The following is a 108,569-nucleotide window of genomic DNA, read 5'->3' on the forward strand; positions in this document are numbered from 1 at the left end:
GTACTAATGGCGCAGAGCGAGGACGTCAGCGGGAGCATACTGAAGTATGTGACCGGTGCGGCCGAGCGATGGCAACGCGGTCATGGCGTGAAAGATTCGTTTCGTGCACCAAGATTTGCCTGGCGGCTTTAGCGCGGTGGTCCCACCTGACCCCATGCCGAACTCAGAAGTGAAACGCCGTAGCGCCGATGGTAGTGTGGGGTCTCCCCATGCGAGAGTAGGGAACTGCCAGGCATCAAATTTAGTGTGCTGATATGGCTCAGTTGGTAGAGCGCACCCTTGGTAAGGGTGAGGTCCCCAGTTCGACTCTGGGTATCAGCACCAGTTAAGACACGAGTTCGGTAAATAAAAGAATTTGCCTGGCGGCTGTAGCGCGGTGGTCCCACCTGACCCCATGCCGAACTCAGAAGTGAAACGCCGTAGCGCCGATGGTAGTGTGGGGTCTCCCCATGCGAGAGTAGGGAACTGCCAGGCATCAAATAAGAGAGAGCCCTTTGCGTATGCGAAGGGCTTTTTTCGTTGTAGCAAACCGCAATAAAACTCCCTCTTCACAGCGTATCTGTCTGTTTATTCATAACAGCAACAGGTCAGTAAGCATATTAAAGCGGCTGTTCAGTCCATAAAAAACCCGGCACCAGGCCGGGTAGTGAGATAACTGAACGTCTGATCAGTGAATAACCTGCGATAGAAACGCCCGGGTACGCTCCGATTTTGGATTCGCAAAAAACTCCTGCGGTGGCGCGACTTCGACGATCTCTCCCCGATCCATAAAGATCACCCGGTCAGCCACCGTTCGGGCAAAGCCCATCTCATGGGTGACGCACAGCATAGTCATCCCATCCTCCGCCAGACCAATCATCGTATCCAGCACCTCTTTAACCATCTCAGGATCCAGCGCTGACGTGGGCTCATCAAACAGCATAATTTTGGGCTTCATACAGAGTGAGCGGGCGATGGCGACACGCTGCTGCTGTCCGCCAGAGAGCTGGCCCGGAAACTTATGTGCATGCTCGGCAATACGCACGCGTTGCAGATAGTGCATGGCCAGCTCATCAGCTTCCTTCTTTGGAATCTTTCTTACCCAGGAAGGTGCCAGCGTGCAGTTTTGCAGTACGGTCAGATGTGGAAAGAGATTGAAGTGCTGGAAGACCATACCGACTTCGGTGCGCACGCGCTCAATGTTACGAACGTCATCATTAAGATGGATACCGTCAACAACAATGCGGCCCTGCTGATGCTCTTCCAGATGGTTGATACAGCGGATCGTCGTCGATTTGCCGGAGCCGGAAGGTCCGCACAGTACGATGCGTTCACGGGGTTTAACCTGCAGGTTGATGTCTTTCAGTACATGGAATTGCCCGTACCATTTATTCACGTTCTCAAGCGAGATCATCAACGCGTCGGAAGAGTGTGTCATAGAGTCAGTCATGTAAAACCTCAGTGCGATGTACGCCCGGTGTGAAAGCGCTTTTCCAGATACTGGCTGTAGCGCGACATGCTAAAACAGAAGATCCAATAGACCAGTGCAGCAAAGACATAACCTTCGGTCGACATCCCCAGCCAGGTCGGATCGACCGTTGCCTGCTGGACGCTGCTGAACAGATCGAAAAGACCAATGATGATGACCAGGCTGGTATCTTTAAACAGTGCGATGATGGTATTGACCAGGCCGGGAATAGTGAGCTTCAGCGCCTGGGGCAGAATAACCAGCATCTGCGTCTTCCAGTAGCCCAGCGCCAGAGATTCGGCTGCTTCGTACTGACCTTTCGGCAGTGCCTGCAGGCCACCGCGAACCACCTCTGCCACATAGGCGGACTGGAACAGAATGACCCCGACCAGCGCGCGCACCAGCTTGTCGATGTTAGTGCCTTCAGACATAAACAGCGGCAGCATCACGGATGACATAAACAGTACGGTAATCAGCGGCACGCCGCGCCAGAACTCAATAAAGATAATCGACAACGTGCGCACGACCGGCATGCGTGAGCGACGGCCCAGTGCCAGCAAAATACCCAGCGGCAGCGCACCGGCAATACCCACCGACGCAATAATCAGCGTCAGCGTTAACCCGCCCCACTGACGTGTTTCGACGCGTTCCAGCCCCAGATAGCCGCCATACAGCAGAAACCAGACAATCACCGGATAGATGACAGCCCAGGCAGCAATGTAGCGTCCACGATACGGCAGGCTCTTCAGGAACATCGGCACAATCGACAGCAGGCCGATCACCAGCGCCAGGTTAATACGCCAGCGCAATTCATGCGGGTAAAGCCCATACATGAACTGGCCGAAACGAGCATGGATAAAGACCCAACAGGCACCCTCTTTGGTGCAATCGGCGCGCGTGGTGCCGATCCAGTTTGCCTGAAAGACCAGCCAGTTCAGCGCGGGCGGAATGACGTGCCAGATAACCCAGATGCAAAACAGCGTCAGTAGCGTATTAAACCAGCTGGAAAACAGGTTTTTACGAGCCCAAAACCAGGCGCGACTGACCAGAGTCGTCGGGACGGGGGGCGTTTCATGCGTAGTCACAGACATAGTTATCCCGTTCTCTTAACGCTCAACCAGCGCAATTTTGCGGTTGTAGAAGTTCATAAGCATTGATATCAGCAGGCTGATAATCAGGTAAACGCCCATCGTGATAGCAATCGTCTCGATGGCCTGACCGGTCTGATTCAGTACCGATCCGGCAAACAGCGACACCATATCGGGATAACCGATAGCGGCGGCGAGTGAAGAGTTCTTCACGATGTTCAGATACTGGCTGGTTAGTGGCGGAATAATGACGCGCATGGCCTGAGGAATAATCACCTGGCGCAGCGTAACCGGATTAGGCAGCCCCAGCGACCGCGCTGCTTCATGCTGACCATAGGGGACCGACTGGATCCCGGAGCGGATCACTTCAGCAATAAATGACGAGGTATAAATCGACAGTGCCAGCGTCAGGGCTGCCAGCTCCGGTATCATCACCGAGCCGCCACGGAAATTGAAACCGCGCAGTTGTGGCACATCCCAGTGCGTGGCTGGGCCAAACCCAAGGTGCGCAAGCAAAGGAAAGAGAATCAGCATCGCAACGGCAGCGGGCCATGTGCGACGTAACTGACCGGTTTTCAGCTGATGTTTACGGTTAAAGCGGTACAGGCCATAGCTCACAGCCGCGGCCAGAAGCAGTGCGATCACAAACGGCCAGCTGCCTGCTGCATAGGTCGGCCACGGAACGTAGAGTCCGCGATTACTGACATATGCCAGGTCAAAAGCATTCAGCGCCTGACGTGGGCCCGGCAGATTGCGTAAGACTGCAAAGTACCAGAAGAAGATTTGCAGCAGGGGTGGGATATTACGGAAGGTTTCGATATAGATATTCGAGAGTTTCCGCAGCAGCCAGTTGTCAGAAAGGCGGGCAAGACCGACCGCGAATCCGAGAACCGAAGCGAAAACAATACAGAGTGCAGAGACCAGCAGCGTGTTGGTTAATCCGACCAGAAACACGCGCGCGTAGGTATCTCCCTCAGTGTACTCAATCAGATGCTGAACGATGCCGAAACCGGCAGTGCGCTCAAGAAATCCAAACCCCGATGTAATACCGCGGTTGGCAAGGTTAATAATGGTGTTATGCACCAGATAACCCACCACACCAAGCACCGCGACGACGGCGATGAACTGATAAATCCAGGCGCGAACCGTGGGATTACCAAATGAAATATCCCTTTTCACGGTTGGGCGTTGTGACATGTTGAAACCTCAGTAACGAAAGCTGGGGTAGGGCACCACAGAATAGGGTGCCCGATTAGTGAGGTCTGTTAACGTACCGGTGGTGCGTACTGAATACCGCCCTGGTTCCACAACGCATTCTGACCACGTGCAATCTTCAGTGCGCTGTCTTTACCGACGTTACGGTCAAAGCTTTCCTGATAGTTACCCACCTGCTTGACGATGTTGTAGGCCCACTTGTTATCCAGCTTCAGATCCTTACCAAAATCACCTTCGGCGCCCAGGAAGTGTGCCATGTCTGGTGTGGTTGGCTTGGCCGTCATCTGGTCAACGTTCTTCGAGGAGATGCCCATCTCCTCCGCATTCAGCATGGCGTAGAGCGACCACTTCACGATGGTGAACCAGTCATCATCACCACGACGCACCAACGGCCCCAGCGGCTCTTTGGAGATCACTTCGGGCAGAACAATAAATTCGTCCGGTTTGCCCAGCTTAATGCGTAATGCGTAAAGCTGAGACTGGTCAGACGCCAGCGTATCGCAACGTCCGCTATCCAGCGCTTTAGCCGATTCATCAGAGCGGTCGAAGGTTACAGGCGTATATTGCATTTTGTTGGCTTTAAAGAAGTCCGCTACGTTCAGCTCGGTGTCGGTTCCCGCCTGAATACAGACGGTGGCACCATCCAGCTCTTTCGCACTTTTCAGGCCGGCCTTCTGGTGAGTCAGGAAGCCGATACCGTCGTAATAGTTCACGCCCGCAAACAGGAAGCCCATGCCGCCATCGCGCGATGAGGTCCAGGTGGTATTACGTGAAAGCACATCCACCTCGCCGGACTGCAGGGCGGTAAAACGCTCTTTCGCGGTCAGCGGGGTATATTTCACTTTGGTCGCATCACCAAACACAGCGGCAGCCGTCGCACGACACACATCCACATCGATACCGGTAAACTTGCCGCCAGCATCTGCATAGGAGAAGCCCGGCAAGCCGTCACTGATACCACATTGAACAAACCCTTTTTTCTTTATCGCATCCAGTGTGGTGCCTGCGTGTGCTTGCTGAGCAACGGCAACCAGCGAGGCAGCAGCGATCAGCGTAGAGAGCATCATCTTTTTCATAAAGCATCCTGTGTGGCGGGATCATGTTGTTATGTTTGCGCACTTTAGTGTGCGTTTTCCTGTCTGTGGCGGTCAGCCATCCACGACTCTGCAAAGCTGATGCCAGGTTTGCAGGTTCCTGAATTCGTATGAAAGAACGGTTAATAATCGGAAGCACTTAGAAAGTTCCGCTAATATGGCGCACCAAAAGGAAGCAATGCGAGTCGACCCGATCACATTTAGTGCAAATAGTTTCACTATGTGGGAGCAGTGTGAGCATTCACTCAGGCAGAAATGTATGAAGAGATTGCGTTGCTTTTTAATGCGCAGAAAGTCACATACCCAGCAGTGGCGGGGATGTGAAGCGAGGTGAGGGTCAGGCAGGCACTAAGTCAAATCACAGCGGGCGAAAGCGAGAGGGTGAAATATCACGCCAGCGATTGCAACTACAGTTACCATATTACCGGAAACTGTTTCACTATCATTACCGGGGCTTTGTGCGTCGACGCACAAATAAAAACGCCAGCCCGAAGGCTGGCGTGATTTACAGACAGAACTAAAAATCAGTTCATGCCGTATTTTTTCAATTTCTTACGCAGCGTACCGCGGTTGATACCCATCATCAGGGCAGCACGGGTCTGATTGCCACGGGTATACTGCATCACCATGTCCAACAGAGGCTGCTCGACTTCAGCCAAAACCAGCTCATACAGGTCGCTCACATCCTGACCATTCAGTTGAGCAAAATAGTTCTTCAGTGCCTGTTTAACCGAATCACGCAAAGGTTTTTGAGTTACCTGATCCTGTGAGTTAACGGTTGAAACGGTCAGTACGTCAGAATTTACGCGTTGTTCGAACATAGTTCTTTCAGCTCTTTATTTCGTTACGCAAGATTTTCGAAGTATGCCTCCAACGCCTCCAGCTGTTCGCTGGCATCCTCAATGGCGTTGAATGTGCGCCGAAACTGGTCATTCGGGGCGTGCTCCTGCAGGTACCAGGAGACGTGCTTTCGCGCTATACGGTATCCCTTGCCTGAACCGTAAAAGTCGTGCAGCTCACGTATATGCGAAACAAGCAAGCGCTTGACCTCTGCCATCGGCAGCGGGGCAAGCAACTCCCCAGTGTCCAGATAATGCTGGATTTCCCGGAAGATCCACGGTCTTCCCTGAGCAGCACGTCCTATCATCAGAGCATCGGCCCCTGTATAGTCGAGCACCGCTCTGGCTTTATGCGGGTCAGTTATGTCTCCATTCGCGATAATCGGAATGGAGACACTCTGCTTAACTGTCCGAATGCTGTCATATTCAGCTTCTCCGTTGAACAGGCAGGCACGAGTGCGACCATGTATCGTCAGAGCCTGTATACCGCAGCGTTCAGCCAATTGGGCAATCGCGACACAGTTCCTGTTTTCAGGATCCCAGCCAGTACGAATTTTCAGCGTAACCGGCACATTCACTGCATTAACCACTGCGGAGAGAATTGACTCCACCACGGTGGGATATTGCAGCAAGGCTGAACCCGCCATTTTGCGGTTAACCTTCTTGGCAGGGCATCCCATATTAATGTCGATGACCTGTGCACCAGCCTCAACATTAATGCGTGCAGCTTGCGCCATTTCACTGGGATCGCAACCGGCAATTTGCACGGCGCGAATGCCTGGCTCATCGCTGTGAACCATACGTAATCGAGATTTGTCGCTAGCCCAGACTTCCGGGTTTGAAGACAACATCTCAGAAACTGCCATGCCTGCACCCATTTCGTGACACAGCGCCCTGAACGGCCTGTCGGTAATACCGGCCATCGGTGCTGCAATCAGTCGATTTCTCAGCTGGAGGTTTCCAATACGCATGAAGTCAGAATGGCCATACTGTGTCTGCAAGGCGGCGTATATTACGCATTTTTGCAGGAAGATGAAAGGCCAAACTTTGAACAATCAGCAAGAAAAATCAATGAAATCCGGGTCATGATCGATGCGCATATTTATTAATCTTAAATATCAATGATTTAACAATTTATGCTGAAATTGTGAGCAAAAGTTTTTCCAGAAAAGTACGTCAATTCGCCAGATAAAAAACGTCACATGCCGTGATTAACGATACAAGCATCCATTTCAAATCGGGAAAGCCCGCAACTTACGCTACGGGCTGGCTGAATGTTCTGTTAAGGCACTTTGTTACGGGCAGCGCGATATCAGAGGGGGCAGACAGGCGCTATATTCAGGATTTAATCCCGGTAATCCGGCACCACTCCTCTTTAACCGCAACCGGGTCGAGCGTGAACTCGCTGACATACGCTTCGCAGACGCTCTCTGCCTGGCTCTCTAACACGCCCGAGAGGCCCAGATGACCGCCAGACTTCGGCAGAACGCTGATCAGCGGGGCCAGTTCACGTAGCGGGCCGGCCAGGATATTGGCCACCACCACATCAGCCTGCAGATTTTCGGGTTGCTGGTGGGGCAGATAGAGCGACAGGCGATCAGAGACGCCGTTGCGCTCAGCATTATCCCGGCTGGCCTGAATAGCCTGCGGATCGATATCAATCCCGATCGCCTGAGCCGCACCCAGCTTCAGTGCGGCGATCGCCAGGATCCCCGAACCACAGCCGAAATCGATCACCGTTTTGCCCACCAGATCCAGCCCGTCAAGCCAGGTAAGGCAGAGTGAGGTGGTCGGATGCGTGCCGGTCCCAAACGCCAGGCCGGGATCGAGCATCACGTTGACGGCATCAGGATCCGGCACATCACGCCAGCTCGGACAGATCCAGAGCCGCTCACCGAAGCGCATCGGATGGAAGTTTTCCATCCATTCGCGCTCCCAGTCTTTATCTTCGATCTGCTCGATCCGGTGACGAAAACCGGCGCCCAGCAGCGGATGCTGCGCCAGTTCGGCGGTAATCGCGGCCATATCAGTTTCTGCATCGAACAGGCCGATAACATCGGTATCGCCCCACAGGCGGGTTTCACCTGGCAGCGGCTCATACACCGGCGTGTCGTTGGTATCCTGAAAGGTCACTGAAACCGCACCGATGTCCATCAGCGCATCGCTCAGCGTTTCCGCGTGTTCACCTGAGCTATTAATTTTGATTTGAATCCACGGCATAACGTCTCTCTTTCCGTCAATGTTGCGGCGCGTCGACCGTTTGCGGCGCGCGTCCAAACAGGTTGCCCACTAAAAATGCCAGCAGGCTTAAAAGCAGTGAGGGCACAATGGGATGAAAACCCAGAATCTGCAGGTTCAGGCTCGCCAGAAAAGCGTAGCAGCCTCCACCCACCACCATGCCGGTGATGGCGCCTGCGGCATTAGCGCGTTCCCAGTAGAGACCCAGTACCAGCGGCCAGAGGAAAACCGCCTCAAGGCCGCCAAAGGCCAGCAGGTTGAGCCAGATAATCATATCGGGTGGATTCCAGGCCGCAATCAGCAGCAGGAGACCCAGTGCGAACGTAATGGTGCCAGATAACAGCCGCAGCCGCGTCTCATTTTCCATCTGCTGTGGGGCAACACGCAGATAGAGATCTTTGATCAGCGTAGCCGAAGCCTGTAACAGCTGGGCATTAATGGTCGACATAATGGCGGCCATGGGGGCTGCCAGAAACAGTCCGGCAGCTAACGGTGGCAGCACAGTGATCATCAGGGTGGGTATAACACTATCCGGCACGGTCAGATTCGGCAGTATCGCCCGGCCCAGCGCACCGGCCAGATGCATTCCCAGCATCAGGATCACCACCACAATGGTACCCAGAATAATGGCCCGATGGACTGCCTTGCTGTCTTTATAAGAGATGCAGCGCACCGCAGTATGCGGCAAGCCAATCACCCCAAAGCAGACCAGCACGACAAATGAACTGAGGAAGGTCGGCGTTATAATCTCACCCGGTCCCTGCGGCGACAGCAGAGCGGGATCAATGTCATGCAGTTTCTGCACGGCCGTGCTCAGGCCGCCAGCCTGATGAATCACCGCGAACAGCAGCAGAAATGTGCCAATCAGCATCACGATGCCCTGCATGGCGTCATTGAGAACGCTGGCACGGAACCCGCCAAAAGCGGTGTAGAGCGCAATAGTGCCGCCAAAAATCAGCAGACCCGTGTCATACGGGATGCCTGCGGCGGTTTCGAGCAGCCGCGCGCCGCCAATAAACTGCACCGTCATGGCACCGATAAAGGCAACCAGCAGGCTCAGACTTGCCAGCCAGATCAGCAGCGGGCTCTGATAGCGGGCGTAGAGCATGTCATTCAGCGTCACCGCATTATGCTTACGCGCCAGGATGGCAAACTTTTTCCCCAGCACACCCAGCGAGAGCCAGACGGCGGGCACCTGCACCATCGCCAGCAATACCCATCCCAGCCCATATTTGTAGGCGGCACCGGGACCACCAATAAACGAGCTGGCGCTGATATAGGTGGTGGTGAGCGTCATCGCCAGCACAAATCCGCCCATGGAGCGGCTGCCAAGGAAATATTCAGTGAGGAAGCTACCCTCGCGCCTTTTGCGCACGGCAAACACCGACAGCGCGGCAATCAACACCAGATAAATCAGTAACGGCAGGATAATTTCACTGTTCATTTGTGTCCTCCAGCGGCATGTCGCGGAAAATTAACCGCACCATCATCCAGCACAGGAATATGAACAACAGGGGAGCAAACAGGCAGGAGAGTTCAAACCAGCGCGGCAGGCCGGTGATACCGATTTCACTGCCACCCAGCCAGGCAGAAAGCCCCCAGGCAGCGAGCCAGAGCAGGGTGAGGTAGAGCGACCAGCGCGCCTCTTTATGTGCCTGTATAAAACGAGCATCCATGATTCAACCTTAACGCCAGCGGCAAAAGAAAAAGGCCGGATTAACCGGCCTCTGACTGACTCAGCGTTGCGTTTACTTCTCGTGCAAGCCGAGTTTTTTCTCCAGATAGTGGATATTGGTTCCACCGTGCTGGAAGTTTTCGTCGGACATGATTTTCATCTGCAGTTCAACGTTGGTTTTGATACCGTCGATGATCAGTTCCGCCAGCGCATTCTTCATGCGGGCGATAGCCACGTCGCGCGTTTCGCCATAGGTGATCAGCTTACCGATCATGGAGTCGTAATACGGCGGTACGGTGTAGCCTGAGTAAATATGCGACTCCCAGCGCACGCCAAAACCGCCTGGCGCATGGAAGCGGGTGATTTTACCCGGACTTGGCAGGAAGGTGACCGGATCTTCAGCGTTAATACGGCACTCGACCGCATGTCCGCGAATAACCACTTCGTCCTGTTTGATCGACAGTGGCTGACCCGCAGCAATGCGCAGCTGCTCTTTGATCAGATCCACACCGGTGATCATCTCGGTCACCGGATGTTCCACCTGAATACGGGTGTTCATCTCAATGAAGTAGAACTCACCGTTTTCGTACAGAAACTCGAAGGTACCTGCGCCACGATAGCCAATCTCAATACAGGCTTTGGCACAACGATTGCCGATAAAGCTGCGCTGTTCTTCAGTAATACCTGGGCCTGGCGCTTCTTCAACCACTTTCTGGTGACGACGCTGCATAGAGCAGTCACGTTCGCCCAGATAGATCGCGTTGCCCTGGCCGTCAGCCAGAACCTGAATCTCGATGTGGCGCGGATTCTCCAGATACTTCTCCATGTAAACCATGTCGTTGCTGAAAGCCGCTTTGGCTTCCGCTTTCGTCATGTTGATGGATTGTTCCAGATCTTTGTCGCTGCGCACAACGCGCATACCACGACCGCCGCCGCCGCCAGAGGCTTTGATGATGACCGGATAACCGATGCGCTTCGCAAAGGCACGGTTTTTTTCCATATCATCGGTCAGCGAACCGTCAGAACCGGGTACGGTTGGGACGCCTGCTTTCTTCATCGCATTAATCGCAGAGACTTTGTCGCCCATCAGGCGAATGGTGTCTGCTTTCGGACCGATAAAGATAAAGCCGGAGCGCTCAACCTGCTCAGCAAAATCGGCATTCTCAGAGAGGAAGCCGTAGCCAGGGTGAATCGCCACCGCGCCGGTGATCTCTGCAGCAGAGATCAGCGCCGGGATGTTGAGGTAACTTTTAACTGACTGCGCCGGGCCGATGCAGACGGTTTCGTCTGCCAGCAGCACGTGCTTCAGGTCACGATCCGCGCTTGAGTGTACCGCAACAGTCTTGATGCCCAGTTCTTTACAGGCACGCAGAATGCGCAGCGCAATCTCACCACGGTTAGCAATAACAATTTTATCCAGCATGATCTGCCCCGTTACTCGATGATAACCAGTGGCTCGTCAAATTCGACCGGCTGACCGCTTTCAACCAGGATAGCTTTCACTACACCTGATTTGTCAGCTTCGATCTGGTTCATCATTTTCATGGCTTCGACGATGCACAAGGTATCGCCGGCATTCACTTTCTGGCCGACTTCCACAAAGGCTTTCGCATCCGGGCTCGGCGTACGGTAGAAGGTCCCTACCATTGGTGAACGCACGATGTGACCGCTGATTTCAGCCGGTGCCGCTTCGGCAACCGCTGCAACAGGGGCAACAGCTGTTGCCAGAGCAGGCTGTTGAACCGGCGCAGCGTAAGTCTGCTGCATCATCGGGTAACCCACGTTTGCAGGTGCACGGCTGATGCGAACGGACTCTTCACCTTCAGAAATTTCCAGCTCTGAAATGCCAGACTCTTCAACCAGTTCGATCAGTTTTTTAATTTTACGAATATCCATGAGTGGGGTTCCGTACTCAGTTTGATTAATTAGTTTGAGACAGGCGTTTTACTGCCGTTTGTAAAGCCCATGTGTAGCCGTCAGCGCCAAGCCCACAGATCACGCCAGCAGAGACATCAGAAAGATAGGAGTGATGGCGGAAGGGCTCGCGGGCATGCACGTTGGAGAGATGAACCTCGATAAACGGTATTTCTACCGCCAGCAGGGCATCACGTAGTGCGACACTGGTATGGGTAAACGCGGCAGGATTAATAATGATGTAATCCACATTGCCTTTGGCCTCATGAATGCGATCAATCAGCTGAAATTCAGCATTGGTTTGCAGGTGGCTCAATTCCACATTCAACTGGTCTGCCTGACGTGTCAAATCGTCAACGATCTGACGCAGCGTGGTATGACCATACTTCTCAGGTTCACGCGTTCCCAACAGGTTCAGGTTGGGCCCGTTTAAAAGCAGAATATGTAATTTATGCGCCATCGTGCTGCCATCTCCCGCAATCATTGAGGCATCGCGTAAAATACCTTGCGAATCTTCATTTGTCACCTTTGAGAATGAAAAAGAAGACCCGACGAGCAATAAAGCCGGGCATTATATCCGTTTCGTGTCATTTCGCAGCAAAATACTGGTCTTATCTGCGAAGATGATCGGATGTGGCCTGCGGGCCACATCTTTTATCAGAAAAGTGCAGAGGAAAACAACGGGTGAAGCGCTAGCGAGGCCACCATTTGAGAAATTTTTTGTAACGCCAGGCTAACAGTATTGCAGCAAGTAGTGCGTAGATAAGTGGCTGGGGTGACACGGTTTTCACTGACCAGATATAGTGAATCGGCACCAGAATGGCCACCAGATAGACCGCGTTGTGCAGAGTTTGCCATCGCTTACCGAGCTTGCGCTGAGCGCGCTGAAACGACGTCAGCGCCAGGGCCAGTAATATCAGCCAGCTGATAATCCCCAGTGTCAGATAGGGACGGGAAATCAGCTCGCTGCCCAGCAGACGCAGATTGTCAGCGCCCAGCTCCAGCAGGTAATAGCTCAGCAGATGGAGAGAAGCCCAGACAAACGTCCAGATGCCAAGCAGACGCCGGGTGCGGATTAACAGCGGTTGCCTGCCATAACGTGCCAGCGGTGAGACCAGCAGCGTACCCAGCAGCAGTTTCAGCGCCATGCGGCCGGTAAAATGCTGAATATCTTTTGCCGGATCCGCACTCAGGCCGCCCTGCATCGCGGCAAGAACCAGATAAACCAGCGGCAACAGGGCCGCCAGATGCAGAATCACCTTAAGCCAGGTGATCTGTTTTATCGACAGGCGTACCACCTAGTAATTCCCCCGTAAATCCAGGCCACGATAGAGCGACGCAACCTGTTCGGCATAGCCGTTAAACAGCAGCGTTGGCTGACGTTCGACCTTCAGACTGCCGCCCGGGCCAATAAATCGCTCAGTGGCCTGCGACCAGCGTGGATGATTAACATGCGGATTCACATTGGCATAAAAACCATATTCATCTGCGGCGATCTGGTTCCAGGTCGTTGGTGGCTGATTTGCGGTCAGGGTGATTTTGACAATCGACTTAATGCCCTTAAAACCATATTTCCACGGCACCGTCAGGCGAATCGGAGCGCCATTCTGCGGCGGCAGCGCTTTGCCATAGACGCCGGTAGTCAGAATGGTCAGCGGATGCATGGCTTCATCCAGACGTAAACCTTCGACATAGGGATAATTGAGTCCGCCGCCAATAAAGCGATCTTTCTGACCTGGCATCTGCTCAGGATCGTACAGCGTCTGGAAGGCGACAAAACGCGCTTTGCTGGTGGGTTCCGCCAGAGAGATAAGCTTATTCAGCTCAAAGCCTATCCAGGGCACCACCATCGACCAGGCCTCCACGCAGCGCATGCGATAGATTCGCTGCTCCATGGCAAACCGTTTAAAGATGTCATCCATATCCAGGGTCACGGGTTTAGCCACTTCGCCATCAATGGTCAGTTTCCAGGGCTCTGTTTTCAGCGTACCGGCATTGGCAGCCGGATCGGCCTTATCCAGCCCGAACTCATAGAAGTTGTTATAGCCGGAAACTTTATCCGCAGGCGTTAAGGTCAGATCGGCCTGATATTGCGCTGGTTTGGTAAAGTCCAGCGGCCGGCCTGCTGGCGCGGGTGGGCGATCGTTGCCTTTGAACCAGCTGAGAATATCGGCTTGCGCCACGCCCGGCATACCCATCGCCGCTGCGCTCAGTCCCAGCGTTTTCAGCACCTGGCGGCGCTTCATGTTAAAAATGCTTTCCGGCGTTACGTCGGCTTCGGTCAGACGGGGTGTGCGTTTCATGGTGCCCTCTCCAGACAGGATGTCATTAACCAGCATGATGACTATTACTGATATCAGCCATTTTCGCCCTGAAAATGTGAAATTTCCTGGCTGGCCAGTACGATGAGAATGCACCGAAAAGTGCCAGGATCAACGTCAGCGATGATATCCCGACGATATACTTCGGCTTCATACGTCCCGGCGCTGTCGGCAACGGCAAATTATGCTATTTTTGCTCGCGTTTTCGTCAGGCTGACGGTACAAGGTTGGGTGATCCGGTTATCACCGCAGTAATACAGGCACAGGGATGCGATTAACCACAAAATTATCTGCGTTTATTACCTTTTTAAGCCTGCTGGCCATGTCGTTGATGCTGGCAGGCTGTGCATTCAGTGTTTTCTGGTTCAGTCATCAGCGGGTTGAACATCGGGCGCAGATACTGGCGACCGAAGTGGATCAGGCGATGTTCACCCAGACGCCGGCAGAGCTGCATGTCTGGCTCACGCGTATGATGCCGATAATGAATGCCGAGCAGATTTCTCTTCACAACGGCAGGCAGACTTTCCTTACCCTCTCCCGACACGAAAACCAGATGCTGGAAGACGAGCCTAATCGTTTTATCCAGGTCGATGTGCCTTTGATGCACCAGACGGGTTTAGAGCTGCGGGTCGTCACCCTTGATCCTGCCAAAACCTGGCTGCGCTCCATTACCGGCACCTCTACGCTGGGCATCCTGTTTACCGTCATGCTGGTGATGAGTCTGGTGCTGCTGCTGATGCATCGCTGGCTCAGTCGGCAGTGGCGCGGTATGGAGCATCTTGAAGTACGGGCAGAGGCGATTATCAGCGGTGAGCGCGGTGTAATGCCGAAACGCGGTGCGGATGAGTGGCCACCGAGAGCGAGCCGCGCACTGGATGTGTTGCTGGCGGATCTGCAGGAGGCGGGCGAGCAGCGTCTGCGTATCGACACGCTGATCCGCACCTTTGCTGCGCAGGATGGACGCACCGGTCTCAACAACCGGCTGTTCTTTGATAACCAGCTCGCCACCCTGCTGGAGGATCAGGAAGCAGTCGGCACCCATGGTGTGGTGATGATGGTGCGCCTGCCCGATCTGGACACGCTGAAGGATTCGCTGGAGCCGGGGCTGGTTGAGGAGTACCTCTTCAATTTCGTCAACATGCTTTCCACCTTTGTGCTGCGCTATCCTGGCGCCCTGCTGGCACGCTATTTCCGCAGTGATTTTGCCGTGCTACTGCCGCATCGCAGTCTCAAAGAGGCAAACAGTATTGCGGATCAGCTGATCAATGCCGTTGATTCCCTGCCGCCGATGCGGCTGGTTAATCGTGATGATCTCATCCATATCGGTATCAGCGCCTGGCACAGCGGGCAGACTGTGCCGCAGGTGATGGAAAATGCCGAAATGGCTACCCGACGTGCGGCACTGCTGGGCGGCAACAACTGGACCAATGGTGCCGGAAATCCGCAGGACGCCGGGCGGGGTAGTGTGCGCTGGCGAACCCTGCTGGAGAACACGCTTAGCCGTGGCGGCCCGCGGCTCTATCATAAACCCACCGTCAATATTGAGGGTAAGGTACAGCACCGGGTGATGCTGACCCGCATCTTCGACGGCGATAAAGAAGTGCTGGCCGCAGAATATATGCCCCTGGTACAGCAGCTCGGCATGGCTGATGGCTGGGATCGCCAGTTAATGACTCGCATTGCGGCACTCTCTGAACTCTGGCCAGAAGAGACGCTGGTGATCCCGGTGACGATTACCTCGCTTCTGCAGCGCTCTTTTGTCCTCTGGCTGCAGAACATGCTGCTGCAGTGCCCGAAAGCGCAAAGAAAACGATTTTTATTTGAACTTGCCGAGGCAGATGTTTGTCAACACATCAACCGTTTAACGCCAGTTTTCCGCGCACTTAAGGCTTTTGGCTGTCGGGTTGCGGTAAATCAGGCGGGTTTAACCGTGGTAAGCAGCGCCTACATACGACAGCTGCCGCTGGAACTGATCAAGCTTGATGCCGGTCTGGTACGCAATATTGAGCGCCGGACTGAAAATCAGCTGTTTGTGCAGAGTCTGCTGGAAGTCTGTAAATGTACGGGCATTCAGGTGTTTGCTACCGGTGTCCGCACTAAAGCGGAGTGGCAAACTTTAGTCGCGTTGGGCGTAGCAGGTGGGCAGGGCGACTTTTTTGCTCCCTCGCTTCCGGTTAACAGTAACGTGAAGAAGTATTCACAACGTTACCGTATTTAATGAATTGCGGTCGTACTGACGGAAATTTACGGTTTTTTTTAATGTTTATTCGCGTCTGAACCTCTGAACTTACTGCCGGAAATGTTAGATTTTATGTCGGACAGGGCGAGGGGAAATAGCGTGAAATGCAGTGCTGATGGCGTCTGGTCGCCATTCTGCTGTTGTGGATCGCCAGTTCAGATGACTTAAACGCAATCAGGCGTCTTTTTTCACCGAAGCAGAACGTTTTTGCGCCTTGTGGCAGCTTCGTGTGGTTGGTAAAGTAAGCGGATTTTATTTTCCGCCCCCAGCTTGCAGGATTACCCCTTAGTATGTTTAAAAAATTTCGTGGCATGTTTTCCAACGACTTGTCCATTGACCTGGGTACCGCGAATACCCTGATTTACGTGAAAGGACAGGGCATCGTACTGAACGAGCCCTCCGTCGTCGCTATTCGACAGGATCGTGCCGGTTCACCGAAAAGTGTTGCGGCCGTGGGTCATGAGGCCAAACAGATGCTTGGCCGTACGCCAGGCAATATCGCAGCGATTCGTCCGATGAAAGATGGCGTTATTGCTGACTTCTTCGTGACCGAAAAGATGCTGCAACACTTCATCAAGCAGGTTCACAGCAACAGTTTTATGCGTCCCAGCCCGCGTGTGCTGGTCTGCGTACCCGTCGGGGCAACACAGGTTGAACGCCGCGCGATTCGTGAATCCGCTCAGGGCGCAGGCGCGCGTGAAGTGTTTCTGATTGAAGAGCCGATGGCTGCAGCAATTGGTGCGGGTCTGCCCGTTTCAGAAGCGACTGGCTCAATGGTGGTGGATATTGGTGGCGGTACCACAGAAGTGGCGGTGATCTCGCTGAACGGTGTGGTCTACTCCTCGTCAGTGCGTATTGGTGGCGATCGTTTCGATGAAGCTATTATTAATTATGTGCGTCGTAACTACGGTTCACTGATCGGCGAAGCGACCGCAGAACGTATTAAGCATGAGATCGGTTCAGCCTATCCGGGTGATGAAGTCCGTGAGATCGAAGTGCGTGGTCGTAACCTGGCAGAAGGTGTACCGCGCGGCTTTACACTGAACTCTAATGAAATTCTGGAAGCGCTGCAGGAGCCATTAACCGGCATCGTTAGCGCGGTGATGGTTGCCCTTGAGCAGTGTCCGCCTGAGCTGGCTTCAGATATTTCGGAGCGCGGCATGGTGCTGACCGGCGGTGGTGCGTTACTGCGCAACCTGGATCGTCTGCTGATGGAAGAGACTGGCATTCCGGTTGTGGTTGCTGAGGATCCACTGACCTGTGTGGCTCGCGGTGGCGGCAAAGCGCTGGAAATGATCGACATGCATGGCGGCGATTTGTTCAGCGAAGAATAATTGCCTCAACCGGCTAAGAACGCAATGATCATGCGAGGGAGTGGCATGTGAACCGGCGCAATCTGTGCCGGTGCAGTGCGTTCAGCCCAGGGAAGCACGGTGTTACGCCGTCGCTTCCTCTCCTGTTGTCGAGGATCACGCAGATTATATGAAGCCGATTTTTAGCAGGGGACCTTCCCTGCAGTTGCGTCTATTCCTGGCGGTTATCGTGGCGATTGCCATTATCATTGCCGACAGCCGTGTGGGTTCTTTCACCCAAATACGCAACTATCTGGATACGTCGGTCAGTCCGTTTTACTTCCTGGCCAATGGGCCACGTCAGCTACTGGATGGCGTGTCAGAGTCGCTGGCGTCGCGTCAGCAACTCGAGCAGGAAAACAAAGCGTTACGTCGTGAGCTCTTCCTGAAAAACAGTAACCTGCTAATGCTGGGGCAATATAAGCAGGAAAACGCACGCCTGCGTGAACTGCTGGGTTCACCGCTGCGTCAGGATGAGCAAAAGATGGTGACACAGGTCATTTCTACCGGCACCGATCCTTACACCGACCAGGTGGTAATCGACAAAGGCAGCGTTAACGGCGTCTATGAAGGCCAGCCGGTCATCAGTGATAAAGGGGTAGTCGGTCAGGTCATCGCTGTCGGACAACTCACCAGCCGTGTTCTGCTGATCTGTGATGCGTCACATGCCCTGCCGATTCAGGTGCTGCGTAATGATATTCGTGTCATTGCCGCAGGTAACGGTTGTACTGAAGATCTTCAGCTTGAGCATCTGCCGGGTAATACGGACATTCGGGTCGGCGATGTGCTGGTGACTTCAGGTATCGGTGGCCGATTCCCTGAAGGCTATCCGGTGGGTGTGGTTTCCTCGGTAAAAGTGGATACCCAACGCGCCTATACGGTGATTCAGGCGCATCCGACCGCGGGTCTGCAGCGTCTGCGTTACCTGCTGCTGCTGTGGGGCGCCGATCGCAATGGTGATATGCCGCTGCCGCAGGATGAAGTTCATCGCGTTGCGAACGAGCGTCTGATGCAGATGATGCCGCAGGTCTTACCGCCTGCGGGAGAAATGGGCCCGCCTGCGCCTGCCGTACAGATGGGACCGCCTGCACCGTCAGCCACCAGCAGCAGTGGACAAAGCAACTCCTCGCGTTCACGCGGGGGGCAGCCTTGAGTCGATATCGCAGCCAGGGACGTTGGGTCATCTGGCTCTCCTTCTTGGTTGCGCTTGTCCTGCAGATCATGCCCTGGCCGGATGAAATTTATATGTTCCGGCCCTCATGGCTGCTGTTGATCCTTATCTATTGGGTGCTCGCACTGCCGCATCGGGTCAATGTCGGCAGCGGATTTGTGCTGGGTGCCATCATGGATCTGATTGCGGGTTCCACACTCGGCGTGCGTGCGCTGGCGCTCAGTATCATCGCCTACCTGATTGCCTTTAAGTTCCAGTTATTCCGCAACTTAGCGTTGTGGCAGCAAGCGTTAATGGTTATGGTGCTGTCGCTGGCGATGGATGTGATTGTCTTCTGGGCTGAATTCCTGGTAATCAACGTTTCATTCCGACCTGAAATTTTCTGGAGCAGTGTCGTCGACGGTATTCTCTGGCCCTGGCTATTCTTATTAATGAGAAAAATTCGTCGTCAGTTCGCTGTTCAATAAGGAAATTTATGGTAACCCTCTATCTTGCTTCCGGTTCACCGCGTCGTCGTGAGCTGTTAACTCAACTTGGTCTGACATTCGAGCGCATCGTGACTGACGTTGAAGAGCAGCGTCAGCCGAACGAAGCGGCGGAAATCTATGTCCGCCGTCTGGCCAATGATAAAGCGCAGGCGGGTGTCAAACTGGCCGCGCAGGATCTGCCGGTGCTGGGCGCGGATACGATTGTGGTGCTGAATGGCGAAGTGCTGGAAAAGCCGCGCGATGCCGCTGATGCCCGCGCGATGCTGTGCAAACTCTCTGGTCATACGCATCAGGTGATGACGGCGGTAGCGCTGGCCGACAGTCAGCAGGCGCTGGATTGCGTCGTAATCACTGATGTGACATTCCGCACCTTAACCGCCACCGACATCGACGACTATATCGCGACCGGCGAGCCAATGGATAAAGCGGGTGCATACGGTATTCAGGGCAGGGGAGGAAACTTTGTCCGCAAAATTAATGGAAGCTACCATGCAGTGGTCGGATTACCCTTGGTTGAGACAGGGGAGTTGATCAGCCATTTCGAGTCACTGCGTGCCGTAAGGGGTCAACATGACGGCTGAATTACTGGTAAACGTGACGCCTTCTGAAACACGTGTTGCCTATATCGACGGCGGCATACTGCAGGAAATTCACATTGAGCGTGAGGCGCGGCGCGGCATCGTTGGCAATATTTATAAAGGCCGTGTAAGCCGTGTTCTGCCCGGCATGCAGGCCGCCTTTGTTGATATCGGTCTGGAGAAAGCGGCCTTTCTGCATGCCTCAGATATCATGCCGCATACTGAATGTGTGGCGGGCGACGAAAAGAAAAACTTTATCGTGCGGGATATCGCCGAGCTGGTGCGGCAGGGACAGGATCTGGTGGTTCAGGTCGTCAAAGATCCGCTTGGCACCAAAGGTGCCCGGCTGACCACTGACATCACGCTGCCTTCGCGTTACCTGGTCTTTATGCCAGGCGCATCGCATGTGGGTGTCTCTCAGCGTATTGAGAGCGAGAAAGAGCGCGATCGGCTTAAAGCGGTCGTGGCTGACTACTGCGACGATCTGGGCGGCTTTATTATCCGTACCGCCGCAGAAGGCATCGGGGAAGAGGAGCTGGCGCAGGACGCGGCTTTTCTCAAACGACTCTGGACCAAAGTCAGCGAGCGTAAAAAGCGCAATCAGACCCGCTGCCTGCTCTACGGTGAGCTGGCTCTGGCCCAGCGTATTCTGCGTGATTTTGCGGGCGCGGCGCTGGATCGCATCCGGGTCGACTCCCGCCTGACCTGCGACATGCTGGTGGAATTTACCGGTGAATATATCCCGGAAATGGCCGGTAAGCTGGAGCTCTACAACGGTAAACAGCCTATTTTCGACCTGTTTGACGTCGAAAATGAGATTCAGCGCTCGCTGGATCGCAAAGTTGAACTAAAGTCAGGCGGATATCTGATCATCGATCAGACCGAAGCGATGACCACCATCGATATCAACACCGGTGCGTTTGTCGGCCATCGTAACCTTGATGAGACGATCTTTAATACCAATGTTGAAGCCACTCAGGCGATCGCACGTCAGCTGCGACTGCGTAATCTTGGTGGCATCATCATTATCGACTTCATCGATATGAGCAACGAAGACCATCGCCGCCGGGTATTGCATTCGCTGGAAAGCGCGCTCAGTAAAGATCGGGTTAAAACCGGTATTAATGGTTTCTCGGCGCTGGGTCTGGTGGAGATGACGCGTAAGCGTACCCGTGAAAGCATTGAGCACGTTTTGTGTCAGGACTGCCCGGTCTGCAAAGGGCGCGGCACGCTGAAAACTGTTGAAACGGTCTGCTATGAAATCATGCGTGAGATTGTCCGGGTTCATCACGCTTATGATTCTGACCGCTTTCTGGTCTATGTTTCACCGACGGTGGGTGAGGCGTTAAAAACTGACGAGTCTCATGCACTGGCTGAAGTCGAAATCTTTGTCGGCAAGCAGGTTAAAGTTCATGTTGAAGCGCTCTACACTCAGGAGCAGTTCGACGTGGTGATGATGTAACGCCAGCCCGGTCACCGGTTTCTTCGGATATCGGGCTGAAAAATCGCCCTTGTTTGAGATAAAATGCGCGTTTTAACGCTTTTATCGGGAGACGGTCGGGTATGAGAACCAACTATCCGTCGTTTACGGAACACAAGGAGAGGCGTGAGTGAGGCAGTTGCCGAGGATTTTGTTACTGCTGGTCGCGGCAATCATCGTGATTGTCGCGCTGCTGGTCAGCGGATTGCGTCTGGTGATGCCGCATCTCGACAGCTATCGCAGCAACCTTCTGCAATACATCTCCGACAGCAGCGGCGTGCCGGTCAACGCCAGCCAGTTACAGGGTAAATGGGAGAATTTTGGCCCAACCCTGCAGGTTCGCGATCTTAGCGTCGATCTGCATGAGAACGGCAAACTCACTATCAAACGCATCAATCTGGCTCTCGACGTCTGGCAGTCCCTGCTGCACTGGCGGTGGCAGTTTCGCGATCTGACCTTCTGGCAGTTGCACCTCGATACTAATCGCCCGCTGCTGGATAACGACAAAGAGAAAAACAGCTTCCGTCCGGCGCAGATAAACGAACTCTTCCTGCGTCAGTTTGACCACTTTGACCTGCGTGACAGCACCATCCGTTTCCGCACCCCTTCCGGTCAGCATGCTGAGCTGGCGATCCCGCGACTCACCTGGGTCAATGAAGATAACCGCCACCGGGCCGAAGGCGAAGTCAGTCTGTCGAGCTTCACCGGCCAGCACGGCGTGGTCCAGGTGCGGCTTGATCTTAACGACAGCAACGGTTTACTCAATGATGGCCGCATCTGGATGCAGGCCGACGACGTCGATATGCGCCCGTGGCTGGGCCGTTGGGTGCGTGACAATACACGACTGGATAGCGCCCGATTTAGCCTGGCGGCCTGGGTTAACCTGCGCGATGGCGACATCTACGCCGGTGATCTGCTGCTGCGCAAGGGCGGAGCCAGCTGGCAGGGCGAGACCGGACGACACCGCATTGAGGTCGATGGGCTGACCGCGCATCTGTCACGTTTCCAGAATGGCTGGGTGGTCAATGTGCCACAAACCCGGCTCAGCACCGACGGCCACGCCTGGCCCGCCGGTCACTTCTCTCTGTTATGGCGTCCTGAAGATAAGCAGATGCTGGGACCGGATGGTCAGCCGGAAGTGCGCGTTCGCGCCACACAGCTGGTGCTGAGTCATATTGCGCCGATCGTTCCGCTGTTTGCGCCGCTCTCACCGGCACTGTTTGAAAACTGGCAGACGCTGCAGCCACAGGGCACCATCGATGGCCTGGCGCTGGATATTCCGTTACAGCAGCCTGAAAAAACCCGCGTACAGGTGAAGTGGCGTGATTTCAGCTGGCAGCACTGGAAACTGTTGCCGGGCATCAGCCATTTAAGCGGTGAAGCGCGCGGCAGCCTGAGCAATGGTGAGGTCAGTGTGGATATGGGGGCGGCGACCGTTCCCTATGGTGACATGTTCCAGGCTCCGTTAGAGATTAAGCGGGTGACCGGTGCGCTGCGCTGGCTGAATGATGATCATGGCCTCACGCTGGCGGGCGAAAATCTTGACCTGGAAGCACGCTCGCTCTGGGCGCGCGGCGACTTCAGCTACCAGCAGAATAGCGGCGGTGAGCCTCGTCTGGATATTCTGGCCGGTATCCGGCTTACCGATGCGGGCGATGCCTGGCGCTACTTCCCGGTGCCGCTGTTGGGTAACAGCCTGACGCACTATCTGAGTGGGGCAGTGAAGGGGGGCAAGGTGGACAACGCCACACTGCTGTTTGCCGGTAATCCGGCGCTGTTCCCGTTCAAGCATAATGATGGCATGTTCCAGGTCTGGGTGCCGCTTCGCCAGGCAACTTATGCGTTTCAGCCCAAATGGCCAGCGTTAAGCAATCTCGATATCGACCTTAACTTCCTGAATGACGGTCTCTGGATGAAAGCGCCGGTGGCGAAACTGGGCGAGGTGGACGCGCGCAACGTCACTGCGGTCATCCCCGACTACCTGAAAGAAAAACTGATCATTGAGGGTGATATCAGTGGTGAAGGCCAGCAGATCGCGGACTATTTCGGGCAGACTCCGCTGAAACCTTCACTGGGTGCCGCGCTGGAGCAGCTGGAAATCAAAGGCCGCGTCGGCGGCCACCTGAATCTGGATATCCCGCTGGATGGTGAGCAGGTTCACGCCCGTGGCAATGTGGACCTGAACAATAATTCGCTGTTTATCAAACCGTTAAAAACCACCATTAACAATCTCTCCGGGCGCTTCCGTTACGACAACGGCAATCTGGCCAGTGAGGATCTGCGTGCGAACTGGTTTGGTCAGCCAATGGGCGTGCGTTTCAGCACCAAAGAGAATCCGGACGACTTTGGCGTGAACGTCAAACTTCAGGGCGACTGGCAGCCCGCGAAAATCAGCCAGGTTCCTGCAGCCGTCAGCAAGCAGCTGGGCGGAAATCTGCCGTGGCAGGGCGACGTCAATATTACGCTGCCCCATCATGGCGGTGCGCGTTATGACGTGACGCTGAACGGTAATGCAAAAGAAGTAAGTAGTCACTTACCTGCACCGCTCGATAAGAAAGCCGGTGAGGCGATGCCAGTCGCAATCAAGGCCAGTGGCGACCTGCACCATTTCGATCTCAGTGGCAGCGTCGATGCAAACCATCGCTTTAACAGCCGCTGGTTGCTGGAGCCGACGCTGCGCGTCGATCGTGGCATCTGGCTGAATGATGCGCAGAAAACACCCGCTCTGCCCGATCATCCCGGCATGGTACTGAACCTGCCCGCGCTGGATGGCGAGGCCTGGGTGGCGATGATGGCCGCAGGGGAAGCATCCGGGGGCAGCGAGTCAGGCGGCGGCCTCAAAACGGGTGGCGTCACGCTGCCCGGCAATATCACGCTTCGTAGCCCGGCCGTCACCCTGGCCGGGCAGCAATGGCATGAGGTTGAAGCGACACTGGCTCAGAGTGCGGGCGGCAAGGGCCAGGTCGGCGTCAGGGCTAAAGAGCTGCGTGGTGCGCTGGCAATGGCCCCGAAAGCACCGTGGCAGGTGAACCTGGATTACCTTTACTACAATCCGCAGTGGGATAACGGTGAAGGCAAAGGCGGCAAAGCGCCACCTCAAAAAGCCACGAACATTAACTTCAGCCAGTGGCCCGCGTTACAGTTGCGCTGTAAAGAGTGCTGGGTGCTGGGTCAGAAATATGGTCAGGTCTCCGCGATGCTGCAACCCCGCGGAGATACGTTAGCGCTTACTAACGGAAAAGTGGATACTGGCAGTTCACAGCTGAAAATCAACGGGGAATGGGTTAACCGCCCGGACGACCAGCGCACTTCGCTGAAGGGCTCGCTGAAAGGCCCGAATATTAATAACGCGACCAACTGGTTTGGCGTCAACACGCCGCTGCGCGATGCGCCATTTGATATTGCCTATGACCTGCACTGGCGCTCTGCTCCCTGGCAGCCCTCGGCAGAGACGCTGAGCGGCACTCTGAAGACCCACTTTGGCAAAGGCCAGATCGCCGATGTGAATACCGGTGCCGCCGGAAAAATCCTGCGGCTGGTGAGCTTTGATGCGCTACTGCGCAAGCTGCGCTTCGACTTCAGCGACACCTTCACCAATTCTTTCTACTTCGACTCGATTAACGGCACCGCCTGGATCGAAAACGGCATGATGCGCACCGATAATCTGCTGGTGGATGGCCTGGAAGCGGACATTGCGATGCAGGGTAATCTCGACCTGGTGAAGCGTCAGATCGACATGGAAGCGGTGGTTGCGCCGGAAATATCCGCCTCGGTCGGTGTGGCGACAGCTTTTGCCATCAATCCGGTAATTGGCGCGGCGGTGTTTGCCGCCAGTAAAGTTCTGGGACCCCTGTGGAACAAGATATCGCTGCTGCGTTATCACATCAGTGGCCCGCTGGATAAACCAGAAATCAATGAAGTGCTGCGTAAACCGCGTGAAACTGACAACAAGTGAATTTGACGCCGTACCGGAATTACCGCAGGCTATGATTATCTGAGCACATAATGAGTGAGACACGATGACTCTGAACCTGGTAAGTGAGCAGTTACTGACTGCTAACGGCATTAATCAGCAGGACCTATTTTCCCTGTTAGGGCAGCTTTCAGAACGTCGTCTGGATTATGCCGATCTCTATTTTCAGTCCAGCTTTCACGAATCCTGGGTGCTGGAAGACAAAATCATTAAAGATGGCTCCTACCATATCGATCAGGGTGTGGGCGTGCGTGCGGTCAGCGGGGAGAAAACCGGCTTCGCCTATGCAGACCAGATCACGCTGAATGCACTGCGTCTCTCCTCTGAAGCCGCACGCAGCATCGTACGCGAACAGGGAAATGGCAAGGCACACACGCTTTCTGCCGTGATGAACCGTTCGCTCTATCAGGCTATCGATCCGCTGAGCAGCCTGACACGTGAAGACAAAATTGCCCTGCTGCATCGCGTTGATAAAGTGGCTCGTGCGGCTGATCCGCGCGTGCAGGAAGTCAATGCCAGCCTGACCGGCGTTTACGAGCAGGTATTGGTAGCCGCGACTGACGGCACGCTGGCGGCAGATGTCCGTCCGCTGGTTCGCCTCTCTATTAGTGTCCAGGTGGAAGATCAGGGCAAACGTGAACGCGGCGCAAGCGGCGGCGGTGCGCGTACCGGTTATGCGTTTTTCCTGGCAGATGAAGATGGCGAAGTCCGCGCTGACGCCTGGGCGCGTGAAGCGGTGCGTATGGCGCTGGTGAATCTCTCCGCCGTGGCCGCACCCGCTGGTGCGTTGCCGGTGGTACTGGGTGCGGGCTGGCCGGGCGTGCTGCTGCATGAAGCGGTCGGTCACGGTCTGGAAGGCGACTTCAATCGCCGTGGCACCTCGGTGTTCAGCGGTAAAATCGGTCAGCAGGTCGCGTCTGACCTCTGTACCGTGGTGGATGACGGCACCCTTGAAGGGCTGCGCGGTTCACTGGCAGTAGATGATGAGGGCGTTCCCGGTCAGTACAACATGCTGATTGAGAATGGTGTGCTGAAAGGCTACATGCAGGACAAGCTGAATGCGCGACTGATGGGGGTTAGCCCTACCGGTAACGGACGTCGTGAATCCTACGCGCATCTGCCGATGCCGCGCATGACCAACACCTATATGCTGGCTGGCAAGTCATCACCGCAGGATATTATTGAAAGCGTTGAGTATGGCCTCTATGCGCCGAACTTTGGTGGCGGTCAGGTGGATATCACCTCCGGCAAATTTGTCTTCTCAACCTCAGAGGCTTATCTGATTGAGAACGGCAAAATCACCAAACCGGTTAAAGGCGCAACGCTGATTGGTTCCGGCATCGAAGCGATGCAGCAGATCTCGATGGTGGGTAATGACCTGGCGCTGGATAAAGGCGTCGGCGTCTGTGGTAAAGAGGGGCAGAGCCTGCCGGTCGGTGTCGGTCAGCCGACCCTGAAGCTGGATAAACTGACCATCGGCGGCACCGCCTGATGTGACCCTAACAACCCGCCGCCCGGCGGGTTGTCAGAATGCTGACAAATCCATAGCCGGATGAACCTGGCAGCAATGCAATAGCTGAAAGCGCAGGGAACACGGGCAGAGGAGGAAAGCGTCCCGCGCCACGGATGGCGCGGGCCGAGCGTGTCAGGGATGACGGATTTTGCGTCTTTCCGATCTGACCGTGTTTCCTTCGCTGGCTGGGTCTTACAGCTGGTCGGGACAGATGTTGTCAACAATTTATTGTTAGCTTTTACGGTGCTGCTGATACTGTTCAGCCACCTGTTCAAAATAGCCGGTCAGATAATCGATACAGACCTGCACCTTAAGCGGTAACTTATCCTTCTCGGTATAGAGCGCGTAGACCGGGCGCGGATCGGACTGATACTGCGGAAACAAAATATCGATCTCGCCTGCGGTGATCTCATCAATCACCCACATCATCGGCACATAGGCGATGCCATTGCCCGACTTCAGCCAGCGAATCAGCGTCAGGGAATCATTGGTCACAAAACGTCCCTGCGGTGCCAGGCGTGTCACTAATCCTTCCGGCGCAATCAGTTCGAAATTGTTGTCGGGCCGTACGCTATATTCCAGCCAGGAAAAATTATCGATATCACCCGGCTTCTCCGGCGTACCATGCTGCGCCAGATAGCTTTTTGCGGCGCACACCACCATCGGCATCGCACCCAGGCGACGCGAAAACAAGCTGGAATCTTTTAACGCTCCCACCCGAATCACCAGATCCAGACCATCCGCGATCAGATCCGGGGCCGGAACGCCGGTGACCAGATTCACACTCAGCCCCGGATATTCCCGCAGCATATCGCTGGTCATGCCGGCTAACACGTTCTGCGCCATGGTAGAGGAGCTGCCAATTCGCAGTACGCCTATGGGCGTATTGTTAAAAGCGTAAAGCTGTTCATGCACCTGCGTCGCTTCGGCCAGCATACGGCGGCAGCCCTGATAATAGATTTTGCCCGCTTCGGTCAGCCCGATACTGCGGGTACTGCGATTCAGCAGTTTTACCTGCAATGCATCTTCCAGTTTCGCGACGATCTGGCTGATTGATGAGACGCTCAGATGAAGCTGACGCGCCGCAGCGGTAAACGAACCCAGTTCGACCACTTTAGCGAAGACAGACATGCCTTTCAGTCGTTCCATTATTTACTCTGACTTAAAAGTGATTTAGATCACATTCTGTAGAAAACTTATAGTCAGGCGCGTTATTATAAGCGCGCCGGGGTATTTCCCGGTGATTCTTCATTGCCTGATACCCTTCGATGATACGCTATTATTAAGCCAGCTGCGGTTCGGATAACGCTTCCAGAGGGTTTTCCTGCGACATCTGAAGAGGCATGAGTATCCCGGCAAGGTCGAACTAAGGATTTGTGATGAGTGTGCTTCCGGTATTTGTCATGTTTGGGCTCTCTTTTCCGCCCATTTTCATCGAACTTATTATTTCACTGATGCTGTTCTGGTTAGTGAAACGCGTGCTTACGCCGAGCGGTATCTACGATCTTGTCTGGCATCCGGCACTTTTTAATACAGCGCTTTACTGCTGTGTGTTTTACCTTGTCTCCCGTTTATTAGTCTGAGGTTTAAGTGAAAGCACTCATAAGAAAAATCGCGCGCTACGCGATTACTATCCTGCTGGTCATCATCGCAGTGGTCATTATTTTCCGTGCCTGGGTCTTCTATACCGAATCGCCCTGGACCCGTGATGCGCGTTTCGCCGCTGACGTGGTGGCGATCTCCCCTGACGTCACCGGCCTGATTACCGAGGTTCCGGTACACGACAACCAGCTGGTGAAGAAGGGCGATACGCTGTTTGTGGTTGACCGGCCGCGCTATCAAAAAGCGCTCGATCAGGCGCAGGCGGATGTTGAATATTATCAGGCACTGGTCAGTGAGAAACGTCGCGAAGCCGGGCGCCGTAACCAGCTGGGCACCTCCGCCATGTCGCGCGAGGCTATCGAGCAATCCAATAACGATCTGCAAACCAGCGAGCACCAGCTGGCGAAATCGGTGGCGACACGCGATCTGGCGAAGATTGACCTTGAGCGCACCACGGTGAAAGCGCCATCCGATGGCTGGGTCACCAACCTGAATGTCTACCAGGGTGAGTTTATTACCCGTGGTTCGGTTGCCGTGGCGCTGGTTCAGCAGCACTCCTTCTATGTACTGGCTTACCTGGAAGAGACCAAACTGCACGGCGTGGAGAAGGGCTTCCGCGCAGAAGTGACCCCACTTGGCAGCAACATCGTGTTGCGTGGCACCGTAGACAGTGTGGCGGCTGGCGTCACCAACAGCAGCAGCTCGGTCGACAGCAAAGGCATGGCCACAGTAGATTCCAATCTGGAGTGGGTCCGTCTGGCGCAGCGTGTGCCGGTTCGCATCCGGCTTGATCAGCAGCCCGGCAATCGCTTCCCGGCGGGCACGACAGCGACAGTGGTGATCACCGGTCAGGCCGATCGTCAGCCTGAACAGGTTTCACCGATGGTCCGACTGTTTAATCGCCTGCGTGAGTTTGGTTAAGAGGGCGATATGATCGAGTTCCTGCGGTTCCCGGTAAAGCTCACCTTTGCGCTGGTGTTAGCGCTGATGGTGGGTTTTCACTTTAACCTTGAAACGCCGCGCTGGGCGGTGATGACCGCCGGTATCGTGGCTGGCGGTACCGCGTTTGCGGCCGGGGGGGACCCCTATTCCGGGGCGCTGCGCTATCGCGGCGTTTTGCGTATTATCGGGACATTTATTGGCTGTATCGCCGCGCTGACCATCATGATTGCCACCGTGCGTGCACCGGTCGTGATGCTGCTGCTGTGCTGCATCTGGGCAGGACTCTGCGTCTGGCTCTCTTCGCTGATCAAGGTAGAAAACTCTTACGCGCTCGGACTGGCGGGCTACACCGCGCTGATTATTGTGGTGACGGCTAACGCCAGCGGCGGTCTGACGCTGGTGCCACAATATGCGGTAGAGCGCTGCAGTGAAATCGTACTCGGCATCCTGTGCGCCATTCTGGCCGACATGATTTTCTCACCCCGTTCGATTAAAAAAGTGATCGACGCTGAGGTCGATTCGCTGCTGGTGGCACACTATAACCTGCTGCAACTCTGCGTCGCTCACGGTGATAAAGAAGAGGTCGATAAAGCCTGGAGCGCGCTGGTACGGCGCACCACGGCGCTGAACAGCATGCGCAGCCAGCTGATGATGGAATCCTCACGCTGGAAGAACAGCAATCGCCGTTTGCAGATGCTCAATACGCTGTCACTGACGCTGATTACACAGGCAGCCGAAACCTTTCTGATCCAGAATTCCCGTCCTGATTACATTCCGCCCCAGTATCGTCTGATGGTTGAAAAACCAGCCTCGACCGTTGAAGAGGTGCATAAGCGGATGAAAGTGATGCGGCGGGTGATTGGTGCCAGCGGCAAATCAACGCCGGTCACGCTGGCCAGCTGGGTAGGCACTGCTACCGAATATCTGCTGCTGCTGAAAGGGATCAAAAGCAACAGCCGGATCACCTCGCTGGAAGAGGAGATTCTGCAGCGCGAAGTGGTGATCCAGGCGCGTTCCGCTGAAACGCATCATGCGATGATCAACGGTATCCGTACCTTTGTGGCGACCGCGCTGGGTTCGCTGTTCTGGCTCTATACCGGCTGGACCTCTGGCAGTGGCTGCATGGTCATGCTGGCTGTCATCACCGCGCTGGCGATGCGCATGCCCAACCCGCTGATGATGGCAAAGGACTTTCTCTACGGCATGACGGTCGCGGTTCCGCTGGGCGCGCTCTACTTTATGTATGTTCTCCCGGCGACGCAGCAGAGCGCACTGCTGCTCTGCATCGCAATCGGCCTGCTCGGTTTTATCGGTGGTATCTTCATTCAGCGGCGTCAGCTCGGCACGCTGGGGGCATTGATTGGCACCCTTAATGTTCTGGTGCTGGATAATCCGATGGAATTCCACATTAACGTCTTTCTCGATAACGTTCTGGGCCAGGTCATCGGCTGCTTCGTGGCGATGATGGTGATCCTGCTGATTCGTGATAAATCAAAAGCGCGTACCGGCCGCAAGCTGCTGAACCGCTTTATGTATGCGGCTGTCTCTGCCATGACGACCAATCAGGCGCGCCGGCGTGAAAACCATCTGCCAGCGCTCTATCAGCAACTGTTTCTGCTGCTGAACCTGTTTCCGGGCGATATCAACAAATATCGCATCGCCCTGACGCTGATCATCGGTCATCAGCGGTTACGCGACGCAGAAGTGCCGGTGAATGCCGATCTCTCTGCTTATCACCGGCAGTTGCGTTACACCGCTGACCGGGTGATCTCCGCCAGCAGCGATGACAAGCGGCGTTACTACTTTGAACGTCTGCTTAAAGAGCTGGATGTCTATCAGGAAAAACTGGCCCATTACGAGGCTCCCGCCAGCGTAACGGAACCGGTAAAACGACTGGCTATGATGCTGGATAAGTACCAGAACACGCTCATCCAAATCTGAATCTGGCCGCTGTGACCTGCAGCGGCCTGCTCAATCCCCACCCATCACAAAATCTGTCGCTTTTGCCAACTATACTCTCCAGACGGAAGAGCAAAACTGACAGGAGCGAATCAATGAAATCACTGCAAGAGAGCGAACTGTTCCGGACCGGTTATTTAGCGGACGGTCAGTGGCATCAGGCGGCTTCTACCTTTGACGTGACCAATCCGGCGACCGGTGAGGTGATTGCACAGGTGGCAAAAGCGGGTAAAGCTGAAACGGAACAGGCTATCGCCGCAGCGGAGCGCGCATTTCCCGCCTGGCGGGCGCAGACTGCAAAAGCGCGCGCTGAAATTCTCACTCGCTGGTACCAGCTGATCATTGAGAACAAGCGCTGGCTGGGACAGCTGATGACGACCGAACAGGGCAAGCCCCTGAAAGAGGCGGAAGGGGAAGTAGAATACGCCGCCAGTTTTATTCAGTGGTTCGCCGAGCAGGCGAAACGGACCAATGGTGAGATTATTCCGCCAGCTAAACCCGGCTCCCGTATTCTGGCAACCCGCGAACCGATTGGCGTTGTGGCCGCCATTACGCCGTGGAATTTCCCGATGGCGATGCTGACCCGCAAACTGGGGCCAGCTCTGGCTGCCGGCTGCACCGGCATTATTAAACCTGCCAATAACACGCCACTCTCCGCCTTTGCCCTGCTGGCGCTGGCGAAGGAGGCAGGCGTGCCTGATGGTGTACTGAATGCGGTAGCCGGTGATACCCATGCTATCAGCGATGCCATCATGGCCAGCAAAGCGGTGCGTAAAATCTCGTTCACCGGCTCCACCCAGGTGGGCAAGCTGCTGATGCGCAATGCTGCCGAAACCATGAAAAAAGTGTCGATGGAGCTGGGGGGTAATGCCCCTTATATCGTGTTTGACGATGCCGACATTGATGCCGCCGTACAGGGCGCCATTGCCAACAAATTCCGTAATGCGGGCCAGGTGTGCGTCAGCGTAAACCGCTTCTACATTCACAATGCTATCTATGATCGTTTTACTCAGCAGCTGGCTACCGAAGTGAACAAGCTGAAGGTGGGCAACGGCATGGAAGAGGGCGTGATTGTCGGGCCATTAATTGAGGCATCGGCGGTGGAAAAGGTTGAGCAGCACGTCAATGATGCGGTAGCAAAAGGCGGCAAATTACTGGCGGGTGGCGAGCGACATGCGCTGGGTGGCAACTTCTGGCAGCCCACTGTGATTACTGAGGCGCACGAAGGGATGCAGCTCGCGCAGGAGGAGACCTTTGGTCCGGTGGCTGCCTGTTTCCGCTTTGATGATGAAGATGAGGTCATCCGTCGCGCTAACGATACGCCGTTCGGCCTTGCCGCATACTTTTACACCCAGAATCTGCAGCGGGTGTTCCGTGTTTCAGCCGCGCTGGAAAGCGGCATGATTGGCATTAATGAATGTGCCGTATCAACCGAGCTGGCGCCGTTTGGTGGTGTGAAAGAGTCGGGGCTGGGCCGCGAAGGTTCGGTACTCGGCATGGAAGAGTATCTGGAGGTCAAAGCGCTGCACCTGGGCGGTTTGAGCTAGCGGACAGTAACGGGCGGCGAAGGTCGCCCGCAGACGGAGCATGGGAGCCGTCAGCATGAAAATCGAGCGTTTTGATTTTAATGAAATTGTCGATCAGGCCCATTTCTTCCGCCAGTTCAGCGAGCGATTTGCGCTGGAGGAGCGCCGCATCTGCGATCTGGATGGATTATGGGATGTGGTGACGGGCGATCTGTTACCGCTGCCGCTGGAGATTGAGTTTGTTAATCTGGGCAGGGGACAGCGACGGCGTTATGGCGCGCTGATTCTGTTATTTGATGAAGCGGAAGAGGAGCTGGAAGGTCAGCTTCACTTTAATGTCAGATAAAACGTCAGATGAAAAAAGGCCCCGGCGAGCGGGGCCAAAGGGTTCGTCATACATCTGACGAGGAATTATTTATAAAGCTGTGCGGTGATGTGATAGTTATCACCGGTGCGCGCCTCAATAACTTTATAGGCGCTGGCACCCTGTTCATCCGCTTTCTGAGAAAGCTCAGCGCGGTAATCCATTGGCGATCCCGCGGTTCCACTGATGGTTACGGTGCCCGCAGGCTGCAGGTTCTGCGTCTGATCGCCGGTGACCAGCTGTGCGGCTGATGCGCCGAACGTCATAACGGAAAGCAGACTGACTGTAGCGATGGTTGTTTTAATATTCATGATTATCTCCTCAATACATTCAACAACCTGCGGTTACTCGTAAAGGCGGGTCGTCGATATCTTCTGACGCCCTTCAGGCGTCATCACGGTTAATTATTTATAAAGCTCAGCGGTGACATGCCAGGTGTTATCCTGGTTGTTTTCGATGATGCGATAGTGGCTTGCGCCCTGGGCATCCGCTTTCTCTGACAGCACCTGACGGATATGCGTCTGGTCGCCATTTCGTCCACCAATGCTGATGGTCTGATTCATTGGCTGCAGACCCTGTGCCTGTTCATTGGACACCAGGCTGGCGGCGTTAGCACCCACTGAGAACAGAGATGCCAGACTCAGTGCAGCGATAGCTAATTTCATTTTCATGGTCAACTCTCCTGAAATTTCTGCTTCAGCTCTCCGGAGCGCAAAAGGGCGCGTCAGACAGAGAGCAGATGGCATTATCGGTTACGCCTTAGTTATACAGTGCGGCGGTAGCGTGATAGTTGCCGTTGTTGTATGCCTCAATCACGCGATAGGCTTTTGCGCCCTGCTGATCGGCTTTCTCGCTGAGTTTCTGTTTGATATCCATCGGCGAACCCGCCACGCCGCTGACACTGATGGTGCCGACAGGCTGCAGATTCTGTGCCTGTGACGCATCAATAGATTCTGCTGCCACAGCACCAAATGAGAGGGCGGAGAGAATGCTCAGGGTAGCAATAGTAGTTTTTACGTTCATAGATTTTTCCTCGTCGTCTATTTTTATCTTTTTATTTAGTGTGATTTGCATCACGAAAAGAAGTATAGAACTAATAACGTCAGAAATTAATACCCCGCTAATAATGTTTTTTTGTGATTCTTTATCCTTATGGCTACTTTTAATAACTTAACGTTATAAAAAAAGGATAAAAAGTAACCTTTAAGCCACTTTTAATTGCAAAAACAGTGAGATAGATCACTTTAACTTTTAGTGCGAAAGTTGGGGGTGTATCGGGCTGGAGTTTGATCTGGATCCGGGCAATGGTGCCGGTTCAGTGATGTAAAGCAGTGTAAAATAGCGCAGAAAGTGAAGCAGAGTTATCGATCTGACCAACAGCCGGGCGTGTAAAAGCAGGCTTATTACTTATCCAGAGCGGGTGACTATTGTGGAAAGGGGTGAGCAGAGAGAACGAACTGACGAACTGACGAACTGACGAACTGACGAACTGACGAACTGACGAACTGACGAACTGACGATCTGGCGCATGATGGCCGGTCGTCAGTCCGCGATCAGAGTTCCTGTTCAAACAGGGTGAGGATGGCACCGTGCAGCTGCTTAACGGTGAAGTCACGCGCGCGGGTAATAAAGATTGTGTCATCGCCCGCGATGGTACCCAGAATCCCGTGCGACTTACCCAGTGAATCCAGCATACGTGCAATCAGCTGTGCTGCGCCGGGACTGGTATGAATCACCACCAGTGCATCGTTGTAGTCGATATCCAGTACCAGGTTTTTTAACGGGCTGGTGGTGGTCGGCACACCCAGCTCAGCGGGCAGGCAATAGACCATCTCCATCCTGGCATTCCGGGTGCGCACTGCGCCAAACTTGGTCAGCATCCGAGAGACTTTGGACTGATTGATATTTTCAAAGCCCTCGTCCTGAAGCGCCTGAACAATTTCGCCCTGGGAACTGAATTTTTCTTCTTTTAATAAGGCTTTGAAAGCCTTAACCAGATCGTCTTGTTTCGATGGGTTTCGCATAGGTTACCAATAAATAGAGAGAATAACCGCGCATCCGCCCGCGGCAGAGTGGTGATTATGCATTTATATGCATTTTTATGCAATCGTTCGATTGATGAGCAGTGTCCGGGCGGCTAGCGGGCGGCGATAATAGCAAATAAATCCGCTCAGACCAAAACACGCGTCACAGCCCCGGAAGGCGAAGGTTGCAAAGTTGTTATATTATTGGTGGTGTAGTAACAGAAAACGCACGTAGCCGTTCTCTGTCTGACGACGGCAAAGTTGTCGGTCATTCAGGTGCAATGATAAGTAACTTTTGAATCCGGAGATTAAGTGTGAAAACACGTAGAATTAACAACGGATATTTATCATCGCCTGAGCAGTTGATTAAGGTCTGACACAGATAGAATTTCGGCCCATCTCTGCCCCACCTTAATAAGGAGTTAAGAATGAAAGTTGCCGTTCTCGGTGCCGCTGGCGGCATAGGCCAGGCGCTCGCACTTCTGCTCAAAACCCAGCTTCCCGCAGGTTCAGAACTCTCGCTGTATGACATCGCGCCGGTTACGCCGGGTGTTGCCGTTGATCTCAGCCATATTCCTACTGCAGTGGCTATTCAGGGATTCAGTGGAGAAGACGCCACGCCTGCCTTACAGGGTGCCGATGTGGTACTGATTTCCGCTGGTGTCGCACGTAAGCCCGGTATGGATCGCGCCGACCTGTTTAACGTTAACGCAGGTATCGTCCGTAATCTGATCGAACAGGTTGCCACAACGGCACCTAAAGCGTTGATTGGTGTCATCACCAATCCGGTCAATACCACCGTGGCCATTGCGGCAGAAGTGCTGAAAAAGCACGGTGTTTACGACAAAAATCGGCTGTTCGGCGTGACCACGCTGGATATCATTCGCGCTAATACTTTTGTGGCTGCATTGAAAGGCAAGCAGCCTGACCAGGTGGAAGTCCCGGTCATTGGTGGCCACTCTGGCGTAACCATTCTGCCGCTGCTGTCGCAGGTTAAAGGCGTCAGCTTCAGCGATCAGGAAGTGGCCGATCTGACCAAACGCATCCAGAACGCCGGCACCGAAGTGGTGGAAGCCAAAGCGGGTGGCGGCTCGGCCACGCTGTCGATGGGCCAGGCAGCCGCACGTTTCGGTTTGTCACTGGTACGCGCGCTGAAGGGTGAAGCTAATGTGGTGGAGTGTGCTTACGTAGAAGGCGAGGGTGAACATGCGCGCTTCTTCTCCCAGCCGCTGCTGCTGGGTAAAAACGGTGTGGCTGAACGCAGGCCGATTGGTACCCTCAGCGCTTACGAACAGCAGGCGCTGTCAGGCATGCTGGATACGCTGAAGAAAGATATCGCCCAGGGCGAAGAGTTCGTTAAACAGTAACTGACGGCTCAGACTTGCAATAACGCCCGGCTCAGCCGGGCGTTTTGCATTACAGTCCGCCAGACTTATAGGCGCGGGCAGCGGGTGTACCGTTGCTGGCAGGCAGCTTCTTGCCCAGGGTTTCCATACGCATCTGGAACGGCGGGAACGGCATCTCAATACCGTGCTGATCAAATCCGCTCAGAATCAACTGATGCAGTTCGTGACGCAGCGGCATACGGTGTCCCATCTCAGCAGCATGCACACGAAGTTCAAATAACTGAATCCCCTGCTGCAGATCGACCAGGAAGGCTTCCGGTTGCGGCGTGTCCAGGACATAGCTGCAGCGCTCAGCCGCCTGGATCAGAATGGTGGTCACCTGTTCACTGCTGACTTTCGCCGGAGCCGGAATGGTGAGCACCACGCGCGTCACGGAATCGGACAGCGACCAGTTAATAAACTGCTCGGTGATAAAGGCCTTGTTCGGCACGATGATCTCTTTGCGGTCCCAGTCGGTAATGGTGGTCGCGCGGGTATTAATTCGCGTGATACTGCCGGTCAGGTCGCGGATCGTCACGGTATCGCCGATACGAATCGGCTTTTCGAACAGGATAATCAGACCTGAGATAAAGTTGGCAAAAATCTCCTGTAAACCAAACCCCAGTCCCACACCCAGCGCGGCAACCAGCCACTGCAGCTTCGACCACTCAATACCAATCATTGAGAAACCAATCAGCGCGCCAATCAACAGCAGCAGATATTTGGTCAGTGTTGTGATGGCGTAACCCGTACCTGGCGTCAGATTAAGATGCTGCAACAGCGCCAGCTCAAGCAGCGCGGGCATATTGCGCACCAGCTGGGTGGTGATAATAAACACCAGAATGGCGATCAGCACCGACCCCAGGGTAATGGGCTGGATCGACTCTACGCCCTGTACTGAGGTACTGACGTCCCACAGCTGAATATTCTCCAGGAAGCCAAAGGCCGAATGGATTTCTGACCACAGCACAATCACGGAGACCAGGGCGATAAGCATCAGGATAGAGCGTACCAGCCGCAGCGACTGCGCACTGATCGCATCCAGGTCAATTACCGGCTCTTCAATTTCAATCGCATCAGTGTTCAGAGAGCCTTGCTCCTTCTCTTCTTCACTGCGCGCACGGTTAGCCAGCATATCGGCACGACGCTGACGGGCGCGATCAAAGCCAAGACGGCGACGCTGAATCAGCATCCAGCGCCGGATAATGTGATAGATAACCAGCAGCAGGAACCAGATGGCGACAGAGGTCTCCAGTCGCGCCAGTAGCGCCTGCGCGGTAGCCAGATAACCCACAGCGGAGGCGAGGGCAGCCATCAGCGGCATAGCGATCATCAGGTTCCACAACATCCGGTTCACCATGTTCTCGCCATTTCCCTCTTTATCGAGATAGAGCGGAATCCCGGAACGCTTCAGGCTGACGGTCACAATGCTGATTGCCCCGCAGATCAGGATGAAACAGAGACGACCCAGCGACGAGGAGAACTGCCGATCTTCCAGATTACCAAAGGCGATCAGCAACATAATCAGCGGCACAATTAATCCGATGCTCAGCGAGTAGTAGCGCATGGCGCGCGCCACCCGGTTTTGCGGCCAGCGGAAATGCACAATGAACAGGCCGTTAGGACGGGCAAAGGCAGCGCTGATCATAAACGCCCACAGCAGCGGCAGCGTGGCGGTAATGCCATCACCAATCGCTACGGCGATAGGGTAGGGCCAGGCGTTCTGCAGGCCATAACCCAACGCACCCCATAACACCGGCAGCGGCAGCGCCACCAGGATCGACCAGAACAGGGTACGGATAGTCAGGCGGAAACGATCCTGCGTGACCTTGCCGACTTTGCTGGCGGAACGGTCAAGGAAAGCATTGAAGTGGCGGCGCGAACTGATGCTGAAGCCGACCAGCAGCAACGCACCAATAATCGGCAGCACCGAGTTGCGGCTGTTAAACATCATCGCCATCGCTTTGCCGAGCTGACCCAGCGTATCCAGCGACAGCAGACGGGAAAGATCTTTGGCCAGATCCAGCGGATAACTCAAACCAATCGGGTTAACGTCGGCGGTCCAGAACAGATAGCGGTGCGTCGCCTCTTTGACTTCCGTCAGCGCATCCTGCAACTGCGTGTTGCCAACCTTGAGCTTGGTGATCTCCAGAATCAGCGTGTCACAGCCGGAAATCAGCGAATTGAGCAGTTCCCTCTGAGTGCGTAGCTGCGCATCAAGAATACGCTTCTGGTCTGCGGTGAAGGGCTGACCATCGGCCTGCCGTCCCTTGCGCAGCGCCTCCTGGCGCTCCAGCAGATCTTCATAATTGAGACGCTGCACGCGAAGCTGTGCCATCTCATTATCAATCTGCTGCGACTTGGGCATCTCCGGCAGACGCGCGACCTGCGCGCGTAGCGCTTCGCCCAACAGATTAGAGGCACCCAGCCACTGCGACTGTTCACGCAGGGTAGAGAGCGCCTGACGGACCTGAATAATCTGGTTGGTGGCCAGTCGCTGTTGCGACGCCACCAGATCCATGCGCTGCGCCTGCTGATTCAGGGCAACCGAGAGTTCGCGGTTAACCCGAAACTGATCGCTGATCTCTGGCGGAAGATCGCCACTGTTTTCTGCCAGTTGCTCGGTGCGGGCCAGCGCGACTTCGGCTTCACGTTGCCGCTGATCGTTGAGCTGGTTGCGCAGCGCCTGAAGATAGTTATCGAGCTGAGTCGCTTTGCGCTGGTGGGCTTCAGCCCGCATCCGCGCCAGTTCCTGACGGTTGTTGGCAGAGAGCTGTGCCAGCTCAAGTTCATCGACCAGCGCTTTATTCGCGGCGCTTTCCGCCTGGCGAGCCGCCAGTTGCAGCTGCCCCTGTGGCGAACTGCTGCTGACGCTCTGCAAACGGCGTTCACTCTCCGTCATCGCCCGGCGTGCTTCCGTCTGCTGCTGCGGCAGTTGCGACAGCGAATCACTGATTTCCCGCGCCCGATCCTGCTCCTGCCGTGCCTGACGCCCCTCTTCCAGCAGCTGGCTGCTGACCTGCAGGATCTCCTGATCCAGCTCGGCGCTGCTCATGTTGTTGCGCACGGTTTTCCCGCTGTCACTCAGCGCGGCGATCTGCTGACGCAGTTCGCGCGCCAGACGCGGAAAATCATCAATAACCTGCTGATATTGCGCCGCGCGTTCCAGCGATTCATCGCGTTCAGAGAGAAAGTTTAAGGCGGCTTCAATCGTCTGGATCTGTTCAGCCTGCGAGGGTGAACTTTTGGCCGATTTTATCTCTTCCAGCTGCTGTTTGAGCTGGCTGGCATCAGGAAGGCTGGCCGCGAAGGCCGGGCTGCTGAGCCACAGGCTCAGCAGCAGGAGGAGAATCGAACGCACAGAGGACACTCAATTTAATCGACGATGACGTCGGAAATGTCTGTCGCGACCGGCAGCGCAATCGCCAGCGGTTGACCCAGACGGGTTTTGCTTTCTGCTTCCAGGCTTTCAGCCAGTTTGACGCGGCCAGGTGCGAACAGATTGATGACGGTAGAGCCAAGCTTGAAGCGGCCCATTTCCTGGCCTTTCAACAGCACCACGGCGCTTTCATCATCCGCTGCCGGATAGTGCCAGCGCTTGATCACGCCTTCACGCGGTGGCGTGATGGTGCCAGCCCAGACGGTTTCGATGCTGCCGACAATAGTGGCACCCACCAGGATCTGCACCATCGGCCCGATATCGGTTTCGAAGTAGCAGATGACGCGCTCGTTACGGGCGAACAGGTTGGGAATATTACGCGCGGTCAGCGGGTTGACGGAGTAGAGGTCGCCAGGCACATAAATCATCTCACGCAGGATGCCGTTGCACGGCATATGGACGCGGTGATAATCACGGGGCGCCAGATAGGTGGTGACGAACTCGCCATCAACAAATTGTGCCGCCATCCGCTCATCACCCGCCAGCAGGGCGTCAATGGTGTAGTGATGACCTTTAGCCTGGAAAATCTGATCGCCATCAATGTGGCCGAGCTGGCTGATAGCGCCATCCGCGGGCAGGGCGATGAGATTGGCATCGGCATCCACCGGACGCGCATCATCTTTCAGCGGACGAACGAAAAAGTCATTAAAGGTGCGATAGCTGGCGGTATCGGGCTTACGCGCTTCCGCCATGTCGACTTTGTAAAACCAGACAAAGATGTCAATGACCAGTTTGGTCAACCAACCACCGCGGCGACTGGCGCCCCAACCGGCAAGTTCAGTCAGCCATTTCTTCGGGAGAATATGATTCAAGCCGAGTTTTAAACGATCAAACACCTTAGCCTCCTGGCTATTTTATGACGTTGTAAAAAAGGGGGCGGATTGTAGCAGCGCCCCGTTCAGATGGCGACTATACCCGAATTCCGGCACGCTGCACGGTCTGGACGCGCGACTGGAATGCACCTCGCAAAATGCCCCGGCTTATCCGTTCAGACGCGGTTATACCGATTAACTTTCACCATCAGGGAAATTTTTACGCGTTTTTACCTGCGCCATGCTCTCCAGGATACGGTGGTAGTTATCAAAACGGGACCTGTTGATTTTGCCCTGTTCGACCGCTTCGCGAATGGCACAGCCGGGATCGCTGCCGTGTTTACAATCGCGGAATTTGCAATCGCCAAGGAATGTGCGGAATTCGACAAATCCGCGGGTAATTTGTTCCGGCTCAAGATGCCATAAACCGAACTCACGCACGCCAGGTGAATCGATCACATCGCCGCCGTCCGGGAAGTGATAAAGGCGCGATGCGGTGGTGGTGTGCTGGCCTAAGCCTGAGCCATCCGAAACCTCGTTAGTCAGAATAGCGACCTGCTCTTCTTTGTCGAAGCCGAGCAGGGCATTCAGCAGACTCGATTTGCCGACGCCAGACTGACCGGCAAAGATACTGATGCGGTCAGTCAGCGCCGCTTTCAGGTCGTCCATGCCGTTTTTCGCCCGGCTGGAGACCATCACCACGCGATAGCCAATATTGCGATAGATATCCATCTGCTTATCGACAAAGGCGCGCGCCTTGTCATCCAGCAGATCGGTTTTGTTCAGTACCAGCAACGGTTCAATATCCAGCGTTTCGCTGGCAACCAGATAGCGGTCGATGATGTTTAACGACAGTTCAGGCAGGATTGCGGAGACGACGATGATCTGGTCGATATTCGCCGCCATCGGCTTCACGCCGTCGTAAAAATCGGGGCGGGTTAATACGCTGGTGCGCTCATGCACCGCTTCAACAATACCTTTGTTGCCGCTGGTTGCCGGACGCCACAGCACCCGGTCGCCGGTAACCAGCGAACGAATGGTTCGGCGGATATTGCAGCGGTGGGCGACGCCTGCGCTATCCTCAACATCAGCGTGCATGCCAAAACGGCTGACAACGACCCCATCTGCAGCTTCACCAAACAGGTTGTCATCCGCTTCCGGACGCTCTCTGCGTTGGTTGAGACGGCGATCGTGGTTAGCGCTTACGCGGCGTTGTTGGCCCTTCGACAGTTTATTTTTACTCACTCACCCTCACAGCGTTAGCCAGATTTCGCCCGGCTGGGCAAAACGTCTATGATACACCTTATTCATCGTAAATGACGACTACAGCAACCGCAGGAAACAGCATGGCTACTGGAAATGAACAGAATCTGATCTGGATTGATCTTGAGATGACCGGACTTGATCCGACGCACGATCGCATTATTGAAATTGCGACCCTGGTGACTGATGCCAACCTGAACATTCTGGCGGAAGGGCCGGTCATGGCCGTTCATCAGTCTGATGCGCAACTGGCGCTGATGGATGAGTGGAATGTCCGCACTCATACCAACAGCGGTCTGGTTGCGCGGGTGAAGGAGAGTCAGATTGACGATCGTGCAGCAGAGCTGGCGACCATTGAGTTCCTGAAACAGTGGGTTCCGGCGAACACCTCGCCTATCTGCGGCAACAGCATCGGGCAGGATCGTCGTTTCCTGTTTAAGTACATGCCTGAGCTGGAAGCGTATTTCCACTATCGTTATCTGGATGTCAGTACCCTGAAAGAGCTGGCTCGTCGCTGGAAACCCGATATCCTTCCTGGCTTCAAAAAAGGGGGGACACACCAGGCTCTGGATGATATCCGTGAGTCCGTGGCGGAGCTGGCGTACTACCGCGAACACTTTTTGCAGCTTTAATCGGCGACGGGTGCGCATGAAATCACCAGGTTGCTGATTTAATCAGCAAACGCGCTGAAAGCGAAAATTTTTGCTTTCAGACGCTTGCAGCAGCAACGATTTCTCGTATAATGCGCACCCCGTACCGGTGAAGAATTTATTAACGGTACAAGGCGCGGGAATAGCTCAGTTGGTAGAGCACGACCTTGCCAAGGTCGGGGTCGCGAGTTCGAGTCTCGTTTCCCGCTCCAGTTTTAAAATGTAAGCAGTACCCTCTTTGCGGGAATAGCTCAGTTGGTAGAGCACGACCTTGCCAAGGTCGGGGTCGCGAGTTCGAGTCTCGTTTCCCGCTCCAGTTTTATTTAGCAGTGCCCTTCTATGCGGGAATAGCTCAGTTGGTAGAGCACGACCTTGCCAAGGTCGGGGTCGCGAGTTCGAGTCTCGTTTCCCGCTCCAGATTTAACATCACCCTCATTTCAGTCCGTTAGCCGACTGTTTTACGTCGCGTGATTTTGATTGTTTCATGAAGGTTATCCACAGCACTGCACCCCATCATCTGCGCCTGTTACGGCGATCTGTAAATGGCTTTTGAACAGAGTTATCCACAACCTTGCAGGTTAACCGAAGCGATAGCCTCATTATTAAATAAACACAACTTTTATATAAGTTATTGATATTTATCATTATGAAAATATTTCAATTTGTTATTTAACAGCAAAATCAGCGTTGTTGCAGTTGAATGACAACAGCTTTTTATTTTTATTCACAGCATGTGGAAAACGATAATTCGCGATCAAGCTGTTCAATCACGCATCACGCGGTAAACCCTTCTCTACTGCACGAACCAGGCGCTTCTGCTGGGCAGGTTGCACTTCAACCACGAGTTGCTCGCGTTTCTGCTGCTGCTGCGTGATTGCCCACAGAATATGTTCATCCAGCAGGTCACTTTCACCGAGTCGTTGTTCCAGTACCTGAACGATTTCGGGCGACCAGGGCGCGTTACCCAGCGCCACTGCAATATTACGCAGCCAGCGTAAATGACCAATGCGGCGAATCGCTGAGCCTTCAGTGATGCGTAAAAACTTCGCTTCATCCCATTGAAACAGATCGATCAGCTCAGGGGCGTGTAGCGCCGCTCGCGGTGAAAAATCGCTTTCGTCACTGAGTTGTCCATAGCGATTCCACGGACAGATCAGCTGGCAGTCATCACAGCCATATATCCGGTTGCCCATCAGCGGGCGAAACTCTTCCGGGATCGCGCCTTCCAGCTCAATGGTGAGATAGGAAATACAGCGCCTGGCATCCACGACGTAGGGCTCAACGATCGCGCTGGTAGGGCAGATGGTCATGCAGGCGACACAGCGGCCACACTGCTCCTGCTGCGGTGTATCTATCGGTAGCGGAATATCGATCAGCAGTTCGCCGAGGAAAAACCATGAGCCTGCTTCCCGATTCAGTATCAGCGAATGTTTGCCGGTCCAGCCGAGTCCCGCTTTGGCTGCCAGCGGCCGCTCAAGCAGCGGGGCCGAATCCACAAACGGGCGAAAATTAAGCTCGCCACAATGCTGCTGGATCATTTCTCCGAGCTTTTTCAGTCGATTGCGCAATACTTTGTGGTAATCACGACCTAATGCATAACGGCTGACATAGCCCAGTTGGGGATTTTTCAACGTGCTGGCAAAGGCGGCTTTGGCCGGAAGGTAGTTCATGCGAACGCTGATAACGCGCAGCGTGCCGGGCAGCAGTTCATGAGGACGCACCCGCATCATGCCGTGTCGCGCCATCCACTCCATCTCGCCATGATACTGCTTATCCAGCCACGCCTGCAGGCGCGGCTCTTCCGCACTGAGATCGGTATCGGTGATGCCGACCTGCTGAAAGCCGAGATCCAATCCCCACTGTTTAATCTGTTGTGCGAATTGATGAAGATCGAGAGGGTATGACATGAGTAACCAGGATTCGAAGAAAAACAGCCGCAGTTTACCATATTCTGTCTGGCCTGCGCAGGCTGTGGCCCGGCTTGAGCAACAGGGGGCCGATGCGCTCGGCATTACGCTGTATGAGCTGATGCTGCGTGCCGGACAGGCCGCTTACGAGCATCTGACTGCGCACTGGCCAGAGGCCAGCCACTGGCTGATTCTGTGTGGTCACGGCAATAACGGTGGCGATGGTTATGTGCTGGCGCGACTGGGACAGGCGGCGGGCAAAACCGTTACGCTGCTGGCGTGCGAAAGTGAAAAAGCGTTGCCGGAAGAGGCGCAGCGTGCACGGGACGCGTGGCTGGATGCGGGCGGTGAAATTCATGCGGCCGATGCGGTCTGGCCAGAGCAGATCGATGTGATTGTGGATGCGCTGCTGGGAACCGGCAGTCATCGTGCGCCCGAAGAACCCTATGCCACGCTGATCCAGCAGGCGAACGCCCATGCGGCGCCGAAACTTGCCATTGATATGCCTTCCGGCTTATCAGCCCGCAATGGCACCGCGCCCGGTGAGGTAATTAATGCCAGCCATACGCTGAGTGTGGTTGCTCTTAAACCGGGCCAGATCACTGGCAAAGCGCGAGATTACATTGGAGAGCTTTACTATGCCGATCTCGGCCTGGCCGCTTTTCTGGCGGGCGAAGTGGCTCCCATTGCGCGTTATGATGCCAGCGCATTAACCCGCTGGCTCAAGCCGCGCAAACCAACCTCGCACAAGGGCAGTCACGGCCGGCTGCTGGTAGTGGGGGGCGATGCCGGTACCGCTGGCGCGGTACGGATGACGGCCGAAGCGGCGTTGCGCAGCGGTAGTGGGTTGGTGCGAGTACTTACTCACAAAGATAATATTATTCCGATCCTGACCGCCCGGCCCGAAATTATGGTCGATGAACTGACCGATGAGCGCCTGACGGAGGCGCTGGAGTGGGCCGATGTCATTGCGATAGGGCCCGGTCTGGGTCAGCGCGACTGGGGAAAGCGGGCGCTGAAGCGGGTAGCGAGCAGTGAAAAGCCGATGCTTTGGGACGCGGATGCACTTAACCTGCTGGCAATCAGTGCGGAGAAACGTCAGAATCGCATTATTACGCCGCATCCTGGAGAAGCGGCGCGTTTGCTGAATACCGAGACCAGTGAAATTGAGAGTGACCGCTTACATGCAGCGCAGACATTGGCGCAGCGTTATGGTGGTGTAGTGGTACTGAAAGGTGCCGGTACGCTGATTGCCAGCGAGCAAGGTGAAATGGCCTTTGCTGACGTGGGCAATGCCGGTATGGCCTCCGGCGGTATGGGCGATCTCCTGAGTGGAATCATCGCCTCGCTGGTGGGCCAGAAACTGACGCTGTTTGATGCGGCCTGCGCCGGCTGCGTTGCACATGGTGCCGCGGCCGATGCGGTCGCTGCGGAACGTGGTACGCGCGGTATGCTGGCAACTGATTTACTGGATCTGCTGTGGCAGTTTGTTAATCCTGAGATGAATAAAGAAGCATGAAGACCTGTGTTATCTCTTTGCCCGATGAGGCGGCTACGCTCAGTTTGGGCGCTCAGCTGGCGCGCGCCTGTGGCAGCGCGGCAGTGATTTATCTCTATGGCGATCTGGGGGCGGGTAAAACCACCTTCAGCCGCGGCTTTCTGCAGGCGCTGGGCCATCAGGGCAACGTCAAAAGCCCTACTTACACGCTGGTTGAGCCTTACACGCTGGACGACCGCACACTTTATCACTTCGACCTCTATCGTCTTGCCGATCCTGAAGAGCTTGAATTCATGGGCATCCGCGACTATTTCAGCGGCGATGCTATCTGCCTGGTTGAATGGCCGCAGCAGGGCGCCGGTTTTCTGCCGCCGCCCGATCTCACGCTAACGCTGCGTTACGTGGGTGAGGCGCGTGAAGCGGAACTGACGGCACAATCCTCGTCGGGCCAGCAATGGCTTGAACAATTTGGTCAGGGCAGGGATCAGGCATGATGTCACGGATGAAAATAGCGCTGGTGACACTGTTGCTGCTGGTCTGTACACCCCTGTTTGCCGCCACCCTGTCGGATATCAAAGTCGCTAATGGCGACAGCCAGGCAACCATCACCCTGAACTTTGCCGGACAACCTGTCTATGGCTTCTTCCCGCTGCGCAATCCTGACCGTGTGGTGCTTGATGTGCGCCAGAGCGGCGTGGTTCAGGGGCTGCCGTTAAATTTCAGCGGCGAAAACATCGTAAAGCGAATTCGCACCAGCACCCCGAAAGATAAACAGAGCGTGCGGCTGGTGTTTGAGCTGACGCAGGCGGGTAAAACCCGGGCGGTCACCCAGCGCAATGGCAACAGCTACAGCGTGGTCTTCACCATTACCGGTAAGCCACCTGCTGTTACGCGCAGTGTGCCTGCGCCGGTAACGGCCCCGACACGCGTGCCCACCCAGAGTGCCGCAGCGGCTAACCCCTTTAATTCGAATCCGGTGACGTCCGTGACCAGCACAGCCAGCACCGTGAGTCCTGGCCGGGCCGTCAGCCAGAATGATACCGTGATTGTGGCGATTGATGCCGGACATGGCGGTCAGGATCCCGGCGCTATCGGGCAGCGCGGACTGAAAGAGAAGAACGTCACGATCGCAATTGCACGTAAACTGCGGGTGTTGCTGAATAACGATCCGATGTTCAAAGGCGTCCTGACGCGTGATGGCGACTATTTTATCTCGGTTATGGGCCGCTCCGACGTGGCGCGTAAAGCCAACGCCAACGTGCTGGTTTCAATTCATGCTGACGCCGCGCCGAGCCATGCGGCGACCGGTGCATCGGTCTGGGTATTATCAAACCGCCGGGCCAATAACGAGATGGCTAACTGGCTGGAGCAGAAAGAGAAACAGTCTGAGCTGCTGGGCGGCGCAGGTGACCTGCTGGCCAACAGTCAGGCCGACCCCTACCTCAGCCAGGCGGTACTTGACCTGCAATTCGGTCACTCGCAGCGGGTCGGTTATGACATCGCCCAGAAAGTGTTGCAGCAGATGCGTAGCGTGACGTCGCTGCATAAACGTCTGCCTGAGCATGCCAGTCTTGGCGTGCTGCGTTCACCCGATATTCCTTCTTTGCTGGTGGAAACCGGCTTTATCAGTAATTCCTCGGAGGAGCGACTGCTTGGCAGTAGCGCACACCAGGATAAGATTGCGCAGTCGATCTATAAAGGTCTGCGCACTTATTTCCTGGCGCACCCGCTGCAATCCATCCCAAAGGAGGAAAACCGGCCGCTGGGCTCGTCGCCAGCGGTTAACGTCGCCAGCAACCCGGCGACCGGGGTGACGCAATATACCGGCGTAACTCAGCGCCATACGGTAACGCGCGGTGAGACACTTTCCGGGATTGCCGCGAAGTATGGCGTCAGCATGTCGACCCTGCGTGAAATGAACACCCTGAAGCGCGATGTGGTATGGGTCGGACAGCGGTTGAAAGTGCCGGCCAGTGCGGCCGCCAGCCGCACCACGCGCGCCGCACCACGCGGCGTTGTGCGTCATAAAGTGGTTGTGGGGGATTCACTGACCGGCATTGCCGCACATTATGGCGTCAGCCCGAAAGCGATAATGCAGACCAATAATCTGAAATCGACCAACGTCATGTTGGGGCAGAACCTGAAAATCCCTGCATCCTGATTGTTTGCCCGGCCGCTGCGCCGGGCGACCAGCTAAAAGGAAAACCATGCCGATACAAATTTTACCGCCCCAACTGGCAAACCAGATTGCGGCGGGTGAAGTGGTTGAACGTCCTGCATCGGTTGTAAAAGAGCTGGTGGAGAATAGCCTGGATGCTGGTGCAACGCGCATTGACGTTGATATTGAAAAGGGTGGCGCAAAGCTTATCCGCATTCGTGACAACGGCTGCGGCATCGTGAAAAGCGAGCTGTCGATGGCGCTGGCCCGACACGCCACCAGTAAAATCGCCTCACTGGATGACCTGGAAGCGATCATGAGCCTGGGTTTTCGCGGTGAAGCGCTCGCCAGTATCAGTTCTGTCTCCCGCCTGACCTTAACCTCACGTACCGCCGATCAAACCGAAGCCTGGCAGGCCTATGCGGAAGGGCGTGATATGACGGTAACGGTTAAACCGGCTGCGCATCCCTGTGGGACCACGCTCGAAGTGCTGGATCTGTTTTATAACACCCCAGCGCGCCGCAAATTTATGCGCACAGAGAAAACCGAGTTCGGTCATATCGACGAAGTGATCCGTCGTATTGCACTGGCGCGTTTTGATGTCGCGCTTTCACTGAGCCACAACGGCAAAATGATGCGTCAGTATCGGGCGGTCAGCGAAGAGAGCCAGCGCGAACGGCGACTGGCGGCTATCTGCGGCACCACGTTTATTCAGCATGCGCTGCGAATTGACTGGCAGCATGATGATCTCTCGCTGCGCGGCTGGGTCGCCGATCCCGCCGGTTCGCGCCAGGTCACCGAGTTACAATATTGCTACGTCAATGGGCGGATGATGCGCGACAAGCTGATTAATCACGCTATTCGCCAGGCTTTCCAGACCCAACTCCAGGATGACCAGCAGCCCGCTTACGTGCTCTATCTGGAGATCGATCCGCATCAGGTGGATGTCAACGTTCACCCGGCCAAGCATGAAGTGCGTTTTCATCAGTCACGCCTGGTGCATGATTTTATTTATCAGGGCGTGGTCAGCGCGTTACAGGCGATAGCGTCACCCATTTTGCCTGCGCTGCAGGCAGAAGAAGCCGCACCGCGCTGGCAGCCTGAAAACCGTCAGGCGGCGGGGGGGAATCATTTTGCGCAGCCTTCAGCGCCCGCCAGCGAGAATCAATCTTCAGCCTCCACGCGGCAAACACCGCCCGCAGCGGCGCCGGCCTGGCAAAACAAAGAGAACGTGTATCGTCAGCGTGAAGGCGCAGTTTATCAGCAGTTGCTGAAAACGCCTGTCAGCGCCACGCCGCCGCCAAAAGCCCGTGAACCGGCACCGCGTCCAGCCGAAAAACCCTCGCCGCTGGCCGCGCATGCCCAGAGTTTTGGTCGGGTACTGACCGTGTTGCAAAACCACTATGCGCTGCTGGAGCAGGATCAGAAGTTAATGCTGATGGCGCTGCCGGTCGCGGCGCGCTGGCTGAAACAGGCGCAGCTTGAACCGGGTGAAGATGGGCTTAAACCGCAACCCCTGCTGATTCCGGTGCGGCTCAAAATCGCCCTGGATGAACGGCAGGCCGCAAAAGAAAAGAGCAGCCTGCTCAATCAGATGGGTATTGATCTTCAGCCCGAAGGTGACCACGTGACCTTACGCGCGGTGCCTTTACCGTTACGAACACAAAATTTACAAATCTTGATTCCTGAGCTGTTAGGCTATCTCGCCCGGCAGCAGGAGATCTCTGCGACGCAACTGGCCCAGTGGCTGGCGCGGCGTCAGGATACAGAGTCCTCCGACTGGAATCACTCACAGGCGATCAACCTGCTGGCTGAGCTTGAACGGCTTTGCCCACAGCTACTGAAATCGCCGCCTTCAGGCTTATTACAGCCCATAGAGATTGAGAGCGCGATCAACGCGTTGAAGCATGAGTGAATTAAACCAGGCTGGCCGGCCAAAGGCTATTTTTTTGATGGGACCCACGGCTTCTGGCAAGACTGCTTTAGCAATTGAATTGCGTAAGCGGTTACCAGTGGAACTAATCAGCGTAGACTCTGCCTTAATCTATCGTCAGATGGATATTGGTACGGCGAAACCGTCGGCTGAGGAGTTAGCAGTGGCACCCCATCGTCTGCTCGACATTCGCGATCCCGCTGAAGCCTATTCGGCAGCGGAGTTCCGGCGGGATGCTTTAGCAGAAATGGCGGATATCGTTGAAGCCGGACGAATACCGTTGCTTGTTGGTGGAACCATGCTCTACTTCAAGGCGTTACTTGAAGGATTGTCGCCGTTGCCCTCGGCCGATCCCGACGTTCGTCAGCGGATAGAGCAAACGGCGCGTGAAAAAGGCTGGGAAGCTTTACACCGCCAGCTGTGTGAAATCGACCCGGTTGCCGGCAGTCGTATTCATCCGAATGATCCGCAGAGACTTTCGCGAGCACTGGAAGTTTTTTTTATTTCGGGTAAAACTTTAACGGAACTGACAAAAACATCCGGTGAAGCGTTACCCTACGACGTGCAACAGTTTGCCATCGCCCCCGCGAGCCGTGAATTGCTGCACCAGCGCATCGCGTTGCGTTTTGAGCAGATGTTGGCGTCAGGATTTGAAGCGGAGTCTCGGGCCCTTTTTGCACGAGGTGATTTGCATACGGACATGCCTTCCATTCGTTGTGTTGGCTATCGTCAGATGTGGTCTTATTTATCGGGCGAAATCGATTACAGCGAGATGGTTTATCGGGGAATTTGCGCAACCCGGCAGCTTGCTAAGCGACAGATGACCTGGTTACGCGGTTGGGAAAATGTTCACTGGCTTGACAGTGACGAGCCCCGGCTGGCGCGTGATACAGTGTTACAGGTTCTTAGTGCGAAGCATGGGTGATTGTGTACAATTGATGGGTTATCGTGCGCAAATTTTTACGCAGTTTTTTTCAGAACCATAGGTTCTACTTGCAACAAACAACAAGCATATAAGGAAAAGATAGAATGGCTAAGGGGCAATCATTACAAGACCCGTTTTTGAACGCACTGCGTCGTGAACGTGTTCCGGTTTCGATTTATCTGGTTAACGGTATTAAGTTGCAGGGTCAGATTGAGTCATTTGATCAGTTCGTCATTTTGTTGAAAAACACGGTGAGTCAGATGGTGTATAAGCACGCCATTTCTACCGTTGTTCCTTCACGCCCGGTTTCTCACCATAGCAATAATACCGGTGGCGGCAGCAACAATTATCATCATGGCGGCAGCAACACAACTGCGCAGCCACAGCCACAACAAGACGGTGATAACGCAGAATAACGCGTCACCGTACAGCCAGGAACGGAGAACAGCGGTTTTCCGTCCTGGTCTTTTATTTAGCGAGGTTATAGCTTGTTTGACCGTTATGAAGCCGGTGAGCAGGCCGTACTGGTACACATCTGGTTCTCCCAAGACAAAGAAGTAGAAGATTTGCAGGAGTTTGAAACCCTGGTCTCTTCTGCTGGCGTTGAGGCGCTGCAAGTGGTTACTGGCAGCCGCAAAGCGCCACACCCCAAGTATTTTGTCGGTGAAGGAAAGGCCGTTGAAATTGCCGATGCGGTAAAAACAACAGGAGCATCGGTCGTATTATTCGATCATGCCCTTACGCCCGCTCAGGAAAGAAACCTCGAGCGCCTGTGCGAATGCCGGGTCATTGATCGCACCGGTTTAATTCTGGATATCTTTGCCCAACGCGCACGTACCCACGAAGGTAAATTGCAGGTTGAGCTGGCACAGCTGCGCCATCTTGCGACACGTCTGGTGCGCGGCTGGACCCACCTTGAACGCCAGAAAGGCGGGATTGGTTTACGTGGCCCGGGTGAAACGCAGTTAGAAACGGACCGCCGACTGCTGCGCGGCCGTATCAGTCAGATTTTGTCTCGTCTTGAGCGAGTTGAAAAACAGCGTGAGCAGGGACGTCAGTCACGCGCCAAAGCGGATGTGCCAACGGTTTCGCTGGTGGGTTACACCAACGCCGGCAAGTCGACCCTCTTTAACGCCATGACCTCCGCCAATGTCTTTGCCGCAGACCAGCTGTTTGCGACGCTCGACCCCACACTGCGTCGTCTGAATGTTGCTGATGTCGGGGACGTGGTACTGGCGGACACGGTAGGCTTTATTCGCCATCTTCCTCACGATCTGGTTGCCGCTTTTAAAGCCACGCTGCAGGAGACACGTCAGGCGACGCTGTTAATGCACGTGATTGATGGGGCTGACCTTCGCGTCACGGAAAATATCGCCGCCGTCGATGCCGTACTGGAAGAGATTGAAGCGGACGAAATCCCGACGTTACTGGTGATGAATAAAATCGATATGCTCGACGGATTCGAACCGCGTATCGATCGTAACGAAGAAAACCTGCCAATCCGCGTCTGGCTTTCCGCCCAGACAGGCGCAGGCATTCCGTTGCTATGGCAGGCGCTGTCTGAGCGTCTGGCGGGTGAAATAGCCCAGCACGCATTACGTCTGCCACCGGAAGCGGGGCGACTTCGCAGCCGTTTCTATCAGCTGCAGGCGATTGAGAAAGAGTGGAATGAAGAAGACGGCAGTGTAGGATTGCAGATACGTATGCCCATTATTGAGTGGATGCGTTTATGTAAGCAGGAACCGTCGCTGACCAGTTACATTGTTTGATATTGCCCAAACGCATTTACCTTAAAAATTGAAGATTGTCGCACTTTCTTTGCATACCCGAATACGCTGGCGTTACCCGAGTATTTTGGATTTCAGCAAGGCGGCAACTGAGTGAATCCCCGGGAGCTTACGCAGGTAAGTGACCGGGGTGAGCGAAGGCAGCCAACACCGCTGCAATCCGAAAGCTGAAGGGTAAAAATCGTAATTACAATAAATGGAGTAGAAACATGGCGTGGAATCAGCCCGGAAATAACGGACAGGACCGCGACCCGTGGGGAAGCAGCAATAATCAAGGCGGCAACTCTGGGGGGAATAAGGGAGGACGGGAATCCGGGCCTCCTGATCTGGATGATATCTTCCGTAAGCTGAGCAAGAAGCTTGGTGGACTGGGCGGTGGCAAACAGAACGACAACGGTCAGCGCGGCTCCGGCAGCGGTGGCAAAATTGTTGGTATCGTGGCTGTTGCTGCTGTAGTCATCTGGGCTGCAAGCGGTTTCTACACCATCAAAGAAGCGGAACGTGGCGTGGTGACGCGCTTCGGTAAATTCAGTCATCTGGTCGAACCCGGCCTGAACTGGAAGCCGACATTCGTTGATCAGGTGCGTGCGGTTAACGTTGAATCGGTGCGCGAACTGGCTGCTTCTGGCGTCATGCTGACTTCAGATGAGAACGTGGTACGCGTTGAGATGAACGTGCAGTACCGCGTGACCGATCCGGAACGTTATCTTTATGCTGTGACCAGCGCGGACGACAGCCTGCGTCAGGCTACCGACAGCGCACTGCGCGGCGTGATTGGTCGCTCTACCATGGACCGCATCCTGACCGAAGGTCGTACTGTGGTGCGTAGCGATACCCAGCGTGAAATCGACGAGACGATTCGCCCTTATAACATGGGGATCGCGGTGCTGGACGTCAACTTCCAGGCTGCACGTCCGCCGGAAGAGGTGAAGTCTGCATTTGATGACGCGATTGCCGCACGCGAAAACCGCGAGCAGTATGTTCGCGAAGCCGAAGCTTACGCCAACGAAGTTCAGCCTCGTGCTAACGGCCAGGCGCAACGTATTCTGGAAGAGGCACGCGCTTACAAAGAGCGTACCGTTCTGGAAGCGCAGGGTGAGGTGGCGCGTTTCGCCAAGATCCTGCCTGAGTATAAAGCTGCACCCGAAATCACCAAAGAGCGTCTCTATATCGAGACCATGGAACGTGTGCTGAGCCATACCCGCAAAGTACTGGTTAACGATCGGAGTAATAACCTGATGGTGCTGCCGCTGGATCAACTGATGCGTGGCGGTCAGACTTCATCGGGCCAGAATGGTCAGAAAGGCGCGAACGGTTCTTCGCAGCCTGCGCGCTCCGATAGCAGTGCCAGCCGCAATGAAACGTCGTCATACAGTCCGGACAACATCATGGATCAGCGTCGGGCGAATGCTCAGCGCAGCGACAGCCAGCGCGAAGGGAGAGAGTAATCGATGCGTAAGCCAATAGTATTTTTAATCATTGTCGTGCTGGTGGCGCTCTATGCGTCCCTGTTTGTGGTGCAGGAAGGGCAGCGAGGCATTGTTCTGCGCTTCGGTAAAGTCCTGCGCGACGGCGAAAACAAACCGCAGGTGTTTGAGCCGGGTCTGCATTTCAAGATTCCATTCCTGGAAACGGTTAAAACGCTGGATGCGCGTATCCAGACCATGGATAACCAGGCCGATCGCTTCGTCACCAAAGAGAAGAAAGATCTGATCGTGGACTCCTACATCAAGTGGCGTATCAGCGACTTCAGTCGCTACTACCTGGCCACCGGTGGCGGTGATGTCTCTCAGGCGGAAGTGCTGCTGAAACGTAAGTTCAGTGACCGCTTGCGTTCTGAGATGGGTCGTCTGGATGTGAAAGATATCGTAACGGACTCCCGTGGTCGTCTGACTACCGATGTGCGTGACGCGCTGAATACCGGCTCTGCAGGCAACGATGATGAAATCGCAACCCCTGCGGCTGATGACGCGATTGCCAGTGCAGCGGCCCGTGTCGAGCGTGAAACCAACAGCAGCGAGCCAGCACCAAACCCGAACAGTATGGCGGCGTTAGGTATTCAGGTGGTGGATGTTCGCATCAAGCAGATCAACCTGCCGACTGAAGTGTCTGATGCGATCTTTAACCGTATGCGTGCTGAGCGTGAAGCGGTAGCGCGTAGCCAGCGTTCACAGGGTCAGGAAGAGGCGGAAAAACTGCGCGCCCAGGCCGATTACCAGGTCACCCGTACTCTGGCTGAAGCCCAGCGTGAAGCGCTGATTACACGCGGTGACGGTGATGCGGAAACGGCGCGGTTGTTTGCCGATTCGTTCAGCAAAGATCCTGACTTCTACGCCTTTATTCGTAGCCTGCGTGCCTATGAAAACAGCTTCAATAGCGATCAGGATGTGATGGTGTTAAGCCCGGATAGCGACTTCTTCCGATATATGAAGGCGCCCTCTAACGCGACACGCTAAGAACTGATATAACCTGTGGGCCGACAATGTTGTCGGCCCTTTTTTTTGGGTATCAGAATGAAAACAAGCATCTGGATGGCGCTGGCGCTGGTGTTAGTGCTGGAAGGGTTGGGACCGATGTTTATGCCGCGCGCCTGGCGACGCATGATCCTGACGATGACGCGGTTGCCCGATCGTCTGCTGCACCGCTTTGGTGGAGGACTGGTCGTTGCTGGCATGGTGATTTACTGCATGCTCAGCCTGCACGGTAACCTCTGAGGCTGACGTTCAGACCGGCTAAATTGTGCCTTTCAACGCTATTATCCCCAACATGTTGTAGTGATCAAAACTCAGGCAAAAAAGCGCGCAATCGTATGCTAAAAGTGCTGAAAACCACGGGATCAGATGGTAGAATCCTTTTTTAAGCAATCGGTGATTTTGAGAAATGGGTAAGAACGTCGTCGTACTGGGCACCCAATGGGGTGACGAAGGTAAAGGTAAGATTGTAGACCTTCTGACTGAGCGCGCGAATTACGTTGTGCGTTATCAAGGCGGCCACAATGCGGGCCACACGCTTGTCATCAACGGTGAAAAAACCGTCCTCCACCTGATCCCTTCTGGCATTCTGCGCGATAACGTCACCAGCATCATTGGTAACGGCGTAGTGCTCTCTCCTGAAGCCTTAATGAAAGAGATGAAAGGCCTGGAAGCGCGCGGGATTCCGGTACGTGAACGTCTGCTGATTTCTGAAGCCTGTCCGCTGATCCTGCAATATCATGTTGCGATGGATATGGCGCGTGAACGTGCTCGTGGCGCCAAAGCGATTGGTACCACGGGGCGTGGCATCGGACCGGCTTATGAAGATAAAGTCGCTCGCCGTGCCCTGCGCGTCAGCGACCTGTTTAACAAAGAAACCTTTGCTGCCAAGCTGAAAGAAGTGGTCGATTTCTACAACTTCCAGCTGGTGGAGTACTACAAAGAGCCGGCAGTCGACTTCGATAAAGTGCTGAGTGATGTGATGGAAGTCGCTGACATCATCACTGGCATGGTCGTTGACGTCTCTGAACTGCTGGACGTCGCGCGTAAGCGTGGCGATCTGATTATGTTTGAAGGTGCGCAGGGTACGCTGCTGGATATCGATCACGGTACCTATCCGTACGTGACCTCATCCAACACCACCGCAGGTGGCGTAGCGACCGGTTCAGGCATTGGCCCGCGTTATGTCGACTACGTGCTGGGTATTGTGAAAGCTTACTCAACCCGCGTTGGCGCAGGCCCGTTCCCGACCGAGCTGTTCGATGAAACCGGCGAATTCCTCTGTGCGCAGGGTAATGAGTTTGGCGCGACCACCGGTCGTCGTCGTCGTACCGGCTGGCTGGATGCGGTAGCGGTTCGCCGCGCGGTCCAGATCAACTCCCTGTCAGGTTTCTGCATGACCAAGCTGGACGTGCTGGATGGCCTGAAAGAGGTGAAGATCTGTGTGGCTTATCGTATGCCTGATGGCCGCGAAGTAACCACCACGCCACTGGCGGCAGAGAACTGGGAAGGCATTGAGCCGATCTACGAAACCCTGCCAGGCTGGAGCGAGACAACGTTTGGCGTCAAGACGCTGGAAGGTTTGCCTCAGGCTGCGCGTGACTACATCAAGCGTGTGGAAGAGGTAACGGGTGTGCCGATTGATATCATCTCAACCGGCCCTGATCGTAGTGAAACAATGATTCTGCGCGACCCGTTCGACGCGTAATCATTCAGGCCGGACGCTGTCCGGCCCTTGTTTTTCCATTCTTTGATGCCACTTAACCTCCCTTCGCTTGTCAAACCTTCTGCTGGCTTAAAAAAGCGCACGGCCAGACAGACTCTGGTTTATCATCGTAGCTAATCGAATGGCGATCCGATTTAATCCTGGCATCAATCACAGGGCGAATAAGGTCATGCCGCGCCTGAAGGTTCACTGAGGTTACTGTGCAGCTCACGAGTTTTACTGATTATGGCTTACGGGCACTGATTTATCTGGCATCGTTGCCGGAAGGTCAGCAGACCAATATTACGGAAGTGACGAACACTTATGGTTTGTCCCGTAATCATATGGTCAAAATCATCAATCAGCTGAGCCGGGCGGGCTATGTCGCCGCAACGCGTGGTAAAAACGGGGGCATTCGTCTGGGTATGCCAGCTCGTCAGATTGTCATTGGCGACGTGGTACGTAAGATGGAACCACTACAATTAGTGGATTGCGCGTCCTGTTCCATCACGCCAGCCTGTCGTCTGAAGCAGGCGTTACATGATGCGGTGCAGCGATTTTTGCAGGAGCTGGATAGCTATACGTTGGCAGATCTGGTCGAAGGAAATACACCACTTTATGAGATCATCTTGTCCAGATCGCCGGTGGAAATAAATATTAAATGACATCGGAGGAACCGCTATGTCAAAAGATCCTTTTCAGGATAGAGAAGCTGAAAAATACGAAAACCCTATTCCGAGCCGTGAATTTATTCTGGCTCTGTTAGAAAAACGTGAAAAACCGGCCAGCCGCGAAGAGCTGGCTGAAGAGATGAATCTGCAGGAAGAAGAACACCTTGAGGCGCTGCGTCGCCGCCTTCGCGCCATGGAGCGTGATGGTCAGCTGGTGTTCACCCGCCGTCAGTGTTATGCCCTGCCAGAACGTCTTGATCTCCTGCGCGGTAAAGTCATTGGCCACCGCGATGGCTACGGCTTCCTGCGGGCAGAAGGTCAGAAAGATGACCTCTACCTTTCCGCAGAACAGATGAAATTCTGTATGCACGGTGACGTGATCCTGGCGCAGCCGCTGGGTGCCGATCGCAAAGGCCGCCGCGAAGCGCGCGTGGTCCGGGTGCAGGAACCCCGCAACAATCAGATCGTTGGCCGTTACTTTACCGATGCCGGTGCCGGCTTCGTGGTACCGGACGACAGTCGCCTGAGTTTTGACATCCTCATCCCGCCTGAAGAGACGATGAATGCCCGCATGGGTTCCGTGGTGGTGGTTGAGCTGGTCCAGCGTCCGAACCGTCGCAGCAAAGCGATCGGTAAAATCGCCGAGATTCTGGGCGATGATATGGGTACCAGCCTGGCCGTGGATATGGCGCTGCGTACGCATGAAATCCCGCACACCTGGCCGCCGGAAGTGGAAGCTCAGGTCAGCAAACTGAAAGAAGAAGTCCCGGAAGAGGCCAAAAAAGGCCGCGTCGATCTGCGTAAGCTGCCGCTGGTCACCATCGATGGTGAAGATGCCCGTGACTTTGATGATGCTGTTTACTGTGAGAAGAAGCGCGGTGGCGGATGGCGTCTGTGGGTAGCTATCGCGGATGTCAGCTATTACGTCCGTCCGGGCACCCCACTGGATGACGAAGCGCATCAGCGCGGAACCTCGGTCTACTTCCCGTCGCAGGTTGTGCCGATGCTGCCGGAAGTGCTGTCGAATGGCTTATGTTCGCTTAACCCGCAGGTCGATCGCCTCTGTATGGTGTGCGAGATGACCATCTCGACCAAAGGTAAACTGACCGGCTTCAAGCACTACGAAGCGGTGATGAACTCCCATGCGCGTCTGACCTACAACAAAGTCTGGAACATCCTGCAGGGCGACAAAGAGCTGCGTCAGCAGTATGCGCCGCTGGTTAAAGACCTTGAAGAGCTGAACAACCTCTATCATGCGCTGGAAGCCGCTCGTGAAGAGCGCGGCGGTATCTCGTTTGAAACGGAAGAGGCGAAGTTTATCTTCAACGCCGAGCGCCGTATTGAGCGTGTTGAGCGCGTGTCACGTAATGACGCTCATAAGCTGATCGAAGAGTGCATGATCCTGGCGAACATCGCCTCGGCACGCTTCGTTGAGAAAAATCAGGAACCGGCGCTGTTCCGCGATCACGATCGTCCGACCGACGAAAGCATCAAGAGCTTCCGTACCGTGCTCAACGAGCTGGGACTGAGCCTGCCTGGTGGCAATAAACCGCAGCCAATCGACTATGCGGCGCTGCTGAAGCAGGTTGCCGATCGTCCTGATGCGGAAATGCTGCAAACCATGCTGCTGCGTTCGATGAAGCAGGCCGTTTACGATCCGGAAAATCGCGGTCACTTTGGTCTGGCACTCTCTTCGTATGCGCACTTTACCTCGCCAATCCGTCGTTACCCGGATCTGACGCTGCATCGCGCCATTAAATATCTGCTGGCAAAAGAGCAGGATGAAGGTAAAGGCCTGGTACAGCGCGCCATTAAATACCTGATGCCGAGAGATCGCAGCGTAGCCAAAGATATGACGACAGCAACCGGCGGCTATCACTACGAGATGCCGCAGATGCTGCAACTGGGCCTGCACTGTTCCCTGACCGAACGCCGCGCCGATGAAGCGACCCGTGACGTCGCGGACTGGCTCAAGTGTGACTTCATGCAGGATCAGGTTGGCAACGTCTTCAACGGCGTCATTTCCAGCGTGACCGGATTTGGCTTCTTTGTACGCTTAAGCGATCTGTTCATTGATGGTCTGGTCCACGTTTCGACGCTCGACAACGATTACTACCGTTTTGACCCGGTAGGTCAGCGTCTGATCGGTGAATCGGGCGGTCGCACCTATCGTCTGGGTGACACGGTTGAAGTGCGTGTTGAAGCCGTCCATATGGATGAGCGTAAAATCGACTTTGCCCTGATCTCCAGCCAGCGTCAGGTACGTGGTGAAGGCAAAACCGCACGCGACCGGGCGAAGCGTGACGACAAAGCGCCAGCGAAACGCCGTCGTGATGCGAGCAAGAAGTCCAACTTCGAGCCGGACGCCGCTTTCCGGGGCGACAAGGGCAAGCCCGCCGCTGCAAATACCGAGAATAAAAGTAAAAACGTCTCGGAAAAAACCCGTAAAATCGCCGCCGCCACCCGGGCGAAGCGCGCCAGAAAAAAGGCGCAGCCTGACTGATGCGCGCACCCGCCCTTTCTCACTGAGAAAGGGCGGTCATTCATTCATTTCCAAACACTGAGCAGATCGATGAGCGAAATTATTTTTGGTATCCATGCCGTGCAGGCGCTGCTGGAACGTGATCCACAACGATTCCAGGAAGTCTTTATCCTCAAAGGCCGCGACGATCGTCGCCTGCAACCCGTGGTCGCCGCGCTGGAAGCTCAGGGGGTCGTGATTCAGCTGGCCGAGCGCAAGTGGCTCGACAGCCAGGTTGAAGGCGGTGTACATCAGGGTATTGTGGCGCGGGTAAAACCGGGTCGTCAGTATCAGGAAGGCGACCTGCCGGATCTGCTGCAGAGCCTGGACAAACCCTTCCTGCTGGTGCTGGACGGGGTCACCGATCCGCACAATCTGGGTGCCTGCCTGCGCAGTGCCGATGCGGCCGGTGTTCACGCGATTATCGTGCCGAAAGATCGCTCTGCTCCCCTGAATGCAACGGCCAAAAAAGTGGCCAGCGGCGCGGCAGAAAATGTGCCGTTGATCCGCGTCACCAACCTGGCACGTACCCTGCGTCTTCTGCAGGAGTACAACATCTGGGTTGTCGGTACCGCAGGTGAAGCTGACCATACCGTCTTCCAGAGCAAAATGACCGGTCCGATGGCGCTGGTGATGGGCGCGGAAGGGGAAGGCATGCGTCGTCTGACCCGTGAGCATTGCGATGAGCTGATCAGCATTCCGATGGCGGGCAGCGTCTCTTCGCTGAATGTCTCGGTTGCTACGGGTGTCTGCCTGTTTGAAGCGGTGCGTCAGCGCAACGCCTGATCCCCGATGTGATCCTCGCCACAAATTAGTTCCTGTACCAGGCATAACTGCGCGTCATTCGTATATACCCAAAGGATTTCGGGTTGCATTGAGGCGGCAAGAGAACGAATCCCGATGAGCTTACATGAGTAAGTGATTCGGGTGAGTGAACGCAGCCAACAAAAATGCAGCTTGAAAGACGACGGGTATACTTACTGAGTGACATCCGCGAGGAGTGGTTATGACCTGGACAACACACACCGTTTTTAATCAGCCCCATCCTCTGAGCAACAGCAACCTGTTCCTGTCTGATACGCCGCTCGGCGAGGCACTGTCACGCGAAGGCGCCGGATGGGATCGGGAGTGGCTGGCTTCGGTAGGCCGACAGCTGGGCAGCGCCGAGTCGCTGGAACTGGGCCGGCTCGCCAACGCGGAGCCACCTGAACTGCTGCGCTACGACGCCCGCGGCGTACGGATGGATGAAGTCCGTTTTCACCCCGCCTGGCACCTGCTGATGCAGGGTGTCTGCGCCAGCCGCCTGCATAATCTCAGCTGGCATCCCACAGTACGTGAACAGGCCAGCGTGGCGCGCGCTGCGCGCTTTATTCTGCATGCGCAGGTTGAAGCGGGCACGCTTTGCCCGGTGACCATGACGCACGCGGCCATTCCACTGCTGCAGACTTATCTGCCCGCCGCGTTCGAAGGCTGGCTCGATCCGCTGCTCAGCGATCGTTACGACACCCATGCGCAGCCCGGCGACCAGAAACGGGGTCTGCTGATTGGTATGGGCATGACGGAAAAACAGGGCGGCAGCGATCTGCTCACCAGCACCACCCGGGCCGAGCCGCTGGGCGCGCGCGGCCCAGGTGAAGCCTACCGGCTGACCGGCCACAAATGGTTCTTCTCGGTGCCGCAGAGCGATGCGCATCTGGTGCTGGCGCAGACGCCCGCCGGATTAAGCTGTTTCTTCCTGCCGCGCCTGTTGCCTGACGGGTCACGCAACGCCATCCAGCTTGAGCAGCTTAAAGATAAGCTGGGTAATCGCTCAAATGCCAGTTGTGAGGTGGAGTTTCGCGATGCGACCGGCTGGCTGCTGGGAGAAGAGGGCGAAGGCGTGCGGCTGATCCTTAAAATGGGCGGTATGACGCGCTTCGACTGCGCACTCGGCAGTCATGGTCAGATGCGGCGTGCATTCTCGGTGGCACTCTGGCATGCACATCAGCGCCAGGTGATGGGGAAAAACCTGGTGGATCAGCCGCTGATGCGTCAGGTTCTGGCACAGCAGGCGCTGCAGCTGGAGGGACAAACCGCGCTGCTGATGCGGCTGGCGCGCGCCTGGTCACAACCGGCAAAACCGCATGAGGTCACGTTTGCCCGCTTATTCACTCCGGCTGCAAAATATCAAATCTGCAAAGCGGGAGCCCCGTTCGTCGCGGAGTCGATGGAAGTGCTGGGTGGCATCGGCTACTGCGAAGCGAGCGAGCTGCCGCGCCTCTATCGTGACATACCGGTCAACAGCATCTGGGAAGGGTCGGGCAACGTGATGTGTCTTGACGTACTGCGCGTGCTCACCCGTCAGGCAGAGGTTTCGGAGATGCTGAGTCAGGAATTTGAAGCGGTGAAAGGGAGTAATCGTCATTTCGATGCGCGCTGGCGTCAGTTACGGCTGCGAATGAGCAAAGTCCCCGAAGAGCAGGCGCGCGAGGTGACCCGCACGCTGCTGCAGCTTGCGACCGGCGCTCAGCTACTGAAATATGGCGAACCGCCGCTGGCGGATGCATGGTGCCAGCAGTGGCTCGATCGGCGTGGCTCCCGCCCCCTTGAGGCAGCAATCACAGACCGTTTACTGGCCCGTGCCTGTGGCAGGTGATGCGCCGTAAAGAATCGCGCTGGCGTACCAGAGACCGGGCATTACCGTTTCACTCAGCGCCACGATCTGATAGTAAGCCGCACCGGCCTGGTTAGCCCGGGTGGCCACGGCCCGCCCGGCATCATCCGGTGAGCCGCGCACGTTAACGGTAATATTGCCCAGTTTCGGCAAACCACCACTCTGCGCCCGTGAAATCTCCTGCGCCTGTTGCGTCGGCGCGGGCGGTGCTTTTGGCGTGGTCTCAAGCGCGGAACAGCCTGCCAGCAGCAGGCTTATCATCAGTAAATAAGCGAAACGCATAGCAAAACCCTCTTTCAGGACGAAGCATTAAGTGTATGTCATCGCCCTGAATGGCGTCAGGATTTAAGGCTGAATACGCTGACCAGCTGGGTCAGGTGATGCCCTTTATCACTCAGGTTCTGCGCGCTGTTTTCCGCCTGTGTCACCAGTTCGCTGTTCTGGTGAGTCGCCTGGCTGATCTGGTTCATCGCCAGATTAACCTGGCCGATGCCTGCCGCCTGCTGCTGCGCCGCCACGTTGATCTCGCCCATCAGCGCCTGCACCTGCTCGATGTGGGTCACAATGTCGCTCATCGCATCGCGCGTCTGCTCAGATAATTGATGGCCTTCCGCCACGTTGCTGATGGAGGTCGCAATCAGTCCATCAATCTCTTTAGCGGCCTGCGCAGAACGCTGTGCCAGCGCACGCACTTCTGCGGCCACCACGGCAAAGCCACGGCCCTGTTCCCCGGCACGTGCCGCTTCAACGGCGGCATTCAGCGCCAGGATATTGGTCTGGAAGGCGATCGACTCAATCACGTGGGTGATATCCGCAATGCTTTGTGATGAAACCTTAATTGCCGACATGGTGTTGACCGAGCGCACCACCGTCTGGCTGCCGTGACTGACGATATCGCTGGCTTCGGCCACCAGTGACATCGCCTGACGCAGGCTGTCTGCGGTGTGTTCAACCGTCGCGCCAAACTGCTCCATGCTGGCAGAGGTCTGCTCCACGCTGCTGGCCTGACGCCCGATCTGCTCGCTGATGTTATGACTGCTGGCCGCGATGGTGTCTGTGCCGTCGCTGATCTCCTGCGCCGCGCCGCGTACCTGGCTGACGATTTTCTCCAGACCATCGCCAATGCCGTTGATCGCAACGATCAACTGGCCCACTTCATCGCGACGCTGGGTATCCATATGGACCTGCAGATTCCCGGCGGCATATTGCTCCGCCAGATGGATCACCTGCTGCAGCGGACGGGTAATCGCCCGACGGCTGTACCAGACAAACCCCAGCGCAAAGACCACCACCAGAATCAGTCCGGTTATCAGGAACAGGTTACGGCTATGCGTAATCGGGGCGAGCAGGCTTTCACGGTTAACTTCGCCGGCGATCACCCAGTTCCAGCCCGGCAGCTGCTGCCAGGCCAGAATCTGGTGCTCGCCGTTGATCTCTGCCTGCAGCATGCCCTGCGGCTGAGTCAGCAGCGGCTGGAGTGTCGCGTCATCCCAGGCGGGTCGTTTTCCTTCGTCGTGCTGATCGAACAGATACTCTCCCTGCGTCTTACCGGGGGTGCCGTTGAGCACAAAGAAATGACCACTATCACCCAGCTTGCGTGCCAGGATTTTTTCACGCATCAGCGCATACTGCTTATCAATGCCAACGCCGACAAACAGGATGGCGACAACCTTGCCACTCTCATCTTTTACCGGCTGATATTGTGTGATGTAGCGATGGCCGAACAGCGTCGCCAGCCCCTGATAGACGTCGCCCTGACTGACGCTTTTCCAGGCGGCGCCGTTGCGGTCAAGCTGCGTACCGATTGCGCGACTGCCATCCTGCTTTTTCAGCGAGGTGGAAATACGGATAAAATCATCGCCGTCACGCACAAAAATGGTCGCCACGGCGGCGGTGCGTTCGGTGAAATCGTCTACCGCGGTCTGGTCGAGGTTCAGCGTTTTTAACCCGGCGCGCAGCACCGGCGTCGAAAAGGCACCGACCTGCACCCGGGAGTCTTCATCCAGGCTAAAGCGCTTAGGCAGGAAGCTGGTAAACAGACTGGTGTAGTGAGCCACCTCTTCGGTGAGGGTGGCGTTGAACATGGTGGCCATTTCACTGATGCCCTGCACCTGGTTTTGCATGTCATCGATGGCGAGATTTTCCAGCTGCCGCGAAGCGGTGTGGCTCTGGGTCAGCGTCAGAACCAGCAACAATAACGCTACGCTGAGAGACGTCAGTACAGACAGCTTAACTCCAAGACTCAGGCCGCTGAGAGAGAGACGCTTCATAAATTACCTTTGATCAAGTTAGGGGGACACAACATCAACGGCAAAGCGCGGGAAAAGTTTAGGCCGAAATCTGGCGACTAAACGCAGCAGGGGATTTCGTAAATTAACCCGCAGACGTACACTCAATCGGCACGCCTTGCCCCTTCTCAGGAGAGACCATGATTGAACTCACCACAGAAACGCTGGCCGGTATCGAATGCCTGCACGCCACGCCTGCCGGACAACGGCATCAGCCACTGCCTACCGTGCTGTTTTATCACGGCTTTACCTCTTCAAAAGAGGTCTACGCCTACTTCGCTGTCGCGCTGGCACAGGCGGGGTTCCGGGCGGTGATGCCGGATGCAGATCTGCACGGCGCGCGCTATCACGGTGATGCCGATGCACGCCTTGGCCGCTTCTGGGAGATTCTGAAACAGAACATTGATGAGCTGCAGCAGCTGGAATCGGCGCTGCGCGCTGACGATCTGATCGCCGGCGAGCGTTTTGCGGTGGCGGGCGCGTCGATGGGCGGCATGACGGCGCTGGGCGCGATGGCGCGTTATCCGCAGATTCAGAGCGTCGCCTGCCTGATGGGATCGGGCTATTTTATGCAGCTCAGTCAGTCGCTGTTTCCGCCGCTGGTAGCCGACACGCCTGAGCAGCAAGCGCAGTTTGCTGCCCGCATGGCACCGCTGGCCGACTACGATCCCTGCAACCGGCTGGAGGCACTGGCAAACCGTCCGCTGCTGTTGTGGCATGGTGAGGCGGATGAGGTGGTGCCCTGGGCGGAGAGCATACGGCTGGAGAGGGCGCTGCGTGACAACGGGCTGGCGCAGCATCTGACTTCGCTGTCTGAAAAACAGATTGGACATAAGATCACGCCATCAGCATTGACGGCGCTGGTCAGCTTTTTTAAACAGCAGCTATAAAAATGAGCGGGCGGAGAGTGGATCTGCCGCCCGTAAATTTACCGGCACTTACCAGTGCGCAGACGATTTTTCTGCTGCTCTGGCAGGCGCGTTGACCGGATTCTTTTGTGGCGCATCCAGCCGATTAACGTAGATATAACCCGATGCCGCTTCGCTGCTGTGACTTCTTATCTGCTGCGCACAGTCAGCATTGCTGGCAAGAGCGGGTGGAGACAGGAAGAGACCCAGTAAAGTGGCGATGACGAACGTTTTCATGCCCGACTCCTCACTTCAGGGAACACACTCTGTTAGACGCCGATAAGCCAAACCGTAGCGTCTGCATTAAGTTTAGCGACTGTGCACATTATCGCCATATCGTCCGCCTGAACCTCTTTATCAGCTTTTTTGAACCTTTCCCGCTTAACGCGCTGTATTCACATGATTAGCACGAAAAGCTACCGTATATGGCACGCCGGATGGCATTTGTTGAAATGTGCGCTTGAGTTTAGCCGTCGCCGCCAGTATGATTACGCGTCAATTTTTCAGCCGCATTCTCAGGCTGTGTCCCACAAACGCTCGTCACAACGAACCTTTGTGGGACACAGCCTATAACGTTCCTTGCTTCCATGGGCCGCGGTTGACCCCGACAGGAGGCTGAATAATCCGTAAGGAGCAATTTCGATGCGTCATTACGAAATCGTATTTATGGTTCATCCTGACCAGAGCGAACAGGTTCCTGGCATGATCGAGCGTTACACTGGTGCTATCACTGGTGCAGAAGGCACGATTCACCGTCTGGAAGACTGGGGCCGCCGTCAGCTGGCTTACCCGATCAATAAACTGCACAAAGCGCATTACGTTCTGATGAACGTTGAAGCGCCGCAGGAAGCGATCGATGAGCTGGAAACGAACTTCCGCTTCAACGACGCCGTTATCCGTAGCATGGTTATGCGCGTTAAAAACGCGGTAACTGAAGCATCGCCGATGGTTAAAGCGAAAGATGAGCGTCGTGATCGTCGCGAAGATTTTGCTAACGAATCCGCTGATGAGTCAGATGCTGGGGATTCTGAAGAGTAATCCATCGTGACGGTTAATCGACTTCGCCTGTCTGGCACTGTGTGCAAGACACCGGTTCGAAGAGTTAGCCCGTCAGGAATTCCTCACTGTCAGTTCGTGCTTGAGCACCGCTCAGTGCAGGAGGAGGCCGGGTTTCACCGGCAAGCCTGGTGTCGTATGCCGGTTATTATCAGCGGCAGCGCCCATCAGGTGATTACTCAACATATAACGGTCGGCACGCAACTCACACTCGACGGTTTCATTAGTTGCCATCAGGCACGAAATGGCCAGAGCAAAGTGGTGTTCCATGCCGAGCAGATTGAATTGATAGATTCTGGAGACTAGCCTAATGGCACGTTATTTCCGTCGTCGCAAGTTCTGCCGTTTCACCGCGGAAGGCGTTGTTGAGATCGATTACAAAGACATCGCAACGTTGAAAAACTACATTACCGAAAGCGGTAAAATTGTCCCGAGCCGTATCACCGGTACTCGTGCAAAATACCAGCGTCAGTTGGCTCGCTGCATCAAGCGTGCGCGTTACCTGTCTCTGCTGCCGTACACTGATCGTCATCAGTAATCGGCAACTGTCCATTAACGACTTTAAGAGGATAAGGTAATGCAAGTTATTCTGCTTGATAAAGTAGCAAACCTTGGCACCCTGGGTGATCAGGTTAACGTTAAAGCGGGCTACGCTCGTAACTTCCTGGTACCGCAGGGCAAAGCTGTTCCTGCTACCAAGAAAAACGTTGAGTTCTTCGAAGCACGCCGTGCTGAACTGGAAGCCAAACTGGCTGACGTTCAGTCTGCAGCAACTGCACGCGCTGAGAAAATCAATGAACTGGGCACTGTAACCATCACGTCTAAAGCGGGCGATGAAGGTAAACTGTTCGGTTCAATCGGTGCCCGCGACATCGCTGATGCAGTGACTGCAGCTGGCGTTGAAGTGGCTAAGAGCGAAGTTCGTCTGCCGAACGGCGTTCTGCGCACTACCGGTGAGCATGAAGTAAGCTTCCAGGTTCACAGCGAAGTATTCGCGAAACTGAACGTGAAAGTAGTTGCTGGTTAATCTTTATTAACTGAGCACGACACAAACGCCGGCCCTGTGCCGGCGTTTTTGTTTTTGTGCCTTTCAATCGCCGCTGTTCGCGTTACTGCGCGCGAATAAAGCTGCCGTCTGGCTGACGTGTAAACAGCACCGGACCGTTTGCGCCCTCCACCGTCAGACCTGTTACCGCCCCCTGCGCATCCTGACGGATTTTTACCTGCTGACCACTTTTCAGTGAGCTGAGTGGCTGATCGCTGCCTTCCACCCGCGCCATCGCAAACACATCATTGACCGGCAGACTATTATCACGAAACAGCTGCGCCAGCGTCTGACCGGAAGCGATGGTCAGATTGCGCCACTCGCCCTGAGAATCGGCTTTTGGCGTCTGCTGAGACGGTGAGGATGACGGCTGGCGGCTACTGTTGTTCTCATAAATATCCGCCTGCATCGGCACCTCTTTCTCCGTCTGGGGTGCGACCGGCTGCTCGACCGGATAGCGCAGCGTGCTGGCGGGCCAGAGAAACGCCACCAGCATCACCAGCAGTGCGGCCACAATGCCACGGCGGTGCAGCGCAGGCAGCGGGTCCATCCAGCGAATGTGGTCGGTAAAATGCCAGATACGCTGAAGCCATGTCGGCAGGCGGGATGACGTGTCTGAAGCCATTCGGGGTTCCTCCTCTCCGGCAGGCTGCTTTAGCCTGCGTGCGGCCAGCCAGGTCTGCAGCCGGGATACAAGATATTTTGCACGCATCCTGCGGCGTCGTGGGGCTATCTGGCCCATGTTTGCTCTCTTATTCGTGTGCTACAGAGGGGGTGATCCCCCCCGATAGTTATAGTATGGGCAATACCGGCGCGAAGTGCCTGCCAGCATTGATAAAATTGACGGCTCTATTGTTTCTCTTTCCCCGGCAAAAGTCATCTGCGATGCAGGGCATTTTACGCCAGCGGCCTGCGCTGCTATGCTGCCCGTTCGAATTTATCCGAGAGTGAAAGGAACGAAGATGACTACCCCTTCTTTCGACAGCGTCGAAGCACAAGCAAGTTACGGTATTGGTTTACAGGTTGGCCAGCAGTTGCTGGAATCTGGTCTGCAGGGTCTGCAACCAGAAGCACTGCTCGCGGGTCTGCGCGACGCGCTGGAAGGGAACTCGCCGGCCGTACCGGTTGATGTGGTTCATCGCGCACTGCGTGAAGTGCATGAACGCGCTGAAGGCGTGCGTCGTGAACGCACCGAAGCCATGGCCGCAGAAGGTCAGGCGTTCCTGCAGGAACATGCGCAGCGTGAAGGCGTGAGCAGCACCGAATCAGGCCTGCAGTTCAGCGTGATTACGCAGGGCGAGGGTCCAATCCCATCACGTCAGGATCGCGTACGCGTTCACTACACCGGTAAACTGATCGACGGCAGCGTATTCGACAGCTCTGTTGCCCGTGGCGAACCGGCGGAATTCCCGGTAAGCGGCGTAATTCCAGGCTGGATTGAAGCGCTGACCCTGATGCCGGTTGGCTCAAAATGGGAACTGGTGATCCCACAGAATCTCGCGTATGGCGAGCGCGGTGCGGGTGCCTCTATCCCACCATTCAGCACCCTGATCTTCGAAGTCGAACTGCTGGAAATTCTGTAATATCCGGATGCTGCAACCACCCCGGTTGCAGCGTTTTCTTCCGCCTTATTTCTGCTGTAAATTCACCTGCCACAGAGCAAAGCCGATCGCATCTGTCCCTTTGGGCTGAAGCGGATATTGCGCATGCTGCTTAATAAATCCGGTCGCTTTATCACCCGGTGCCGTTTCAAACTGAATGTCGAGCGGGGTGGATGAGGTAATCGGTGCCAGCCGCCAGTTATTGTCCGCCTTCGGCTGAACTTCACCGTGCGCTTTGGTTTCCGCGCTGATATAGGCTGCAACCACGGAACGGTTCTCATCCGGTGAGGCAAAGGCGATGTATTTATCTCCGGTGCCGGCAAACTTGCCGCCGTAAGCGCGATAGTTATTGGTCGCCACCAGGAAGGTCGCCTGTGGATCGACGGGTTTACCCTGCCAGCTAAGCTGACGGATACGTGAGGCCTCAGGATGGATCAACTGACACTCTGCGTCGTAGCGCGCGGGCTGGGTCACATCAATCTGATAATTAACCCCGTCAATCACATCAAAGTTATAGGTGCGGAAATCCCAGTTGATCAGCGACTGCGTTTTCGTGCTGTGGGGATCGATCTGATTAAACTGGCCCGCTGAGCACTCCAGCCACTCTTTTACCTGCGCACCGGTGACTTTCATGACCACCAGGGTATTGGGATAGAGATAGAGATCGGCCGCGTTACGGAAGGTCAGCGCGCCTTTCTCCACTTCGACATAGCTGGCCGGATCGTTTTTACGTCCGCCCGCTTTAAACGGCGCAGCAGCAGAGAGCACCGGCAGGCGGCCCAGATCCGGATCGCCCTGAATGAAATGCTCCACGTAGGCGCGCTGGGCATTATTGACGATCTGTACCGTCGGATCGTCCTGTACCAGCGACAGGTAGCTGTACATCACATTGGCGGACTTGCCGATGGGCTTCGCCACAAACTCTCGCGTGGCGCGGTGATCGTCAGCCAGTACCTTCACCAGCGCCGGATCCTCTGCCGCCAGCGATTTCTTCGCTGCGGTATCGTAGATGGGCCGCGCCTGTGCTTTGCCGCTGCTCACCTGCCAGCGTCCGCCCTCATTGTTCAGCACCAGGTCGACCACGCCAAGATGATCGCCCCACATGCCGGGCATCACCGCCGGAATACCGTTCAGGGTGCCGTTGGCGATATCTGCACCCTTGATGTCAGCAAACTCCTTGCCGGGGAAGACCGCATGCGCATGACCAAACAGGATGGCGTTAATGCCTTCCACCTGGCTGAGATAGTAAACCGAGTTCTCCGCCATCGTGTGATACGGCTCGATGCTCAGGCCAGAGTGGGGAATAGCGATAATCAGATCGGCGCCCTGCGCGCGCATCTCAGGCACGTAGCGGCGAGCCGTTTCGGTGATGTCATCGACGCGTACCTTGCCCTGCAGGTTGGCTTTATCCCATACCATGATCTGCGGCGGCACAAAGCCGATATAACCTATCTTCAGGGTCTGCGTTTTGCCCTCGCGATCAACCACCGTAGTGGATTTGATGAGGTATGGGGTAAACAGCGGTTTGCCGCTCTTCACATCAATCACGTTGGCGTTCACATAGGGAAAGCGTGCGCCCGCCAGCGCTTTTTTCAGGTAGGGCAGGCCATAATTGAATTCATGATTGCCGAGGTTACCGACGCTGTAATCCAGCGTGTTGAGCGCCTTGTAGACCGGATGGATCTCGCCCTCACGTAATCCTTTGGCCGCCATGTAGTCACCCAGCGGGCTGCCCTGAATGATGTCGCCGTTATCGACCAGCAGGCTGTTTTTCACTTCCTGGCGTGCGGCGTGGATCAGCGTAGCGGTTCGCACCAGGCCAAACTTCTCGGTTGGCGTGTCTTTGTAATAGTCGAAATCCATCATATTGCTGTGCAGATCGGTGGTTTCCAGTATCCGCAAATCCACCGTCGCCGCCTGGGTGGCGACGGAAACGCTCAGTGCCAGTAACATCATTCCGGGCTTAAACATGCTTGCTCCTGCTGCAAAATAAATAAGGATCTCAAAATAATGTAAAAGCATGACAGATAGTCATTTTAAATCGTGATGGGTATAACGTTTTGGCGCATCGGTCAGCGACGGATTCTTAAACGATGGAGGCGTAGCGGCACAGGCGTGGCGATAAATGGGTAACTATGATATTGATATATCTATAAATTGAATCGCCAAAGTGCCTGTAAATGGGTACTTCAGGCGGAACTGCTAAAATGTCACTATCTGACGATGAGCTGATCCTGCAGCAGACAGACACAATGAGGTGAAAAATGTTAGAGCAAATCTGCCAACTGGCACGCGAAGCAGGCGACGCGATTATGCAGGTCTATAACGGTGCCGCGCCGCTTGACGTTTCTCACAAATCGGATGATTCGCCGGTGACCGCCGCGGATATCGCTGCACACGAGGTGATCCTCGCGGGCCTGACACAGTTAACGCCTGATGTGCCGGTGCTGTCAGAAGAAGATCCGCCAGCCTGGGAGGTGCGTCAGCACTGGCAGCGCTACTGGCTGGTCGATCCGCTGGATGGCACCAAAGAGTTCATCAAGCGTAACGGCGAATTTACCGTTAATATTGCGCTAATCGAAGCAGGCAAGCCGGTAATGGGCGTAGTCTATGCGCCGGTGCTGGGCCTGATGTATTCCGCTGCAGACGGCAAAGCGTGGAAAGAGGAGGGCGGTCAGCGTGAACAGATTCATGTCCGTGATGCGCGTCCTCCGCTGGTGGTGGTGAGCCGTTCACATGGCGACGACGATGAGATGAAAGAGTACCTGAAGCAGTTAGGAGAACATCAGACCGTCGCGACCGGATCCTCACTGAAATTCTGCCTGGTGGCAGAAGGAAAAGCCCAGCTCTATCCCCGTTTCGGACCCACCAACATCTGGGATACCGGCGCGGGCCATGCCGTGGCGATGGCGGCGGGCGCGCATGTGCACGACTGGCAGGGTAAAACTCTGGACTACGCGCCGCGCGAATCCTTCCTTAATCCTGGCTTCCGCGTTTCACTGTTTTAACGCTGTCTGAGCGCCCAGCCTGCTGAAGGCTGAAGCCCCGGCGGGCGATGCTCTCCCCACCGGGGCTTCAGCGATTAATCCTTCAGCAGGGAGGTGACCAGCGTAATCACTTTTGTCACTTCATCCTGCGTCAGCGATCCATCCTTCACAAATTTCACCTTACCCTGCTTATCCAGCACCACAATGGCGGAACCGCCCGGCTGTAACTGCCAGGCATGCTGCACATTGCCCTTGCTGTCGACAACAAACTGCGACCACGGATATTGCTGCTTGTTAGTCTCGACGCTGCTGCGCACAAACATGCCCGTACCGGGAATGGCATCATCTGTATTCACGATGGTGGTGGTCTGATAGCGATCATGCGGCAGCTTCGCGGCCTTAATCGCCTCGATCAATGCGGCATTCATCTCTTTAGCGGATGAGCGACCCGCGATGTGCTGAACCACGCGAACTTTTCCGCCGAGCTGCGCGCTATTCCAGTTTTTGTAGCTAAACTTATCCTGCTGCAATAACAGCTCGCCTTTGTCGTTCACGCCAACGGCCGGTACCCGCATATCCTGCCTGAGGTCATGAGCCATCACGCTTGCCGGTATCAGTAAAGACAACGCTACAGCTGCCAGAATTATTCGCATTGCTATTTCCTTGAGTGATCAGACCAGTTAGTCATTTTACTGCAATAGTAAGCAGGGATGATGCGCCTGTCCTGGAAAGGTGTCAGGTTTGTTATGGCCGCCACAATTCCTTAACCAACGAAGGTTTATACTGTGTTGTGTGAGCCTGATAACAGAGTGTTCTGTAATGATGTGTCAATTCAGTAAAAAAAATCACTTTTAGGAACATTAGTAGGTTTGAGTGTTCTATAGTTATCGCGAATTCGCGCTTCATGGGCTGGAACCAAATTTGGAAACGGCGAAGCGTGCTTAAAAATGTACAGGAGTTAGTCAGTATGAAGATCTTCCAGCGCTATAATCCGCTACAAATAGCGAAATATGTAAAAACGCTGTTCAAAGGAAGGTTGTATATCAAGGACGTCGGCGCGTTCGAGTTCGACAAAGGGAAAGTATTAATCCCGCGCGTCAAAGACAAACAGCACCTGAGCGTGATGTCAGAAATTAACCGCCAGGTCGTTCGTCTCAAACTTGAGTTCAACTAATCATAAGGGCGCCGATGGCGCCCTTAGTGTCTGGCCAGTCAGGCCATTTTATTTGTCACTCTGAACCTGAGCAGTGCCAACAATTCTCACAGACTACGTCACATTCCGGTTGTTCCGCGCTGTCCGTGTCCAGACTGCTGGTCATTCTACTCTTCTTCGCTTTTTGTCATGCTCAGCACCGGCGGTCGTTCATCGATGCGGGTGACCAGCAGCTGATCGATGCGATAGCTATCAATATCCACCACCTCGAACTTGTAGCCAGCAAACTTCACAAAATCGGTACGTTTCGGAATCTTACGCAACATATACATCATAAAGCCGCCGATGGTTTCGTAGTTGCCTGACTGCGGGAAATCATCAATGTCCAGCACGCGCATTACGTCATCAATCGGCGTACCGCCTTCAACCAGCCATGAATTCTCATCGCGCGCTACAATCTGCTCTTCCATACCCTGACCAACCAGATCGCCCATCAGCGTGGTCATCACATCATTCAGGGTAATAATGCCCACAACCAGCGCATATTCGTTCATGATCACCGCGAAATCTTCTCCGGCGGTTTTAAAACTTTCCAGTGCTTCAGAGAGGGTCAGCGTGTCCGGCACGATCAGCGCCGAGCGAATCTGCAGGCCGCTGTTCAGCGCCATGCTCTGATTACCCAGCACGCGCAGCAGCAGCTCTTTGGAGTCGACATAGCCAACGATATGGTCGATATCGCCGCTGCAGACCAGAAACTTCGAGTGAGGATGCTGGGCGATTTTGGTTTTGAGGCTGGTCTCATCTTCGTGCAGATCAAACCAGACAATATTCTCACGTGAGGTCATGGAGGAGGGAACGGTACGTGACTCCAGCTCAAACACGTTTTCAATCAGCTCATGCTCCTGCTTACGCAGCACGCCAGCCAGCGCACCCGCTTCAACCACCGCGTAGATATCGTCGGAGGTGATGTCATCTTTACGCACCATCGGCAGCTTGAAAATACGGAAGAAGACGTTAGCCAGGCCATTAAACAGAAACACCAACGGACGCATTATCAGCAGGCAGAAACGCATCGGGTTGATGATGCGCAGCGCGATGGTTTCCGGTGCGACCATGCCGACCCGCTTTGGGGTTAAGTCAGCAAACAGGATAAACAGGCTGGTGACGATGGTGAAGGAGCAGATAAAGCTGAGCTGCTCCGCCAGTTCCGGCGAGACAAACCGGTTAAACAGGCCGCTGAAAACCGGCGAAAACGCCGCATCGCCGACAATACCCCCCAGGATGGCGACGGCGTTGAGGCCAATCTGCACCACGGTGAAGAACATGCCCGGTGTTTCCTGCATTTTCAGCACGCGCTGCGCATTTACGTTGCCTTCATCGGCCAGCAGTTTCAGTTTGATCTTACGGGCGGCCGCCAGCGAGATCTCCGACAGAGAGAAAAAGGCACTGATTACGATCAGTAACAGAATGACAAGTAAGCTATCTAACATATGAGATCCAAAGGGTTATCCACTTGTCATTTTTGGCCTGGGCAGCGTGGGTAAGCGCAAACAGAGTTGGTTTATCCGTGAAACAAAGCTATCCGTGCCAAAAATGTCTGCGCCAGTTCGACAACAAACGACATGTCGGGGCAGAAATGAAAACAGGCGGCATGCCTGTGGTGGCCGATTATAGCAGGAGCGCTCATTGCGCCGCCAGAGGGCAAACCGCTGCTTAAGGGCGCATTAGCAGCCAGAGCGGCCGGTTACAGACTCGGATTTATCTGAGTGAGTCATATCGGACTGATCATTCCGACCCGCAGGAGTTGTATCGCTCACCCCATTTACCGACAATAGCCCCGTTATTTGACTTAGATGTCAGAGTTGCTCCGCCGTTTGCCATAAAGTGCGGCTATGATGAGGATGTTGCCGTTGCGGTAGTGCGGGCAAAGAAGATTAATAAGCGCCCCGCGGAAAAGGGGCCGGCATGATTAACAGGAGTACAGGTGCCACGATTTTATGTTTATTGCATGGCTGGCCTGCTGCTTGCCGCGCCCGCCCTTGAGGCGGCGACAGTGCGATTACAGGTAGACGGCTTATCCGGGGATCTGCAAAAGAATGTCAGAGCGCGTCTGTCCACCATCGGCAGCGATGAGGTCTCTAATGATGGCCGCTTTCGCGCGCGCGTTTCTGTTGCGATAAAAGAGGGGCTGCGCGCGCTCGGTTATTACGAGCCCACCATCGATTTCGAATCCCGCCCCGCGCCTGCGCAGGGTGGACGACCGGTATTAGTGGCACACGTAACGCCTGGTGAACCGGTAAAAATCGGCGGCAGCACGATTGTGGTCGAAGGCGATGCGCGCAATGACGCGGATTACAAAGCCTGGGTGAAGCAGGGACGCCCTGAAGTGGGCAGCCAGCTTAACCACGGGCAATATGACAAATTCAAAAGCGGCTTCTCTAATCTCGCACTGCGTAACGGCTATTTCGACGGCACGTTTAAAAAAAGCCAGCTTGGTGTCTCGGTTGAGCGGCGTGAAGCGTTCTGGGATATCGACTACGACAGTGGCGAACGCTATCGCTTCGGCGACGTTACTTTCCAGGGATCGCAAATTCGCGAAGAGTACCTGCAAAACCTGGTGCCGTTTAAAGAGGGGGACTACTACAGCTCCCGCGATTTAGCCGAGCTGAATCGCCGCCTCTCCGCTACCGGCTGGTTTAATTCGGTGGTGGTCGCGCCGGAATTCAGCAAGGGACGACAGACCAAAGTGCTGCCGCTGAGCGCAGTAATGTCACCCCGCACCGAAAACACCATTGAAACCGGCGTCGGCTATTCCACAGACGTCGGTCCGCGCCTGAAAGGGACCTGGAAAAAACCGTGGATCAACGACAGCGGCCACAGCCTGGCGGCCAGCGCCTACGTTTCCGCGCCGGAACAGCAGGTCGATCTCAGCTACAAAGTACCGCTGCTGAAAAGCCCGCTTGAGCAGTACTACACCTTCTCCGGCGGCCTGAAGCGCACCGACCTCAACGACACCAAAGCGGATACCACGACGCTTGCGATGTCGCGCAACTGGGACAGCAGCAGCGGCTGGCAGAAGGCGGTCAACCTGCGCTGGAGCCTGGATCACTTTACTCAGGGCAGCGTGACCAACACCACTATGCTGCTCTATCCCGGCGTCAGCGTAAACCGTACCCGTTCCCGTGGCGGCCTGATGCCGACATGGGGCGATTCACAGCGCTATTCGGCAGACGTCTCTGATACCACCTGGGGTTCAGACGTCGACTTCCTGATCCTGCAGGCGCAAAACGTCTGGATCCGTACCCTTGGCGACAGTCATCGCTTTGTGGCGCGCGGCAATCTGGGCTGGATCGAAACCAACGACTTCGAAAAAGTGCCGCCGGATCTGCGCTTCTTTGCCGGTGGTGACCGCAGTATTCGTGGCTACAAATATAAAAACATTTCACCGCGCGATGATGACGGCAAACTCACCGGTGCGTCAAAACTCGCCACCGGATCGCTGGAATATCAGTACAACGTCACCGGGAAATGGTGGGGCGCGGTGTTTGTCGACTCGGGCGAAGCGGTTAACGACATCAAGCAAAGTAACGTCAAAACCGGTGCGGGCGTCGGCGTGCGCTGGTCTTCACCGGTTGGCCCAATCAAATTTGATATCGCCAGACCCATCGGGGATGACGAAGAGCATGGATTACAATTTTACGTAGGGCTGGGGCCAGAACTATGAAGCTGTGGAAAAAGGTCCTGATCGGCATTCTGATCTTTCTGGTCGTGCTGTTGGGTGGGGTGGCATTTTTAATCGGTACCACGCCTGGGCTGCATTTAGTGCTGAAAGGTGCGTCGCGCTGGGTGCCGGGCCTGTCAATCAAACAGGTCGATGGTGGCTGGCGTAACCTGACCCTTAACGGTCTGCGTTACGAAATGCCTGGCGTCAGCGTCGATGCCGGGCAAATTCATCTGGCGGTGGATCTCAACTGCCTGCTGCACTCCTCCGTGTGCGTTAACGATGTCTCCCTGCGCGATATCAGCGTGGTGGTCGACAGCAAGAAAATGACGCCTGCGGCACCAGCGCCGGAAGAGGAGAGTGGCAACACTAACCTCAGCACGCCATACCCCATCACGCTGCGTCACTTTGGCCTGCACAATATCAATGTCAAAGTTGATGACACCGCAATATCGCTGCTCGACTTCACCACCGGCCTGCAGTGGCAGGATCGTGCGCTGACGCTGAACCCGACCCATATTCAAAGCCTGCTGATTGCGCTGCCGAAAGCGGCGAAAGTGGTCAATGACGAGGTGGTGGAGCCGAAAGTCCAGCAGCCACATCCCGCTGAAAAACCGCTGGGTGAAACGCTGCAGGCGATGTTTGCGCAACCCCTGCTGCCTGAGATGCCTGATTTCCGTCTGCCGCTGGATATTGAGGTGCAGCAGATTCTGGGTGAACAGCTGCGCATTACCGGCGACACCGATATTTCCGTCAGCCGGTTGCTGCTGAAAGCCAGAACCGCCGATCGTCAGATGCAGCTCAGCACGCTGGAGGTGGACTCGAACCTCGGCAACCTGAAGGGTAGCGGTCAGGCGACGCTGGCGGATAACTGGCCTGTCGATTTCTCCCTTAACGGCACAGTGAATACCGATCCGATTAAAGGCGAAAAGCTCGCGCTGAAACTTAATGGCGCGATGCGCGACGAGCTGAAGATGGGGCTGAACCTCTCCGGTCCGGTGAATGCGCAGCTGGACGCCACGACCCAGCTGGCGGTGGCGGGACTGCCGCTGTCACTGAAGCTGACCAGTCCGCAGTTACGCTGGCCGCTGACCGGTCCGGTAGCGTATCAGGCGGATAACCTGGACTATCAGTTCAAAGGCAAAGCCACCGACTATGTGATGTCGCTGCAGACTGCCGTGAAGGGTGAATCTGTACCACCGGCGACGATCTCGCTGACGGGTAAAGGCAACGTTGAGCAGTTCAGCCTCGACCGCCTGCGCGTGGCTGCGCTGCAGGGCAATATCGATCTCACCGCGCTGGTGGACTGGAGCAAGGCGATAAGCTGGCGCAGTGAGCTGACGCTGGCGGGAATTAATACCGCTAAACAGTATCCCGACTGGCCAGCAAGGCTGGATGGCAAAATCACCACCCGCGGCAGTCTGTATGGTGGCAGCTGGCAACTGAGCGTGCCGCAGCTACAGCTGAAAGGCAATGTGAAACAGAACGCCGTGACCGCTGATGGCTCCCTGACCGGTAACAGCTACAACCAGTGGACGGTGCCGGGCATTAAGCTGGCGCTGGGACGCAACCATCTGGATGTTAAAGGCGCGCTGGGCGACAGTCTGGATCTCGATGCCAGTATCGACGCACCCCAGCTCGACAATGCGCTGCCGGGTCTGGGCGGCGTCATCAACGGCACAATAAAAGCGCGGGGTACCCTGAAGGCACCGCAGCTGCTGGCCGATCTTAATGCCCGTGGTCTGCGCTGGCAGCAGATGCAGATCAATCGCGTCACCCTGAATGGCGACGTCCGTTCCGGCGAGCAGGTGGCGGGTAAACTGCAACTGCGCGTCGAGCAGCTGAAGCAGGATGCGCTGAACATCAGCCTGCTGACGCTGAACGCGGACGGCAATGAGCATCAGCATCAGCTGAAGCTCAATGTGCAGGGCAAACCGGTCTCTGGCCAGCTGGCGCTGAACGGCAGCTTTGATCGCCAGACGGAGCGCTGGAAAGGGTCGCTGAACGACACCCACTTTGATACGCCAGTCGGTGAGTGGCGTCTGACCCGCGCCATGGCCATCGACTATCTGAACAGCCGCCAGACGGCCACCATCGGCCCACACTGCTGGCAGAACCCCAATGCGCAAATTTGTGTGCCGGAGCCGGTTGAAGCGGGCCCGGCAGGCAAGGCGCATGTGGTGCTGAATCGCTTTGACCTGGCGATGGTGAAGCCGTTTATGCCGGATGCGACTCAGCTTAGCGGCCTGTTCAGCGGTGACGTGCGCGTCAACTGGACTGCCGATGGCAGCCTGCCGACCGGTACCGTGGCGCTGAAGGGCAACGGCGTGAAAGTGGTGCAGGATGTGCAGGGCAACAATCTGCCGATCGCCTTTGACACGCTGAACCTCAATGCCGCGCTGCGAAACGGGCGCGCCCAGCTCGACTGGCTGATCCGCATCGCCAATAACGGTCAGCTGGATGGCAACGTGCAGATCGACGATCCGCAAAACCGTCGCACGCTGGGCGGTAACGTCAACATCCGCAATGTCTCGCTGGCGATGCTCAATCCGGCACTGATGCAGGGCGAGAAGATCAAAGGCAGCCTGAACAGCAGCCTGCGCCTGGGCGGCAGCGTGCAGCAGCCGCAGGTATTTGGTCAGCTTGGCCTGACGGGTGTGGATGTGGATGGCAACTTTATGCCGGTTGACCTGACCAGTGCCAACCTGAATCTGGTGTTTAACGGCATGAGCTCCACCCTGAACGGGCTGGTGCAGACCGGGCAGGGCAATATCAACCTCAGCGGTAACGCAGACTGGAGCCAGCTCGACAACTGGCGTGCGCGCATTGCGGCACAGGGCAGCCGGGTTCGCGTGACCGTGCCGCCGATGGTGCGCATGGATGTCTCGCCGGATCTGGTGTTTGAAGCGACGCCAGCGGCCTTTAACCTTGATGGCCGGGTCGATATTCCATGGGCGCGCATCACGGTGCAGGAAGTGCCGGAAAGCGCCACTGGCGTTTCGTCGGATGAGGTGTTGCTGGATAAACAGCTGAAGCCGATTGCACCGCAAACCGCCGCGATTCCGATTAACAGCAATCTGGTGATCCACGTCGGCAACGATGTGCGGCTCTCTGCATTTGGCCTGAAAGCGAAGCTGAATGGCGATCTGAAAATGGTGCAGGATAAGTCAGGACTCGGCCTGAACGGTCAGATCAACATTCCGTCCGGTCGCTTCCACGCTTATGGTCAGGATTTGATCGTGCGTAAAGGCGAGCTGCAGTTTGCCGGTCCGCCGGATCAGCCTTACGTCAACCTGGAAGCCATCCGTAACCCGGATGCTACCGAGGATGGCGTCACCGCGGGTCTGCGCGTCACTGGCCTGGCGGATGAGCCAAAAGCGGAAGTCTTCTCCGATCCGGCGATGTCGCAACAGGAAGCGCTTTCCTATCTGCTGCGCGGTCAGGGATTAGGCAGCGACGGCGACAGTAACGCCCTCACTTCAGCACTTGTTGGCTTAGGGGTTGCACAAAGTGGGCAGGTTGTGGGTAAAATCGGGGAGACATTCGGTGTCAGCAATCTCGCTGTTGATACTGCCGGTGTTGGCGACAGCCAGCAGGTGCAGGTCAGCGGCTATGTGCTACCGGGTCTGCAGGTAAAATACGGTGTTGGCATATTTGATTCACTGGCGACGTTAACCTTGCGTTACCGCCTGATGCCTAAACTCTATCTGGAAGCCGTGTCCGGTGTGGATCAGGCTCTCGATTTGCTCTATCAGTTTGAGTTTTAGCAATGCGAATAATTGTCTACGGCAGTTTACGGCGCAAACAGGGAAACAGTCACTGGATGACGAATGCGCAGTGGCTGGGTGATCACCAGATTGAAGGCTTTGAGCTTTACAGTCTGGGCCATTATCCCGGCGTGATTGAGGGCAATGGAGCGGTACATTGTGAGGTGTACCGCATTGATGCCTCAACCCTTGCGGAGCTGGATGCGCTTCGCACCAAAGGGGGAGAGTACAAACGTTATCTGACTCAGACGCCGTTTGGCAGTGCATGGCTTTATGTCTATCAACGCTCAGTGGCAGGACGCCAGCGCATCATGAGTGGTGACTGGCTGAAGCGCGATGAGGAGCCAGAGGCCTGAACAAAAACACCGTCCATCCGGACGGTGTTTTTTTTTCGACTCACAAACCGGCAGCAGAATTACTTCTTCTGTGCGCGCTCGTAAGAGGAGATGATTTCAGCTTTAGCGGCTTCGGCATTATCCCAGCCATCCACTTTCACCCATTTGCCTTTTTCCAGATCTTTGTAGTGCTCAAAGAAGTGGGTGATCTGTGCACGCAGCAGTTCTGGCAGGTCGTTCACATCTTTGATGTGATCGTACTCTTTAGAGAGTTTGGTGTGCGGAACAGCAACCAGTTTGGCATCTTCGCCAGACTCGTCGGTCATTTTCAGCACGCCAACCGGACGGCAGCGGATCACTGAGCCTGGAACCAGTGGATACGGGGTCGGAACCAGTACGTCAACCGGATCACCATCCAGAGAAAGGGTATGGTTGATGTAGCCGTAGTTGCACGGATAGAACATGGCGGTAGACATGAAACGGTCTACAAACAGGGCACCAGACTCTTTATCAACTTCATATTTGATCGGATCAGCATTCGCTGGGATCTCAATGACAACGTAGATATCTTCTGGCAGGTCTTTACCTGCTGGCACCTGGTTCAAACTCATCTGGCATTCCTTCAGTAGTCGTATGTTGAGTGTCGGCTATTATAGCCAACTGACTCTGAAAGTATGCCCCCTTTTTGGCGTTTCGGAATGCGCCCAAACGCTACTTAGCCGCCACAAACAGCGAAACAATGCCTGCGGCAATCAGTGGTCCTACCGGCACCCCTCGGAAGAACGCCACGCCAATCACTGTACCAATCAGCAGACCACCAATCACCGAAGGCTGGACGCTCATAAAGTTCACGCCACGGCCGCCCAGCCAGGCGACAAAGATCCCCACCAGAATCGCCACAATCGACTTCCAGTTAGCAAACGACTTGATCAGCGCAGAGGCGGGCAGTGAGCCGCTTGCCAGCGGGGCCATCACCGCCACGGTAAGAATAATGATGCCTAAGGTAATGCCCTGTTTTTCTACGTAGGGGAAGAACTGAGCCAGCGGGGTAATTTTAATCGCCAGCAGCACCAGAATTGAAATTGTGACCGCGTTGTTGTGAACGAAATAACTCAGCACGGCAAGGCAAATCAGAATGATGGTCGAGGCGTAAGCAGCCATGGTTTCTCCCTGAAGGTTAATGAGCGCGCTGACTTCAGCCAGCGCAAAAACCGGTTATCGATCAGCAGTCATCGGGGTTAGCACAGCTGCCTTTACCAAGTGACTGCAACATCAGTGCCTGATTGCGCACCAGGCTCAGGCTCTGAGCGCTCAGCGCCACGCTGCCCAGCGAGCCTTGTGAACTGAGCTGGCTGCGGCTCGCCTCAAGCCAGCTGTCGCGGTAGCTCAGCCAGGCGCGTTGCGCGGCACGCAGTTTGTTTTTAGGTTCGCCGGAGAGGGTTTTCATCAGTTTGTTGTACTGCTTATTCATCTCCTGATCCCAGGCCCGATTGGCCGCAGCGTAGCACTGGTTCATGGCAAGGGTAGTCGAGGCGTCATTGAGGCAGCGATCGGGCGAGGCGTCTGTCGGCAGATCCTCTGCCAGCACCGCTGTGCTGAGGCACAGCAGCATCAGAAGTAATCCTGGTTTCATTCTTTTCTCCGGATAACGGATAAGCGGCGATTAGCTTGATGGATGTTCCCGTGATGATCAAGTTGTTAACACTAATCAGGGTTAAAGTTTCGCGCCGTTACTGCCGATACTTCATCCGTTTTAGGGCCGCTGGAAAATTTGCCTTTTCACATACACGGAAACTATCTGGATGAAACAGTTATCACTTCGCACGGGGTTGCTGGCATTGCTGGCATTTATGACACTGCTGCTGTTGGCGGTGAGTTTTATGGGTATCGTGGCAATTAACAAAGGGAATCGCTCGCTGGATGTGATCAACCGCATTCAGGGGATCGAGCTGAACAGTCTTTACCAGAGCAATGCCGATCTGATGCGGGCCCGCGCTAACGCCGCGCTGGCGGTGCGTAAAATTGAAATTGGTTTACTGGAAGAGGGGGCGGCAGTAACAAAACTGTCGCAGGCGGATGTGGTCACATCACAGCAAAGCCTGAAGCGTTTTGTGGACGCCGGAACGGTGACGGCGCACGGCAAAAAGCTGGCCGATGCGGTTTCGGCCAGTTACAAAGCCTATCTCGATCAGGGCATCAAACCAATGATGAACGCCCTGGATAAGCAATATACCGACGAGTATTACCAATTGCTGGAAGGCAACCTGGCGACGCTGGCGGCCAGCTATAACAAGGCCGTCACGGACTTCAGTCAGCTGGCCGATCAGATCACGCAGGCCCAGCTGGCGCAGGCGGCCTACAACGAAACCAAAATGAAAATCCTGATCGCCGTGGCGGTGGTATTAACACTGCTGCTGCTGGTGCTCGCCTGGCAACTGCTGCGTAGGATGCTGCTGCAGCCGCTGAACCTGGCCATTCTCCATCTTGAGCAGGTCGCGGCGGGCGACCTCTCGCAGGCGCTGCCACCGTCGGGCAACAATGAGCTGGGGCGGCTTAATCATGCGCTCGCCGGAATGCAGCAGTCGTTGCGCACCTCGGTGAGTCAGGTGCGCGAAGCGAGTATGCAGATCGACATCGGCAGCCGTGAACTGGCCGCGGGCAACGTCAATCTGTCGCAGCGTACCGAAGAGTCCGCCGCCTCGCTGGAGCAGACTGCCGCCAGCATGGAGCAGCTCACGGCAACCGTGCGGCTTAACGCCAGCAATGCCCAGCAGGCGCACCAGCTGGCTAACGCGGTCTCTGATACTGCCGATCGCGGCGCGGAGGTGGTCTGCTATGTGATGGAAAAAATGCATGAGATTACCGACAGTGCCAATCGTATCGGCGACATTCTTGGCGTGATTGATGGTATCGCCTTCCAGACCAATATCCTGGCACTCAACGCCGCCGTTGAAGCGGCGCGCGCAGGCGAACAGGGCCGTGGCTTTGCGGTAGTGGCAAATGAAGTGCGCACGCTGGCACAGCGCAGCGCTAACGCGGCCAAAGAGATCCGTACGCTGATTAGTGATTCACAGTCGAGGGTGAAAGAGGGCAGCGAGATGGCGACGCGGGCCGGGGAAACCATGGATGAGATTTCTGGTGAGGTCATGCGCGTAACGGCACTGATGAAAGAGATCTCGATGGCCTCCGACGAACAGAGCCGTGGCATTGAGCAGGTTAATCTGGCGGTCACACAGATGGATGCGGCGGCGCAGCAGAACGCGGCGCTGGTAGAGCAGGCCACCGCCGCAACCCAGTCGCTGGAAGCGCAGTCCGATCAGCTTCAGGCAACCATGGCGCAGTTCAGGTTGCAGACGGCGTAAAAATGGTGAGCGCATTTATGATGCGCTCATTCTTTTTTCTCATTTTTACTAAAGTCGACATGTTAACTGTTCTTTGAGCCTAAGTTATTTTTATCTAATGTTTTTTTAGTTAGCATGGATAATAAATCATTATTGTAAATAATCAGGACTGAGAATATGGATACTGTATTCGTTGAAACCCTTGAAAGGCTAACTTCCCTGTTGGAGCGTTCGCCTCTTAATGTCATGTTGGCTGTGATATTGCTTACTTTATTTTATTTATGTCGGCGGATTGCTAAAAATATTAAGATCGAACATGTTTTTCAGCATACACTTAGCAATAAAATTAAACTTTTGAAAAATAAAATTAATGATGGAATTATCGAAAAGGAAGAGTCAACGCATCTTAAGAATCGTTATGTGACACTATCGAATCAGCAGATTTATGGTATAAAAAACAGGATAATTCAGCAGGAAGTTATTGGCATCATTAACCATTCGAGTGAAATAACAGATTTTAAGTATTTTGCTGTCCATCAATATGTTTTGAGTATCGATAATGGTGGTAAGCTATATTTCAATAAATCTAAGATAAGCTCCAGAATTTGCACTGCTTTTATGCTTTTAGTTATAGGTCTGGCAGCATTGGCATTGGGGATATTCATAATGTCTGCTGGCTCCTTTTTTGGCTTATTCATCAGTTTTCTGGGGCTGCTTTTATATTTTGCAGGATTAGTTCATTTTCCCGCTAATTCAGGTATGCGCAAACGAGCTGAAAAAGAGATAGCCCATTATTACCAGCATCGCGATGCGGCTGAGACGCACTATTAGCGAAACAATAAAAAAGCCTGCATTGAGCAGGCTTTTAAAATTTTACCTTACCCCTGCCGGATTAACCCTGACGGCAATCCGGGAACTCGGCCAGGAAACGCTCAACGTCGTTCACCATCGCCTCGTTACCGCAGTAGAACGGACAGCGCTGGTGCAGCGTGACCGGTGGAATATCCAGAATACGCTTCTGACCGTCGCTGGCTTTACCGCCCGCCTGCTCTGCCAGGAACGCCATCGGGTTGCACTCATACAGCAGACGCAGCTTACCCTGAGGATGGCTGGCGGTGCTTGGATAGAGGTAGATGCCGCCTTTCAGCAGATTACGATGGAAATCCGCGACCAGCGATCCGATGTAACGTGAGGTATAAGGACGGTGCGTTGGCAGATCCTCTTCCTGACAGAACTTCAGATATTTCTTCACACCCTGCGGGAAACGAATGTAGTTACCTTCGTTAATGGAGTAGGTGTAACCCGTTGGTGGATAGGTCATACGTTCGTGGCTGAGGCAGAACACACCCAGAGACGGATCGTAAGTAAACGCATGCACGCCTGCACCGGTGGTATAAACCATCATGGTGGAGGAGCCGTAAACCACGTAACCGGCAGCGACCTGCTTGTTGCCTGGCTGCATGAAGTCCGCTTCAACAACTGGCGTACCCGGTTCGCTGACGCGGCGGTAGATAGAGAAAATGGTGCCGACGGAAACGTTAACGTCGATGTTAGAAGAACCATCCAGTGGATCCATTAACACCACGTACTTACCGTTTTCTTCACCTTCAAAGATCACAAACTCGTCTTCTTCCTCAGAAGCGATACCGGCGACGATGCCACGTGCTTTCAGTGCTGCCTTCAGTTTCTCGTTGGCAAACAGATCAAGTTTCATCTGCTGCTCACCCTGAATATTCTCGACGCCGCTGGCACCCAGAATATCCACTAAACCGGCTTTGTTGATATCGCGGTGGATGATTTTGGCACCCAGCTTAATAGCGGAAATCAGCGCTGTCAGTTCACCTGTAGCGTGCGGAAAGTCATGCTGCTTCTCGACGATAAATTCGCCCAACGTTTTCATAACACATTCCCTGAATCTTCGATGGAGTGGCAGCACGCGTAACAGTCTGCCAACGGATGCGTACGCAGTTTAGCCGATTGAACTTCAAAAACCATAGTCCTAATCCGTTTCTTCCATCTGCGAGCGGCGTTACACTGTGCGCCGAACTTTTGAGTAATGGATCACGTAATGCGCATTCACATCCTCGGGATTTGTGGCACTTTTATGGGCGGTCTGGCGATGCTGGCCCGTTCACTTGGTCATCAGGTGACCGGGTCAGACGCCAACGTTTACCCACCTATGAGTACTCTGCTTGAACAGCAAGGTATTGAATTAACAGAAGGTTATGACGCCAGTCAGCTTGACCCGGTACCTGACCTGGTGATAATCGGCAACGCGATGACGCGGGGTAATCCTTGCGTGGAAGCAGTGCTGGAACGCAACATTCCTTACCTCTCTGGCCCGCAGTGGCTGCACGATTTCGTGCTGCGCGATCGCTGGGTGCTGGCGGTCGCGGGAACCCACGGCAAAACCACCACAGCCGGCATGGCAGCGTGGATTCTCGAGGCCTGCGGCCTTGAGCCAGGCTTTATTATTGGTGGTGTACCCGGAAACTTCGATGTCTCGGCAAAATTAGGAAAAAGTCCATTCTTCGTGATTGAGGCGGATGAGTACGACTGCGCGTTTTTCGATAAGCGTTCCAAGTTTGTCCATTACTGCCCACGTACGCTGATCCTCAATAATCTTGAGTTTGATCACGCCGATATCTTTGACGATCTGCGCGCGATCCAGAAGCAGTTCCACCATCTGGTGCGGATCGTACCGGGCCAGGGCAAGATCCTGCTGCCGGAACATGATCCTAACCTCAAACAGGTGATGGCGATGGGCTGCTGGAGCGAACAGGAGAACGTCGGCGAGCACGGGCGCTGGCAGGCGAAGAAGCTCACCAACGATGCGTCTCACTGGGAAATCTGGCTCGACGGCGAAAAAGTCGGGGAAGTGAACTGGGCGCTGGTGGGTGAACACAATATGCACAACGGGCTGATGGCGATTGCTGCCGCGCGCCATGTGGGTGTGAAGCCGGAAGATGCAGGCCAGGCGCTGAACAGCTTTATCAATGCGCGTCGACGGCTGGAGCTGCGCGGCGAAGTGAACAGCATCAAAGTCTATGATGACTTCGCCCACCATCCGACCGCGATTCTGGCGACGCTGGCTGCCCTGCGTAGCAAAGTTGGCGGCAGAGCGCGTATCCTGGCTGTGCTGGAGCCACGCTCTAATACCATGAAGATGGGCGTCAGCAAGAACGATCTGGCACCGTCGCTGGCGCGTGCTGATGAGGTCTTTCTGTTCCAGCCGCACCATATTCCGTGGCAGGTATCAGATGTCGCAGAAGCGTGCATTCCGCCTGCGCACTGGAGCGCGGATATCGATACCCTGATGGAAATGGTGGCCAAAGCCGCTCAGCCAGGCGACACGATTCTGGTCATGAGCAACGGCGGGTTTGGTGGCATCCACCAGAAGCTGCTGGACAGGCTGGCATAATGTCACAGGCGCCCGTTTCGGGCGCTTTTTTTTTAAAAGCATTATCTCCGGAAATATTATTCTCTCAATAAATCCCGCATATTTTTGAATTCGATCTGCTCACTCTTCCTGCCGTTGCCATATTTTTCTTATTAGTGTCTGAAACAGAAAGGCCGCTCTCGCCGGTTATTTCTAGCATCATCCCTGTAGTGACTGAGGAATAATAATTAACGCGTTAAAGTTAAAGGAATAAATAACAGATTCTCTTTATGCGCGATCTTATATTGATGAGGATTTTAAATATAAGTTAACTATGGGTTAAACGAATGAGTTCGGATAATTCATTGCTCTGATTACCACTAATAAGGATGTTCATATGGGAAATAATAATTCATTGTCGTTTTTGCTGGGCGCCGCGTTGTTATGCAGTTCTGCTGCGGCGCTGGCCACGGCCACCGTTGATTACCGGCATGAGTACCGCCTTCGCGACCGCACGCACTACGACAAGCTGGGTCTGAGCACCACGCTGCCGGACAATATGTTTCTCGGCGTCGAAACCAAATTCAAAACCGGCGGCGCCGATCCAAAAGACAAATATTATAACGACACCGTGTTAAATGTGGTGGAGGTGACCTTTCTGAAATCGTATTACTGGGGGAACTGGACAGTGTCGCCTTTTATTCAGCCAGAGTTTAACTCCTCGCGCACTGAATGGAAATTTGGTGTGGCACCCTGGTATAAATTTAATGATCGCTGGTCTCTCGGTGGCCTTTATCGTCTTGAGCTGACCGATTATGCGCATGACGATCAATGCCGTACCGGCGGTATTGATTATTGCGATACTGACCGGCATCGCACTGCCAACCGTTTTGATCTCTATCTGCGAAATAAAAGCGATCGGCTGACCACCACCTATAAGCTGGTGTATAAACACGCGGATGCGAAACTCTTTGCCAATAAACATGATGATTACGAACAGGAGTTACAGTTCGATTATGCGCTTGGCAACGATCGCGTCTGGGTGCCTTACGTCACCTTTGGCGATATCGGACGTTCTGCGACATCGAGCGAACGCCAGCTGCGGTTGCGCACCGGTATTCTCTATATCTATCGATAAATGCGCTGCCGGGAGGCGGGCGAGGCTGCCCGCCATGGCGTTACTTCGCTTCGGCCAGTTCGCGCAGATACTGGAAAATCTGACGGGCAGACTTCGGCGGCTTGCTGCCCGCTTTCTCTTTCTGCGCGTTACGGATCATGCTGCGTAACTGCTGACGATCGGCATCGGGATAAAGCGCAATCACGTCGCCCATCGCTTCATCACCCTGTTCAATCAGACGATCGCGCAGCATTTCCAGTTTATGGAACAGCGCAACCTGCTGGTTATGGCGATTATTGAGCTTATCCAGTGCAACGCGGATCGGCTCCACATCAATACTGCGCAGCAGTTTACCGATCAGCTGCAGCTGACGGCGGCGACCCTCTTTCTTGATGCGCTGTGCCAGTTCAACTTCGGTACGCAGGCGCTCATCCAGCGGGATTTTATCCAGCGAGTTTTTACCCAGATCAACCAGTTCGGCACCCAGGCGCTTTAACTCTTCTGCATCGCGTTTAATTTCACTCTTACTGACCCAGATAATCTCTTCATCTTCTTCTTCGTCATTATCTGGCACATCGTCGAGCCACTCATCGGGCTGTTTGGTCATTTCCGGGCTCCCAAAAAAAAGAGGCTAATCCTACCAGTTTATCGGGTGACTGCGAAATTGTTCTCTGACTCTGATAGACTCAAATCATTCACACATAAGATTAGACGGCAGGTCGATGAACGTATCTACTCAGGTTGCAGAACAGCGAAAAGTACTGGAGCAGGCCATTGCGCAGGCACTTGAACTGGCTAAAGCAAGCACTGACAGCGCGGAAGTGGCAGTCAGTAAAACCACCGGCATCGGGGTCAGCACCCGCTATGGCGAAGTGGAAAACGTCGAATTCAACAGCGACGGTGCGCTGGGCATCACCGTCTATCATCAGAATCGTAAAGGCAGCGCCTCATCGACCGACCTCAGCCCGGACGCGATCAAACGCACCGTGCAGGCGGCGATTGATATTGCGCGCTATACCTCGCCCGATCCCTTTGCCGGTCCGGCCGACGCAGAGCTGCTGGCCTATGATGCGCCAGACCTGGATCTCTACCATCCGTGGGAGATTGATGCTGACCGCGCCATTGAACTGGCTGCGCAGGCGGAACAGGCATCACTGCGCGCCGACAAGCGTATTACCAACACTGAAGGTGGCAGCTTCAACAGCCACGTCGGCATCAAAGTCTTTGGCAACAGCCACGGTATGTTACAGAGCTACTGCTCAAGCCGTCACTCGCTCTCCAGCAGCGTGATTGCCGAGCAGGATGGTAATATGGAGCGCGACTACGCCTACACCATTGGGCGCGCGTTTGAAGATTTGAAGAGCCCGGAGTGGGTCGGTGCAGAGTGCGCGCGCCGCACGCTCTCCCGTCTGGCACCGCGTAAACTTCCGACCATGAAAGCCCCGGTGATTTTCGCCTCAGAAGTGGCAACCGGCTTATTTGGTCATCTGGTTGGCGCGATCAGCGGCGGCAACGTTTACCGTAAATCGACCTTCCTGCTGGATTCTATGGGTCAGCAGATCCTGCCGGAGTGGCTCACCATCAATGAACAGCCGCATCTGCTGAAAGGGCTCGCCTCCACGCCATTCGACAGCGAAGGGGTGCGTACCCAGGCGCGCGATATCATTAAAGATGGCGTGCTGCAGACCTGGCTGTTAACCAGCTACTCAGCCCGCAAACTGGGCCTGACCAGCACCGGTCACGCTGGCGGCATTCATAACTGGCGCATTGCGGGCCAGGGCCACAGCTTTGACGACCTGCTGAAGCAGATGGGCACCGGGTTAGTGGTGACCGAACTGATGGGTCAGGGCGTCAGCGCGATTACCGGTGATTACTCACGCGGTGCGGCCGGGTTCTGGGTCGAGAATGGCGTTATTCAGTACCCGGTCAGCGAAGTGACTATCGCCGGAAATCTCAAAGAGATGTGGCGCAATATGGTGACCATCGGTGACGATATTGAAACCCGCAGCAATATCCAGTGCGGTTCAGTGTTACTGCCTGAGATGAAGATAGCGGGACAATAAAGATGGATTCCTGAAGCAGCCGGTTGGCTGCTTTTTTTTCATCACAATAAAAAGGAAGTAATGATGCGTAAGCATGTGATTGCAATGTTGTCGGCTTCTCTGTTGTTCTCCAGCGTCAGTCTCTATGCGGCGGATCTGGAGCAGGATATGGATACACTGAATGCGAACCTGAAAATCGTCAAAAAAAGTGACAATGCCCAGGAGATGCAGCAGGCGCTGACCAAAATGCGTTCCGCGGCACAGGATGCGCGACAGGGCACGCCGGATAAGCTGGAAGGCCAGCCGGCTGACAGCCCACAGGTGAAAGATTTCCATGCCGGTATCGACTCGCTGATCGCGCAGATCGATGTGGTCAGTGCGCTGGCGAAAGCCAACAATGTGGACGGGGCGAAACGCGAAGCAGCGAAGTTCGACGACATCCGCAATACCAACCATAAGAAATTCCGTTAATCAGATCGCCGGCCAGCCAGGCCGGCGGTTTTTTACCATCACTTCTGCTTATTACCGCACCCTGAACCCCCGCGCGTCCGGCTTGTCGCCGCACAACATCACCGCTTTTCTCGGTTAAATCCATCAAATAACGCATTCTGCGACACGTGTCGCACTAAGCATGCAGCCTGCGATCTGACGCACAACCTTCACTTCAATTTCCACTTGCTGCTGGAAATGTTGCCTCTCCACAGCCGGGGCGATGACCGCTAATTTGTTTTTAACGCGAATTATCCGGTTTAACAGGAGTAGCAAGGTGAGTAATAACGGCGTCCCGGTGTATGAAGCGGCACCTGAGAAAGTGCAACAGCTGGCTGACAGCGTGATGACGCAGATTGCTGCGATCTATCAGCAGCAGGGTATTCAGCCCAATGCGGTTCAGCAGCAGATGCTGCAATCGCATGTCGGTGCCATGGCGTCACGCTCGCTGAGCGGTGAGCCGCTGCCGGAAGTGGAAGCGGAGCTGTTTGAGGATATTCCGCCGGAAACGTTAGCGCTGGCGCAGCAGGTCGTCGATCTGTTTGGCAATCTGCCCCGCGAAGAGGCCTGGCTGCTGTCAGTGCATATTGAAGTCGCGCGATCAAACAACCAGAGAGGAACATAAGATGGTAACAGTAGTGATTGGTGATCGTTTAGGTAAAGGACAGAAAGTGGCGGCGGGCATCGAAAAAGCGGGTGGCCGTGCCGTCGTGGTGCCAGGTGTCGCCGCTGACATGAAACTGGGTGACGTGATGAAGGCGGAAAACGCCGATTTCGGCATCTCGTTCTGCGGCAGCGGCGGCGCCGGTGCTATCACCGCTCAGAACAAATATGGCTACAAAGCAAAGCATGGCATGCGTTCTGTCGACGAAGGCGTCACCGCCATTAATGAAGGTGCCACGGTGCTGGGCTTCGGCTTTATGGATAAAGAAGAGTTAGGTGAGCGGCTGGTGCAGGCCTGGAACAAGAAGCACGGCAGCTGATTATGAAAGAACAATACGTTACCCAGGTGACGGTCGAGGGCAAAGGCGACACCAAAGCGAAAGCCTTTGCCGATGCCCTGAGTCGTGTGCAGAACCAGGTTCTGCGCGCGACGCAAAAAATTCTGCTGCGCATTGAACCTCAGGATGTCCGGGTGCTGCGCGCGCAGGAGAGCGTCAAAACCGAGAAGTTTCTCTTCTTCTTTCTGGCGCGCCAACGGCGGAGCTTCAGCGTCACGCTGGAGATCACCGTCAGCGTCACCGTTTTCGACACCGAACAGGTGGCGTTCACGGCGGCATCGTAAAACAGAGCCTGTTAACGCCAGCCAGCCGTTTGCCCGATGCTCTGCTGTCGCGACATCGCGATGATCAGGTATGGGCGATGCGGCGGCGTGCGATTGGGCAGGTAAAAACGACAACAAGGTACAACAACATGTTTTTAATCATTTTGTTTAAGTCGTTGATCATTGGCGGGCTGGTAGGGGTCGGCGTCGGTGCGGGTGCTGCGCGCATGTTCCACGCGCCAACCACTCAGGGCATGGGCGCTTTCCGTACGCTGGGCGAGCTGAACTCGTGCGAGGGCGATCCGGCATCCCACTTCTCCTTTGGTCTTGGCTTCTTTTTCAATGCCTGGGCATCGTCGGTTGCAGCCGGTTCATTCACTCAGGATGTGGATCATCGCATCATTCCAAACTGGGGTGCGGCCGCCTTGATGGTGAAGAATCGTAATGTGGCGGAGACGCTGCACGATCCGAAAAAAATGGCCATCGCCTGCGGCATCATCGGCATGATCGTGGTCGCCTTCCTCAACTCCACCGCCTCGGCTGTTCCGGCTGCGCTGCAGGTCACGGCGGTCAAAGTGCTGGTGCCCGCCGCTAACCTGCTGGTGAACACCGTCATGCCGGTGATCTTCTGGCTGGCGGCGATCGACGCGGGCAGAAAGTCAGGCTTCTGGGCCACCATTTTTGGCGGTCTGGCGCAGCTGATCATGGGCAACGCCGTGCCGGGACTGGTGCTGGGTATCCTGATCGGTAAAGGCGTGGAAGAGAGCGGCTGGAACCGGGTCACCAAAGTCATGATGACCGCCATCGTGCTGCTGTTTGTGCTGAGCGGCTTCTTCCGTGGTTTCGATATGAAGCTGCTGCAGTCCTTCCAGCTCGGCATTCCCGGCTGGCTCGACATGATCCATAACTCAGTCAGCGGCAAATAAGAGGCGATGCGATGAACGAAAATAAAGGCTTCTGGTACGCCGACTGGTCTTTCCCGATCTTTGTTGGCCTGCTCTCTTCTGGCGTCTTTGCCGGGACACACATGTATTACCTCTATGGCATCGGCGCGTTCAATGAAGTGGCGTTTGTGTCGATGCTGCGCGCAGGCATGGAGACCGGCGTCTACGGCGCGGTCGCCGCCTTTGGTGCCAGCTTCCTGTTCGCTCGTATCATCGAAGGCTCGCTGGTGGGCATTCTGGATATCGGCGGGGCGATTCAGACCGGCGTCGGGCTGGGCGTTCCGGCACTACTGCTGGGGGCGGGCATTGTCTTCCCGGTGGCGAACTTCGCTGCCTCGCTGGCGACGGGCCTGGTAATTGGTGTGGCGATTGGCTACCTGATTATTCTGGCGCGTAAATTCACCATCAATCAGAGCGACTCAACTTACGGCGCAGACGTGATGATGGGTGCGGGTAATGCCTCGGGGCGCTTTCTGGGGCCGCTGATCATCCTGTCAGCCATGGCGGCATCCATTCCGATTGGCCTGGGTTCGCTGCTGGGCGCGCTGCTCTTCTATCTCTGGAACAAGCCCATTACCGGCGGCGCCATCCTCGGCGCGATGATCCTCGGGGCACTGTTTCCGATTGCTCTCTGATCTCACCGGCAGCCCGGCAGCGGGCTATCGTTAAGGAGAAACCATGTACGACTTGATTATTCGCGGTGCGCGTCTCAGCGATGAGCAGGTGGTCGACATTGCCCTGCAGGATGGCCGCATCGCCGCCATAGGCAAGGTGCAGGGCAACGCAGAGCGCGAGCGCGATCTGGCTGGCCGTTACTACCTCAGCGCAGGCTGGATCGACTCCCACGTTCACTGCTATCCCAAATCACCGATTTATCATGATGAAGCGGATGCGATTGGTGTTGCGCATGGCGTCACCACGGTTGTCGATGCGGGCAGCACCGGCGCAGAGCACATTGATGACTTTTACCGGCTGACACGCGCGGCACAGACCCAGGTTTATGCGCTGATCAATATCGCCCGCACCGGTATCGTCACCCAGAATGAGCTGGCTGACATGACGCAGATAGATGGCGAGGCGGTGCAGCAGGCGGTGGCGCGGCTGCCCGATTTTATTGTCGGCCTCAAGGCGCGCATCAGCAGCAGCGTGGTGGGCGAGAATGGTGTGCAGCCGCTGATCAAAGCGAAGGCGATCCAGCAGCAAACCGGCGGGCTGCCGCTGATGGTTCACATTGGCAATAATCCGCCCAATCTCGACCAGATTGCGGATCTGCTCACCACGGGTGACATCATCACGCACTGCTTTAACGGCAAACCCAACCGTATCCTGACGCCGCAGGGCGAACTCAAAGCGGCGGTAAAACAGGCTATCGCGCGTGGCGTCAAACTTGATGTCGGCCACGGCAGTGCCAGCTTCAGCTTTGAAGTCGCCCGCGCGGCGATTGCGCAGGGCATTCTGCCCGACACCATCAGTTCTGACATCTACTGCCGCAATCGTCTGGCCGGACCGGTTCACAACCTGGCGCATGTGATGTCGAAATTTTTCAGTGTCGGTATGACCCTGCCGCAGGTGATTGACTGCGTAACGGTCAATGCGGCGGCAGGACTGCGCCTGCAGCGCAAAGGCCAGCTGAAAGTGGGCTACGACGCCGATCTGACAGTGTTTAGCGTCAAAGAGGAAACCCGGCCATTCATCGATTCAGAAGGTGAACAGGTCGCAGGTGAGAAGCATCTGGTCCCGCTGGCGGCCGTCGTTGCTGGTACGTGGATCGCGACTGAAGAAGGAATAGCGCATGACCTCGGTATATGAAAAGTATGGCCTGAAGCCGGTGATTAACGCCTCTGGCCGTATGACGATCCTCGGCGTCTCTACGCCATCGAGTGAGGTGATCGATACGGTGAAATATGGCCTCGATCACTACTTCGAAATGAAAGATTTGGTGGATAAGACCGGTGCTTATATCGCCGGTCTGCTGAAGGTGGAGAACGCGCTGGTGGTCTCCTGCGCCTCGGCCGGTATCGCCCAGAGCGTGGCGGCGGTGATTGTGAAAGACAACGACTGGCTGGTGGATAACCTGCATGCCGCGCCGCTGACCGTCCCGCATCAGATTGTGGTGCCGAAAGGGCACAACGTGAACTATGGCGCACCGGTCGGCAGCATGGTGGCACTGGGTGGCGGGCAACTGGTGGAAGCGGGTTACAGCAACGAGTGCTCACCCGCCCAGCTGGCGGCGGCGATCACCCCACAGACCGCGGCGATCCTCTATGTAAAATCGCACCACTGTGTGCAGAAGAGCCATCTCGATGTGGCGCAGGCCGCAGCCGTTGCGCGCCAGCATGGCGTCCCGCTGATCGTCGATGCGGCAGCGGAAGAGGATCTGCAATGCTACTACCAGGCGGGTGCCGATCTGGTGATCTACAGCGGAGCAAAAGCGATTGAAGGGCCGACCAGCGGGCTGGTGATTGGCCGACACCACTATGTTGAGTGGGTCAAACGCCAGACCAACGGCATTGGCCGCGCGATGAAAGTGGGCAAAGAGGGGATCCTGGGGCTGACCCAGGCGATTGAAAACTATCTGACGCAGCCAAAAATCAGCGGCGCGCAGATGGCAGAAAAAATGACGCCGTTTATTGAACAGCTCAACAGTCTGAATGGCGTGACGGCCCGGGTAGTGTGGGATGCCGCCGGACGCGACATCGCCCGGGCTGAGATCAAGTTCGACGAAGCCGCGATCCAGCAGCGCACCGGCGATCTGGTGCAGGCGCTGAAAAGCGGCGATGTGGCGATCTACTTCCGTGGCTACAAAGCCAACGAAGGGATCATTGAGGCGGACGTGCGCAGCGTCAGCGCCGATCAACTGCACACTATTTTTACCCGCATTCAGGCACTGTTAAACGGAGAGAAAAACGCATGACGCTGACCCCCAATTTCTATCAGGATCGTCTCTGCCTTAACGTACTGGCGGGATCGAAAGAGAATGCACGCGCTATCTGGCAGGCGGCAGAAGGGCATGTGCTGGTCGGCGTGCTGTCGAAAAACTACGCCAGCAATGAAGCCGCTATCGCCGATATGCGCGAGTATGCCGCGCTGATCGATAATGCGCTCTCGATTGGTCTGGGTGCGGGCGATCCCAACCAGTCACAGATGGTGAGTGAGATCGCGGCAGTGCTGCAACCGCAGCATGTGAATCAGGTCTTTACCGGCGTCGCCACCAGCCGTGCGCTGCTGGGGCAGTCGCAGACGATAGTGAACGGTCTGATCTCGCCCACCGGCACGCCAGGTCTGGTGAAAATCTCCACCGGACCGCGCAGCTCAAAACAGCGTGACGGGATTGTGCCCGTCGAAACGGCGATCGCGATGCTGCAGGATATGGGCGGCAGCTCGGTAAAATATTTCCCGATGGGCGGTCTGCAGGCGGTGGATGAGTATCGCGCTGTGGCGGAAGCCTGTGCAAAACTGGATTTCTGGCTGGAGCCAACCGGCGGCATCGATCTGGAAAATTTCGGTGAGATCGTGCGCATAGCGCTGGAGTCGGGCGTCAGCAAAGTGATCCCGCACGTCTACAGTTCGATCATCGACAAAGCCAGCGGAGAGACCCGCGTTGAAGATGTGAAGCAGTTGCTGGCCATCTGTAAAACGCTGCTGGCTTAGAGATCAACACGATCTGCCTGCAACAGGCAGATCGCGCAACATGGACGTTGCGAGACGATCTCCGTAGGCTGATGTTCCCTATTTCTGTCTGCAAACAGGTAACGCTTGTGAGATTTCCCAATCAGCGCCTTGCGCAACTGTTCGATGCCATGCAAAACGAAACGCTGCCTCAGGATGAGCTGGCGCGGCGTTTCGCCGTCTCGACACGCACCGTGCGTACCGATATCACGGCGCTGAATGCGCTGCTGGCAGAACATGGCGCGCAGTTTGTCCTCAATCGCGGCGCGGGCTATCAGCTGAAGATTGAGGATGCTCAGCGCTTTCAGCATCTGCAACAGCATACCGCGTCGCCGCTGCGGGTACCGCGCACCTCGCCGGATCGGGTTCGCTACCTGCTGACCCGCTTTCTTACCGCCGCTTATTCCCTGAAACTTGAAGAGCTGGCAGAGGAGTGGTTTGTCAGCCGCGCGACCCTGCAGAATGATATGGCGGAGGTGCGCGAATGGCTGGGGCGCTATCACCTCACCATTGAGAGCAAGCCACACTACGGCATGAAGCTGTTTGGCAGCGAAGTGGCAATTCGTACCTGCCTGACCGACCTGTTATGGCAAATTGATCAGGCGCAGCCCGAGAGCCCGCTGCTGACTATCGAAGCGCTGAACAGCGGCATGCTGGAGACGCTGCGCCCGCTGCTGCAAAGCTGTTTTGCTCAGCACAACATTCGGCTCAGCGATGAGGGTGAACGCTATCTGCGGCTTTACTGCGCCGTGGCGGTGCGGCGCATCAGTGAAGGCTATCCGCTTAACGATCCGGGTGCAGAGGAGATTGGTGATGAGGTGCGTGAAGCGGCCCATCACCTGATTAATCTGATGCGTCCGCTGGTCAGCAAACCGATTTCACCGGCGGAAGAGAACTGGCTGCGGGTCAATATCGCCGCGCGACGCATTCAGGCGATTGCTCCCAGCGCCATCAATGCTGATGACGCCGACGCGCTGGTGGATTATCTGCTCAGCTTTATCAACACGCATTACAACTTCAATCTGCAAAACGATCAGCAGCTGCGTGCTGACCTGCTCACTCACATCAAAACCATGATTACGCGGGTGCGCTATCAGATTCATATTCCCAACCCGCTGCTCAGCAACATCAAACAGCACTATCCCATGGCCTATGATGTCACCTTAGCGGCGGTGACCAGCTGGGGAAAATATACCCCTTACGTCATCACCGAGAATGAGATTGGCTTTCTGGTATTGCATATCGGTGTCGGGCTGGAGCGCCACTATGACGTCGGTTATCAGCGTCATCCGCAGGTGCTGCTGGTCTGCGACAGCGGTAACTCTACGCTGCGAATGATTGAGGCGATGCTGCTGCGCAAATATCCGCAGTTGCAGGTCACGGCCCGCCTGTCTCAGCGCGAGTATGAGGCGCGCAGCCGCATCGACGAAGATTTTGTTATCTCTACCATCCGGCTCAGCGAAAAAGAGAAGCCGGTGGTGGTGATGTCGCCGTTTCCCACCGGTTTTCAGCTGGAACAGATTGGCAAGCTGGTGCTGGTGGACCGTACCCGGCCCTATATGCTGGCGAAATTTTTTGATGCCCAGCACTTTCATATCGTCGACAGGCCGATGACCCAGTCTGAACTGTTTCGCCAGCTGTGCGATCAACTGGAGGCGGAGGGATTTGTGGATGCGGCGTTCTATCCGTCGGTTGAAGAGCGCGAAGCGATTGTCAGCACCATGCTCGGCGAAGGCATTGCGCTGCCGCACTCGCTGGGGCTGCTGGCAAAGAAAACCGTGGTTTACACCGTGCTGGCACCGCACGGCATCGCCTGGGGAGACGATACTGCCTATGTCATTTTCCTGCTGGCGATCAGCAAAAGTGAATATGAAGAGGCGATGGCGATATACGATCTGTTTGTGACGTTCCTGCGTGAAAGGGCGATGACCCGCCTGCGGGAAAGCACCGATTTCACCCGCTTCAGGGCAGTGGCGATGGATTGCCTGAGCCGCTCGTGGCCCTCGCCCTGAATCGGCGCTTTAGTTTTTCTTCGCCAGCAGGCGCGGGATCTCACGCAGGCACCAGGATTTTGCTTCGCCCATGCTGTCACGCCGCCACGCCATAATAATATCGACCTCGCGGGTATATTCCGGACTCACCACCCGCAGACGGCCTTCCGCAATATCCTGCTCCACCAGCGAATAGGGCATGGTCGCCACGCCCAGGCCAGCCAGCAGCGCACGGCGCTTGTCATCCATGCTGCTCACGGTCAGGCGCTGCTGCTTATCCAGTAACTGCACGGTCAGCACCGGACGCTCACGCGCGGTATCTGCGACCGCAATGCCACGGTATTTCACCCGCGTCACTTCAGACTGGGGTTCTGGCTCGTTATGAATCGGGTGGTCAGCACTGGCGACATAGACGCTCATCATGGTGTAGAGCTTGCGGGTATTGATCTCGGTGGAGGCGCGGAAGTGCATATCGGGAGCGATCACGATATCGGCCCGGCCCTGTTCCAGCCGTTCCCACGCGCCCGCCAGCACTTCCGTCACCAGCGAAAATTGCGTATTGGCCTTGTCGGCCAGCCGCGTCACCAGCGGAAACAGCGCATCAACAGGCACCAGCGCTTCGGTGACGATGGTCAGATGGGTTTCCCAGCCACGTGCCAGCGCTTCCGCATCGGTGGTGAGCTTATCGGCTGCTTCCAGCAGCACCCGGCCACGCTCCAGCAGCATGCGTCCCACGTTAGTAAATTTGGTACGGTGACCGGAACGGTCAAACAGCACCACATCCAGCTCCTCTTCCAGCTTTTGCATGGTGTAGCTGAGGGCGGAAGGGACGCGCCCCAGTTCATCCGCCGCCGCGGCAAAACTGCCACGCCGATCAATCGCATCCATAACGCGTAAAGATTCAAGGGTTAACGCACGCTCTTTAGCCATCCCGGTTCTCTGTCAGGAAATTTGAACATGCCCGGCAGATTAACTGGCTAACAATCCGGCGTCCAGACTTTTACCATGGGAGCATATAGTCCGTGGCCGATCCTCGTCACCGGATGCTGGAGGTAAACAATGATAACGACACGCAGTGCGTCCGCATGTGGTCAGGCCGATTTCGGCTGGTTACAGGCGCGCTACAGTTTCTCTTTTGGCCACTATTTTGATCCCAAACTGATGGGGTACGCGTCGCTGCGCGTACTGAACCAGGAAGTGCTGGCGCCGGGTGCCGCTTTTCAGCCGCGCACCTATCCACAGGTTGATGTGCTGAACATCGTGCTGCAGGGTGAAGCTGAATACCGCGACAGCGAAGGCAACACCATCAGCGTGCGGGAAGGGGAGGCGCTGCTGCTCTCTGCCCAGCCGGGTGTGAGTTACACCGAAATGAACCTGAGCAAAGATCGACCGCTGACACGCATGCAGCTCTGGCTGGCCGCCTGTCCGGAGCGTGAAAATCCGCGGATGCAGAAAATCGCCCTGACGGATGGCCGGTTGTCCCAGCTGATCGCCTCGCCGGATGGCATGGACGACAGTCTGCAACTGCGTCAGCAGGTGTGGATTCATCAGGTCGAGCTGGCACCAGGCGAAAAACATTCGCTGCGGTTACAGGGGCCGCGTGCCTATCTGCAGTCGATTCACGGTTCGCTGGAAGCGATGTCCGGCACGGATCATCAGGAGAAGCTGGGCTGTGGCGATGGTGCCTTTTTACAGGAAGAGAAGCTGTTGCAACTGACGGCGAAAACCGCGACCCGCGCACTGGTCATCGACATTCCGGTCTGAACATCGGGCAATAAAAAAGGCGGCCATGGCCGCCTTTTTTGCGTTTTGCGTATTACTTCAGCATGGTGAAGGCCGTGGTGACGTGCTTCACGCCACTGACGCGGCTGGCGACATCAGCCGCCGCCTGCGCTTCCTGCGGTGTCACCAGACCCAGCAGGAACACTTCGCCATTCTCCGTCGTCACTTTCACATTGGACGATTTCACCTGATCGCTGCCCAGCAGCTGCGAGCGGATTTTGGTGGTAATCCAGGTGTCTGACGACGTGGTGCCCAGCGTCACTTTCTGGCCGATACGGATCTCGTTATAGACCTCGGTTGCGCCATCAACGCCCATGGTGATCTGTTTGGCACGATTGGCGATCTCCTGTGAAGGCGCCTGACCGGTCAGCAACACTTTGCCCTGATAGGCGGTGGCGACAACGCGCGCATCGGTTTTAATCTGCTGATCTTTTGCCAGCGCGTTAGTCACGCGTAGCTCCAGCGTACCGTCGTCAACCTGCGTACCCACTGAACGGGGATCGGTGGCCGTTTTGGTGGCAACGGCTGCGCCGCCCGCCACAACCGCAACACAGCCCTGCAGCAGCATGGCGGTTAACAGAATAGCTATAGCATTCAATGCTTTCATTCGTGCTCCTTCGGTCATTCCTGATGGGGAAAGAGAGTGTTATCGATCAGATCGCATAAGCAATTAACGGTGAGCATATGCATCTCCTGAATACGGGCGCTGCGGTGCGACGGAATGCGGATCTCCACATCCTGCGGACCCAGCAGTCCGGCGAGCTCTCCGCCATCATACCCGGTAAGCGCAACGATAGTCATATCGCGTGTTACCGCCGCTTCCACGGCCTTAACGATGTCACGGGTGTTGCCACGGGTTGAGATAGCCAGTAACACATCGCCTGCGTGTCCCAGGGCGCGCACCTGCTTGGCATAGATCTCATCGTGCAGGCGGTCATTACCAATCGCGGTCAGCATCACGTTGTCGGCGCTCAACGCCAGCGCCGGTAAGCTTGGGCGTTCGGTCTCGAAACGGTTGATCATGCTGGCGGCGAAGTGCTGTGCATTGGCGGATGAGGCACCGTTGCCACAGCTCAGGATTTTATTGCCATTCAGTAACGACTGCACCAGCGTCATAGCGGCGCGGGAGATGGCATCGGGCAACGCTTCGGCTGCGGCAATCTGAGTTTGAATACTTTCGGTAAAACACGCTTTAATTCTGTCCTGCACACGACCACCTGGTTCTAAACGTCTGCATTAAAGGCATTCGGCAGCCACTCGAGCGCCGTGCCGGTAATGGCGATGATGTCGAAACGGCAATTCACTGTTTCAAAACTGCCGCCGCGTTGCGCCAGCCAGAGAGCGGCAGCGCGCAGCAGCTTTTGTTGTTTATTCCGGGTTACGCTGGCGAGCGCGCCACCATAACGCGCATCGCGTCGGTAGCGAACTTCAACAAACACCCAACAGTGCCCGTCACGCATTATCAGGTCAAGTTCACCATTGCGAAAGTGAACATTACTGGCGACCCATATCAGGCCAGCCTGCTCCAGATAGCGCCGGGCATCTTCTTCATACCTGGCGCCAGTCTGACGCCGATTTAGTTGGCCGGTGCGATTTCGCCCCGACGATACTGGTTCCATGTCAACTTCCTGTTGATCACACAATCCGTGTCGGCGCTGAGCTTGCCGGTATTGCCGTCCAGCGTAAAGCCAGGTGACTGACGCATCTGGTTAAAGTGATTCGCCAGCGTCCAGGCATCCATTCCCATGGCATAGAGACGCACCAGCGAATAGTCATTATTGAATGACTTCGACGTCTGCTGCATCAGGCCAGGATTGCTGCCGGAGAGCAGCGGAATATCGCTGAACTGAAGGCCATCCATTTCCAGACGGAAGTCCGGGCCGGCACCGGCTTGCGCGCTGCGCGAACTGGCGTAGAGCGAGATATTGCTGCGACTGCCGGTGCGCATGGTGATCATCGGTTTGATCAGCTGCAGTTCGTCCTGCGTTGAAACGATATAGACCGCATCGACGCCGCCGCCGCTGCTGGTGCTGACCACATCTGGCGTGTTCTGCTGCGGTGCCGGGATAGTCAGGCCCGCAATCGTAACACCCTGCGGCTCGGCAGGTGCAGCGTTCACTGGCGTACCGGATAAGCTGATGCCCGCGCCGCTGTTAATGCCCTGTTTCAGCTCTGAGGTCGAACCAAAGCGCTGCTGCATCACCGTGCTGCCACCCAGCGTCTGCCACTCCTGAGCAAAGGCATTGGTGACGCGATCGCCCAGTCCGCTGCGCGGAACCAGCAACAGCGGCTGGCGTTTGCCCTGATCCCAGATATGGTGCGCCGCATCGCGCGCTTCGTCTTCAGGAGAAAGCGCAAAGTAGCAGATATTCGGATGGTTCTGGATCTTTTCCGGCTCGTTGAGCGCCAGCACATTCAGTGGCGTCTGGCTGTTGGCGACCTTCTCAACGTTGCTCTTCAGCAGCGGACCGACCACGATGGTGGCGCCATCCTGCTGTGCCTGCTGCATCACCTGTTCAATCGGCTGGCTGCTGGTGTCATAGACCTTGATCTGTGCGTTGCTGGCCGGTTCTGCGGCAGCAGGCTGTGATTGAGGCTGTGGCGTCGCGTCGGCAGGCTGTTGCTGCTGCGGCGCGCTGATGGGATCGGTGGAAGAACCAGCCGCGGCAGCGGGTTGGGTGCTGGCGGTTGCATCAGCAGCGGCGGGCTGAGCTGCCGCAGGCTGAGCGACCGGCGCGGAGATGCCATTCTTCGCATCATTAAAGCCTTTCTGAATCGCGTTGGCGAATACCTGAGCCTGGCCATTCAGCGGCAGCAGCAGCGCGATGATGCTGGTTGAGGCTTTGGTGTAGTTCTGCATCTGGCTCAGCTGCGTCGGCAGCGTTTTGGCCGCCGGGTTCTGCGGATAGCGGGTCTGCCAGTCTTTGATGCCTGACTTGAGCATCTCGGCATCCTGCGTGTTGGCGCGCCAGACCGCGAGCAGATCCAGCCAGCCCTGCAGCACATTTTCATCGGCATTGATGACCAGGTTGCTGACTTCCTGCGGCGACATCTGGGTCAGTGTCTGCCAGGTGGCGTCGATATTGCCCTGATGATCGGTGCCTTTCAGCAGCGGCTCCTGGGCAATATAGTTGCGCAGCAGCGAGAGTGAAGGGCGACCCTGTGCGCTGGCGATCTGCAGGCTGTAGTAACGCGCCAGCTGATCCTGCGACAGTGCGCCGGTTTTCACTGCCGCTAACAGCGGTTCGGCGTCTTTGATCTTCTGCTGTGCAATCAGCAATTGCGCTTTCAGCAGCAGGGATTCCTGTTGCTGCGTCTCAGAGAGCTGCTGCGGCAACTGGCTCAGTTGCTGAGTCGCCTCAGGATACTTTCCTTCCTTCAACAGGGCGCGGATTGCAAGTAATTGCCAGTCGGTCTTGCTATCATCGCTGCTTTGCTGCGCTTGCTGCAGATAGTAAGCGGAGCTGGCTGTGACGGGCCCCTGAATATTGACGGTTGAGGTTTGCGGCCCCTGACCGCTACATGCGGCTAAAATCAGCCCAGCAAGAATGACAGGCAGAAAGCGTCCTGCTTTATGACGAACGACTTTTGAAGGAAGCATACTGTATCCAGTGATGTTTTTTTCAAGATGCTCAATATTAAATCGGCAATTCGGATGAAACAATGAAACAACTCGATCGGGCAGAGATTTCTGCCAGCACGCTCTACATCGTTCCAACCCCGATTGGTAATTTGGGTGATATCACCCAGCGGGCGCTGACGGTGCTTTCGAGCGTCGATCTGGTCGCTGCGGAAGATACACGTCATACCGGACTGTTGCTACAACATTTCGCCATCAATGCGCGACTCTTCTCACTTCATGACCATAACGAGCAGCACAAGGCTGAACTGCTGCTGACGAAGCTGCAGGAGGGTCAAAGCATAGCCTTAGTTTCTGATGCTGGCACGCCGCTGATCAACGATCCAGGCTACCATCTGGTGCGTCGCTGCCGTGAAGCGGGCATCCGTGTGGTGCCGCTGCCGGGCGCCTGTGCTGCCATTGCTGCATTAAGTGCTGCAGGGCTGCCATCCGATCGTTTCTGTTACGAAGGGTTTCTGCCCGCCAAAACCAAAGGCCGTTGCGACGCCCTGCGGGCGCTGGTGCAGGAGCCGCGCACGCTGATTTTCTATGAGTCGACCCACCGTCTGATCGACAGCCTGCAGGATATGGTGAGTGAGCTGGGTGCCGAACGCTACGTGGTGCTGGCGCGCGAGCTGACCAAAACCTGGGAGTCGATTTACGGTGCACCGGTCGGCGAGCTGCTGGCGTGGGTAAAAGAAGATGAGAATCGTCGCAAAGGCGAGATGGTGCTGATTGTCGAAGGGTACAAAGTTGATGATGAAGATGCGTTACCGGCCGATGCGCTGCGTACGCTGGCGCTGCTGCAAAAAGAGCTGCCGTTGAAACGTGCGGCTGCGCTGACCGCTGAGATCCACAGCGTGAAGAAAAATGCGCTTTATAAGTATGCGCTGGAGCAGCAAGAGGCGTGACAAACGCCGGCGAATGTCCTATTATCCCGCGCCGAAGCTGACCAGACAGTCGCCGCTTTGTCGTCGTCCTCACTTGTGGGGAGACGGGCAGAGGGGAGGAAAGTCCGGGCTCCATAGGGCAGGGTGCCAGGTAACGCCTGGGAGGCGCAAGCCTACGACCAGTGCAACAGAGAGCAAACCGCCGATGGCCCAGAAATGGGATCAGGTAAGGGTGAAAGGGTGCGGTAAGAGCGCACCGCGCGACTGGCAACAGTTCGTGGCACGGTAAACTCCACCCGGAGCAAGGCCAAATAGGGGTTCACAAGGTACGGCCCGTACTGAACCCGGGTAGGCTGCTTGAGCCAGTGAGCGATTGCTGGCCTAGATGAATGACTGTCCACGACAGAACCCGGCTTAACGGTCAGCTTCGACTTTTTATCAAAAACCCCGCTTCGGCGGGGTTTTTGCTTTGCAGGGTATAAGCATGCAGCGATCAATGTCGAAGTTTGGTGCATCATGCTCAGCGTCCCTGGGCAGACGACTACAGAGAATGAAAAACTTTTTGCATTTACATCAACAGCAATTACAGCTTCATATACATCACAAAGTCCAAGCATTGCCTATATAGCAAAATATTCGATACTGAGTACAGGTACAGCTAATACCGGTGCATCATTTTTCGCAGGTTACCGTACACCTGGTATTCACTAAATAGAGCTTTTCCTGTGGTTTGTGCTTATTGTTATTGTGGTTAAATTTTGTAATATTCCTCACAGGGTAAATGGAAATTAAATAGAGGGAATTATGACTCGTGGATTTGTGAGGTACCCAATTTGAGCAATCGTGGAGAAATCCTGGATTCATCCCGATTTGGTTCAGAAAACGGGATTAGGCATGGGCTTCTTTATTCAGGAGTGCTTGGCTGGCTTGATATGGGTCACGCTCGCGGAGATGATGTTCGTAAACTTATGGCACAGTTCTCCACTGGTGAAGCTGGCAGCGATTCTTATTACCGGGTGCGTTATGAACAAACTATGGGGATCAGCCGGTTTGCTACTGGTCGCTTTAATGTCTGGGAGATAAAAAAAGGGAGAACTCTCACAGAAAGGCAGAGTATTGCATTGGTGATGATGATGAGTACTGCTGTCGCTTTTGAAAATTGGCAGTCAATGCCCTGGTTCAGTTGGTATACTGATAGCGGTTTCAGTGGCGAGGATCTTGTATCGGACTTATTTGGTTTCTATAAAGTTAATTATCCCCGCGTATATTGGGGAGAACTTAAGATTGCCAGCAAAGAATCAGCCCTACGCCGATGGGACCATTATGGACCGATTAGTCGTTATAAGAACACGGGTTTTTTACCCTTGTTATTTCCTGATCCTATAGAAAAATTCACCTGCCCACGCCCTTATAAAGGTCAGCTTCCGCGATTTATGAAACAGGTTATGCCATATAAATTTACTCCGAATGATGACATAGTGCGACGGTCTAATGATAAAGCCGGAATCATTAACGCATTTCAGTAAACAGAGAGTGAAAATGTTAAAAAGGATCGCTGCAATCGGCGCTGTCATTATCATTATTTTCCTGCTGATTGATTTTAGTATGCAGAAGGTTGCTGAACGGGATGAAGGTTACACTCAGTCAAATCTATGGGCATATTATCTATACACTGACAGGGATATCAGGAGGGCCCCACGTGCATCTGAATCATATCATTTTACGTTTACCGCGCAGGATGGTAGTCAACCGCAGGAAAGTAGTATTGTTTACAGCACGGATGCTCCTTTAGTTGAGGTTAAAAATTATCTGGCGTCCTTAGGTTACAGGGCGGTGGAGCATAATGGATGGTCTGAAAAATGGGAAAAGGAAGGTAATGTTACGCCTTACTTCTATATATCTCATGACAGCAAATCACATTCGCTAACGCTAAGTAAGGTAGATTTTCGCTGACAATCTTCAGTGACCCAATCTCCAGCACTAATCAAGCGACTCTTCCCCCCAAAACCAGATACGCGACGTGTGGTTTAAGCAATCTGCCTGAACGGTCAGCTTCGACTTTTTATCAAAAACCCCGCTTCGGCGGGGTTTTTGCTTTGTGACGCGCGGTGGTTTGAAGGTCAGCGGTGAGATCGCGCCTGCAAAGGAAACAGGATCAGATCGGAAAGTCGCAAAATCCGTCATCCCTTGTATCTTGTTTTCTGTAGTGGTTAGCTCCCACTACAGGAAGCAGGATGAATCTGTGTCATCCATCAGGATTCGATCCTGTGTGTCAGCCTAGATCTCCTGCTTCCCCTTTCACGCCAGCATTAACTTTGAACGGTTGCCAGGAGCAGCGACTCCGCATGCACAAGGGAAACG

At 55.3% G+C, this 108,569-nt stretch carries 100 protein-coding genes, 4 tRNA genes, 2 rRNA genes and 1 other RNA gene; 67 read left to right on the forward strand and 40 right to left on the reverse strand.

All coding sequences use genetic code 11. From position 1 onward, the window contains the following. The first annotated feature begins 118 nt into the window (after window positions 1–118). The 3 genes from rrf (AFL22_RS14355) (at window position 119) to rrf (AFL22_RS14365) (ending at window position 474) form a co-directional block, all read left to right on the forward strand. A 5S ribosomal RNA gene (rrf, locus tag AFL22_RS14355) occupies window positions 119–234 on the forward strand. Window positions 235–248: 14 nt separating this feature from the next. Next, a tRNA-Thr gene (locus AFL22_RS14360) sits at window positions 249–324 on the forward strand. 34 nt (window positions 325–358) lie between these two features. Further along, window positions 359–474, forward strand: a 5S ribosomal RNA gene (gene rrf / locus AFL22_RS14365). A gap of 193 nt (window positions 475–667) precedes the next feature. Here the strand turns inward: rrf (AFL22_RS14365) and AFL22_RS14370 are convergent. The 14 genes from AFL22_RS14370 to msrP all read right to left on the reverse strand — a co-directional run bounded on the left by AFL22_RS14370 (window position 668) and on the right by msrP (window position 13,813). Further along, the gene (locus tag AFL22_RS14370; protein WP_010699823.1) at window positions 668–1,429 is read right to left on the reverse strand and encodes an amino acid ABC transporter ATP-binding protein; all 762 of its coding nucleotides are present in this window, start codon (window positions 1,427–1,429) and stop codon (window positions 668–670) included. 8 nt (window positions 1,430–1,437) lie between these two features. After that, window positions 1,438–2,538: an amino acid ABC transporter permease gene (locus AFL22_RS14375; RefSeq protein WP_010255980.1), complete on the reverse strand. Its 1,101-nt coding sequence runs from the start codon at window positions 2,536–2,538 to the stop codon at window positions 1,438–1,440. A gap of 15 nt (window positions 2,539–2,553) precedes the next feature. Continuing rightward, window positions 2,554–3,732 carry an amino acid ABC transporter permease gene (locus tag AFL22_RS14380; RefSeq protein WP_052271665.1) on the reverse strand — a complete coding sequence of 393 codons (1,179 nt, stop codon included), beginning with the start codon at window positions 3,730–3,732 and terminating at the stop codon, window positions 2,554–2,556. 68 nt (window positions 3,733–3,800) lie between these two features. Further along, window positions 3,801–4,826, reverse strand: coding sequence for an amino acid ABC transporter substrate-binding protein (locus tag AFL22_RS14385; protein WP_010255984.1), 1,026 nt, complete (start codon window positions 4,824–4,826; stop codon window positions 3,801–3,803). 542 nt (window positions 4,827–5,368) lie between these two features. After that, the gene (gene fis / locus AFL22_RS14390; RefSeq protein ID WP_003855228.1) at window positions 5,369–5,665 is read right to left on the reverse strand and encodes a DNA-binding transcriptional regulator Fis; all 297 of its coding nucleotides are present in this window, start codon (window positions 5,663–5,665) and stop codon (window positions 5,369–5,371) included. 23 nt (window positions 5,666–5,688) lie between these two features. After that, the gene (gene dusB / locus AFL22_RS14395) at window positions 5,689–6,654 is read right to left on the reverse strand and encodes a tRNA dihydrouridine synthase DusB (protein WP_008925814.1); all 966 of its coding nucleotides are present in this window, start codon (window positions 6,652–6,654) and stop codon (window positions 5,689–5,691) included. Between the two features lie 367 nt (window positions 6,655–7,021). Then, window positions 7,022–7,903: a 50S ribosomal protein L11 methyltransferase gene (gene prmA, locus AFL22_RS14400; protein ID WP_010699821.1), complete on the reverse strand. Its 882-nt coding sequence runs from the start codon at window positions 7,901–7,903 to the stop codon at window positions 7,022–7,024. Between the two features lie 16 nt (window positions 7,904–7,919). Then, on the reverse strand, window positions 7,920–9,365 hold the full coding sequence (gene panF / locus AFL22_RS14405; protein WP_010256003.1) for a sodium/pantothenate symporter: 1,446 nt from the start codon (window positions 9,363–9,365) through the stop codon (window positions 7,920–7,922). Beyond that, window positions 9,355–9,597 (reverse strand): YhdT family protein, encoded by a 243-nt coding sequence (locus AFL22_RS14410; protein WP_010256005.1) that lies wholly within the window; start codon window positions 9,595–9,597, stop codon window positions 9,355–9,357. Before AFL22_RS14410 ends, panF begins: the two co-directional genes overlap by 11 nt. A 72-nt stretch (window positions 9,598–9,669) precedes the next feature. Beyond that, window positions 9,670–11,019 (reverse strand): acetyl-CoA carboxylase biotin carboxylase subunit, encoded by a 1,350-nt coding sequence (gene accC / locus AFL22_RS14415; RefSeq protein ID WP_010256007.1) that lies wholly within the window; start codon window positions 11,017–11,019, stop codon window positions 9,670–9,672. Window positions 11,020–11,030: 11 nt separating this feature from the next. After that, the gene (gene accB / locus AFL22_RS14420) at window positions 11,031–11,492 is read right to left on the reverse strand and encodes an acetyl-CoA carboxylase biotin carboxyl carrier protein (protein ID WP_010256009.1); all 462 of its coding nucleotides are present in this window, start codon (window positions 11,490–11,492) and stop codon (window positions 11,031–11,033) included. Window positions 11,493–11,517: 25 nt separating this feature from the next. Beyond that, window positions 11,518–11,970, reverse strand: coding sequence for a type II 3-dehydroquinate dehydratase (aroQ, locus tag AFL22_RS14425; protein ID WP_010256011.1), 453 nt, complete (start codon window positions 11,968–11,970; stop codon window positions 11,518–11,520). Window positions 11,971–12,202: 232 nt separating this feature from the next. After that, on the reverse strand, window positions 12,203–12,808 hold the full coding sequence (msrQ, locus tag AFL22_RS14430; protein WP_033787987.1) for a protein-methionine-sulfoxide reductase heme-binding subunit MsrQ: 606 nt from the start codon (window positions 12,806–12,808) through the stop codon (window positions 12,203–12,205). Continuing rightward, window positions 12,809–13,813 carry a protein-methionine-sulfoxide reductase catalytic subunit MsrP gene (gene msrP, locus AFL22_RS14435; protein ID WP_033787988.1) on the reverse strand — a complete coding sequence of 335 codons (1,005 nt, stop codon included), beginning with the start codon at window positions 13,811–13,813 and terminating at the stop codon, window positions 12,809–12,811. Between the two features lie 286 nt (window positions 13,814–14,099). On the opposite strand from msrP, the gene csrD reads away from it, so the two are divergent. The 8 genes from csrD to tldD all read left to right on the forward strand — a co-directional run bounded on the left by csrD (window position 14,100) and on the right by tldD (window position 26,604). Beyond that, complete coding sequence (gene csrD / locus AFL22_RS14440; RefSeq protein ID WP_010699819.1) at window positions 14,100–16,049, forward strand: RNase E specificity factor CsrD; 1,950 nt, start codon at window positions 14,100–14,102, stop codon at window positions 16,047–16,049. Between the two features lie 311 nt (window positions 16,050–16,360). Then, window positions 16,361–17,404 carry a rod shape-determining protein MreB gene (gene mreB / locus AFL22_RS14445; protein WP_004385136.1) on the forward strand — a complete coding sequence of 348 codons (1,044 nt, stop codon included), beginning with the start codon at window positions 16,361–16,363 and terminating at the stop codon, window positions 17,402–17,404. 148 nt (window positions 17,405–17,552) lie between these two features. After that, complete coding sequence (mreC, locus tag AFL22_RS14450; protein WP_010256043.1) at window positions 17,553–18,575, forward strand: rod shape-determining protein MreC; 1,023 nt, start codon at window positions 17,553–17,555, stop codon at window positions 18,573–18,575. Then, entirely contained in the window at window positions 18,572–19,060 is a 489-nt protein-coding gene (gene mreD / locus AFL22_RS14455) for a rod shape-determining protein MreD (RefSeq protein WP_010256045.1), read from the forward strand. Before mreC ends, mreD begins: the two co-directional genes overlap by 4 nt. 8 nt (window positions 19,061–19,068) lie before the next feature. Then, window positions 19,069–19,662 (forward strand): Maf family protein, encoded by a 594-nt coding sequence (locus AFL22_RS14460; protein ID WP_010699818.1) that lies wholly within the window; start codon window positions 19,069–19,071, stop codon window positions 19,660–19,662. Then, entirely contained in the window at window positions 19,652–21,121 is a 1,470-nt protein-coding gene (gene rng / locus AFL22_RS14465) for a ribonuclease G (protein ID WP_003855268.1), read from the forward strand. The genes AFL22_RS14460 and rng overlap by 11 nt, the downstream gene beginning before the upstream one ends. A gap of 148 nt (window positions 21,122–21,269) precedes the next feature. Next, on the forward strand, window positions 21,270–25,094 hold the full coding sequence (gene yhdP / locus AFL22_RS14470; protein WP_052271666.1) for an AsmA2 domain-containing protein YhdP: 3,825 nt from the start codon (window positions 21,270–21,272) through the stop codon (window positions 25,092–25,094). A 64-nt stretch (window positions 25,095–25,158) separates the two neighbouring features. After that, a complete protein-coding gene (gene tldD / locus AFL22_RS14475; protein WP_010699816.1) occupies window positions 25,159–26,604 on the forward strand; it encodes a metalloprotease TldD in 1,446 nt (481 codons plus the stop codon). Between the two features lie 252 nt (window positions 26,605–26,856). Here tldD and aaeR read toward each other — a convergent pair whose 3' ends face one another. Continuing rightward, window positions 26,857–27,774 carry an HTH-type transcriptional activator AaeR gene (aaeR, locus tag AFL22_RS14480; protein ID WP_010256055.1) on the reverse strand — a complete coding sequence of 306 codons (918 nt, stop codon included), beginning with the start codon at window positions 27,772–27,774 and terminating at the stop codon, window positions 26,857–26,859. Window positions 27,775–28,004: 230 nt separating this feature from the next. Here aaeR and aaeX point away from each other — a divergent pair, with 230 nt between their 5' ends. The 5 genes from aaeX to AFL22_RS14505 all read left to right on the forward strand — a co-directional run bounded on the left by aaeX (window position 28,005) and on the right by AFL22_RS14505 (window position 33,000). Continuing rightward, window positions 28,005–28,208 (forward strand): p-hydroxybenzoic acid efflux pump operon protein AaeX, encoded by a 204-nt coding sequence (gene aaeX / locus AFL22_RS14485; RefSeq protein WP_010256058.1) that lies wholly within the window; start codon window positions 28,005–28,007, stop codon window positions 28,206–28,208. Window positions 28,209–28,215: 7 nt separating this feature from the next. Further along, complete coding sequence (gene aaeA, locus AFL22_RS14490) at window positions 28,216–29,148, forward strand: p-hydroxybenzoic acid efflux pump subunit AaeA (RefSeq protein ID WP_010256061.1); 933 nt, start codon at window positions 28,216–28,218, stop codon at window positions 29,146–29,148. Window positions 29,149–29,157: 9 nt separating this feature from the next. Next, window positions 29,158–31,110 (forward strand): p-hydroxybenzoic acid efflux pump subunit AaeB, encoded by a 1,953-nt coding sequence (gene aaeB / locus AFL22_RS14495; protein ID WP_010256064.1) that lies wholly within the window; start codon window positions 29,158–29,160, stop codon window positions 31,108–31,110. 113 nt (window positions 31,111–31,223) lie between these two features. Beyond that, window positions 31,224–32,675 carry an NAD-dependent succinate-semialdehyde dehydrogenase gene (locus AFL22_RS14500; protein ID WP_010256067.1) on the forward strand — a complete coding sequence of 484 codons (1,452 nt, stop codon included), beginning with the start codon at window positions 31,224–31,226 and terminating at the stop codon, window positions 32,673–32,675. A 55-nt stretch (window positions 32,676–32,730) separates the two neighbouring features. After that, a complete protein-coding gene (locus AFL22_RS14505; RefSeq protein ID WP_010256069.1) occupies window positions 32,731–33,000 on the forward strand; it encodes a hypothetical protein in 270 nt (89 codons plus the stop codon). A 65-nt stretch (window positions 33,001–33,065) separates the two neighbouring features. On the opposite strand, the gene yhcN (AFL22_RS14510) is transcribed toward AFL22_RS14505, so the two are convergent. The 4 genes from yhcN (AFL22_RS14510) to argR form a co-directional block, all read right to left on the reverse strand. Then, a complete protein-coding gene (yhcN, locus tag AFL22_RS14510) occupies window positions 33,066–33,329 on the reverse strand; it encodes a peroxide/acid stress response protein YhcN (protein WP_052271667.1) in 264 nt (87 codons plus the stop codon). A gap of 93 nt (window positions 33,330–33,422) precedes the next feature. Further along, window positions 33,423–33,689 (reverse strand): YdgH/BhsA/McbA-like domain containing protein, encoded by a 267-nt coding sequence (locus AFL22_RS14515; RefSeq protein ID WP_010256074.1) that lies wholly within the window; start codon window positions 33,687–33,689, stop codon window positions 33,423–33,425. An 88-nt stretch (window positions 33,690–33,777) separates the two neighbouring features. After that, on the reverse strand, window positions 33,778–34,041 hold the full coding sequence (gene yhcN / locus AFL22_RS14520) for a peroxide/acid stress response protein YhcN (RefSeq protein WP_052271668.1): 264 nt from the start codon (window positions 34,039–34,041) through the stop codon (window positions 33,778–33,780). Window positions 34,042–34,571: 530 nt separating this feature from the next. Continuing rightward, a complete protein-coding gene (gene argR, locus AFL22_RS14525; protein ID WP_010256080.1) occupies window positions 34,572–35,042 on the reverse strand; it encodes a transcriptional regulator ArgR in 471 nt (156 codons plus the stop codon). Between the two features lie 428 nt (window positions 35,043–35,470). Between argR and mdh the strand changes: the two genes are divergently transcribed. Then, a complete protein-coding gene (mdh, locus tag AFL22_RS14530; protein ID WP_010699812.1) occupies window positions 35,471–36,409 on the forward strand; it encodes a malate dehydrogenase in 939 nt (312 codons plus the stop codon). Between the two features lie 49 nt (window positions 36,410–36,458). Here the strand turns inward: mdh and mscM are convergent, their stop codons facing one another. From mscM to rsgA, 3 genes are all read right to left on the reverse strand, one after another. After that, window positions 36,459–39,788, reverse strand: coding sequence for a miniconductance mechanosensitive channel MscM (gene mscM, locus AFL22_RS14535; protein ID WP_052271669.1), 3,330 nt, complete (start codon window positions 39,786–39,788; stop codon window positions 36,459–36,461). A 14-nt stretch (window positions 39,789–39,802) separates the two neighbouring features. Next, entirely contained in the window at window positions 39,803–40,702 is a 900-nt protein-coding gene (gene asd / locus AFL22_RS14540) for an archaetidylserine decarboxylase (RefSeq protein ID WP_010256089.1), read from the reverse strand. 171 nt (window positions 40,703–40,873) lie between these two features. Further along, window positions 40,874–41,923, reverse strand: a complete 1,050-nt coding sequence (rsgA, locus tag AFL22_RS14545) for a small ribosomal subunit biogenesis GTPase RsgA (RefSeq protein WP_052271670.1) — start codon at window positions 41,921–41,923, stop codon at window positions 40,874–40,876. A gap of 101 nt (window positions 41,924–42,024) precedes the next feature. On the opposite strand from rsgA, the gene orn reads away from it, so the two are divergent. The 4 genes from orn (at window position 42,025) to AFL22_RS14565 (ending at window position 43,008) form a co-directional block, all read left to right on the forward strand. Further along, a complete protein-coding gene (orn, locus tag AFL22_RS14550; protein WP_010256094.1) occupies window positions 42,025–42,573 on the forward strand; it encodes an oligoribonuclease in 549 nt (182 codons plus the stop codon). 154 nt (window positions 42,574–42,727) lie between these two features. After that, window positions 42,728–42,803 (forward strand) — tRNA-Gly (locus AFL22_RS14555). A 28-nt stretch (window positions 42,804–42,831) separates the two neighbouring features. Next, window positions 42,832–42,907 (forward strand) — tRNA-Gly (locus AFL22_RS14560). 25 nt (window positions 42,908–42,932) lie between these two features. Continuing rightward, a tRNA-Gly gene (locus tag AFL22_RS14565) sits at window positions 42,933–43,008 on the forward strand. Between the two features lie 350 nt (window positions 43,009–43,358). Here the strand turns inward: AFL22_RS14565 and queG are convergent. Beyond that, window positions 43,359–44,498, reverse strand: coding sequence for a tRNA epoxyqueuosine(34) reductase QueG (queG, locus tag AFL22_RS14570; protein ID WP_052271671.1), 1,140 nt, complete (start codon window positions 44,496–44,498; stop codon window positions 43,359–43,361). Between queG and nnr the strand changes: the two genes are divergently transcribed. From nnr to AFL22_RS14645, 15 genes are all read left to right on the forward strand, one after another. Further along, window positions 44,497–46,017: a bifunctional ADP-dependent NAD(P)H-hydrate dehydratase/NAD(P)H-hydrate epimerase gene (nnr, locus tag AFL22_RS14575; protein WP_072123929.1), complete on the forward strand. Its 1,521-nt coding sequence runs from the start codon at window positions 44,497–44,499 to the stop codon at window positions 46,015–46,017. The two genes, queG and nnr, sit on opposite strands and share 2 nt — an antisense overlap. After that, window positions 46,014–46,490 (forward strand): tRNA (adenosine(37)-N6)-threonylcarbamoyltransferase complex ATPase subunit type 1 TsaE, encoded by a 477-nt coding sequence (tsaE, locus tag AFL22_RS14580; RefSeq protein WP_010256103.1) that lies wholly within the window; start codon window positions 46,014–46,016, stop codon window positions 46,488–46,490. The genes nnr and tsaE overlap by 4 nt, the downstream gene beginning before the upstream one ends. Further along, window positions 46,487–48,157 (forward strand): N-acetylmuramoyl-L-alanine amidase AmiB, encoded by a 1,671-nt coding sequence (amiB, locus tag AFL22_RS14585; protein WP_052271672.1) that lies wholly within the window; start codon window positions 46,487–46,489, stop codon window positions 48,155–48,157. The genes tsaE and amiB overlap by 4 nt, the downstream gene beginning before the upstream one ends. Window positions 48,158–48,203: 46 nt before the next feature. Next, window positions 48,204–50,069: a DNA mismatch repair endonuclease MutL gene (gene mutL / locus AFL22_RS14590; protein WP_052271673.1), complete on the forward strand. Its 1,866-nt coding sequence runs from the start codon at window positions 48,204–48,206 to the stop codon at window positions 50,067–50,069. Then, a complete protein-coding gene (miaA, locus tag AFL22_RS14595) occupies window positions 50,062–51,012 on the forward strand; it encodes a tRNA (adenosine(37)-N6)-dimethylallyltransferase MiaA (protein ID WP_010256112.1) in 951 nt (316 codons plus the stop codon). Before mutL ends, miaA begins: the two co-directional genes overlap by 8 nt. Before the next feature lie 104 nt (window positions 51,013–51,116). Then, window positions 51,117–51,428 carry an RNA chaperone Hfq gene (gene hfq, locus AFL22_RS14600; protein ID WP_010256116.1) on the forward strand — a complete coding sequence of 104 codons (312 nt, stop codon included), beginning with the start codon at window positions 51,117–51,119 and terminating at the stop codon, window positions 51,426–51,428. Window positions 51,429–51,500: 72 nt separating this feature from the next. Then, a complete protein-coding gene (gene hflX, locus AFL22_RS14605; protein ID WP_010256119.1) occupies window positions 51,501–52,781 on the forward strand; it encodes a ribosome rescue GTPase HflX in 1,281 nt (426 codons plus the stop codon). 227 nt (window positions 52,782–53,008) lie between these two features. Next, on the forward strand, window positions 53,009–54,247 hold the full coding sequence (gene hflK / locus AFL22_RS14610) for an FtsH protease activity modulator HflK (protein WP_052271674.1): 1,239 nt from the start codon (window positions 53,009–53,011) through the stop codon (window positions 54,245–54,247). A 3-nt stretch (window positions 54,248–54,250) separates the two neighbouring features. Then, complete coding sequence (hflC, locus tag AFL22_RS14615; protein ID WP_010256123.1) at window positions 54,251–55,255, forward strand: protease modulator HflC; 1,005 nt, start codon at window positions 54,251–54,253, stop codon at window positions 55,253–55,255. 57 nt (window positions 55,256–55,312) lie between these two features. Further along, window positions 55,313–55,513: a DUF2065 domain-containing protein gene (locus tag AFL22_RS14620; protein WP_010256126.1), complete on the forward strand. Its 201-nt coding sequence runs from the start codon at window positions 55,313–55,315 to the stop codon at window positions 55,511–55,513. 166 nt (window positions 55,514–55,679) lie between these two features. Next, on the forward strand, window positions 55,680–56,978 hold the full coding sequence (locus AFL22_RS14625; RefSeq protein WP_010256129.1) for an adenylosuccinate synthase: 1,299 nt from the start codon (window positions 55,680–55,682) through the stop codon (window positions 56,976–56,978). Between the two features lie 218 nt (window positions 56,979–57,196). After that, window positions 57,197–57,640, forward strand: coding sequence for a nitric oxide-sensing transcriptional repressor NsrR (gene nsrR / locus AFL22_RS14630; RefSeq protein WP_010256130.1), 444 nt, complete (start codon window positions 57,197–57,199; stop codon window positions 57,638–57,640). Between the two features lie 16 nt (window positions 57,641–57,656). Then, window positions 57,657–60,149, forward strand: a complete 2,493-nt coding sequence (gene rnr, locus AFL22_RS14635; RefSeq protein ID WP_010699805.1) for a ribonuclease R — start codon at window positions 57,657–57,659, stop codon at window positions 60,147–60,149. 69 nt (window positions 60,150–60,218) lie between these two features. Then, entirely contained in the window at window positions 60,219–60,953 is a 735-nt protein-coding gene (rlmB, locus tag AFL22_RS14640; protein WP_010699804.1) for a 23S rRNA (guanosine(2251)-2'-O)-methyltransferase RlmB, read from the forward strand. 220 nt (window positions 60,954–61,173) lie between these two features. After that, window positions 61,174–62,802 carry an isovaleryl-CoA dehydrogenase gene (locus AFL22_RS14645; RefSeq protein WP_033780633.1) on the forward strand — a complete coding sequence of 543 codons (1,629 nt, stop codon included), beginning with the start codon at window positions 61,174–61,176 and terminating at the stop codon, window positions 62,800–62,802. Here the strand turns inward: AFL22_RS14645 and bsmA are convergent. Next, the gene (gene bsmA, locus AFL22_RS14650; protein WP_010699802.1) at window positions 62,776–63,102 is read right to left on the reverse strand and encodes a biofilm peroxide resistance protein BsmA; all 327 of its coding nucleotides are present in this window, start codon (window positions 63,100–63,102) and stop codon (window positions 62,776–62,778) included. The two genes, AFL22_RS14645 and bsmA, sit on opposite strands and share 27 nt — an antisense overlap. 56 nt (window positions 63,103–63,158) lie before the next feature. Then, a complete protein-coding gene (locus tag AFL22_RS14655) occupies window positions 63,159–65,090 on the reverse strand; it encodes a methyl-accepting chemotaxis protein (protein ID WP_052271675.1) in 1,932 nt (643 codons plus the stop codon). Between the two features lie 158 nt (window positions 65,091–65,248). Here AFL22_RS14655 and yjfP point away from each other — a divergent pair, with 158 nt between their 5' ends. After that, entirely contained in the window at window positions 65,249–65,998 is a 750-nt protein-coding gene (gene yjfP / locus AFL22_RS14660; RefSeq protein ID WP_052271676.1) for an esterase, read from the forward strand. A gap of 48 nt (window positions 65,999–66,046) precedes the next feature. Here the strand turns inward: yjfP and AFL22_RS14665 are convergent, their stop codons facing one another. Further along, entirely contained in the window at window positions 66,047–66,253 is a 207-nt protein-coding gene (locus tag AFL22_RS14665; RefSeq protein WP_010256150.1) for a hypothetical protein, read from the reverse strand. A 405-nt stretch (window positions 66,254–66,658) separates the two neighbouring features. Between AFL22_RS14665 and rpsF the strand changes: the two genes are divergently transcribed. From rpsF to rplI, 4 genes are read left to right on the forward strand one after another with little or no spacing between them, the layout of a single operon-like run. After that, window positions 66,659–67,054, forward strand: coding sequence for a 30S ribosomal protein S6 (gene rpsF, locus AFL22_RS14670; RefSeq protein ID WP_003855334.1), 396 nt, complete (start codon window positions 66,659–66,661; stop codon window positions 67,052–67,054). 6 nt (window positions 67,055–67,060) lie between these two features. Beyond that, on the forward strand, window positions 67,061–67,378 hold the full coding sequence (gene priB, locus AFL22_RS14675; protein ID WP_010256154.1) for a primosomal replication protein N: 318 nt from the start codon (window positions 67,061–67,063) through the stop codon (window positions 67,376–67,378). A 4-nt stretch (window positions 67,379–67,382) separates the two neighbouring features. After that, window positions 67,383–67,610, forward strand: coding sequence for a 30S ribosomal protein S18 (gene rpsR / locus AFL22_RS14680; protein ID WP_002210155.1), 228 nt, complete (start codon window positions 67,383–67,385; stop codon window positions 67,608–67,610). A gap of 39 nt (window positions 67,611–67,649) precedes the next feature. Next, window positions 67,650–68,099, forward strand: a complete 450-nt coding sequence (gene rplI / locus AFL22_RS14685; RefSeq protein ID WP_010256429.1) for a 50S ribosomal protein L9 — start codon at window positions 67,650–67,652, stop codon at window positions 68,097–68,099. Window positions 68,100–68,181: 82 nt separating this feature from the next. Here rplI and AFL22_RS14690 read toward each other — a convergent pair whose 3' ends face one another. Then, complete coding sequence (locus tag AFL22_RS14690) at window positions 68,182–68,859, reverse strand: LysM-like peptidoglycan-binding domain-containing protein (protein ID WP_153020899.1); 678 nt, start codon at window positions 68,857–68,859, stop codon at window positions 68,182–68,184. Between the two features lie 220 nt (window positions 68,860–69,079). Between AFL22_RS14690 and fklB the strand changes: the two genes are divergently transcribed. Further along, window positions 69,080–69,700, forward strand: coding sequence for an FKBP-type peptidyl-prolyl cis-trans isomerase (gene fklB, locus AFL22_RS14695; RefSeq protein WP_010256433.1), 621 nt, complete (start codon window positions 69,080–69,082; stop codon window positions 69,698–69,700). Window positions 69,701–69,745: 45 nt separating this feature from the next. Here fklB and AFL22_RS14700 read toward each other — a convergent pair whose 3' ends face one another. Further along, window positions 69,746–71,689 (reverse strand): bifunctional 2',3'-cyclic-nucleotide 2'-phosphodiesterase/3'-nucleotidase, encoded by a 1,944-nt coding sequence (locus AFL22_RS14700; protein WP_052271677.1) that lies wholly within the window; start codon window positions 71,687–71,689, stop codon window positions 69,746–69,748. Between the two features lie 293 nt (window positions 71,690–71,982). Here AFL22_RS14700 and cysQ point away from each other — a divergent pair, with 293 nt between their 5' ends. Beyond that, window positions 71,983–72,726: a 3'(2'),5'-bisphosphate nucleotidase CysQ gene (cysQ, locus tag AFL22_RS14705; protein ID WP_052271678.1), complete on the forward strand. Its 744-nt coding sequence runs from the start codon at window positions 71,983–71,985 to the stop codon at window positions 72,724–72,726. 74 nt (window positions 72,727–72,800) lie between these two features. Here cysQ and AFL22_RS14710 read toward each other — a convergent pair whose 3' ends face one another. Then, entirely contained in the window at window positions 72,801–73,358 is a 558-nt protein-coding gene (locus AFL22_RS14710) for a YtfJ family protein (protein ID WP_022623931.1), read from the reverse strand. A gap of 314 nt (window positions 73,359–73,672) precedes the next feature. Between AFL22_RS14710 and AFL22_RS14715 the strand changes: the two genes are divergently transcribed. Continuing rightward, the gene (locus AFL22_RS14715; protein WP_003855513.1) at window positions 73,673–73,879 is read left to right on the forward strand and encodes a DUF1107 domain-containing protein; all 207 of its coding nucleotides are present in this window, start codon (window positions 73,673–73,675) and stop codon (window positions 73,877–73,879) included. Window positions 73,880–74,025: 146 nt separating this feature from the next. On the opposite strand, the gene AFL22_RS14720 is transcribed toward AFL22_RS14715, so the two are convergent. Next, complete coding sequence (locus AFL22_RS14720) at window positions 74,026–75,348, reverse strand: hemolysin family protein (RefSeq protein ID WP_010256442.1); 1,323 nt, start codon at window positions 75,346–75,348, stop codon at window positions 74,026–74,028. Window positions 75,349–75,866: 518 nt separating this feature from the next. Here AFL22_RS14720 and AFL22_RS14725 point away from each other — a divergent pair. Genes AFL22_RS14725 through AFL22_RS14735 form a run of 3 tightly spaced genes read left to right on the forward strand, consistent with a single transcriptional unit; the run spans window position 75,867 to window position 81,702 of the window. Then, entirely contained in the window at window positions 75,867–77,582 is a 1,716-nt protein-coding gene (locus tag AFL22_RS14725) for an autotransporter assembly complex family protein (RefSeq protein WP_154210861.1), read from the forward strand. Then, complete coding sequence (locus AFL22_RS14730; RefSeq protein ID WP_033758895.1) at window positions 77,579–81,346, forward strand: translocation/assembly module TamB domain-containing protein; 3,768 nt, start codon at window positions 77,579–77,581, stop codon at window positions 81,344–81,346. Before AFL22_RS14725 ends, AFL22_RS14730 begins: the two co-directional genes overlap by 4 nt. Window positions 81,347–81,348: 2 nt before the next feature. Further along, window positions 81,349–81,702: a gamma-glutamylcyclotransferase gene (locus AFL22_RS14735; RefSeq protein ID WP_010256451.1), complete on the forward strand. Its 354-nt coding sequence runs from the start codon at window positions 81,349–81,351 to the stop codon at window positions 81,700–81,702. Window positions 81,703–81,761: 59 nt separating this feature from the next. On the opposite strand, the gene ppa is transcribed toward AFL22_RS14735, so the two are convergent. The 3 genes from ppa to AFL22_RS14750 form a co-directional block, all read right to left on the reverse strand. Then, window positions 81,762–82,292: an inorganic diphosphatase gene (ppa, locus tag AFL22_RS14740; RefSeq protein ID WP_003855519.1), complete on the reverse strand. Its 531-nt coding sequence runs from the start codon at window positions 82,290–82,292 to the stop codon at window positions 81,762–81,764. 100 nt (window positions 82,293–82,392) lie between these two features. Next, complete coding sequence (locus AFL22_RS14745) at window positions 82,393–82,842, reverse strand: DUF441 domain-containing protein (RefSeq protein ID WP_003855520.1); 450 nt, start codon at window positions 82,840–82,842, stop codon at window positions 82,393–82,395. Window positions 82,843–82,903: 61 nt separating this feature from the next. After that, the gene (locus AFL22_RS14750; RefSeq protein WP_033780638.1) at window positions 82,904–83,314 is read right to left on the reverse strand and encodes a lysozyme inhibitor LprI family protein; all 411 of its coding nucleotides are present in this window, start codon (window positions 83,312–83,314) and stop codon (window positions 82,904–82,906) included. 169 nt (window positions 83,315–83,483) lie between these two features. Between AFL22_RS14750 and AFL22_RS14755 the strand changes: the two genes are divergently transcribed. Together AFL22_RS14755 and AFL22_RS14760 are read left to right on the forward strand one after the other, a co-directional pair. Continuing rightward, window positions 83,484–85,043, forward strand: coding sequence for a methyl-accepting chemotaxis protein (locus tag AFL22_RS14755; RefSeq protein ID WP_052271679.1), 1,560 nt, complete (start codon window positions 83,484–83,486; stop codon window positions 85,041–85,043). A gap of 156 nt (window positions 85,044–85,199) precedes the next feature. Next, the gene (locus AFL22_RS14760; protein WP_052271680.1) at window positions 85,200–85,853 is read left to right on the forward strand and encodes a hypothetical protein; all 654 of its coding nucleotides are present in this window, start codon (window positions 85,200–85,202) and stop codon (window positions 85,851–85,853) included. 61 nt (window positions 85,854–85,914) lie between these two features. On the opposite strand, the gene fbp is transcribed toward AFL22_RS14760, so the two are convergent. Continuing rightward, the gene (gene fbp / locus AFL22_RS14765) at window positions 85,915–86,922 is read right to left on the reverse strand and encodes a class 1 fructose-bisphosphatase (protein ID WP_010256459.1); all 1,008 of its coding nucleotides are present in this window, start codon (window positions 86,920–86,922) and stop codon (window positions 85,915–85,917) included. Between the two features lie 168 nt (window positions 86,923–87,090). On the opposite strand from fbp, the gene mpl reads away from it, so the two are divergent. Both mpl and AFL22_RS14775 read left to right on the forward strand, forming a co-directional pair. Continuing rightward, window positions 87,091–88,443 (forward strand): UDP-N-acetylmuramate:L-alanyl-gamma-D-glutamyl-meso-diaminopimelate ligase, encoded by a 1,353-nt coding sequence (gene mpl, locus AFL22_RS14770; protein ID WP_052271681.1) that lies wholly within the window; start codon window positions 87,091–87,093, stop codon window positions 88,441–88,443. Window positions 88,444–88,798: 355 nt separating this feature from the next. Further along, the gene (locus tag AFL22_RS14775) at window positions 88,799–89,539 is read left to right on the forward strand and encodes an oligogalacturonate-specific porin KdgM family protein (protein WP_010256466.1); all 741 of its coding nucleotides are present in this window, start codon (window positions 88,799–88,801) and stop codon (window positions 89,537–89,539) included. 40 nt (window positions 89,540–89,579) lie between these two features. Here the strand turns inward: AFL22_RS14775 and yjgA are convergent, their stop codons facing one another. Then, the gene (gene yjgA, locus AFL22_RS14780) at window positions 89,580–90,125 is read right to left on the reverse strand and encodes a ribosome biogenesis factor YjgA (RefSeq protein ID WP_010256467.1); all 546 of its coding nucleotides are present in this window, start codon (window positions 90,123–90,125) and stop codon (window positions 89,580–89,582) included. Window positions 90,126–90,240: 115 nt separating this feature from the next. Between yjgA and pmbA the strand changes: the two genes are divergently transcribed. The 11 genes from pmbA (at window position 90,241) to AFL22_RS14835 (ending at window position 99,938) form a co-directional block, all read left to right on the forward strand. Further along, on the forward strand, window positions 90,241–91,581 hold the full coding sequence (pmbA, locus tag AFL22_RS14785; RefSeq protein WP_010256470.1) for a metalloprotease PmbA: 1,341 nt from the start codon (window positions 90,241–90,243) through the stop codon (window positions 91,579–91,581). Between the two features lie 63 nt (window positions 91,582–91,644). Further along, the gene (gene cybC, locus AFL22_RS14790; RefSeq protein WP_052271682.1) at window positions 91,645–92,031 is read left to right on the forward strand and encodes a cytochrome b562; all 387 of its coding nucleotides are present in this window, start codon (window positions 91,645–91,647) and stop codon (window positions 92,029–92,031) included. Window positions 92,032–92,326: 295 nt separating this feature from the next. Further along, on the forward strand, window positions 92,327–92,674 hold the full coding sequence (locus tag AFL22_RS14795) for a glycine dehydrogenase (protein WP_022623928.1): 348 nt from the start codon (window positions 92,327–92,329) through the stop codon (window positions 92,672–92,674). 1 nt (window position 92,675) lies between these two features. After that, the gene (locus AFL22_RS14800) at window positions 92,676–93,032 is read left to right on the forward strand and encodes an SFCGS family glycine-rich protein (protein WP_010256477.1); all 357 of its coding nucleotides are present in this window, start codon (window positions 92,676–92,678) and stop codon (window positions 93,030–93,032) included. 2 nt (window positions 93,033–93,034) lie between these two features. Next, entirely contained in the window at window positions 93,035–93,334 is a 300-nt protein-coding gene (locus tag AFL22_RS14805; RefSeq protein WP_010256479.1) for a DUF4312 family protein, read from the forward strand. Between the two features lie 128 nt (window positions 93,335–93,462). After that, the gene (locus AFL22_RS14810) at window positions 93,463–94,239 is read left to right on the forward strand and encodes a DUF4311 domain-containing protein (RefSeq protein ID WP_010256480.1); all 777 of its coding nucleotides are present in this window, start codon (window positions 93,463–93,465) and stop codon (window positions 94,237–94,239) included. 11 nt (window positions 94,240–94,250) lie between these two features. Next, complete coding sequence (locus AFL22_RS14815; RefSeq protein ID WP_010256482.1) at window positions 94,251–94,892, forward strand: DUF4310 family protein; 642 nt, start codon at window positions 94,251–94,253, stop codon at window positions 94,890–94,892. Window positions 94,893–94,935: 43 nt separating this feature from the next. Then, window positions 94,936–96,066, forward strand: coding sequence for an amidohydrolase/deacetylase family metallohydrolase (locus tag AFL22_RS14820; protein ID WP_052271683.1), 1,131 nt, complete (start codon window positions 94,936–94,938; stop codon window positions 96,064–96,066). Further along, window positions 96,050–97,171, forward strand: coding sequence for a DgaE family pyridoxal phosphate-dependent ammonia lyase (locus tag AFL22_RS14825; protein ID WP_052271684.1), 1,122 nt, complete (start codon window positions 96,050–96,052; stop codon window positions 97,169–97,171). Before AFL22_RS14820 ends, AFL22_RS14825 begins: the two co-directional genes overlap by 17 nt. Continuing rightward, window positions 97,168–97,908, forward strand: coding sequence for a KDGP aldolase family protein (locus AFL22_RS14830; protein WP_052271685.1), 741 nt, complete (start codon window positions 97,168–97,170; stop codon window positions 97,906–97,908). The genes AFL22_RS14825 and AFL22_RS14830 overlap by 4 nt, the downstream gene beginning before the upstream one ends. A gap of 107 nt (window positions 97,909–98,015) precedes the next feature. Further along, window positions 98,016–99,938 carry a PRD domain-containing protein gene (locus AFL22_RS14835; RefSeq protein ID WP_052271686.1) on the forward strand — a complete coding sequence of 641 codons (1,923 nt, stop codon included), beginning with the start codon at window positions 98,016–98,018 and terminating at the stop codon, window positions 99,936–99,938. 9 nt (window positions 99,939–99,947) lie between these two features. Here AFL22_RS14835 and AFL22_RS14840 read toward each other — a convergent pair whose 3' ends face one another. Beyond that, window positions 99,948–100,847 (reverse strand): LysR family transcriptional regulator, encoded by a 900-nt coding sequence (locus AFL22_RS14840; RefSeq protein ID WP_010256496.1) that lies wholly within the window; start codon window positions 100,845–100,847, stop codon window positions 99,948–99,950. Between the two features lie 129 nt (window positions 100,848–100,976). Here AFL22_RS14840 and AFL22_RS14845 point away from each other — a divergent pair, with 129 nt between their 5' ends. Beyond that, entirely contained in the window at window positions 100,977–101,681 is a 705-nt protein-coding gene (locus tag AFL22_RS14845; RefSeq protein WP_010256500.1) for a pirin family protein, read from the forward strand. 52 nt (window positions 101,682–101,733) lie between these two features. On the opposite strand, the gene dolP is transcribed toward AFL22_RS14845, so the two are convergent. The 4 genes from dolP to AFL22_RS14865 are packed head-to-tail and all read right to left on the reverse strand — an operon-like array spanning window position 101,734 to window position 105,300. After that, window positions 101,734–102,306: a division/outer membrane stress-associated lipid-binding lipoprotein gene (gene dolP, locus AFL22_RS14850; protein WP_003855537.1), complete on the reverse strand. Its 573-nt coding sequence runs from the start codon at window positions 102,304–102,306 to the stop codon at window positions 101,734–101,736. A gap of 14 nt (window positions 102,307–102,320) precedes the next feature. Beyond that, the gene (gene diaA, locus AFL22_RS14855) at window positions 102,321–102,908 is read right to left on the reverse strand and encodes a DnaA initiator-associating protein DiaA (RefSeq protein WP_010256507.1); all 588 of its coding nucleotides are present in this window, start codon (window positions 102,906–102,908) and stop codon (window positions 102,321–102,323) included. Between the two features lie 14 nt (window positions 102,909–102,922). Beyond that, window positions 102,923–103,318: a YraN family protein gene (locus AFL22_RS14860; RefSeq protein ID WP_010699787.1), complete on the reverse strand. Its 396-nt coding sequence runs from the start codon at window positions 103,316–103,318 to the stop codon at window positions 102,923–102,925. After that, entirely contained in the window at window positions 103,276–105,300 is a 2,025-nt protein-coding gene (locus AFL22_RS14865) for a penicillin-binding protein activator (protein ID WP_045139594.1), read from the reverse strand. The genes AFL22_RS14860 and AFL22_RS14865 overlap by 43 nt, the downstream gene beginning before the upstream one ends. 62 nt (window positions 105,301–105,362) lie before the next feature. Between AFL22_RS14865 and rsmI the strand changes: the two genes are divergently transcribed. From rsmI to AFL22_RS14880, 4 genes are all read left to right on the forward strand, one after another. Next, complete coding sequence (gene rsmI, locus AFL22_RS14870) at window positions 105,363–106,229, forward strand: 16S rRNA (cytidine(1402)-2'-O)-methyltransferase (RefSeq protein WP_045139595.1); 867 nt, start codon at window positions 105,363–105,365, stop codon at window positions 106,227–106,229. Between the two features lie 33 nt (window positions 106,230–106,262). Next, window positions 106,263–106,641, forward strand: an RNA gene (gene rnpB, locus AFL22_RS14885) — RNase P RNA component class A. 400 nt (window positions 106,642–107,041) lie between these two features. Continuing rightward, the gene (locus AFL22_RS14875; RefSeq protein ID WP_010699784.1) at window positions 107,042–107,734 is read left to right on the forward strand and encodes a hypothetical protein; all 693 of its coding nucleotides are present in this window, start codon (window positions 107,042–107,044) and stop codon (window positions 107,732–107,734) included. 13 nt (window positions 107,735–107,747) lie between these two features. Then, on the forward strand, window positions 107,748–108,161 hold the full coding sequence (locus AFL22_RS14880) for a hypothetical protein (protein WP_232526493.1): 414 nt from the start codon (window positions 107,748–107,750) through the stop codon (window positions 108,159–108,161). Window positions 108,162–108,569 lie beyond the last annotated feature (408 nt).

This window comes from Pantoea sp. CFSAN033090 (assembly GCF_001264395.1).
GTDB lineage: Bacteria > Pseudomonadota > Gammaproteobacteria > Enterobacterales > Enterobacteriaceae > Pantoea > Pantoea agglomerans.

Excerpts from the sequence above, each read along its gene's own strand:
- AFL22_RS14505 (WP_010256069.1), top strand. The coding sequence starts at position 32,731 with ATGAAAATCGAGCGTTTTGATTTTAATGAAATTGTCGATCAGGCCCAT.
- AFL22_RS14410 (WP_010256005.1), bottom strand. The coding sequence starts at position 9,597 with ATGGATGCTCGTTTTATACAGGCACATAAAGAGGCGCGCTGGTCGCTC.
- bsmA (WP_010699802.1), bottom strand. The coding sequence starts at position 63,102 with ATGCGTTTCGCTTATTTACTGATGATAAGCCTGCTGCTGGCAGGCTGT.
- yjfP (WP_052271676.1), top strand. The coding sequence starts at position 65,249 with ATGATTGAACTCACCACAGAAACGCTGGCCGGTATCGAATGCCTGCAC.
- orn (WP_010256094.1), top strand. The coding sequence starts at position 42,025 with ATGGCTACTGGAAATGAACAGAATCTGATCTGGATTGATCTTGAGATG.
- tsaE (WP_010256103.1), top strand. The coding sequence starts at position 46,014 with ATGAAGACCTGTGTTATCTCTTTGCCCGATGAGGCGGCTACGCTCAGT.
- tldD (WP_010699816.1), top strand. The coding sequence starts at position 25,159 with ATGACTCTGAACCTGGTAAGTGAGCAGTTACTGACTGCTAACGGCATT.
- yhcN (WP_052271667.1), bottom strand. The coding sequence starts at position 33,329 with ATGAATATTAAAACAACCATCGCTACAGTCAGTCTGCTTTCCGTTATG.
- accB (WP_010256009.1), bottom strand. The coding sequence starts at position 11,492 with ATGGATATTCGTAAAATTAAAAAACTGATCGAACTGGTTGAAGAGTCT.
- AFL22_RS14815 (WP_010256482.1), top strand. The coding sequence starts at position 94,251 with ATGAACGAAAATAAAGGCTTCTGGTACGCCGACTGGTCTTTCCCGATC.
- AFL22_RS14645 (WP_033780633.1), top strand. The coding sequence starts at position 61,174 with ATGACCTGGACAACACACACCGTTTTTAATCAGCCCCATCCTCTGAGC.
- AFL22_RS14750 (WP_033780638.1), bottom strand. The coding sequence starts at position 83,314 with ATGAAACCAGGATTACTTCTGATGCTGCTGTGCCTCAGCACAGCGGTG.
- AFL22_RS14880 (WP_232526493.1), top strand. The coding sequence starts at position 107,748 with ATGTTAAAAAGGATCGCTGCAATCGGCGCTGTCATTATCATTATTTTC.
- mdh (WP_010699812.1), top strand. The coding sequence starts at position 35,471 with ATGAAAGTTGCCGTTCTCGGTGCCGCTGGCGGCATAGGCCAGGCGCTC.
- fbp (WP_010256459.1), bottom strand. The coding sequence starts at position 86,922 with ATGAAAACGTTGGGCGAATTTATCGTCGAGAAGCAGCATGACTTTCCG.
- AFL22_RS14865 (WP_045139594.1), bottom strand. The coding sequence starts at position 105,300 with ATGCTTCCTTCAAAAGTCGTTCGTCATAAAGCAGGACGCTTTCTGCCT.
- hflK (WP_052271674.1), top strand. The coding sequence starts at position 53,009 with ATGGCGTGGAATCAGCCCGGAAATAACGGACAGGACCGCGACCCGTGG.
- AFL22_RS14775 (WP_010256466.1), top strand. The coding sequence starts at position 88,799 with ATGGGAAATAATAATTCATTGTCGTTTTTGCTGGGCGCCGCGTTGTTA.
- fis (WP_003855228.1), bottom strand. The coding sequence starts at position 5,665 with ATGTTCGAACAACGCGTAAATTCTGACGTACTGACCGTTTCAACCGTT.
- rplI (WP_010256429.1), top strand. The coding sequence starts at position 67,650 with ATGCAAGTTATTCTGCTTGATAAAGTAGCAAACCTTGGCACCCTGGGT.
- rpsR (WP_002210155.1), top strand. The coding sequence starts at position 67,383 with ATGGCACGTTATTTCCGTCGTCGCAAGTTCTGCCGTTTCACCGCGGAA.
- argR (WP_010256080.1), bottom strand. The coding sequence starts at position 35,042 with ATGCGAAACCCATCGAAACAAGACGATCTGGTTAAGGCTTTCAAAGCC.
- aroQ (WP_010256011.1), bottom strand. The coding sequence starts at position 11,970 with ATGGCGCATAAATTACATATTCTGCTTTTAAACGGGCCCAACCTGAAC.
- queG (WP_052271671.1), bottom strand. The coding sequence starts at position 44,498 with ATGTCATACCCTCTCGATCTTCATCAATTCGCACAACAGATTAAACAG.
- AFL22_RS14825 (WP_052271684.1), top strand. The coding sequence starts at position 96,050 with ATGACCTCGGTATATGAAAAGTATGGCCTGAAGCCGGTGATTAACGCC.
- rsmI (WP_045139595.1), top strand. The coding sequence starts at position 105,363 with ATGAAACAACTCGATCGGGCAGAGATTTCTGCCAGCACGCTCTACATC.
- AFL22_RS14760 (WP_052271680.1), top strand. The coding sequence starts at position 85,200 with ATGGATACTGTATTCGTTGAAACCCTTGAAAGGCTAACTTCCCTGTTG.
- AFL22_RS14375 (WP_010255980.1), bottom strand. The coding sequence starts at position 2,538 with ATGTCTGTGACTACGCATGAAACGCCCCCCGTCCCGACGACTCTGGTC.
- ppa (WP_003855519.1), bottom strand. The coding sequence starts at position 82,292 with ATGAGTTTGAACCAGGTGCCAGCAGGTAAAGACCTGCCAGAAGATATC.
- AFL22_RS14830 (WP_052271685.1), top strand. The coding sequence starts at position 97,168 with ATGACGCTGACCCCCAATTTCTATCAGGATCGTCTCTGCCTTAACGTA.
- AFL22_RS14385 (WP_010255984.1), bottom strand. The coding sequence starts at position 4,826 with ATGAAAAAGATGATGCTCTCTACGCTGATCGCTGCTGCCTCGCTGGTT.
- dolP (WP_003855537.1), bottom strand. The coding sequence starts at position 102,306 with ATGAAAGCATTGAATGCTATAGCTATTCTGTTAACCGCCATGCTGCTG.
- fklB (WP_010256433.1), top strand. The coding sequence starts at position 69,080 with ATGACTACCCCTTCTTTCGACAGCGTCGAAGCACAAGCAAGTTACGGT.
- aaeB (WP_010256064.1), top strand. The coding sequence starts at position 29,158 with ATGATCGAGTTCCTGCGGTTCCCGGTAAAGCTCACCTTTGCGCTGGTG.
- AFL22_RS14500 (WP_010256067.1), top strand. The coding sequence starts at position 31,224 with ATGAAATCACTGCAAGAGAGCGAACTGTTCCGGACCGGTTATTTAGCG.
- AFL22_RS14720 (WP_010256442.1), bottom strand. The coding sequence starts at position 75,348 with ATGTTAGATAGCTTACTTGTCATTCTGTTACTGATCGTAATCAGTGCC.
- cybC (WP_052271682.1), top strand. The coding sequence starts at position 91,645 with ATGCGTAAGCATGTGATTGCAATGTTGTCGGCTTCTCTGTTGTTCTCC.
- yhcN (WP_052271668.1), bottom strand. The coding sequence starts at position 34,041 with ATGAACGTAAAAACTACTATTGCTACCCTGAGCATTCTCTCCGCCCTC.
- AFL22_RS14845 (WP_010256500.1), top strand. The coding sequence starts at position 100,977 with ATGATAACGACACGCAGTGCGTCCGCATGTGGTCAGGCCGATTTCGGC.
- AFL22_RS14690 (WP_153020899.1), bottom strand. The coding sequence starts at position 68,859 with ATGGGCCAGATAGCCCCACGACGCCGCAGGATGCGTGCAAAATATCTT.
- AFL22_RS14735 (WP_010256451.1), top strand. The coding sequence starts at position 81,349 with ATGCGAATAATTGTCTACGGCAGTTTACGGCGCAAACAGGGAAACAGT.
- mreB (WP_004385136.1), top strand. The coding sequence starts at position 16,361 with ATGTTTAAAAAATTTCGTGGCATGTTTTCCAACGACTTGTCCATTGAC.
- miaA (WP_010256112.1), top strand. The coding sequence starts at position 50,062 with ATGAGTGAATTAAACCAGGCTGGCCGGCCAAAGGCTATTTTTTTGATG.
- rpsF (WP_003855334.1), top strand. The coding sequence starts at position 66,659 with ATGCGTCATTACGAAATCGTATTTATGGTTCATCCTGACCAGAGCGAA.
- aaeR (WP_010256055.1), bottom strand. The coding sequence starts at position 27,774 with ATGGAACGACTGAAAGGCATGTCTGTCTTCGCTAAAGTGGTCGAACTG.
- AFL22_RS14700 (WP_052271677.1), bottom strand. The coding sequence starts at position 71,689 with ATGTTTAAGCCCGGAATGATGTTACTGGCACTGAGCGTTTCCGTCGCC.
- AFL22_RS14840 (WP_010256496.1), bottom strand. The coding sequence starts at position 100,847 with ATGGCTAAAGAGCGTGCGTTAACCCTTGAATCTTTACGCGTTATGGAT.
- rnr (WP_010699805.1), top strand. The coding sequence starts at position 57,657 with ATGTCAAAAGATCCTTTTCAGGATAGAGAAGCTGAAAAATACGAAAAC.
- panF (WP_010256003.1), bottom strand. The coding sequence starts at position 9,365 with ATGAACAGTGAAATTATCCTGCCGTTACTGATTTATCTGGTGTTGATT.
- hfq (WP_010256116.1), top strand. The coding sequence starts at position 51,117 with ATGGCTAAGGGGCAATCATTACAAGACCCGTTTTTGAACGCACTGCGT.
- AFL22_RS14380 (WP_052271665.1), bottom strand. The coding sequence starts at position 3,732 with ATGTCACAACGCCCAACCGTGAAAAGGGATATTTCATTTGGTAATCCC.
- AFL22_RS14805 (WP_010256479.1), top strand. The coding sequence starts at position 93,035 with ATGAAAGAACAATACGTTACCCAGGTGACGGTCGAGGGCAAAGGCGAC.
- yjgA (WP_010256467.1), bottom strand. The coding sequence starts at position 90,125 with ATGACCAAACAGCCCGATGAGTGGCTCGACGATGTGCCAGATAATGAC.
- prmA (WP_010699821.1), bottom strand. The coding sequence starts at position 7,903 with ATGCCGTGGATTCAAATCAAAATTAATAGCTCAGGTGAACACGCGGAA.
- AFL22_RS14515 (WP_010256074.1), bottom strand. The coding sequence starts at position 33,689 with ATGAAAATGAAATTAGCTATCGCTGCACTGAGTCTGGCATCTCTGTTC.
- AFL22_RS14730 (WP_033758895.1), top strand. The coding sequence starts at position 77,579 with ATGAAGCTGTGGAAAAAGGTCCTGATCGGCATTCTGATCTTTCTGGTC.
- aaeX (WP_010256058.1), top strand. The coding sequence starts at position 28,005 with ATGAGTGTGCTTCCGGTATTTGTCATGTTTGGGCTCTCTTTTCCGCCC.
- AFL22_RS14860 (WP_010699787.1), bottom strand. The coding sequence starts at position 103,318 with ATGGAACCAGTATCGTCGGGGCGAAATCGCACCGGCCAACTAAATCGG.
- rlmB (WP_010699804.1), top strand. The coding sequence starts at position 60,219 with ATGAGCGAAATTATTTTTGGTATCCATGCCGTGCAGGCGCTGCTGGAA.
- AFL22_RS14665 (WP_010256150.1), bottom strand. The coding sequence starts at position 66,253 with ATGAAAACGTTCGTCATCGCCACTTTACTGGGTCTCTTCCTGTCTCCA.
- AFL22_RS14370 (WP_010699823.1), bottom strand. The coding sequence starts at position 1,429 with ATGACTGACTCTATGACACACTCTTCCGACGCGTTGATGATCTCGCTT.
- AFL22_RS14625 (WP_010256129.1), top strand. The coding sequence starts at position 55,680 with ATGGGTAAGAACGTCGTCGTACTGGGCACCCAATGGGGTGACGAAGGT.
- AFL22_RS14460 (WP_010699818.1), top strand. The coding sequence starts at position 19,069 with ATGGTAACCCTCTATCTTGCTTCCGGTTCACCGCGTCGTCGTGAGCTG.
- pmbA (WP_010256470.1), top strand. The coding sequence starts at position 90,241 with ATGAACGTATCTACTCAGGTTGCAGAACAGCGAAAAGTACTGGAGCAG.
- mpl (WP_052271681.1), top strand. The coding sequence starts at position 87,091 with ATGCGCATTCACATCCTCGGGATTTGTGGCACTTTTATGGGCGGTCTG.
- AFL22_RS14755 (WP_052271679.1), top strand. The coding sequence starts at position 83,484 with ATGAAACAGTTATCACTTCGCACGGGGTTGCTGGCATTGCTGGCATTT.
- AFL22_RS14745 (WP_003855520.1), bottom strand. The coding sequence starts at position 82,842 with ATGGCTGCTTACGCCTCGACCATCATTCTGATTTGCCTTGCCGTGCTG.
- msrP (WP_033787988.1), bottom strand. The coding sequence starts at position 13,813 with ATGAAACGCACACCCCGTCTGACCGAAGCCGACGTAACGCCGGAAAGC.
- hflC (WP_010256123.1), top strand. The coding sequence starts at position 54,251 with ATGCGTAAGCCAATAGTATTTTTAATCATTGTCGTGCTGGTGGCGCTC.
- csrD (WP_010699819.1), top strand. The coding sequence starts at position 14,100 with ATGCGATTAACCACAAAATTATCTGCGTTTATTACCTTTTTAAGCCTG.
- AFL22_RS14820 (WP_052271683.1), top strand. The coding sequence starts at position 94,936 with ATGTACGACTTGATTATTCGCGGTGCGCGTCTCAGCGATGAGCAGGTG.
- amiB (WP_052271672.1), top strand. The coding sequence starts at position 46,487 with ATGATGTCACGGATGAAAATAGCGCTGGTGACACTGTTGCTGCTGGTC.
- AFL22_RS14710 (WP_022623931.1), bottom strand. The coding sequence starts at position 73,358 with ATGCGAATAATTCTGGCAGCTGTAGCGTTGTCTTTACTGATACCGGCA.
- AFL22_RS14800 (WP_010256477.1), top strand. The coding sequence starts at position 92,676 with ATGGTAACAGTAGTGATTGGTGATCGTTTAGGTAAAGGACAGAAAGTG.
- AFL22_RS14655 (WP_052271675.1), bottom strand. The coding sequence starts at position 65,090 with ATGAAGCGTCTCTCTCTCAGCGGCCTGAGTCTTGGAGTTAAGCTGTCT.
- accC (WP_010256007.1), bottom strand. The coding sequence starts at position 11,019 with ATGCTGGATAAAATTGTTATTGCTAACCGTGGTGAGATTGCGCTGCGC.
- AFL22_RS14715 (WP_003855513.1), top strand. The coding sequence starts at position 73,673 with ATGAAGATCTTCCAGCGCTATAATCCGCTACAAATAGCGAAATATGTA.
- mutL (WP_052271673.1), top strand. The coding sequence starts at position 48,204 with ATGCCGATACAAATTTTACCGCCCCAACTGGCAAACCAGATTGCGGCG.
- cysQ (WP_052271678.1), top strand. The coding sequence starts at position 71,983 with ATGTTAGAGCAAATCTGCCAACTGGCACGCGAAGCAGGCGACGCGATT.
- dusB (WP_008925814.1), bottom strand. The coding sequence starts at position 6,654 with ATGCGTATTGGAAACCTCCAGCTGAGAAATCGACTGATTGCAGCACCG.
- nnr (WP_072123929.1), top strand. The coding sequence starts at position 44,497 with ATGAGTAACCAGGATTCGAAGAAAAACAGCCGCAGTTTACCATATTCT.
- AFL22_RS14620 (WP_010256126.1), top strand. The coding sequence starts at position 55,313 with ATGAAAACAAGCATCTGGATGGCGCTGGCGCTGGTGTTAGTGCTGGAA.
- mreC (WP_010256043.1), top strand. The coding sequence starts at position 17,553 with ATGAAGCCGATTTTTAGCAGGGGACCTTCCCTGCAGTTGCGTCTATTC.
- rng (WP_003855268.1), top strand. The coding sequence starts at position 19,652 with ATGACGGCTGAATTACTGGTAAACGTGACGCCTTCTGAAACACGTGTT.
- AFL22_RS14725 (WP_154210861.1), top strand. The coding sequence starts at position 75,867 with ATGGCTGGCCTGCTGCTTGCCGCGCCCGCCCTTGAGGCGGCGACAGTG.
- AFL22_RS14810 (WP_010256480.1), top strand. The coding sequence starts at position 93,463 with ATGTTTTTAATCATTTTGTTTAAGTCGTTGATCATTGGCGGGCTGGTA.